Here is a 111,148-nt window from a genome sequence, read left to right as displayed (position 1 = left end):
GCGCGCCAGGGCCTGGCCTCGGTGCACATCACGCTGACCACGCTGGATGCCGACCTGGCCCGCCACCTGGAGCCGCGCGCCGCCGCGCCGCACCGCCGGCTGCGCAGCATCCGCGCGCTGACCGAGGCGGGCGTGCCCGTGGGCGTGAGCCTGGCACCGCAGATTCCCTTCATCAACGAAGACCTGGAGAAGGTGCTGGAGGCGGCCGCCGACGCAGGCGCGCGCCACGCCTTCTATGCCGTGCTGCGCCTGCCCTGGGAAGTGGCGCCGCTGTTCGAGCAATGGCTGCAGGTGCACTACCCCGACCGCGCCCGCCGCGTGATGGAGCGCGTGCGCGACCTGCACGGCATCCAGGGCGAGCAGCGCGAGGCCGGCCGCGTGTACAACGCCGAGTTCGGCCAGCGCATGAAAGGTACTGGCCACTGGGCCGAGCTGCTGCGCCAGCGCTTCGCCCTGGCCTGCCGTCGGTACGGGTTCAACCGCGAGCCGCTGCGGCTCGATTGCAGCCTTTACCACCCGTCGCTGCTGCTGCCGCAGCGCAGTCTGTTCTGAGAGCGGACCGGCAGGCTCAAACCGCCTCCAGAAACGACCTCACCAGCAGGCTGTCGCTGCGCTCGCGCATGCAATAGACATAGGTGGTGGTGCTGGCCGGGTCGCCCGCGATGCGCAGCGGGCGAAAGCGCGGGTCGGGGATGAATTCGGCTTCGGACACGGCGCCCAGTCCCAGGCCGCGCGCCACGGCTTCGCGTATGGCTTCGCGGCTGCCGATCTCCAGTTCGGTGCGCGGCTGCACCCCGGCGGCCTGCAGCACCGATTCCAGCGCGGTGCGCGTGGTCGAGCCGTGCTCGCGCAGCAGCAGAGGCTGGCCCTGCAGTTCGGACAGCGCGATTTCGCTGCGCCGCGCGAAGGGATGGGCGACATGGGCGAACAGGATGATGGCGTGGCGCGCGTACTCGCGCGCCAGCAGCTCCGGGCGGTCGTAGAGGCCGGCGAGCACGGCCACGTCGGTGTCGTAGCGTTCCAGGTCGGCCAGCACCTGCTGCGAGTTGCCCATGCGGATGGACAGCTGCATGCCCGGGTGCCGTGCGCGGTAGGCGGCCACCATTTCGATCACATGGAAGGGCCCCACGGCGCCGATCTTGAGCTCGCCCTGGTGCAGCTGCCCCGAGTCGCGCAGGAAGAATTCGGCCTCGGCCTCCAGCGCCATGATTTTCTGCGCCATGGGCAGCAGTCTGGCGCCTGCGCCCGTGAGCGTCATGCGGTAGCCGCGGCGGTGGAACAGCTCGATCTGGCTTTGGCGCTCCAGCGTGGCGATCTGGGTGGAGATGGTGGGCTGGCTCACGCCCAGTGCGCGGGCGGCGGCGCTGAGGCTGCCATGGTGGGCGACGGCGATGAAGGCGCGGTAGCGGGCGTTGCTCACGAAAGTCGGTATCTCAAGGTTTTGTCTATGGATGCTGTCAAAACCGATTCTGAAACTTTCACATGGCAGAAATATGTCGCTCCTAGCATTCAGCCATACCCACCCGCCTGGCGATTTGACCGGCGATTCACGGATCCACCGATCCGCCGATGTGCCTGACCTGATGCAAAGGAACACTCCCATGAAGATGAACCGCAAGACCTGGCTGCGCCATGCCGGCGCCGTGCTGGCCCTGGCCGCCACCGCCTCCACCGCTACCACTGCCGCCTTTGCCCAGAGCGCCGAGCTGCGCGTGGGCCTGATCCCCTCGGAGGACGCGCAGGCCATGATCCGCGCCAGCCAGCAGGTCATGGACCAGTTGGCCACCCGCACCGGCATGAAGGTGCGGCCCTTCGTGGCCAATGACTACAACGGCGTGATCGAGGCGCTGCGCTCCAACAAGATCGACATCGCCTTCCTCGGCCCGTTCTCGTACGTGCTGGCCAACCAGGTGGCAGGCGCCGAGGCCTTTGCCGTGGCCGTGACCAAGAAGACGGGCAAGAGCGCGTACCACAGCATGGTGATCTCCCGCAAGGACAAGGGCCCGGCCAGCGTGGCCGATCTCAAGGGCCGCAGCTTTGCCTTTGTGGACCCGACCTCGGCGTCGGGCCACCTGTTTCCCAAGGCGGGGTTGATGGCCGAGGGCTTCGATGCGGACAAGGGCTTTTCGCGCGTGATCTTCTCGGGCTCGCACGACGCCAGCATCATGGCCGTGGCCAACGGCAAGGTGGATGCGGCAGCCGTGGCCGACCGCATCTTCGACTCCGCCGTGAACAAGGGCCTGGTCAAGCGCGAGGACTTCCAGATCGTCTGGCGCTCCCAGCCCATCCCCGAGTCGCCCATGACCTGGCGCAAGAACCTGGACGCCGGCACCAAGCAGAAGGTGGCTGCGGCCCTGGCCGAGGTCAAGGACCTGCCCTGGGGTGACCAGGGCGTGCTCGACGGCTTCGCGGCCACGGATGACAAGGCCTACGACGTGGTGCGCCAGACGGCCAAGGCCCTGAAGCTGGACCTCGGGAGCATGAAATGATCCGCATCCGCCAATTGCGCAAGAGCTATGGCAGCAACCACGTGCTGCATGGCATCGACCTGGATGTGCAGCCCGGCGAGTTCGTCGTCATGCTGGGCCTGTCGGGGGCCGGCAAGTCCACGCTGCTGCGCTGCATGAACGGCCTGGCCCGCGCCGACAGCGGCACGCTGGAGGTGGGCGGCATGGACCTGATGCTGGGAGGCGGCAGGCACAGCCGGCGCGAGCTGGCTCGCCACGTGGCCATGGTCTTCCAGCACCACAACCTGGTGCCGCGCCTGTCGGTGCGCAAGAACGTGCTGACCGGGCGCCTGGGCCAGACCGGCACCCTGGCCTCGGTGCTGCAGCTGTTCCGCGAAAGCGATATCCGCCTGGCCGACCAGTGCCTGGAGCGCGTGGGCCTGGCCCACAAGGCGCTGGAGCGCACCGAGGCGCTGTCGGGCGGGCAGATGCAGCGCGTGGGCATTGCCCGCGCGCTGGCCCAGCAGCCCCAGGTTATCCTGGCCGACGAGCCCGTGGCCAGCCTGGACCCCAAGACCGCGCGCAGCGTGCTGCAGTACCTGCGTGATGCCACGCGCGAGCTGGGCATTGCCGTGGTCTGCAACCTGCACCAGGTGGACTACGCGCGGGAGTTCGGCGACCGCGTGCTGGGCCTGGCCCAGGGCCGCATGGTCTATGACGGATCGCCGCAGGCGCTGGACGAGGCCGCGCTGCAGGCCATCTACCATGCGCAGCCCACTGCAGGGCAAGGCGCAGGGCAGGGCGCAGAGCCGGACACACCACCGGGCGCGCAGGCCATAGGGCCTGCCGGCCTGCATGCGCAGGCGCCGGTGCCTGCCTCGTGGATGCGGGCCAGCGCGCCCGCAGGAGGACTGTGATGACCAGCGCCAATTCCTGGAGCCCTGAGCCGCGCGACCGCTGGCAATGGACCGCGCCGCGCCCCCACGGTGCCCTGGGCTGGACCGGCTATGCGGCTGCGGCCCTGGCCATCGCCTGGGTGCTGCACTGGAGCGCGGGCGGCGCGCAGATGAGCTGGGGCGAACTGGCGGCAGGCATGCCCCAGATCGCGGATTTCGTGGCGCGCTCCGTGCCGCCGGACTGGAGCATGCTGCCGCGCCTGATGGCGCCCGCGCTGGAGACGGTGCAGATCGCCATCTGGGGCACGCTGCTGTCCGTGGTGCTGGCGCTGCCGCTGTCCTTCATCGCCGCCAGCAACCTGCATGGCTGGCACTGGCTGCGGCGCATCACGCGTCAGTTCCTGAACGTGGTGCGCAGCATCAACGAGCTGATCCTGGCGCTGGTCTTTGTCTCGGCCGTGGGCCTGGGGCCGTTTCCCGGCGTGCTGGCCCTGGCCCTGCATGGCATGGGCATGCTGGGCAAGTTCTTCGCCGAGAGCATCGAAGAGATCGACGACGGCCCGCTGCAGGCCCTGCGCAGCGCAGGCGCCACGCAATTGCAGCTCATCGTCTTCGGCGTGATACCGCAGGCCATCACGGCCTGGATCGCGGTCGTGCTCTACCGCTTCGAGGTCAACCTGCGCTCGGCCACGGTGCTGGGCATGGTGGGCGCGGGCGGGCTGGGGTTCGAGCTGGTCGGCAGCCTCAAGCTGTTCCGCTACCAGGAGACGGCCACCTGCATCGTGGTCATCACCGTGATGGTGATCGCGGCCGATCTCGTCTCCCACTGGCTGCGCAGCCGCATCCAGCAGGGCACCCGCCATTGAGGGCTGCGCTTTTCCCGGCGCCCCCGTTTCATTCAAAGGACCGATTTGTGTGGACCTATCACAACCCCGTTGCCATCCATGCCGGCCCCGGCCGCCTGGACCGCCTGCCCGAGCTGCTGGCCGGGCGCGACTGCCTGCTGGTGACGTTTCCCGAGGCCGAATCCCTGGGCCTGGTGCAGCAACTGCGCCAACGGCTGGGCAGCCAGCTGCGCGGCGTGGTGGACGGCATTGCGCCCAATCCCGATGTGCAGTGGCTGGCCCCGCTGTATGACCGCGTGCACCGCGAATACGCCGAGGTCCCGTGCATCGTGGCCCTGGGCGGCGGCAGCGCCATCGACTCGGCCAAGGCGCTGATGTGCGCCACGCCCACGCGGCGTTTCGGCGAACTGCTGCAGGCCCTGGAGCAGGGGCTGGCCCTGCCGGCCGCAGGCCACAAGGCGCTGATCGCCATTCCCACCACGGCCGGCACGGGCAGCGAGGTCACGCCCTGGGCCACGATCTGGGACCAGGCCGCTGGCCGCAAGCACTCGCTGCACCAGCACTGGACCTGGCCCGAGGCCGCCATCATCGACGCGCAGCTCATGCAAAGCCTGCCGGCCGGCGCCACGCTGGCCTCGGGGCTGGATGCGCTGTCGCATGCGCTGGAGTCCATCTGGAACCGGCACCGCAATCCCGTCTCCACCACCTTGGCCGTGGGCGCCGCGCGCCGCACCCTGGCCACGCTGCCCGCGCTGATGCAGGACCTGGGCAGCCTGCCGCTGCGAAGCCGCATGGCCGAGGCCGCCCTGATGGCCGGCCTGGCCTTCTCCAACACCCGCACGGCGCTGGCGCATTCGCTGTCCTACGACATCACGCTGCGCCATGGCGTGGCCCACGGCATTGCCTGCTCGTTCAGCCTGCCGCTGGTGCTGGAGATGGCCCTGGGCGCCGACGACGAGGCCGACGCGGCCCTGCTGTCCATCTTCGATGCCGCCACGGGCGAGCTGGCCGTGCAGCGCCTGCGCAACTTCCTCGAAGGCCTGGGCGTGGCCACCGATCCCGCCCACTACGGCGTGCCTGGGGATGAGTGGCAGCAGCTGCTGCAGTCGGCCGCATCCGGCCCGCGCGGGCGCAATTTCATCCGCACGCTGGAATGAACAGGCGCGTGCGGCCCTCTTTTGTTTGAACCTCTTTCCTTGTCAAAAAGCACCATGAACCACACCACCGTCTCCACCGCCGCCGCCGCCGCCGCCGCCGCCGCCGATCTGTCGCCGCTGCAGGCCGTCATCTTCGACTGGGCCGGCACCCTGGTCGATTTCGGCTCGCTGGCACCCACGCAGATCTTTGTCGAGGCCTTTGCCAGCTTCGGCATCACCATCACCCTGGCCCAGGCACGCGGCCCCATGGGCCTGTCCAAGTGGCAGCACATCCATGAACTGCTGCAGGACGAGGGCATCCGCGCGCAATGGCACAAGGCCTTCGGCCAGCCGCCTGGCGACGCCGACGTGGACGCCATCTACGCCCGCTTCATGCCCATGCAGATCGCCAAGGTCGGCGAGTTCTCGGCACCCATCGAAGGGGCGCCCGAGCTGCTGGGCTGGCTGCGCGCGCAGGGCCTGAAGGTGGGCTCGTGCTCGGGCTATCCGCGTGAAGTCCTGAACCAGCTGCTGCCGCAGGCAGCGGCCAACGGCCTGGCTCCCGAGCATGTGGTGGCCGGCGATGAAATGGCCGCAGGCGGCCGCCCCGGCCCCTTCATGGCGCTGGCCAATGTGCTGGCGCTGGGCATCGGCGACGTGCGTGCCTGCGTGAAGGTGGACGACACCGTGCCCGGCATCGAGGAAGGCCGCAACGCCGGCATGTGGACCGTGGGCCTGACCCTGTCCGGCAACGAAGTCGGCTACTCCCCCGCCGAACTGGCCGCCGCCCCCGCCGAAGAAGTGCGCGAACGCATGGCCCGCGCCGAAGCCAAGCTGCGCGCAGCCGGCGCCCACCACGTGATCGCCAGCGTGAAGGAGCTGCCGCAGGTTCTGGAGCGTATTGCGCAGGACATGCGCGCGGGGCGCATGCCTGGATGAGATGAGCCCGTTCTATTTTTTGCCTTGCGCCTAATCTTTGAAACTGGCGCGACCAAAAAACAGGGACGCCGAGCAAGAGCCGCCTCGCGGCGATGGCGTCGTCCCCCTCCCGCGAAGCGAGAGAGGGGGAAGGCGCGAAGCGCCTCAGGGGGTACTCAACTGCTCTGCATGATGGCGCAGATGGTCATCAATGAAGCTCTGGATGAAGTAGTAGCCGTGGTCGTAGCCGCCGTGGCGGCGCAGCGTCAGCGGCTGGCCGGCCTGGGCGCAGGCGGCCTCGAAGGCTTCGGGCAGCAGCTGCTTTTCGATCAGGAACTTGTCGGCCAGGCCCTGGTCCACGAGGATGCCGGCCGGGTAGGGCGCCTGGGTCTGGGCGGCCATCAGGCAGCTGGCGTCATGGGCTTCCCAGGCCTTGCGGTCATCGCCCAGATAGCCTGAGAAGGCTTTCTGGCCCCAGGGGCAGTTGACGGGGTTGGCGATGGGCGCGAAGGCCGACAGGCTCTTGAAGCGGCCCGGATGACGCAGCGCCAGCGTGAGCGCGCCGTGGCCGCCCATGGAGTGGCCGAAGATGCCCAGCCGCTGCGCGTCAATAGGCAGGCGTGCGGCGATCAGCGGCAGCAGCTCGCCCAGCAGATAGCTTTCCATGCGCCAGTGCAGTGCCCAGGGCTTGGTGGTGGCGTCCAGGTAGAAGCCCGCGCCCACGCCGAAGTCCCAGGCATCGGCCTCGCCGGGCAGGCCTGCGCCGCGCGGGCTGGTGTCGGGCGCGATCAGGGCGATGCCCAGCTCGGCGGCCAGGCGCTGGGCGCCGGCCTTGGTCATGAAGGTCTCTTCGGTGCAGGTCAGCCCGGCCAGGTAGAGCACGGCGGGCACCTTCTCGCCGGCCACGGCCTTGGGCGGCAGGAAGACCGAGAACTTCATGTTCAGGCCGATCTCGGCGGAGAAATGCTCGTAGAAACGCTGTGCGCCGCCGAAGCAGGCATGGGCGTTCTTGAGTTCCAGGGGCGGCAGTGCGGACATGGTGTTCCTCAAAAAGAAAAATGCTACGGGCACCTTGGCAAGCGGTGCGTGCAGCATTCAAAGATGGGAGTTGATACGCTATACACGGTCAACGGCCCATGAAACTGGCGCTGCCCAGGCGAGGGCGCCGTCCCCCTCCCTCGCGTAGCGAGTAGAGAGGCGCCGTGCAACGGGGGAGGGCGCGCAGCGCCTCAGGGGGAGCTTCAGTACACGACGACGGAGCGGATGGACTTGCCTTCGTGCATCAGGTCAAAAGCCTCGTTGATCTCCGGCAGGCCCATGGTGTGCGTGACGAAGGGGGCCAGCTGGATCTCGCCGCTCATGGCCTGCTCGACCATGCCGGGCAGCTCGCTGCGGCCCTTGACGCCGCCGAAGGCCGTGCCCAGCCACTTGCGGCCCGTCACCAGCTGGAAGGGTCGTGTGGAGATTTCCTGGCCCGCGCCGGCCACGCCGATGATGACCGACTGGCCCCAGCCGCGGTGCGCGCATTCCAGGGCGGCACGCATCACGTTGACGTTGCCGATGCATTCGAAGCTGTGGTCCACGCCCCAGCCCGTCATCTCGACGATGACCTGCTGGATGGGCTTGTCGAAATCCTTGGGATTCACGCAGTCGGTGGCGCCGAAGGTGCGGGCCAGGTCGAACTTGGAGGGGTTGGTGTCCACGGCGATGATGCGGCCGGCCTTGGCCAGCTTGGCGCCCTGGATCACGGCCAGGCCGATGCCGCCCAGGCCGAACACGGCCACGGTGTCGCCTTCCTGGACCTTGGCGGTGTTCTTGACGGCACCCAGGCCCGTGGTCACGCCGCAGCCCAGCAGGCAGACCTGCTCGGGGTTGGCATCGGGGTGGATCTTGGCCAGCGAGACTTCGGCGACTACGGTGTATTCGCTGAAGGTGGAGCAGCCCATGTAGTGGTAGATGGGCTCGCCGTTGTACGAAAAGCGCGTGGTGCCGTCGGGCATCACGCCCTTGCCCTGGGTGGCGCGCACGGAAACGCACAGGTTGGTCTTGCCGCTCTTGCAGAACAGGCATTCGCCGCATTCGGCGGTGTACAGCGGGATCACGTGGTCGCCGGGCTTGACGCTGGTCACGCCTTCGCCGACCTCGACGACGATGCCCGCGCCTTCATGGCCGAGCACGGCGGGGAAGATGCCTTCCGGGTCGTCGCCCGACAGCGTGAACGCGTCGGTGTGGCAGACGCCGGTGTGGGTGATCTTGATCAGGACCTCGCCCTTCTTCGGGGGGGCCACGTCGATCTCGACGATCTGCAGGGGTTCTCCAGCCTTGAAGGCGACGGCGGCTTTGGATTTCATGGGCGTGTCTTTCTGTCGGGGTGGCTCAGGAGCGGCAGTGCGCGCGCTCCGCGAAGCCTTGAATGTAGGCCATGGCCGCGCGGACCGGCCGCATCATGGCCGCAGCCTCAGGTGATATGTCCGAATCTGAGGGGTGTGGCCGGCGTCGGCCGGGCCTGCTGGCCGTGGGTGCTTGCGTCTTTTCGTATAGTCCGCCCCATTCTTTCCACCCTGACCGCCTCCGAGCCCGCCGTTTCCCATGGACCACCGCCACGCCAGCGCCCACCGCATCGATCTTGTCGTCTACCCCGGCTTCAAGGCGCTGGAGGCCATAGGGCCCATGTCGGTGTTCGACTATGCCAACGTGCACCTGCGCGCGCGCGGCCAGAGCGACGGCTACGAGGTGCGCGTGGTCTCGCAGCGGCAAGGGCCCGTGCGCTCGGACACGCTGATGTCGCTGGAGGCCACCCACACGCTGGCCGGGCTGGAGGCTGCAGGCATGGGCTGCACCGTGGTCGTCGTGGGCTCGCGCCATATCGAGCAGGTGCTGGGCGGCTCGGGCGAGCTGGTCGCCTGGCTGGGCCGCGTGGCGCCGCGCGTGCAGCGGCTGATCGCGCTGTGCTCGGGCAGCTTCTTCCTGGCCGAGGCGGGCTTGCTGGACGGCCGGCGCGCGGCCACGCACTGGAGCGTGACGGCGCAACTGGCCCAGCGCCATCCGCGCGTGCAGGTCGATGCCGATGCCATCTACCTGCGCGAGGAGATCCGCGATGGCGAAGGCAGCCGCCAGCTGTGGACCTCGGCCGGCGTGACGGCCGGCATCGACCTGGCCCTGGCCGTGGTGGAAGAGGATTTCGGCCACGCGCTGGCGCTGGAGGTGGCGCGTGACCTGGTCATGTACCTCAAGCGTCCCGGTGGCCAGTCGCAGTTCAGCGTGCCGCTGGCGGCCCAGGCCGCGCAGCACGGCGGCGTGCAGGCCGTGCAGCAGTGGGTGATGGCCCATCTGGCCGAGCCTCTGACCCTTGCGCAGATGGCCGAGCAGGCGCACATGAGCGAGCGGCACCTGCGCCGCGTGTTCCAGCAGGAAACCGGGCAAAGCCCCACGGCCTTTGTGGAGAGCGCGCGGCTGGAGGCGGCCAAGCAACTGCTGGAAAGCCAGGCCCATCTGCCGCTCAAGACCGTGGCCGCGCGCGTGGGCCTGGGCTCGGAGCAGGCGCTGCGCCACCTGTTCGTGCGCCACCTGGGCATTACCCCGGTGGCGTACCGGGATCGCTTTGGCGGGCGCGGCGGCGCGGGCTGAACCGGAAACGCTCAGTTCTTTTTTGCGGTCTCGGCTGCTTCGGCGGCCGCGGCACGCAGCTTGTCCTTCTTGCTGGGGCGGCGGCCCTTGATGCCGCCGTTGCCGTCCTGCGCCACCGGGGGCGGCGGCACGGGCTCGGTAGGCTCGAAGCCCGGCAACTGCTCCAGCGCCAGGTCCAGCTGGTTGCGCTTGCAGATCAGCGCCCAGTGCGCTTGGTCGGCCGGCGTGACAAAGCTGATGGCCGTGCCATCCTCGCCCGCCCGGCCCGTGCGGCCGATGCGGTGCACATAGTCGGTGGCCGAGCGCGGCAGGTCGTAGTTGACGACCAGGGGCAGCTGGGTGATGTCGATGCCGCGCGCCGCCAGGTCGGTGGTGATCATCACCTGCCAGCGCCTGGCCTTGAAGTCGGCCAGCGCTTCCTTGCGTGCGCCCTGGCTCAGATCGCCATGGAAGGCCGTGGCGAAGATGCCGGCCTTGTAGAGCTTTTCCGCCACCAGTTCGGCCGTGTGGCGCGTGGCCACGAAGACCAGGGCGCGCTCCAGCGTGGCGGGGTCGGTGCCGGGCGCCGTCTCCCCCTGTACCAGTGTGCGCAGCAGCTGGGTGCGGCGCGCACGGTCCACGGCAATGGCGCGCTGGGCAATGCTCTGGGGGCTGGCGGCATCCTGGCCTTCGGCGGCATCGACGCGGGCCTGAACGGGATCGTGCAGCAGGCCTGTGGCCAGCGATTGCACGGCATCGGGATAGGTGGCCGAGAACAGCAGGGTCTGGCGCTGCTTCGGCAGCAGGGCCAGCACACGCTGCAGCTCGTCCTGGAAGCCCAGGTCCAGCAGGCGGTCGGCCTCGTCCAGCACCAGATGGCGCACGGCGGACAGGCGCACGGCGTTGTGCTCCACCAGGTCCAGCAGGCGGCCCGGCGTGGCCACCAGGAAGTCGGCACTGCCGCGCAGCATCATCATCTGCGGGTTGATGGACACGCCGCCATAGACCACGCCGATGCGCGGCGGCTGCCTGAGCGTGCGGCCCAGGTCGGACAGCGTCTCGCCCACCTGCTGGGCCAGCTCGCGCGTGGGTACCACGATCAGCGTGGTCAGCGTTCGCACAAAGCCGCCCTGGGCACCTTGGGCCTTGCCGCCATCCATCCAGCGCTGCAGCAGCGGCAGCAGGTAGGCGGCCGTCTTGCCCGAGCCCGTGGGCGCGCAGGCCCAGAGGTCGCGGCCCGCAAGCACGGGGGCGATGGACTGGGTCTGTATGGGCGTGGGATCGACCAGGCCCAGGTCTTGGAGGCTGGAGACCAGCGCCGGGCTCAGGCCGAGGGAGGCAAAGTTCATGGTGTGCAGGAATGGCTGGGGCCGGAACCCCGGCGCAAGAAAGGCCCGGCCACGAGGGCCGGGGGGGCATTGTCGGCGAAACCGCGCCGCTGCGTGAAGCAGGGGGCTTGGCCCCGGCGCTCAGGCCAGGCGGCGCTGCCGACCAGCAGGCTGTTCACCAGGCCACCTGCCGTTGCAGCCGGGTCGGTGGCGCGTGCCTGAGCGGGGATCGGGCATCGCCGAAATGAGTGCCCAGAAGATCGAATGGAGGCGGCTCATGGAGGAAGTCGTCCCTGCCTCTTCAGCTCCTTGAGCCGTCGTTCGGTTGCGCGGTCCAGGGCGTCCTGCAGCAGGTCCATTTTGCGTTTCTTGCAGGGTTGGCAGTCGTAGAAGCTTCCAGGTACTCCAATAGGGTCCAGCTTTTTGTTGGCCTCGAAAAGATTAATACGTCCTGTGGGTTCGATTCCCATGACGATGATTTTTCCGCTCTTGAACTTGACGGACGCTCCTCCTGAACACCCTGTTCTTTCCATATATTCACCGAAGTAGTGCTTCTCTGAAATTTTGCGCATGTGCTGCAGCGCATATCGCACATCCTCTTCGGTCAATATCACATCGTTGCAATCAAGCCAGTTCTTGTCTTCCCAAGAAGAGCCGCCTGAGGGCTCGATGATGTCGATTTTCTGTACTTGCCTGACTGGGTATCTGGCATCGGCCGCATGGAGCATCGATGCCATGGCCATGGCCGAAATCACAGTCACAGTGCGAATGAAAATGAAGCTCATGGTGCCATTTCCCAGTTTGCGCCTTCTGCCTCGGACAGGTTCTTCCGGCTTACTTCAGGGTGCTTGAAGACTTCACTGGGCGATAATTGCATGGAGTCTTGCAGTGCTTCAACCAGCCATGTCAGAGCACGGTTTTGTGCCTCAGTCGGTGTGGGGTAGACGCCAAATTCTCCCCGAATCCCTTCCGGACTCAGTTCCTTTCGTCGCTGAGGGGGCTTGAACCCTTTCGGCAGCACAGCCCTGCCAACCATCTCGATGCCTATGGCTTCCATGTTGCTCGGATAGCGATCGCCAGGGGCTTTCATCATCTCGATGCGGTGCATTCCCTTTACGCCTGCTCCTTCATAGTCCCTGGCCTTGCATTTCCCCACAAGCAGGCATCTTGCCTTCAGCGGCCCCACATGGTTGGTGCGCTGGTAGATGGCCGCCGTCTGGTAGATGGTGCCGTCCTTGTCGATGAGAAAGTGTGCCGCATTGGCCTTCGGGTTTTTGTAGCTGTTGAGCGAAGACTGGGCCGTGTTGGCATCGGTCTGGTGCACGACGATGCCGGTGATGGCGGCGGTCCGCTTTCCTCTCTCGATGGCGGGGCTGCGCGCATTCTTGACGCGCGCATGGATGAGCATTCCGTCCTTGGTGATTTCGACAAGCATGTGAGTCCCGGGGTTGCGTTGAACGGCAGCGGGCATTGCGCTGCGCCTCCATCCCGTTTCAGGGAGGGTCAACGGTCACCTTGGGGTAGATTTGATCAATCGAGGTCCATGCCACGATAGCCAGAATGGTGTTCCTAGGAGTGGCGTGGCCTTCTGGAACGGTGGACTCGCCCATGAAAAAAGCCCCATGCAAAGGCATGGGGCTTTTGGGTGCCGGGCCGCTGATGCCCGGACCTGCGATCAGCGCTGGCCGATCGGCTTGACGTCGCGGGACACGGAGCCCGTGAACAGCTGGCGGGGACGGCCGATCTTGTACTCGGGGTCGGCCATCTGCTCGTTGAGCTGGGCGATCCAGCCCACGGTGCGGGCCAGGGCGAAGATGCCGGTGAACAGGTTCACGGGCACGCCGATGGCGCGCTGCACGATGCCGGAGTAGAAGTCCACGTTCGGGTAGAGCTTGCGCTGCACGAAGTAGTCGTCTTCCAGGGCGATCTTCTCGACTTCCTTGGCCAGGGCGAACAGGGGGTCCTTTTCCAGGCCCAGTTCGGCCAGCACTTCATTGCAGGTTTCCTGCATGAGCTTGGCGCGGGGGTCGTAGTTCTTGTAGACGCGGTGGCCGAAGCCCATCAGCTTGACGCCGCTGTTCTTGTCCTTGACCTGTTCCATGAACTCGCCGACCTTGGCAACGCCGCCGTTGGCCTGCAGGTATTCCAGCATGTTCAGGCAGGCTTCGTTGGCGCCGCCGTGGGCAGGGCCCCACAGGCAGGCCACGCCGGCCGAGATGGCGGCGAAGGGGTTGGTGCCCGACGAGCCGCACAGGCGCACGGTGGAGGTGGAGGCGTTTTGCTCGTGGTCTGCGTGCAGGATGAAGATGCGGTCCAGCGCGCGCTCGACCACGGGGTTCACCTTGAACTCCTCGCAGGGGTTGCCGAACATCATGCGCATGAAGTTGCCGGCGTAGCTCAGGTCGTTCTTGGGGTACATGTACGGCGCACCGATGCCGTACTTGTAGGCCATGGAGACCAGCGTGGGCATCTTGGCGATCAGGCGGATCGCGGCGATGTCGCGGTGCTCGGCGTTGTTGATGTCCATGTTGTCGTGGTAGAAGGCCGACATGCCGCCGACCAGACCCGTCAGGACGGCCATGGGGTGGGCGTCACGGCGGAAACCACGCAGGAAGAACTGCATCTGCTCGTTGACCATGGTGTGCTTGGTCACGCGCTCGACGAAGTCGGCCTTCTGCGACTCGTTGGGCAGCTCGCCGTACAGCAGCAGGTAGCAGGTCTCGAGGTAGTCGCAGTTCTTGGCCAGCTGCTCGATGGGGTAGCCGCGGTACAGCAGCTCGCCCTTGTCGCCATCGATGTAGGTGATGGCGGACTGGCACGAGGCGGTAGAGAGGAAGCCCGGGTCATAGGTGAACATGCCGGTCTGCGCGTACAGCTTGCGGATGTCCACCACGTCGGGACCGACGTTGCCCTGGTAGACGGGCAGCTCGACGCTGGGGGCGCCGTTGCTGAAAGACAGCGTTGCTTTGTTGTCTGCGAGTTTCATTTCCAAACTTCCTTCTCTAGATTGCCTAGCCTACTAGCGGGAGAGAACCGGGCTTGCGCTTGCGCACCAGTTCCAGAACTTCCCTGATTTCTTGGGTATCGAGTTCACCTTCAGGCTCCTTGCGGCGCAAGAAGAGGTCCATCAGGTCGTTGTCTGCCAGGTCCATCAAGGCAGACAGACCGCTCGCGTGTCTCCGCGTGAGCTGGTCTCCGTAGGTGGCGAAGAACTGCGCGATGAACAGGTCGTTCTCGACCAGGCCGCGCCGGCAGCGCCAGCGCAGCAGGTCTCGCTCGCGTTCGTCGAGCAGAGTATTCGTCATGGTCATCAGATGGCCCGGCGGACCATCAGTTCCTTGATCTTGCCAATGGCCTGCGTGGGGTTCAGGTGCTTGGGGCACACGTCCACGCAGTTCATGATGGTGTGGCAACGGAAGAGGCGGTACGGATCTTCCAGGTTGTCAAGGCGGTCACCCGTGGCCTCGTCGCGGCTGTCCGCGATGAAGCGGTAGGCCTGCAGCAGGCCGGCCGGGCCCACGAACTTGTCGGGGTTCCACCAGAAGCTGGGGCAGCTGGTGGAGCAGCTGGCGCACAGAATGCACTCGTACAGGCCGTTGAGCTCTTCGCGCTCTTCAGGCGACTGCAGGCGTTCCTTGGTGGGAGACGCGAAGCTGTCGTTCTGCAGGTACGGCTTGATCGAGTGGTACTGCTTGAAGAACTGCGTCATGTCCACGATCAGGTCGCGGATCACGGGCAGGCCGGGCAGGGGCTTGAGAACGATGTCGCCCTGCAGGGTCTTCATGTTCGTCAGGCAGGCCAGGCCGTTCTTGCCATTGATGTTCATCGCGTCCGAGCCGCACACGCCTTCGCGGCAGGAGCGGCGGAACGAGATGGAGGGGTCCATCTCCTTGAGCTTGACCAGGGCGTCCAGCAGCATGCGCTCGTGGCCGTCCAGCTCGACCTCGACGGTCTGCATGTAGGGCTTGGCATCCTTGTCCGGGTCGTAGCGGTAGATCTTGAAAGTGCGCTTCATTTGTCTGTTCTCTCGTGGGCTGCTGGATTAGAACGTGCGGACCTTGGGCGGCACGCTGTCCACCGTGAGGGGCTTCAGGTTCACGGGCTTGTAGTCCAGGCTGTTGGTGGCGCTGTACCACAGGGTGTGCTTGAGCCATTCCTTGTCATTGCGGCCCAGCGGGAACTCGGCGTGGTCGGCAGGATGCTCGTAGTCGTACACGGTGTGGGCGCCGCGGCATTCGTGGCGGGCAGCGGCCGAGATCATGGTGGCCTGGGCCACTTCGATCAGGTTGTCCACTTCCAGCGCTTCCATGCGGGCGGTGTTCCAGACCTTGGACTTGTCCTTGAGGGTCACGGAGCCCACGCGTTCGCGGATGGCGTTGATCTTGACTTCGCCTTCGTCCATGCTCTTTTGCGTGCGGAACACGCCGGCATGCTGCTGCATCGTGGCGCGGATGTCGCCAGCCAGGTCCTGGGCGTAGGTGCCTTCCTTGGAGTCGTCGAGCTGGTTCAGGCGCGTGAGCGTGCGCTCCGAGCCATCGGCCGGCACGGGTTTGTGGTCGCCGAAGCCGTTGACGAACTGCACGATGTGCTTGCCGGCCGACTTGCCGAAGACCAGCAGGTCCAGCAGCGAGTTCGTGCCCAGGCGGTTGGCGCCGTGCACCGACACGCAGGAGCATTCGCCCACGGCATACAGGCCATTGACCACGTTGTTCTGCTGGCCGTCCCAGACCACGACCTGGCCGTTGATGTTGGTGGGAATGCCGCCCATCTGGTAGTGGATGGTGGGCACCACGGGAATCGGTTCCTTGGTGATGTCCACGTTGGCGAAGTTGTGGCCGATCTCCTCCACCGAAGGCAGGCGCTTGCGGATGGTGTCGGCGCCCAGGTGGTCCAGCTTCATCAGGATGTAGTCCTTGTTGGGACCACAGCCACGGCCTTCCTTGATTTCCTGGTCCATGGAGCGGGACACGAAGTCACGCGGTGCCAGATCCTTCAGCGTGGGAGCGTAGCGCTCCATGAAACGTTCGCCTTCGCTGTTGAGCAGGATGGCGCCTTCGCCACGGCAGCCTTCGGTCAGCAGCACGCCCGCGCCGGCCACGCCGGTGGGGTGGAACTGCCAGAACTCCATGTCCTGCAGCGGGATGCCTGCGCGTGCAGCCATGCCCAGGCCGTCGCCGGTGTTGATGAAGGCATTGGTCGACGCCTGGAAGATGCGGCCAGCGCCACCCGTGGCCAGCAGCACGGCCTTGGCGTGCAGCTCGTACAGGTCGCCGGTTTCCAGTTCGATGGCGGTCACGCCGACCACGTCGCCCTGGGTGTTGCGGATCAGGTCCAGCGCCATCCACTCCACGAAGAAGTTGGTCTTGGACTTGACGTTCTGCTGGTACAGCGTGTGCAGCATGGCGTGGCCGGTACGGTCGGCCGCGGCGCAGGCGCGCTGCACGGGCTTTTCACCGTAGTTGGCCGTGTGGCCGCCGAAGGGGCGCTGGTAGATGGTGCCGTCGGGGTTGCGGTCGAACGGCATGCCGAAGTGTTCCAGCTCGATCACGACGTTGGGCGCTTCGCGGCACATGAACTCGATCGCATCCTGGTCGCCGAGCCAGTCGGAGCCCTTGATGGTGTCGTAGAAGTGGTAGTGCCAGTTGTCCTCGCTCATGTTGCCCAGCGAAGCGGACACGCCGCCTTGCGCGGCCACGGTGTGCGAGCGCGTGGGGAAGACCTTGGACAGCGAGGCCACGGACAGGCCGGCGCGCGACAGTTCCAGCGCGGCACGCAGGCCGGAGCCGCCAGCGCCGACGATGACGACGTCAAACTTGCGCTTGGTGATGTTTGCTTTGGAGTAGCTCATTCTTAACCTTCAATCGTGGAGACCGAGTCTCTATCAGATACGCCACAGGATCTGGATGCCCCAGCCGGCGCAGCCGACCAGCCAGACCAGGGTGAAAACGTTCAGCACCAGGCGCAGGCCCACGGGCTTGACGTAGTCCATCCAGATGTCGCGCACGCCGACCCAGACGTGCCAGGCCAGCGAGACGATCACGGCGAAGGTCAGGAACTTCATCCACTGCGGGGCAAAGATGCCGGCCCACAGGTCATAGCCGACGGAGCCGGTGCTGAAGATCAGCTTGGCCAGCAGCACGATGGTGAACAGTGCCATCAGCACGCCGGTGACGCGCTGCACCATCCAGTCGCGGATGCCGTAGTGCGCACCGACCACGGTGCGCTTGGAGCCGTAATTCACGGACATGGTTCTTTTTCCTTATCGTGAGGGGAGATCGTCTATCAGTACAGGCCGAACAGCTTGGCGCCCAGGATCAGGGTCAGGCCCACGCTCAGCACCAGCACCACCAGGGCGGAGGTCTTGCCGAACTGCTTGTTGACCGCATGGTGGTTCACGTCCATGAACAGGTGGCGCAGGCCGGCGCAGAAGTGGTGCAGGTAGGCCCAGATCAATGCCAGGCACACGAGCTTGAGGAACCATCCGAAGGGGCCCGCGAAAACCGAGGTGAAGCCGTCGAAGGAGATCTCCGAGGTCAGCGACATGTCCATCATCCACAGGATGAAAGGCAGCAGGATGAACATCAGCAGGCCGCTGATGCGGTGCAGGATGGACACGATGCCGGCCGGCGGCAACCGGTAGGTGGGGAGGTCCTTGAAGAAGTTGATGTTGCGGAACTCTGGCCGCTTTTTGGCTTGCTCAGTCATGGCAGGGTACTTTCGTGGATGTAACTGCTTCGTAATCGCTCAGGGGCGGCGATGCAAAATTCTATTGCAATGCAATAAAAACAGCTTTGCTGGGAATTGCGTATTTTCGCCCGCTTCTCTGGGGAACGGATCGTTCAGCTCAACGCGTTGCGGTAGTGATGGGTGTCGGTGCGGTACAGGCCACGGCGTAACTCCATGGGAACATCGTTGTATGTGTAAGCGGTGCGCTCCACGCTCAGCAGGGGCGTGGTGCTGGGCACGTCCAGCAGCAGGGCCTGTTCGGCCTCGGGCAGGACGGCGCGGATCTTTTCGTCGGCGCGCACCATGCGCACGCCGTAGTCCAGCTCGAACATGGCGTAGGTGGGGCCCTGGTAGGCGGACATCTGCTCGGCGGTCAGGCCCTTGAAGGCGTGGCCCGGCAGCCAGATGTCTTCCAAAATGGTCGGGATTGCGGAGAACGACAGCACGCGGCGCACGTGCATCACGGCATCGCCGCTGCGCAGCGCCAGGCCGCGCGCCACGTCGGCCGATGCGCGCAGGCGCCGGCAGTCGATGATGCGGCGCTCGGCACGGCCCTCGCCCTGCTGGTCGCCGGCGTCGGGCTGCAGCTTGAGGAAGCGGTACTGCACATGCTGGGCCGCGTGGGTGGCCACGAAGGTGCCCTTGCCCTGGCGGCGCATCACCAAGTTTTCCGCGGCCAGCTCGTCGATGGCCTTGCGCACCGTGCCCTGGCTCACGCGAAAGCGCGCCGCCAGCTCCATCTCGCTGGGGATCAGCTCGCCGGGCCGCCATTCGCCTGCTTCAAGGCTTTGCAGTATCAGTCCCTTGATCTGCTGGTACAGCGGGCTGAAGGCCGGGGTCGATGCGCCCGCGCCGATGGTGGCAGCGGCGGTTTCAGAGGCGAGGGGAGGCAGGGCTGGCATGGGAAAGTTCGGGGTGGGGAGGCTCCCGGCAACGCAGATGAAAGACTTGGAAACAGACGTCGATCATATCTTATATAAGACATAAGACAAATTGACCGGGCTCCGAAATCGGGAGTACACTTCCGCGTTGTTTGCGGAGCACGGGCTGCTGGTTTCTGACGCTGGTGCGACCTGGCGCCGATAACACCTGATTTTTTCCCCATCCCTGGAGTTTCATCATGAGCAAGAAGCCCGTTCGTGTCGCCGTCACCGGTGCCGCCGGTCAAATTGGTTACGCCCTGCTGTTTCGCATCGCCTCCGGCGAAATGCTGGGTAAGGACCAGCCCGTCATTCTGCAACTGCTGGAGATTCCCGACGAGAAGGCCCAGAACGCGCTCAAGGGCGTGATCATGGAACTCGAAGACTGCGCCTTCCCCCTGCTGGCCGGCATCGAAGCCCACTCCGACCCCCTGCAAGCCTTCAAGGACACCGACTACGCCCTGCTGGTCGGCGCGCGTCCCCGCGGCCCCGGCATGGAACGTGCCGACCTGCTGGCTGCCAACGCACAGATCTTCACGGCCCAGGGCAAGGCGCTGAACGCCGTGGCCTCGCGCAACGTGAAGGTGCTGGTCGTCGGCAACCCCGCCAACACCAACGCCTACATCGCCATGAAGTCGGCTCCGGACCTGCCGGCCAAGAACTTCACCGCCATGCTGCGCCTGGACCACAACCGCGCTGCATCGCAGCTGGCTGCCAAGGCCGGTTTCAAGGTCGGCGACATCCGCAAGCTGACCGTCTGGGGCAACCACTCGCCCACGATGTACGCCGACTACCGCTTCGCCACCGTCAACGGTGAAAGCGTCAAGGCCAAGATCAACGACCAGGCCTGGAACAAGGACGTGTTCCTGCCCACCGTCGGCAAGCGTGGCGCCGCCATCATTGCAGCGCGCGGCCTGTCCTCGGCTGCCTCGGCTGCCAACGCTGCCATCGACCACATGCGCGACTGGGCCCTGGGCTCGGGTGGCGAATGGGTCACCATGGGCGTGCCCTCCAACGGCGAATACGGCATCCCCGCCGGCATCGTCTTCGGCTTCCCGGTCACCACCGAGAACGGCGAGTACAAGATCGTCGAAGGCCTGGAAATCGACGCCTTCTCGCAAGAGTGCATCGACAAGACCCTGGCCGAGCTGCAAGGCGAACAGGACGGCGTCAAGCACCTGCTGTAAGCCGCCGGCAAGCCATGCTCGACTGGAATCCCGCGCTTTACCTGCGTTTCGCCAATGAGCGTACGCGCCCCGCAGCCGAGCTGCTGGCGCGTGTGCCCTTGGCCCAGGCCCGCCATGTGGTGGACCTGGGATGCGGGCCGGGCAATTCCACCGAGCTGCTTGCACAGCGCTATGCCGGTGCCACGATCACCGGCATAGACAACTCCCAGGCGATGCTGGCCACCGCGCGCCAGCATCTGCCTGAGGCCCGCTTCGCGCTGGCCGACATTGCTTCCTGGACGCCCGCCCCCGGCGAGAGCGCTCCCGACCTGATTTATGCCAATGCCTCCCTCCAGTGGGTGGGGGAGCATGAAACGCTGATACCCCGCCTGTTCGCCCAACTGGCGCCAGGGGGCGTGCTGGCGATACAGATGCCCGACAACCGGCAGGAAGCCACGCACCGCGTGATGCGCGAGATCGCCAGCCTGCCCAAGTTTGCCGCCTACATCGGCGATGCCGCCAAGGTGCGGGCCGACATCCTGCCCATCCGCAGCTACTACGACCTGCTGGCCGGACCGCAGGAGCAGGCCGGCGTCGAGGCCGGCGCCGTCGATGTCTGGCACACCGTCTACCAGCATCCCATGGACTCGGCCGGCGCCATCGTCCAGTGGCTGCGCGGCACCGGCCTCAAGCCCTTCGTCGAAGGCCTGCCCGAAGCCCTGCAGGCCGACTTCCTCACCGAATACGAAAACCGCGTGGACGCCGCCTACGGCGTGCGCGCCGACGGCCGGCGCCTGCTGGCCTTCCCCCGCCTGTTCATCGTCGCCCAGCGCAAGCCATGACCGCCGCCACGTCCACACCCTCTCGCGCACACCCGGCCCAGGTGCTGCTCGATGCGCAGGGCGGTGCCCTGCACCTGCCCGTCTGCGACCACTACAGCGGCGTGGAAGTGCGCATGCGCAAGAGCCTGCAGCTGCAGGCCGAGATGATGGCCGAGTTCGGCACCTGCGTCTTCGACGTCACGCTGGACTGCGAGGACGGCGCCCCTGTGGGCCAGGAGGCCGCCCATGCGCGCCTGGTGGCCTCGCTGGCGCGCGATGCCGCGCCCGGTGCCCGCGTGGCTGCGCGCGTGCATGCCGTGGACCACGCCAGTTTCGCGCAGGACCTGGACATCATCGTCGGCGAGGCCGGCGACCGCCTGTGCCACCTCATGCTGCCCAAGGTGGAAAGCGTGGACGACGTGCTGCTGGCCGAGCGGCATCTGGGCCGACTGGGCTGCCGCGAACTGCCGCTGCATGTGCTCATCGAGTCGCCCGCCGCCGTGCACCGTGCCTTCGACATCGCCGCACACCCGCGCGTGCAGAGCATTTCCTTCGGCCTGATGGACTTCGTCTCGGCCCATGGCGGCGCGATTCCCGCCTCGGCCATGGGCTCGGCCGGCCAGTTCGACCATCCGCTGGTCGTGCGTGCCAAGCTGGAGATCGCAGCTGCCTGCCACGCGCACGGAAAGGTGCCTTCGCACTGCGTGGTCACCGAGTTCAGGAATCCACAGGCGCTGCAGGCCGCTGCCACACAGGCGTCACGGCGGCTCGGCTATACCCGCATGTGGAGCATCCACCCGGACCAGATCCGTCCCATCCTCGCCGCCTTCGCGCCCCAGGCCGACGAAGTGGCGCAGGCCGCACAAATACTTACCGCCGCGGAGGCCGCCGACTGGGCGCCCGTCAGCGTGGATGGTGTATTACATGACCGGGCGAGCTACCGCTATTTCTGGCAGTTGCTCACACGTGCCCACCAGACCGGCCAGGCGCTGCCCCCGCAGGTGCAGCCCTGGTTTGCATCAGAATCACTTGCTTAGCCCACACCGGGAATTTGCAGGAGCCCAACGTATGAAGACAGCTATCGCCTCCATCCTGATCGCAGCCCCCTTGCTGGCCATGGGCCTGGGCGCCAGCGCCGCCGAACCTGCCAAGAAGGCTCCGGCCAAGGCCACCGCCAAGCCTGCGGTCAAGAAGGCTCCCGCCAAGAAGGCCACCGCGGCCAAGGCCGCTGCCGGCGCTGCCGCAGTCGGCGGTGCGGCGGCCGTGGCAGCTGCTGCCCAGCAGCCGCTGTCCGCCGAAGACCTGGCCATCTCGGAGCGCGTGCACACCGGCCGCATTCCCTGCGAGCTGGGCGCCTTCGTCAATGTGACGGCCGACCAGTCCAACCCCGGCTACTTCAACATCGACGGCAAGGGCTTCAAGTACCACATGGCGCCCGTCAAGACCTCGACCGGCACCGTGCGCCTGGAAGACAAGCATGCCGGCGCCGTCTGGCTGCAGATCGCCAACAAGTCCATGCTCATGAACCAGAAGGTCGGCCAGCGCCTGGCCGACGAATGCATGAGCCCTGACCAGCTTCAGGTGGCCGAGGCCATCAAGAAGAACCCGCCTCCCAGCCTGCTGGAAGCACCCAAGCCCGCCGGCCAGTAATCCAGGCCCGGACCTGAGCGTCCCGCAAGCAGCCCCACTTTAGAAAACCATGGAGAGAGAATCATGTTGAAAGCCTACCGTGACCACGTGGCCGAACGCGCCGCGCTCGGTATCCCCCCGCTGCCGCTGGATGCCAAGCAGGTTGCCGAACTGATCGAGCTGATCAAGAACCCGCCCGCTGGCGAGGACGCCTTCCTGCTCGACCTGCTCACGCACCGCGTTCCTCCGGGCGTGGACGATGCCGCCAAGGTCAAGGCCAGCTTCCTGGCGGCCGTGGCCCACGGTGACATCCAGGTGGCTCTCATCTCCAAGGCCAAGGCCACCGAGCTGCTGGGCACCATGGTGGGCGGCTACAACGTGCACCCCCTGATCGAGCTGCTGGACGATGCCGAAGTCGCCGGCGTCGCTGCCGATGCGCTGAAGAAGACGCTGCTGATGTTCGACTTCTTCAACGACGTGGCCACCAAGGCCAAGGCCGGCAACGCCAAGGCCCAGGAAGTCATGCAGAGCTGGGCCGACGCCGAGTGGTTCACCTCGCGCCCCGAAGTGGACAAGAAGATCACCGTCACCGTCTTCAAGGTGCCCGGCGAGACCAACACCGACGACCTGTCGCCCGCACCCGATGCCTGGAGCCGTCCGGACATCCCGCTGCACTACCTGGCCATGCTCAAGAACACCCGTCCCGACGCGGCCTTCAAGCCCGAGGAAGACGGCAAGCGCGGCCCGATGCAGTTCATCGACGACCTCAAGAAGAAGGGCCACCTGGTCGCCTACGTGGGCGACGTGGTCGGCACCGGCTCCTCGCGCAAGTCGGCCACCAACTCCATCGTCTGGGCCACGGGCCAGGACATCCCCTTCGTGCCCAACAAGCGCTTCGGCGGCGTGACCCTGGGCGGAAAGATCGCCCCCATCTTCTTCAACACGCAGGAAGACTCCGGCTCGCTGCCCATCGAAGTGGACGTCTCCAAGCTGGAGATGGGCGACGTCATCGACGTGCTGCCCTATGACGGCAAGCTGGTCAAGAACGGCGAGACCGTCGCCGAGTTCCAGCTCAAGAGCGACGTGCTGTTCGACGAAGTGCGCGCCGGCGGCCGCATCAACCTGATCATCGGCCGTTCGCTGACCGCCAAGGCCCGCGAATTCCTGGGCCTGTCTGCCTCCACCGTGTTCCGCCTGCCCCAGGCGCCCGCTGCTTCGAACGCCGGCTTCACGCTGGCCCAGAAGATGGTCGGCCGCGCCGTCGGCCTGCCGGAAGGCCAGGGCGTGCGCCCCGGTACCTACTGCGAGCCGCGCATGACCACCGTGGGTTCGCAGGACACCACCGGCCCCATGACCCGCGACGAGCTCAAGGACCTGGCCTGCCTGGGCTTCTCGGCCGACATGGTCATGCAGTCCTTCTGCCACACGGCCGCCTACCCCAAGCCCGTGGACGTCAAGACCCACCGCGAGCTGCCTGCCTTCATCAGCAACCGCGGCGGCGTGGCCCTGCGTCCCGGTGACGGCGTGATCCACTCCTGGCTCAACCGCCTGCTGCTGCCCGACACCGTGGGCACGGGCGGCGACTCGCACACGCGCTTCCCCATCGGCATCTCCTTCCCTGCAGGTTCCGGCCTGGTGGCCTTCGGCGCCGCCACGGGCGTGATGCCCCTGGACATGCCCGAGTCCGTGCTCGTGCGCTTCAAGGGCGAAATGCAGCCCGGCGTCACCCTGCGTGACCTGGTGCATGCCATTCCCCTGTACGCCATCAAGGCAGGCGCGCTGACCGTGGCCAAGGCCGGCAAGAAGAACATCTTCTCGGGCCGCATCCTGGAAATCGAAGGCCTGCCCGACCTCAAGGTGGAACAGGCCTTCGAGCTGTCCGACGCCTCGGCCGAGCGCTCGGCTGCCGGCTGCACGATCAAGCTCAACCCCGAGCCGATCAAGGAGTACCTGACCTCGAACATCGTTCTGATGAAGAACATGATCGCCGACGGCTACGCCGACGCCAAGACGCTGCAGCGCCGCATCGAGAAGGTCGAAGCCTGGCTGGCCAAGCCCGACCTGCTCGAAGCCGACAAGGACGCCGAATACGCTGCCGTGTTCGAGATCGACCTGGCCGACATCAAGGAACCCATCGTCTGCTGCCCCAACGATCCCGATGACGCCAAGTTCCTGTCCGAAGTGGCCGGCACCAAGATCGATGAAGCCTTCATCGGTTCGTGCATGACCAACATCGGCCACTTCCGCGCAGCAGCCAAGCTGCTGGGCGGCCAGCGCGACATCCCCGTCAAGCTGTGGGTGGCTCCGCCCACCAAGATGGACCAGAACGAGCTGATCAAGGAAGGCCACTACGCCGCCTTCGGCACGGCCGGTGCCCGCACCGAAATGCCGGGCTGCTCGCTGTGCATGGGCAACCAGGCCCAGGTCCGCGAAGGCGCGACGGTGATCTCCACCTCGACCCGCAACTTCCCCAACCGCCTGGGCAAGAACACCAACGTGTTCCTGGGCTCGGCCGAGCTGGCCGCCATCGCATCGCGCCTGGGCAAGCTGCCCACCAAGGAGGAATACCTCAAGGAAATGGGCGTGATCGATGCCGACAAGTCCAGCGTCTACCGCTACATGAACTTCGACCAGATCGAAGAGTACGCGGATGTGGCCAAGGGCGTGAGCGCCTGAGTCCGGCCTGATCCGGCTCCATGAGCAAAGCCCGCTTCGGCGGGCTTTGCTGCTTTCTGGCTCTGTACTTTCCGGTTTACGCAGCCTGCCTCAACCGCCCCAGCACCTCCTGCGTCTGCGCATCCGCCGGAAAGAACGACTCCACGGCCAGCTCCTGCAGTGTCACATCCACCGGCGTGCCGAAGATGGTGATGGTGCTGATGAAGTTCAGCCGGCCATGGTCGGTGTCCAGCGAGAAGGGCACGGCGATGTGGCTGGCAGGTGCTGCGCCATGTGAGTCCGCTTCATCTTCCTTGAACGGGTAGGCGGCAATCTCGTCGTGCAGCGCCTGCAGCTGCGCATCCGACGTGGCGGCAATCTGCTGTTGCAGGCGGTGCAGCAGATGCGCGCGCCAATGGGCTGCATTGGCCAGGCGCGGGCCCAGGCCTTCGGGGTGCAGGCTCAGGCGCAGCACATTGACGGGCGGCTCCAGCAGCCAGGGCGCCACGCCGGCCAGCAGCAGGGGCACGATGGCGTTGGCGGCCACCAGGTTCCAGTGCCGGTCCACGGCCAGGGCCGGATTGGGTTCGTGGCCCTTGAGCACCAGGTCCACGGCCTGGCGCGCGGCGGCCAGGTCAGGGTGGTCCAGCGGCCGGGCCTGGTACATGGGTGCGTAGCCTGCGGCCACCAGCAGGGCATTGCGCTCGCGCAGCGGCACGCCCAGGCGCTCGACCAGGCGCAGCACCATCTCGCGGCTGGGCTGGGCGCGGCCGGTTTCCACATAGCTCAGGTGGCGCGTGGAGATCTCGGCCTCCAGCGCCAGGCCCTGCTGGCTCAGGCGGCGGTGCTGGCGCCAGTGGCGCAGATGGTCGCCGAAGGGCGAGCGCGCGGACGGTGGATGGGCGGTGGAGGTCATGGCCCGCATCGTAGCGGCGGGGCTGGCGTGGCGGCCATGACCTGCGAGGTTATCGACCCTGTGCAGCCTGCGGCGGACCATGCAGTCCATGGCATGCACGGTGTGTGCCTGTTGCTCTCAAGGAGTTCGCCATGTCGATGTTCGCTTCCCCCCGTTTCCTGCCCCGCGTGATGTGGGCCGATGCTGCTTCCTGCGCCGCCTCGGGCGCCTTGCAACTGGTGGCGGGGCAGCCGCTGGCGGATGTGACGGGGTTGCCTCTGGCGCTGCTGCAGTCCACAGGCTGGTTTTTGCTGGGCTATGCGCTGCTGGCTGCGTGGATGGCGGCGCGCTCGCCTGTGCCGCGGCGGTTGATCGGGCTGGTGGTTGTGGGGAATTTCGGGTGGGCTGCGGGCTGTGTTGCGCTGTTGGCGTTTGGTGGGTTGGGGTTGTCTGCCTGGGGGGTGGCGTGGGTGTTGGCCCAGGCGGTGGTGGTTGTGGTGTTGGCTGAGTTGCAGTGGACTGGGTTGCGGCGCACGCGCGATGTGGTTGGCGGTGCGCGTGTTGCCATGTCATGACTACAGCGGGCTTGTTTTGACCATGCCGGGCCGTTGTTTTTCGAGGCCGGGTCTCGGCCCGGCAGCCGACGGCCCTTTCTTGCCAAGAAAGGTCAGGCTAAAGAAGGCGGCCCGACGCAGGCGCTGGCATACGGGGGGGGCTGGTGCGGGCCTTTGCTGCGCTCGGCCGGGTTCAGGGGGCTGCGCTGCTTTTGACGTGGTGGGAGCAGCCCACGGCGACGACTTCGCCGCTGGTTTCGCTGGCCAGCATGTCGGCGCTGTTGCGGATGGTGCGCAGGGCGCTGGCGAGCACCTCCAGGCGGTTGCTGGTCTCGGGCGTTTCCAGCCACAGCAGGGCCATGCGGGAGAGTGCCGAGATCTCGGCACAGCCTTGCTGCACCAGGCGGTCCACCTCGGTCACGACCTGGGTGAAATGCTCGGCGCTTGGTGGGGGTCTGGGTGTCATGGCTCGGCTCTCCATGCAAGGTTGTGAGAGGCCGTGGAAAGGCAAACGTTGCGCATGCTTCCGTGCTCCTAGTCGAGGCTTGAGACCACCGGGTTGCGTTTTCAAGCGCAGGCAGGTGGGCGGGATGTTGAAAACACGAGACTAGTCGTGCGGGCAGCCTTGCGGTGAGCCCCATCCCGCCCGAAATCGCACAGACGTGGGCAAGCGCCCACGAATACAGGATTCAGACGTGACAAAGCCTCGCTGACGGGGAGGCTGCACCGCTAGTCTTGGAAAAGGTGTTTTCAAGCACCGGCCCCGTGACAGGGGGTTGGAGCGGATTGTGGCACAGAGCCTGTGGCCGGTTCGATGACAGCCCTGTGAAAGCCTGCCGCTTTTGCCGCGCGGACAGCGTTGTCCGCGTGTGACTATCGCCAATGGACCACAGCATCCGCGGGCACTTCTGGGCACAATGGAAATCAGAGTCTTGGTGCATGCCCAGCAGCCCGGAAAAGGCGGCGCGCATGTGCCTTCCCAGAGTTTCATCCAGGAGTCTCACGATGCGCCACGAATATGAAAACACCCTCAAGTCCTTTGCTGCGGCGGGGGGCAAGAAGGGCAAGTTCTTTTCCCTGCCTGAACTGGCAAGGCAATATCCACAGGTCCGGCGATTGCCCGTGTCGCTGCGCATCGTGCTGGAGTCCGTGCTGCGCAACTGCGATGGCAACAAGGTGACGCGCGAGCATGTGGAGCAGCTGGCGAACTGGAAGCCCCAGGCCGAGCGGGTGGACGAGATCCCCTTCGTGGTATCGCGCGTGGTGCTGCAGGATTTCACGGGCGTGCCGCTGCTGGCCGACCTGGCCGCCATGCGCAGCACGGCCGCCAGGCTGGGCAAGAAGCCCAAGTCCATCGAGCCGCTGGTGCCCGTGGACCTGGTGGTGGACCACTCCATCATGGTGGACTACTTCGGCACCAAGAAGGCGCTGGACCTGAACATGAAGCTGGAGTTCCAGCGCAACAAGGAGCGCTACCAGTTCATGAAGTGGGGCATGCAGGCCTTCGACACCTTCGGCGTGGTGCCGCCGGGCTTCGGCATCGTCCACCAGGTGAACCTGGAGTACCTGGCGCGCGGCGTGCACAAGACCAAGGACGGCGTGCATTACCCCGACACCCTGGTGGGCACGGACAGCCACACGACCATGATCAACGGCATCGGCGTCGTGGGCTGGGGCGTGGGCGGCATCGAGGCCGAGGCGGCCATGCTGGGCCAGCCCGTGTACTTCCTCACGCCCGATGTGGTGGGCTTCGAGCTGTCGGGCCAGCTGCGCGAGGGCGTGACGGCCACCGACCTGGTGCTGTCGGTGACCGAGATCCTGCGCCGCGAGAAGGTGGTGGGCAAGTTCGTGGAGTTCTTCGGCGAAGGCACGCGCACCCTGGCGCTGCCCGACCGCGCCACCATCGGCAACATGGCGCCCGAGTACGGCGCCACCATGGGCTTTTTCCCCGTCGATGAAAAGACCATCGACTACTTCAGGGGCACGGGCCGCAGCAAGGCCGAGATCGAGGCCTTCGAGGGCTATTTCCGCGCACAGGAACTGTTCGGCGTGCCGGCCGCCGGCGAGATCGACTACTCGCATGTGGTGCGCCTGGACCTGGGCACGGTGGCGCCCAGCCTGGCCGGACCCAAGCGCCCGCAGGACCGCATCGAGCTGGGCAATGTGTCGTCCAAGTTCGATGAGCTGTTCAGTGCCCCTGCGGCGCACAACGGGTTCAACCAGCCGATCGAACGGCTGGGCCGGAGCTTTCCCGTAGGCGGTGGCGGCGAGGGCGAGGTGGCGCCCGAGACGCCGGCCCATCCGCCGGGCGCGCAGCGCTCGCTGGCCGAGATGGAGGCCAACAAGCCCAAGCTGGAGGCCGCCCACAGCGAGGCGCCGGTCGATGCCCCCACGCCGCCCAAGCGCCTGAGCATCGCCAACGGCGACGTTCTGATTGCCGCCATCACCAGCTGCACCAACACCTCCAACCCCAGCGTGATGCTGGCCGCCGGCCTGCTGGCCAAGAAGGCGGTGAAGGCCGGGCTCACGGTGCAGCCGCACATCAAGACCTCTCTGGCGCCGGGCTCGCGCGTGGTGACCGAGTATTTGACCGAAGCCGGCCTGTTGCCCTACCTGGAAAAGCTGGGCTTTGCGCTGGCCGGCTACGGCTGCACCACCTGCATCGGCAACGCGGGCGACCTCACGCCGGAGCTCAACGAGGCCATCACTAGCAACGACCTGGTCTGCGCGGCCGTGCTGTCGGGCAACCGCAACTTCGAGGCGCGCATCCACCCCAACATCAAGGCCAACTTCCTGGCCAGCCCGCCCCTGGTCGTGGCCTATGCCATTGCCGGCACGGTGCGCCGCGACCTGATGACCGAGCCCGTGGGCCAGGGCAAGAACGGCCGTGACATCTACCTGGGCGACATCTGGCCGACCAGCGAAGAGATCCACGCGCTGATGAAGTACGCCATGAACGGCAAGGCCTTCCGCGAGAACTACGAGAAGGTGCGCTCCGAGCCCGGCAAGCTCTGGGAAAAGATCCACGGCGTGACGGGCGCCACCTATACCTGGCCCGAGAGCACCTACATTGCCGAGCCGCCGTTCTTCGATGATTTCCGGCTCCAGCTGGACGCGCCTGCTGCCGGTGCTGCCGGTGCTGCCGGCGCCGAAGGCTCCAACCCCTACGTGGTGCACGGCGCGCGCGTGATGGCGCTGTTCGGCGACTCCATCACCACCGACCACATCTCGCCGGCCGGCTCCATCAAGGAAAGCTCGCCCGCAGGCCAGTGGCTGCTGGCCCACGGCGTGCAAAAGGCCGACTTCAACAGCTACGGCTCGCGGCGCGGCAACCATGAGGTGATGATGCGCGGCACCTTTGCCAACGTGCGCATCAAGAACCTGATGATTCCCGCGCAGGCCGATGGCTCGCGCGAGGAGGGCGGCCTGACGCTGTACCGCGACGGCACGGGCCAGGTCACCAAGATGCCCATCTACGACGCGGCCATGAAGTACCAGGCCGAGGGCCGTGCCACCGTGATCTTCGCGGGCGAGGAATACGGCACGGGATCGAGCCGCGACTGGGCCGCCAAGGGCACGCAGCTGCTGGGCATCAAGGCCGTGGTGGCGCGCAGCTTCGAGCGCATCCACCGTTCCAACCTGGTGGGCATGGGCGTGCTGCCGCTGCAGTTCCTGGGCACGGACAGCTGGCAGACCCTGGGCCTGACGGGCGAGGAGTTCGTGGAAGTGGTTCCCGCCGCCGACCTGGCACCGCAAAGCGAGGCCCAGCTGGTGATCACCCGTGCCGACGGCAGCAAGCAGACCGTGGTGGTCAAGCTGCGCATCGACACGCCCATCGAGGTGGACTATTACAAGCACGGCGGCATCCTGCCGTACGTTCTCAGGCAGCTCCTGGAATGAAGTTGGAAACCCCCTGAGCCGCTATGCGGCTTCCCCCTGCAAGGGGGACGACATCCTGGCAGCGGGGCGGCCCTTGCTCGGTGTCCCTCGCTTCTGGGTCACGCCGGTTTTGGACAGAGTGAACTGAGCAAGGGTGTGGCGTTTAGGGCTGCTGTCCCAGCCTGCCCACGCTGTCGCGCAGGTGGGCCAGCAGCGATTCGACCAGGGGCTGCACATGGCCCGGATGCCACATGGCCTGCATCTGCGACTGCGGGTGCCGGCCCTGGATGGGCACGAAGGCCAGCCCCGGGAAGCCCACGCGCTGCAGGCAGGCCGGCACCAGGGACACGCCCTGACGCAGCGAAACCATGGACAGCACGGACAGCCAGTGCCTTACCTCATGGTGCAGGTCGGGCGTGAAGCCTTCGCTCTGGCAGATCTGCCATATCTGCTGGTGGTAGTCGGGCGAGACCTGGCGCGAGAACAGCACCATGCGTTCGCCCGCCAGCTGGCGCACCTGCAGCTTGCGCAGTCCGGCCAGCGCGTGGCTGTCCGGCAGGCAGGCCATGAAGGGCTCGCTCACCAGGGTGTGTGATTGCAGGCCTGGTGCGGGGCGCGTGGCGTGCAGCAGGCCCAGGTCCAGGCGTTCCTGCTGCAGGCCGGCGATCTGCTCTGCGCTGTTGAGCTCCAGCATGTCGATGCGCACCAGCGGGTGCCGGGCGCGAAAGCTCTCCAGCGCCTCGGGCAGCCCGCGGTAGATGGCCGAACCCACAAAGCCCAGCCGGATGCGGCCCTGCACGCCGTCGGCGATGGCGCGCATGTCCTGGCGCACGCGCTGGGCCTGTTCCATGATGTCCTGGGCCTGCACGCGCAGGTGCTTGCCGGCGGCCGTGAGCCGCACCTCCTTGCTGGTGCGCTCGAACAGCTGGGCGCCCAACTCTTCCTCCAGCTGGCGGATGGCTACGCTCAGCGGCGGCTGGGAGATGGACAGGCGCTGGGCTGCGCGGCTGAAGTGCAGCTCCTCGGCCAGCACCAGAAAGTACCTCAGTTGTCTCAGCTCCATGGCGTTCTATCCGGTTTGACTATTGATTAATACGTTATCGATATTTGACTCGAATAGGACTGTTTCCAAGAATGGGGGCATCCCCAAGACCCGGAGCCCATGCGCCCGGGCCCGGTTCCCGCACAGGAGACAGACCATGAACCCCGAACCGCAGGCGCTGGCCGCCATGCAGTCTTCCCCCGCCCAGGCTTTCCAGGCCGTGCCCGACCGCCACGGCAGCAACCTGTACACCACCGATTCGCAGTTGCAGCCGCTGCTGGCGCTGTACCTGCCGCCCGAGGTGAACGCGCACCTGCAGCCCCATCTGGAGCGCATGGGCGCGCTGGCCGGCCGCGAGATCGATGAATGGGCGCTGACCGCCGACCGCAATCCGCCCGAGCTGGAGCACCGCGACCGCACGGGGCGCGATGCGCAGCGCATCGTCAAGCACCCGGCCTATGTGGAGATGGAGCGCATTGCCTATGGCGAGTTCGGCCTGGCCGTCATGTCGCACCGCACGGGCGTGCTGGGCTGGGATGGCAAGCTGCCGCCGCTGGCCAAGTACGCGCTGACCTATCTGTTCGTACAGGCCGAGTTCGGCCTGTGCTGCCCGCTGTCCATGACGGACTCGCTGGCGCGCACGCTGCGCAAGTACGGCGAGCCGGCCCTGGTCGAAAAGTACTGGCCGCGCATGACGCAGTTGCGCTTCGAGGACCAGGCCCAGGGCGCCATGTTCATGACCGAGCAGGCGGCCGGCTCTGACATCTCCAACACCCAGACGCTGGCCCGCCCGGCCGCCGACGGCAGCTGGCGCCTGTCGGGCGACAAGTGGTTCTGCTCCAACCCCGATGCCGACTTCGCCATGGTGCTGGCGCGCGTGGAAGGCGCGCCGGCGGGCATGAAGGGCATCTCGCTGTTCCTGCTGCCGCGCCGGCTGGACGATGGCTCGGCCAACCACTACCGCATCGTGCGCCTCAAGCACAAGCTGGGCACGCGCTCCATGGCCAGCGGCGAGATCGTGCTCGACGGCGCCGTCGCCTACCTGGTGGGCGAGCAGGGCCGGGGCTTCGTGCAGATGGCCGACATGGTCAACAACTCGCGCCTGTCCAACGGCGTGCGCTCGGCCGGGCTGATGCGCCGTGCCGTGGCCGAGGCCGAGTACGTGGCGCGCGAGCGCCGCGCCTTCGGCAAGGCCCTGCAGGACATGCCGCTGATGCAGCGCCAGCTCGACAAGCTGCGCATCTACTCCGAGCAGGCCCGCACCATGGTGCTGCAGACGGCCCAGGCGCTGCAGCGTTCGGACGCAGGCGAAGACGGCGCCTACGCGCTGCTGCGCATCCTCACGCCCATGATCAAGTTCCGCGCCTGCCGCGACGCGCGCAAGGTCACGGGCGACGCCATGGAAGTGCGCGGCGGATGCGGCTACATCGAGGAATGGAGCGATCCGCGCCTGGTGCGCGACTCCCACCTGGGATCGATCTGGGAAGGCACCAGCAACATCGTGGCGCTGGACGTGATCCGCGCCATCAAGCGCGAAGGCTCGCTGCCCGTGCTGTGCGACCACGCGGCCCAGCTGCTGGCCCAGACCGAGGCGGCCACGGAATTCAAGGCCGCGCTGTCGGCCAGCATGGACAAGGCTGCGGCCCTGGCCCTGCGCGCAGCGGAGGAGGGCGGTGACCGCCTGGCGCGCGCCGCCGCCTCGGGCCTGTACCACTGCTTCACGGCCACGGCCATGGCCTGGGAGGCCTCTTGCACCGGCAGCGCCGAGCGCATGCGCTGGGCCCAGCTGGTGCTGCTGCACCGCGTGCTGCCGCGCGACCCGCTGGCGGCAGGCGACCTGCCCGAAGGCTGGACACGCTGAGCCCATCGACCGCACCGACCCAGAACACACATCCCGTCCACAGGGATGACCACACAAGTACCGGAGACAAACACCATGCCTTGCACTGACCCGAAGCCGTCCTTCCAGAAACGCCGATTCCTGTGCGCCTGTGCGCTCGCCGCCACCGCCGCGCTGCCGGCCGCCGCACTGGCCGAGCGCTTTCCCGAGCGGCCCATCAGCTTTGTCGTTCCCTTCCCGCCCGGCGGGCCTACGGACGCCATGGCACGCGTGCTGGCCACGGCGCTGACCGAGACGCTGGGCCAGAGCGTGATCGTGGAGAACAAGGCCGGCGCAGGCGGCAACATCGGCGCCGACTTCGTGGCCCGCGCCAGGCCGGACGGCTACACCATCATGTTCGGCACCTCGGGGCCGCTGGCCATCAACAAGCACCTGTACCGCAAGATCAACTACGACCCGCAGACCAGCTTCGCGCCCATCATCCGCGTGGGCCACCTGCCCAATGTGCTGGTGGTCAACCCGACCACCAAGGCCACCACCGTGCAGGAGCTGATTGCCCAGGACAAGGCCAAGCCGGGCAGCCTGGACTATGCGTCCTCGGGCAACGGCGCCTCCTCGCACCTGGCCGGCGTGCTGTTCAACAAGATGGCCGGCACCTCGCTGCAGCACATCCCGTACAAGGGCACGGGCCCGGCGCTCAACGACCTGCTGGCGGGGCAGGTGAACATGACCTTCACCGACATCCTCACCGCCATGCCCTACATCAAGGCCGGCAAGTTCAAGGCCATTGGCGTGGCCACGGAAAAGCGCTCCCAGGCCATGCCCGACATCCCCACCATCGCCGAGCAGGGCCTGCCCGGCTACGACGTGAGCGTGTTCTTCGGCGTGGTGGCACCGGCCGGCACGCCGGCCGACCGCATCGAGACGCTGAACGCGGCCTTCCGCAAGGCCCTGGGCAGCGAGCGCATCCGCAAGACCTTTGCCGACCAGGGGCTGGAGCCGGCATCGGATCTGTCGCCAGCAGGGCTGTCGACCTTCATCGCGCAGGAGGTCACGAAATGGAAGGCCGTGGTCGATGCCTCCGGCGCCAAACTGGATTGAGGAAAGCACATTGATGACCACTTCCCACAGCATGGGCGCACTCCAGGGCATCCGTGTCCTCGACCTCTCCCGCATTCTTGGTGGCCCGCTGTGCGGCCAGATCCTGGGCGACCACGGTGCCGACGTGCTCAAGGTGGAGCCGCCGCAGGGCGACGATACGCGCGCCTGGGGGCCGCCGTTCCAGGACGGAGTGTCCTCCTACTACCGGGGCCTGAACCGCAACAAGCGGCTGCAGTTCCTGGACCTGTCCCAGCCCGAAGGCCAGCAGGCCGTGCTGGCGCTGATGGAGCAGGCCGACGTGGTGGTGGAGAACTTCAAGATCGGCACCATGGAGAAATGGGGCATTGGCTGGGAGCAGCTGCGCGAGCGCTTTCCGCGCCTCATCTGGTGCCGCGTCAGCGGCTTCGGCGCCGATGGTCCGCTGGGTGCCTGGCCCGGCTATGACGCGGCCATCCAGGCCATGACGGGGCTGATGAGCGTCAACGGCGAGGCCGGCGGCGATCCGCTGCGCGTGGGCCTGCCCGTGGTGGACATGGTCACGGGCATGAACGGCGTCATCGGCGTGCTGCTGGCGCTGCAGGAGCGCCAGCGCAGCGGCCTGGGCCAGCTGGTCGATGTCTCGCTGTACGACAGCGGCATCTCGCTGCTGCACCCGCATGCGGGCAACTGGTTCATGAGCGGCAGGACGCCATGGCGCTCGGGCAACGCCCATCCCAACATCTATCCCTACGACAGCTTTGCCACGGGCACCACGCCGGTCTTCCTGGCCGTGGGCAACGACCGCCAGTTCCGCCTGCTGTGCGAGCACCTGGGATGCCCGCAACTGGTGGCCGACGAGCGCTTTGCCACGGCCGGCCAGCGCTCGCACCACCGCGATGCGCTCAAGCCGCTGCTGGAGCAGGCCCTGCAGTCCTGCGACGGCCCCGCCCTGGCCGATGCGCTGATGGCCATCGGCGTGCCCGCCGCGCCCGTGCTGGGCGTGGACGCGGCGCTCAACCACCCGCATACCCTGCACCGCGAGATGGTGGTGGAGATGGAGGGCGGCTACCGGGGCCTGGGCGCGCCCGTCAAGCTCAGCCGCACGCCGGCCAGCTACCGGCATGCGCCGTTGGCCGAGGGCGACAGTTTCGAGTGATTTGCGTGGTGCGCTCAGGGCACGATGGGGCGCAGTTGCGCATCGGCCATGCCCACCAGCAGCGCACGCCCGTCGGGCTCCACGCGGAACTCGCCGTAGCGGGCCTGCTCCCAGCGCTGGCCATCGCCTTCGCGGAAGTACCAGGCATCGGTCACCAGCGTCCACCGGCCGCCGCGCGGGGTGAGTTCAAAGCGCTGCTCGCCGGGCGCCAGCGGCTCGCTGGCCGTGCCGGTGCGCAGCCACTGCACCACGCCCTGCTCATCGAGCTTGCCGATGGCGTAGAGGCGTCCGCTGCGCAGGTTCTCTTTCTCCACGTCCCTGTTCTCGGAAGGCAGGCGGAAGTTCAGGCGCATGTAGTCGCCCTGCATCAGGGAGCGCGGGTCCACCGGCGCCAGTTCCACGAAAACCTTGCGGCCCTGGGCGATGGTGCGCTCCTTCTGCGCAATGCCGATATTGGCCACCGCCAGCGTGCAGGCCGCCGTCAGCACCACCAGCCACGGCGCCCAGCGCTGCAGGGGCGCCGCGCCCGATGCGGCGGCGGTCTCCGCGCTGCCCGGCAGGACTGCGGCGCGCGGCCCTGCCCAGGCCAGCAGGCCCAGCAAGGCGCCGCAGCCGGCCAGCACCAGGGCCTTGGTGGCCAGTGGCCAGGCCAGCTGGTAGTAGAAGCTGCCCACGATCCAGGCCGCAGCCAGGGCGGCCGCTGCGGCCTGCCGCCAGCGGCCGCTGGTGCCGGTCACCGCCAGCGCCAGCAGGCAGGCGCCCAGCCAGGGCAGGAAGGCACTCAGCACGGCCAGCACCACGGCAGCCACGGCGGCGCGCGGCTGCCGCAGCGTGGGCCATGCGCGCTGGGCGAACCAGGCGGCTGCCAGGGCCAGCACGGCCGAGCCGGCCTGCGTCAGAATGCCCATGGAGATGTTCGGCGCGGCTTCCTGCGCCAGCTCGCCCGCCAGGCCGCCGCCCAGCACGCCGGCCACCATGAAGCTCCTGCCGGACAGAAAGGCCAGGCCAGCCAGCACCGCCAGCAGCCAGCCCGTGGCAAAGGGCTCCAGCGCCGCCGCCATTCGGGTCTGTGCTGCAGACTGCCCCAGCGCGCGCCACTGGGCTGCCAGCAGCAGCATCCAGAGCAGCAGCGCCGCATGCACGATGACCCAGGTCGGCAGGCCTGCGTACAGGGTGGATGGATCGTTGTCCGGCCAGAGCATGGTGCAAAACAGCAGCGCGCAGGCGGCGCCCAGCAGCACGCGCAGCCAGGGCCTTGGAATGGCGGCCGTGCAGGCCAGCGCAATGGCCAGGCCTATCGCGCCCGCAGCCTGCCCCGACAGGTCGCGCGCCAGGCCAAAGCCCAGCAGGCCGGCGCCGGTCAGCATGGCAGGCAGGGCCAGCTGCTCCAGGAAGACGGGCAGCTCCTCGGCGCGCAGCACGGCCACCGCTGCGGCCAGCATCATGGCGCCGATCACATAGGTGCCGGCGCCGCGCTCTATCCAGTCGGACAGGGCAAACGCAAACAGAATCAGCAAGGGAAGAAGGGCCAGCCAGGCGCCCAGCGCCGTGAGCAGCACCACCGCCCAATGGCGGTCGTTGGCGGCAGGGCGGCGGTCCTGCAAGGCGGCAGGCGGCAGGATGCCCTGGTCCACGGCCTGGCGCAGCAGGGTGTTGTGCTCGTGGCTCATTGAAGGCCTCCTTCCGCGTTGCGTGACATTCGAAGCACCAGGCTCACCGTGGCCGCCAGCAGGCACGCAGCGCCCAGGCCGACGAGCAGCAGCATGCCCGTGAAGTCCGCCCCCAGTTTCTCCAGCAGCAGGTAGACCAGGCCGCACACCAGCAGCACGTTCAGGCCCAGCGCCGCACCGCTGAGCAAAAAGATATCGAAATGCCTGCGCAGGCCCGCCAGCGCCGCCGCGCCTGCCAGCAGCACCAGCCCCAGCGGGTACTGCGGCGCCACCGTGCTGTGGAACAGCCCGCTGATGGCGGTGGAGGTGATCATCGCCAGCGCCAGCGCGCCCGCACCGCGCAAGGCCCACAGCCCCGCGCCCGTGAAGCGCCGCAGGGCCGGTGCCATGACCGCGGTGACGGCAAGGGCGGCGCCCAGGGCCACGGCATGCACGCCCAGGTCGCGCGACTCCACCTCCCAGAACTGCGGCGTATGGGCCTGCGCCCATAGCGCAATGCCCGTCATGGCAACCACCACCCAGGGCACCCAGACGCCATCGCTGCGCGCCGCCAGGGCCAGCGGCAGGGTCAGCGCTGCCCACAGCGCAAACAGCTGCCAGGGGTCCGCTCCCGTCTGGTAGGTCTGCCCGAAAAAGGCGAACAGCGCACCCGTGCCCAGCAACGCCAGCACGGACAGCGGCACGCGCGCCGCCGCGCGCCATGCCGCGCCAAGACACATCACGAGCACGAAGCCCTGCAGCAGGGCAAAGCGCTGCATGCGGCCCATGCTCTCCCAATTGGCGGCAATCCACAGCACGATGCCCAGCCCGCCCAGCGCCGCGCCCAGCAAGGCCACCACGGGCCACAGGCGGGTTCTGAGGGCGGCCGGTTCATGCCCGAATCCCGCCAGTGCAAACAGCTGCACGGCGGCCTTGCGGTCCAGGCCATGCTGGCGGACAAGCTCATGCAATAGGGGGCGCAGGTTCATGGTGTGGATGTTCCTTGGCTTGAAGATGCGGATGCCCGACTTTGCCAGAACCTGTCCGGGATGGATTGCAACGCGGCAGCCCGGTGCCGGTGCAACCTGCTATCTTCCTCCCACTCTCCGGAACACTGCCGCCATGCATCCTGCGCCTGCCCCTTTTTGCCGACCTCGCATGTACCCCGCCAAGCCGCTGGCATGCCCTTTGAACGCAACGGCGTTGCTGGCGCCATGAAGCGCGGCGCCGACCTCGACGATTTCGACGACCCGGTCGAATGGACGCCGGTCACACGCCCTGCCGCCATCGCGCTGACGGCTTTCGGCGCCTGGATCATCTGGGGCCACTTCTTCAGCGAGGACCGCTGGCTGATGCTGCTGGACAACGCCAACCTCGCGCTGCACGAGGCCGGGCACCCGCTGGTGGCCCTGTTCTCGCAGCATCTCTCGGTCTACGGCGGCACGCTGTTCCAGTTGCTGTTCCCCGCCCTGTTCATGCGCCATTTCCGCAGGCAGGGCCAGCGCACGGGCTGGATCGCCTCGCTGATGTGGCTGGGCGAGAACCTGATGAACGTGGCCCGCTACATGAAGGACGCGCGCGCCCAGGTCCTGCCGCTGGTGGGCGGCGGCGACCATGACTGGACGGAGATCTTCAGCCGCTGGGGCGTGCTCCAGGCCGATGTGCGCATCGGCACGCTGACGTCGCTGCTGGGGCTGTGCCTGGTGGCGTGGGGGTTGCGGCTGGCGGTGCCGCGTCTTCGTGCTCCCCAGGCCTGAAGCTCCATCTGATACGGTCGAATTCACCGCATCTGCTGCTACCCGCGGAGCAGGGCGCTGGGCATAGTCCAGGCAGTCCCCGGCAATTCATGACAAGCCCGCATCACGGGCGCACCGGCCGGGGCGAAGGCCCCGCATGTCAGAACGACCGAAACCGCTTCCCGATGAAACCGCCGCAGCCACCCGGCCGCGGCCCGCGCCGCGCAAGGTGATTCCCATCGCCGACGCCAGCGCGGATTCCCCGCTGTTCGAGTCACGCCGCAAGATCCAGCCGCGCTCCATCTCGGGGCGCTTCGCCAACTGGCGCTGGGCCATGGTCTGGCTCACGCAGCTGTTCTTCTACGGCATACCCTGGCTGCAGATCCACGGCCGGCAGGCCCTGCTGTTCGACCTGGAGCAGCGGCGCTTCTACATCTTCGGCTGGCTGCTGTATCCGCAGGATTTCATCTACCTGGCCGTGCTGCTCATCGTCTCGGCGCTGGCGCTGTTCCTGTTCACCACGGTGGCGGGGAGGCTGTGGTGCGGATTTTCCTGCCCGCAGACGGTCTACACCGAGCTGTTCATGTGGGTGGAGCGCCGGCTGGAAGGCGACCGCAGCGCACGCCTGCGCCTGGATGCCAGCGGCTGGGGTCCGGAGAAGATCGCGCGGCGTGGCGGCAAGCATGCGCTGTGGCTGCTGATTGCGCTGTGGACGGGGCTGACCTTCGTGGGCTACTTCGTGCCCATCCGCAGCCTGCTGCCCGAGGTGCTGGCTCTGACCGGCGCGTGGCAGATCTTCTGGGTGCTGTTCTATGCGCTGGCCACCTACGGCAACGCGGGCTTCCTGCGCGAGCAGGTCTGCAAGCACATGTGCCCCTATGCGCGCTTCCAGAGCGCCATGTTCGACAAGGACACCCTGGTCGTCACCTACGACGCCGCACGCGGCGAATCGCGCGGCCCGCGCCACAAGGGCGTGGACTACCGGGCCCAGGGCCTGGGCGACTGCATCGACTGCACGCTGTGCGTGCAGGTCTGCCCGGTGGGCATCGACATACGCGACGGCCTGCAGTACGAGTGCATCGGCTGCGGCCTGTGCATCGACGCCTGCAACAGCGTCATGGACCGCATGCACTACCCGCGCGGGCTGATCCGCCTGTCCACGCAGAACGGCGTGGCCCGGGGCTGGCGCCAGAGCGAGCTGGTGCGCCGCATCTTCCGCCCGCGCGTGCTTATCTACGGCACGGCGCTGGTGGCCATCTCCACGGCCATGGTGGCCAGCCTGGCGCTGCGCACGCCGCTGAAGGTGGACGTGGTGCGCGACCGAGGCACGCTGTCGCGCATCGTGGCCGGCGGCCAGATCGAGAACATCTACCGCGTGCAGATCGGCAATGCCACGGAGCAGGACCAGCGCTATGTGCTGTCGGCCTCGGGCATCGAAGGCCTGCGCGTGGCTTCGGAGACCGAGGTGGACGTGGGCGCGGCCCAGGACCGCTGGGTCGTGGTGCGGCTGCAGGCGCCCTATGGCGCGGCCGGCCCTGGCTCGCACGGCGTGGAGATCACGGCCACGGCGGTAGGGGACCCGGCGCTTTCCAAGCAGGCGCACAGCACGTTCCTGGTGCCGCGCTGAAGGGCCAGTTGGATGGATTGATTCACGAGTACAGCGCAGTTGTTGTGCACGATGCCTGGTCCGCTGCAGCGCGGGCTGGCATCGGTTTTGAGGCCCCGGAAGTTTGTTCCGGGGCCTTTTTTTATCGTGTCTTCCCGACAAGGCGGACAAGCGGGCTGGCAGTCAGGCCAAGGAGAAACGACAGGGGCTTGAATGAGGCAGGCACGAGGCAGCACTTCAAATTCGCAGGCTCTACCCTGTGGTGATATGTATGAAGGTGAAATACATACCCGTAACGGGTATAGTTGGGAGGCTGGCATGGCGCGCGTTCTCAAACGCAAGGACTTTTCCCGATGGCAGGCGAGCGAGAAGCTGCCCGATACCGCGCTGTGCAAGGCGGTCAGGGAGATGGAAAGAGGGCTGATCGACGCGGACCTGGGGGGCTTTCTCTACAAGAAGCGGGTGGCGCGTCCAGGCGCGGGCAAGAGTGGGGGTTATCGAGCGCTGTTGTCGGCACGAATCGGCAACCGATACTTCTTCCTGCATGGTTTCACCAAGAACGACAAGGCGAACATCACACAGGAAGAACAGAGGGCTTTGAGGTTTGCAGGCAAGCTGTTTCTGGACCTGTCCACCCAGGCCTTGTCGGCGGCCTTGCAGTCAGGCGTTTTGTTGGAGGTGCATTGTGAGCAAGATCATTGAATCCCTGCGCGGCGATCTGGCTGCGCTGTACGAAGCGGGCGCCATCGACAAGGTGACGATGCGCGAGTTCGACGCGATCTGTCCTCCCCCGGTGCGGGAGTTCGAGGCGGCCGACATCAAACAGCTGCGCGAGACTTTGAAGTTCAGCCAACCGGTGTTTGCGCTGCATTTGCACACCACGGCTTCCACGGTGCGCAAATGGGAGCAGGGCGAAACCCGTCCCGCCGGACCGGCGCTCAAGCTGCTCAACGTCATCGCCGACAAAGGCCTTCAGGCCATCCTCTGAGCCGGGGCGACACAAGGGTGGTATGCGGGCGACTCCCGGGCGACACGATCTGGTGTAAATGCTCATAGGGAAATCCGCAGACACCGCTATGGTGGGCGGCTGTTTTCCGTCCCGCGTATGAACAAGAAACCTGCCTCCCCCGACAACGTCTTTTCCGAGTCCAGCGCCTCCGCATCGCTGGCCGCCTCCACCACCACAGCCGGCATCACCAGCACCACCGGCAGCAGCCCGGCAGCGGCCACGCCCACGCCCACGTCCTTTCGCTCCGCCCTGATCCGCTCCGGCACCATCCGTGCCACCACGCGCAGCTTCCTGCATGCCCTGGGCCAGGACGACGAAGACATAGAGCGCCCGCACATCGGCGTGTTCCACACGGGCGGGGAGATGAGCCCCTGCAACCTCAACCTGCGCGACCAGGCCCAGCATGCCAAGACCGGCATCTATGCCGGGGGCGGTACGCCGCATGAATGCCCGGTGGTGTCGGTCAGCGACGGGCTGACCATGGCGCATTCGGGCATGCGGTTCTCGCTGGTCTCGCGCGAGCTGATCGCCGACAGCGTGGAGGCCTCGGTGCGCGGCCACCAGTGGGATGGCATCTTCGCCATCGGCGCCTGCGACAAGAACCTGCCGGGGCTGATAATGGGCATGGTGCGCTGCAATGTGCCCAGCGTCTTCGTGCATGGCGGCTCGGCCCTGCCGGGGCAGGCGCCCGGCGTGCACGGGCGCGACCTGAATGTGGTCGATACCTACGAGACCATCGGCCAGGTGCTGGCCGGCACCGCCACGGCGCAGGACCTGGAGGCCATGAGCCGCGCCTGCCTGCCCACGGCCGGCGCCTGCGCTGGCCAGTTCACGGCCAACACCATGGGCATGGTGAGCGAGGCGCTGGGCCTGGCGCCCATCGGCTCCAGCATGGTGCCTGCCGTGTTCAGCGAGCGCGCACCGCTGATGCGCCGCGCCGCGCGCCAGCTCATGCAGGCCGTGTGGGCCAGCGCCGAAGGCGGCGGCCCGCTGCCGCGCGACATCATCACGCGCCGGGCGCTGGAGAATGCCTGCGCCGTGGTCAGCGCCACGGGCGGATCGACCAATGCCGCCCTGCACCTGCCGGCCATCGCGCACGAGGCCGGCATCCGCTTCCACCTGGACGACGTGGCCGAGATCTTCGCGCGCACGCCGCTGATCGCCGACCTGCGCCCCGGCGGGCGCTTCCTGGCGCGCGACGTGTACTACATCGGCGGTGCCGGCGTGATCCTGCGCACGCTGATGGAGCAGGGCTTTGTCCACGGCGATGCGCTCACCTTCACGGGCCGCACCCTGGCCGAAGAACTGGCCGATGCCGCGCCGCCCGATGGCGAGGTGGTGCGCACGCCCGGCAATCCCATCACGCGCGACGGTGGCCTGACCGTGCTCAAGGGCAACCTCTGCCCCGATGGCGCGTTGCTGAAGACGGCCGGCCTCAAGACCCTGGTGCACCGGGGCCCCGCGCGCGTCTTCGAGTCCGAGGAACAGGCCCAGGCCGCCGTGCAGGCCATGCAGTACGCGGCCGGCGATGTCATCGTCATCCGCAACGAAGGCCCGCGCGGCAGCCCCGGCATGCGCGAGATGCTGGGCATCACGGCACTGCTGTATGGCCAGGGCATGGGCGACAAGGTGGCCCTGCTGACCGATGGGCGCTTCTCTGGTGCCACGCGCGGCCTGTGCATCGGCTACGCAGGCCCCGAGGCCGCCGACAACGGCCCCATTGCCGCACTGCGCGACGGCGACCTCATCGCCATCGACGCCCGCGCCGATGCGCGCAGCATCACGGTGGAAATCGGCGAGGCCGAACTGGCGGCACGTCTGGAACAATCAGCCGCCGCGCGCCGCCAGATGCCGCCGCTGGGCGGCGTGCTGGAAAAATACGCGCTCACCGTGCGCCCGGCCCACCAGGGAGCGGTCACGCATTCGGGCCAGGTGGTCTGGCTGCGCGACGACAGTTGAAGCCGCCGGGCTGGCACGCATTTCCCCCGCTGTTCCCCCACTGTTTTTTTCAGAGTTTCAATTTCAACCGGAGACATACGCATGAACATCGACCGCCGCCAATGGCTGGGCACCGCTGGAGCGGGTGCGCTGCTGGCCAGCCTGGGCCAGCAGGCCTGGGCGCAGGCCCAGGGCCCCATCGAGACCCTGAACATCATCACCGGCTTCGCGGCCGGAGGCACCTCTGACGCCATCTGCCGCCGCGTGGGCACCAAGCTGTCGGGCTATGCCAAGACCGCCGTGGTGGAGAACCGCACGGGCGCGGGCGGGCAGATCGCCATCAGCTACGTCAAGGGCCGGCCCGCAGACGGTGCCACCCTGCTGCAGACGCCCACGTCCATGCTGTCCATCTACCCGCACATCTACAAGAAGCTGCCCTATGACCCGGTGGCCGACCTGGCGCCAGTCACCGTGGGCTGCATCTTCGACTTCGGCTTTGCCGTCGGCCCCGCCGTGCCCGCCAGCGTGACCACCGTGCCCGAATTCTTCGCCTGGGCCAAGGCCAACCCCGCAGGCGCCAACTTCGGCTCGCCTGCGCCCGGCTCCACGCCGCACTTCATCGGCGCCCTGCTGGGCCAGCATGCCGGTGTGGACTTCAAGCACGCCGGCTACCGCGGCACCCAGCCGGCGCTGCTGGACATGCTGGGCGGCAACGTCTCCGCCGTCTGCGGCCCCGTGGGCGACATGCTGCAGCACCTGGCCGGCGGCAAGATGCGCATCCTGGGCGTCAGCGGCGCCAAGCGCAGCCGCTTCGCACCCCAGGTGCCCACGCTGGTGGAGCAGGGCTACAAGGACATGGCGCACAGCGAATGGTTCGCCTTCTTCGTGCCCGCCAAGACGCCTGCCGAGACCGTGCAGCGCCTGAACGGCCACATGCGCAAGGCCCTGGCCACGCCCGACGTGGTGGACAGCCTGGCCACCTTCGGCCTGGACGCCCAATCCTCCACCCCCGCCGAACTGGCCGCGCTACTGCAGTCCGAACTCGCCAAATGGGGACCCATCGTCAAGCGCGTGGGATTCACAGCTGAGGGCTGATCAAAGCCAGCGGGCCGAGCGAAGCGAAGGCCCGAGTCAACTCCCCGTATGTCAGCGCAGGTTGCCCGCAGCGAAGCGGAGGGTCGCGGACATTCGGGTCGCCTGCTTTGATCTGACCTTTCTTGGCGAATCAAGAAAGGGCAGTCGGCCGCCGGGCCGAGACCCGGCCTCAGAAAAATACCACCCGGCAGGGTCAAAAACATACCCACGTAAACCAAAGCCTCAGAACGGCAACGTCCCCTGCACATACAACGTCCGAGGCATCCCCACATACTTGCCCCCGTTGTTGTCCGTAGACCGCGTGTAGTACCTGCGATCAAACAGATTCTTGACCCCCACGGCCACCCGCAGATTGCTCAGCGACTTGCCAAAGTCATAGCCCGCACGCAGGCCCACGGTCGCAAACCCGGGAATATCACCCAGCCGCCCCGCAGCATCTTCCTGCGTCACATACTGCGTGCCCGACCCCGGAGAGCGCTGCTTCGATTGCGCGGCCAGGTCCGCATTCAGCGTCCACTGCCCCAGCGCATAGCGCGCCCACAGCTGGCCCGTGTGGCGCGAGTACAGCGGCAGGTCGCGCCCCGCGAAATCGCCGGCGCGCGAGACGGCCTCGGTATAGGTATAGGACACACCCGCCGTCAGCCCCTTGAGCGCGGCATTCCACTGGCCCAGGTCGTAGCGCAGCGAGGACTCGATGCCGCGGTGGCGCGTGGCGCCCAGGTCGGTCCAGAGGCCGTCCACGCCCACGCGGGTCAGCAGCAGTTCCTTGTCGAAGTCGATGTTGAACAGCGTCAGCTCGGCGTTCAGCGCCGGGCTGTTGTAGTGCGTGCCCACCTCATAGGTCTTGGCCGATTCGGGATGCAGGCCACGCTCGGTCTGGGCCAGCTGCGCATACTGCTGCGGTCCGAAGGACTTGCCCGCGTTGGCGAACAGCGACCACTGCGCATTCATGCGGTAGAGCACGGACAGCGTGGGCAGGAGCTCGCGTGCCTCGGCCTTGGGGAACAACTGGCTGGTGACGGTGCTGCCGTCGGCGCCCAGGTTGCTGACGTTGTTGAAGGAGTTGATGCGTTCGTAGCGCACGCCGGGCGTGATGGTCCAGTTGCCGATGTCGATGCGGTCATCGATGTAGAAGGCATGGGCCGTGGTGCCGCCCTGGCTGGTCTGGTAGGGCGTGATCGGCAGGGCCATGGCGTTGGCCATGGTGGCGGGGTTGTAGTAGGCGGTGCGCAGCGCGACCTCGGAACTGCTTTCCTTGAGGTAGCGGTAGCCCACGCTGACTTCCTGCACCACGGAGCCGGTCTCGAACAGGCGCGAGTAGCGCGGCTCGATGCCGAAGTAGTGGTAGCTGCGCGGCGCGGCGGTCAGGCGGCGCTGGTTGGCGTTGTCCTGCTCGATGTGGCTGCCGCGGAACGAGTCCACGTAGTAGCCCAGCACCTCGAAGTTGTTGCGCCCGTCCTTGTGGTTGTACTTGAACGAGGCATCGGTGCGGCGGCCGTCGAAGCTGTCGTAGGAGCGCGTGGACTGGAACGGGTCGGCCGCGTACTGCGCCGTGGTCAGGCCGCCGGGCATGCGGCCCGAGCCCTCGAAGTGGTGCAGCGACACGGCGATGTCGTCCTGGGCCGAGATGCGGTAGGCGCCCTTGAGCAGGATGTCGTCGATATCGGTCTTGTCATTGCCTGCGCGCCAGCCGTCGCCATGCGTGCCCGAGTACAGCAGGGCCAGGCCCAGGCCGGATTCGCTGGTGCCGCCCACGAACAGGCTGGGCGTGGTCTTGGCATTGCCGCCGTGGCTGTAGAACTCGGTGCCCACCGAGGCCTCGGCCGCGAAGGTCTTGGGAATGGCGCGCGTGACGAAGTTGATGATGCCGCCCACGTTCTGGGGGCCGTAGCGCACCGAGCCCGCGCCGCGGATCACGTCCACCGACTCCAGGTTGCCCAGCGAGACGGGCGCCAGCGACAGCTGGGGCTGGCCGTAGGGCGCGTAGGAGACGGGCACGCCGTCCATCAGCACATAGGAGCGCGGCGACAGGCGTGCCGTCAGGCCGCGCACGCCGATGTTCAGGGACACATCGCTGCCGCCCGTGCCGTTGCTGTCCTGCACCTGCACGCCGGGCACCAGGCGCAGCACGTCGCGCAGGCTGGAGGCGCCGGTTTCCTCGATGCGCGCCCGCTCGACGATGGTGCGCGCGCCGGCATGGTCCAGCACTTTTTCCTCGCTGGGGTTGTCCAGCCAGTTGCCCGTGACGGTGATGGTGGACAGGCCGGCCTCGGGTGCGGTGGTGGTGGATGGTGCCTGTGCCGACGCCTGCAGCGACAGCAGGGCGGCGGCGACAGCGGCCGCGCAGCGTGTGAGCGTGGCGCAGTGATTGCTGGAAACCATGGAAAACTTCCTTTGTGCCTCTGGGAATGGTGCAGCGCTGAAGGGTCGGCTGGCAGGCTGCAGGACGCGTGGCGGCGGGCGAGGCGGAAGCAGGAGACAAGGACCGGTCAGCATGCATGGCGGCAATGCCGGTTCGGTGCGCGAGTCTAAATGAGAATCATCCAGCCGGCACCAGGCTGGCAGCAGCTGCGCGGGGTCGCGTTGCCCGGGCGCTACGGCGCAGCAGGTGCCGCCAGCGCAGCGGGCGCTTACCCTGCTGCTTTTGCTGCGGGAAGGGACTGCATTGCGCGAGCCAGCTCGCCCAGCGTGGCCAGGGCCTGCCCGGTCTCGTCGCTCCAGTCATGGCCGTAGTTCAGCCGCAGGCAGTGGCCGAAGGCCTGCGAGGCCGAGAAGATCGGCCCCGGCGCCACGCTGATGCCGCGCGCCAGCGCTGCGCGGTGCAGGGCCAGCGCATCGCAGTACGGCGGCAGCTCTATCCACATGAAGTAGCCGCCCTCGGGCCGCGTGGCCCGCGTGCCTTGCGGAAAGTGGCGGGCAATGGCCGATGCCATGTGGTCCCGCTGCAGGGCCAGGCTCTGGCGCAGGCGGCGCAGGTGGCGGTCCACGCCACCGCTTTCCAGGTAGTCGGCCAGCGCCTGCTGGCTGGGGGCATTGGTGGCCAGCGTGGTGGTGAGCTTTTGCCGCGCCACGGCGCGCGTGAAGCGGCCCGGAGCGGTCCAGCCCACGCGCCAGCCGGGCGCCAGGCACTTGGAGAACGAGGCGCAGTGCAGCACCCAGCCCTCGGTGTCGAAGGCCTTGGCCGGTGGCGGGCGGTGTTCGCCAAAGTACAGCTCGCCGTAGACATCGTCCTCGATCAGCGGCAGCTGGTGGCGCGTGGCCAGTTCCACCAGGGCCTTCTTGCGCGCCTCAGGCATCAGGCTGCCCAGCGGATTCTGGAAGCTGGTCATCAACCAGATGGCCTGGGGCCGGTGGCGCTGCACGGCGGTCTCCAGCGCGGCCAGGTCCATGCCTTCGCCGGGATGCGTGGGCACCTCGATGGCGGACAGCCCCATGCGCTCCAGAGCCTGCAGCGCGCCGTAGAAGCAGGGCGATTCGATGACCACGGCGCCACCGGGCCGCGTGACGGCGGCCAGACACAGGTTCAGTGCCTCCAGCGCGCCATTGGTGATGACCAGGTCGGACGGTGACAGTGCCAGACCGTCGGCCAGGTAGCGCCGCGCGATCTGGCGTCGCAATGCCATGCTGCCGGGCGTGAGGTCATCGAGGGCGCTGCGCGGATCGGCCTGGCGCGCGGCGCGGGCCAGGGCCTGGCCCAGGCGCTGCAGCGGGAACAGGCGCGGCGAGGGAAAGGCCGAGCCCAGCGGCACGACATCGCGGTCCATGGACGATTCCAGAACCTCGAACACCCGCTCGCTCACATCGACCACGGCAAAGCGCTCGCCCGGGGGGGCCGACAGCTGCGTGGGCTCGGGCGGGGCGCTGTGCGGCCGCGCCGCGACGAAGTAGCCCGAGCGCTCGCGCGCGCGCACCAGGCCGCGTGCCTCCAGCAGGTAGTAGGCCTGGAACACCGTGGAGGCGCTGACGCCGCGCCGCTCGCTGGTGTGACGCACGGAGGGCAGCTTGTCGCCCGCGCGCAGCACGCCTGCGGCGATGGAGGCCTCGATATCGTCGGCCAGTTCCTGGTAGCGCGTCATGCCTGGGGAGGTCGCGGCCCGGGGATCAGCCCTGTTCGGCCAGCAGCTCCTGCAAGGCCTTGATCTGCTGGCGCAGGCGCTCGTTCTCGGCTTCAAGTTCGTTCACGCGCTGCTGCAGTTCCTCGGGCGAGGCGGTCACGGCCGCACCTTCGCCGTCGGCAGCGTCGGCTTCGGGCTTGGCGGCCTTGGGCTTTTTCTTGGCATCGCGCACGCGCTTGGCGGCCTGCTTGAGTTCGTCGGCGCCGGCGGCGGCCACGGCCTGCTGCTCATCCACGGGCAGGCTGGCGACCACGGCGGCGGTGCTCAGCGAGATGTCGCCCGAGCGCACGGCGGCCACCACTTCGGGCGCGGCCTTTTGCTGGATGGTCTCGATCAGCTTGACCTGGCTGCTGGACAGGCGGGCCACGCGGGCCAGGGCCTCGCGCGTGTCCAGGGCCTCATCGGGCACCTTGGCCACGCTGGCCAGGGCGGCGGCGACCACGGGGTCGGTCTCGCCTTCCCAGGGCGCTTCGCCTTCGGGCTGGGCCGGCGCCTCGGCCTTGGCCGCCATCACGGCGGCGGCAGCGGCCGAGCGGCGGGCCGCAATGATCTCGCGCTTGCGCAGCGCCAGCACGCCGCGCTGGAAGTCGGACACGCTGCGGCGGCCCAGGTGCTGGTCGATCATCCACAGGTGCACGTCGTCCATGTTCTTGAACTGCGTGGCCTGGATGGTGTTGAAGGGCAGGCCGTGCTTCTGGCAGATGGCGTAGCGGTTGTGGCCGTCGATGAGCAGGTCGTTCCAGAGCACGAGCGCATCGCGGCAGCCCTCGGCCAGGATGCTGCGCTCCAGCGCGTCGAGTTCATCGGGGGTCAGCGGGTCGATGTAGGCCTTGAGTTCTTCGTTGACGACGATGTCCATGGCAGTGCAGAAATGAGGAATGAAAGAAAAAGGCGCCCGCTCCAGGCCATTGCGGCAATGGACCTGGACGGCCGCCAAGAAGAAAAACTGGAAGCAGGGGCGAAGCCCGCCCTCAGAGCAGGCGCGAGATCAGCGCGCCTTCAGCCGGGCCTTCCAGGGGGATGCGCACGCGCACCGGGTTGCCCTGGGCGACCTGCACGGGTTCGCCGTCGAGGTTGAACATCTTCTCCAGCAGCACCTGGCGGTTGCCCTGCGGGTGGATGATCTCCAGCGTGTCGCCCACCGAGAAGCGGTTCTTGGTCTCCACCTCGGCCATGCCGTCGGCATAGCTGCGCACTTCGCCCACGAAGTGGCTGCGCTGCAGCACCGAGTGGCCGGTCTCGTAGTTCTGGTAGTCCTGCGAGGGACGGCGCTCCAGCAGGCCGCCCGTGTAGCCACGGTTGGCCAGGCCTTCGAGCTCGGTGATCAGGTGCGGGTTGAAGGGGCGGCCGGCCACGGCATCGTCGATGGCGCGGCGGTAGACCTGGGCCGTGCGGGCCACGTAGTACAGGCTTTTGGTGCGGCCCTCGATCTTGAGCGAGTCCACGCCGATCTTCACCAGGCGCTCCACATGCTCCACGGCACGCAGGTCCTTGGAGTTCATGATGTAGGTGCCGTGCTCGTCTTCCATGATCGGCATCAGCTCGCCGGGGCGGCCCTTTTCCTCCAGCAGGTAGACCTGCTCGGCCTTGGGGTGGCGCGCGCCGTCGCCGCAGGTGCTGGTGAACTGGCTGTCGGCCTCCTCGCGGGCCTTCTCGAAGCTGAAGTCCTGCTCCATGGTCTGGGCCAGGGCCTCGCCGGTATTGGGGTCCACGGCCGCGTCATGCGTCTTGTAGTCCCAGCGGCAGGCATTGGTGCAGGTGCCCTGGTTGGGATCGCGCCGGTTGAAGTAGCCCGACAGCAGGCAGCGGCCCGAGTAGGCGATGCACAGCGCGCCGTGCACGAAGACCTCGATCTCCATGTCCGGGCATTCCTGGCGGATCTTCTCGATCTCGTCCAGCGACAGCTCGCGCGACAGGATGATGCGCGAGACGCCGGCCTTCTGCCAGAACTTCACCGTGGCCCAGTTGGTGGTGTTGGCCTGCACCGAGAGATGGACCTCGGTCTCGGGCCACTTTTCCTTGACCATCATGATCAGGCCGGGGTCGGCCATGATCAGCGCGTCGGGCTTGCACTCGATCACGGGCTCGATGTCGCGGATATAGGTGCGCACCTTGTCGTTGTGGGCGATCAGGTTGCTGGTGACGAAGAATTTCTTGCCCCGCGCATGCGCCTCGGAGATGCCCTGGGCGATCTGTTCGAGGCGGAATTCGTTGTTGCGTGCGCGCAGGCTGTAGCGGGGTTGCCCGGCGTAGATGGCGTCGGCGCCAAAGTCGTAGGCCGCGCGCATCTTGTCGAGCGAGCCGGCCGGCAGCAGCAGTTCGGGGGCTTTGAGGGTCATGATCCCCGTATTGTCCTGCATAGCGCTTTCCAACATGGTTCGCTAAGGCTCAGGCGAGCCAAGCCCTTGCAGATGCTCCAGCAACTGCCTGGCATGGGCGGGCAACTGGTCTTCCCGGACGGTGCACAGCAGCAGCTGGCGCCGGGCCCAGGCATCGCTCAAGGGCACGGCGCGGGCGCCGCTGGCCGGGGCCAGGCGCTGCGCGGCTGCCGCCGGCATGACGGCCACGCCCACGCCCTGGCCCACCAGCTGGCAGATGCTGTCCAGGTGCTGCAGCTGGGCGCGCCAGCGCAACTGCCCTTCCGACGGCCCCCCCAGCAAGGCGGCCTGCTGGCGCACCAGCATCTGCAGGGCGGCATCGTGCGGCAGGCCCACCCAGTCTTCGGCCAGCAGCTCCTGCAAGGCCAGGCGCGTGCGCCGGGCCAGGCGGTGGCCGCGCGGCAGCACGGCCACCAGCGGGTCGGGGCGCCAGGGCGTGGCCTGCAGGCCGGTGGTGTCCTGCGCATCGCTGGCCACGCCGATGTCGCACAGGCCCTGGCGCAGCCGGTCCAGCACTTCGGCGCTGCCGCATTCCTGCAGCTCCAGCGCCACGCGCGGGTGGCTGCGCAGAAAGCCCGCCACGGCCAGCGGCAGGTGCTCGCCCACGGCCGAGGTGTTGCCGCAGACGCGCACATGGCCGGCCAGCCCCGCGCCGTACTCGGCCATGTCGCCGCGCAGGCGCTGCATCTGTGCCAGCACGCTGCGCGCATGCTGGCCCAGCGTGTGGCCGGCCGCCGTGGGCCGCACGCCGCGCGCCTGGCGAGCGAGCAGGGCGCAGCCCAGTTGCGCCTCCATGCCGCGCACGCGCTCGCTGGCCGAGGCCAGGGTCATGTGCGCGCGCCCGGCCGCCGCGGTGAGCGTGCCGCAGTCGAGGATATGGACGAACAGCTGCAGGTCGGTGAGGTCGAATCGCATGGCCTGTGGTGCTGAAGGATCAGGCCATGCCTGAGCCTTGGTTTGAAGATTCCCGATTGTGATCCCTTTGTTGGTGCACGAGCATGGCGCCATGAGGTTCAGGAAGGGCCTGAGCCAGGTCAGTGAAAGTGCAGGGTGGCCGTGATGTGGGATGCGTGGTGGGTGCTGGCGGCGGCGGTGGCCGTGTTCGGGCTGGCCGGTGTCGTCAAGGGAGTGGTGGGCCTGGGCCTGCCCACGGTGTCCATGGCGCTGCTGGCGCTGTTCATGCCGACCGGGCAGGCGGCGGCCTGGCTGCTGCTGCCGTCCCTGGTGACCAATGTGGTGCAGATGCGGCCCATGCCATCGCTGCGGCCGCTGCTGCGGCGCCTGGGCTGGATGCAGCTGGGCATTGTCGCGGGCACGGTGGGCGGCATGCTGTGGTGGGGCCCGGTGGGCGAGGCCGCCGTGGCGCGCACGGCGCTGGGCGTGGCCCTGGTTGTGTATGCCCTGTGGGGCCTGTGGGGGCCGGGCCTGCAGTTGCCGCAGAGGCATCAGGCCTGGCTGGGCCTGTTGTGTGGTTTGCTGACGGGCGGGATCACGGCGCTGACCGGCGTGTTCGTGGTGCCGGCCGTGGCCTTTTTGCAATCGCTGGCGCTGGGCCGGCAGGCGCTGATGCAGGCCATGGGCCTGTGCTTCACGGTGTCCACGCTGGCGCTGGGCGCGGGCATGGCGCTGGCGCAGGGGCCGGGCCATGCCGCTTCGTCCTGGACGGGCTGGGGGGCCACGGCCCTGGTTTCCGCGCTGATGCTGCTGCCCGCCCTGGCCGGCATGGCCTGGGGCGAGCGGCTGCGCCAGTCGCTGTCGCCCCAGGTCTTCAAGCGCGTGCTGATGCTGGGCCTGCTGGCCCTGGGCATCTACATGTGCGCCAGGGGCTAGCACCGGGGCGTTCAGGCGCGGAACACCTTCACGGGGCTGCCGCGCTCCACCTCCCAGTGCAGCTGGCTGCGCGTGCGCCGGGCCTGGCCCTCGCCCTGCGCGTTGAGGCGCGCCAGCTTCAGGGCCAGCAGCTCGCGCGCCAGCCGCTTGTTGGCGTGCTGGCTACGCTCGCTCATGACCTTCACCGAGATCCCGCTGGGCACATGCAGGGCATGGACGGCGGAGTCCGTGGTGTTGACATGCTGGCCGCCCTTGCCCGAGGCCTTGCAGGCCTGGAAGACGATTTCGCCGTCTGCCGGCAATTGCCGGGGCGGCTCGCACTGTTGCACGGCAACAAACCAGTTCCTGCGCGGGTGATGGGGCCGCAGGGGACTGTCGAAGACCCACTGGATGGTGCCCAGCCAGGCGCCCAGCGTGCCGTGAAGCAGGCCGGTGTCGCCCTCGCAGCGCAGCAGCACGGACCTGTAGCCGGCCGGCGTGGGCGTTTCCTCCAGCACGTCCACGGCGATGCCGCTGGCGGCGCAGTCGCGCAGCAGCTCGCGCAGGGTCAGGCGCACGGCATGCTCGCACTCGGCGGGGCCGTGGGATGCGGTCAGCTGGATCAGCAGCATTGCATGGCTCCCTTCTTGTAGGTCAGCAGGGGGCGCAGCCGCGCCACCAGCTGCACCAGGCCGGCTTCCTGCAGGCTGGCGACGACGGAGTCCACGTCCTTGTAGGCCTGGGGGGCCTCCTCGTAGACCAGTTCGCGGTCGGCGCAGACCACGGCGCTGCCGAATTTTGTGCGCAGCAGTTCGTCCAGCGTGAAGCGCGGGCGCAGGCGGCCCATGCAATCGGTACGTGCCCACTTGCGGCCCGCGCCGTGCGCCAGCGAGTGCAGTGCCTCGTCACGCCCGGCCACGGGCCGCACAAGGTAGCTGTAGTCGCCGCGCGAACCCGGGATCACCACCAGACCCTGGTCGGCCGGCGTGGCGCCCTTGCGGTGCAAAAAGCCGTCTTCGTCGCGCCAGTGGTGGGCGATCACGTGGTTGTGGGTGATGTCCAGCAGGGCCTGGCCGCGCGTGCGCAGGGCGCGCAGCAGGCGTGCCGCAATGCTGGCGCGGTTCAGTTGGGCGAAGGCGATGGCGGCCGCGTGCTGGCGCAGGTACTGCGTGGCGGCATCGCTGCTGGCGGCCAGGCCGTCGTGGCTGAAGGCCTCCACATGGGCGCGCAGGATGGCGCCGCCCAGCCCGCGCGAGCCGCTGTGCACCATGAGGTGCACGCGCTTCCTGTCGAGCGCGCCGTCCTCGTACAGCGTGTCCACCACCTGCAGTTCGGCAAAGTGGTTGCCGCCGCCAATGGTGCCCAGGCTGTCCTGCAGATACGCCAGGTCGGCCACGCCGCTGGCCTGGGCGATGTGCTCCAGCTGCTGCATGTCCACGGCGTCCAGCAGTTCCTGGGGCAGGGGGCCGTCGATGTTGCCCACCGCCTTTTCCAGCTTGGGAGCCGAGGTCTTGTGCGCTGCCAGCTCCGTGCTGTACAGCGACATGCCGCAGCCGATGTCGCCGCCGACCAGGGCCGGGTAGAAGCGGCCCACGGAAAAGAAGGCTGCCCCTACCGGGTAGCCCCGGCCCGGGTGCAGGTCCGGCAGGCCCACGGCTGCGCGCATGCCGGCCAGGTTGCGGGCCGTCGTTTGAAGTTGTTGGATGGCGGTGTCTTCAATCCAGACGCCGCGGTTGGCGAACACCTCAATGTAGGTGTCCGAAAGGGAATTGCCCATGAATGGCTTTCGATCGAGTGCTTGGGGCACATTCCGGCAGATGCGGAATGCGCAATGGGCAGTCGCCGCAAGCTCGATGGACAGGCATCAGGAAAAGCGCACGCGCAGCCGAAAGCCGGGCCTCTTGCGGGGCCGGGAATCAGGTCTGCAGCGTGGCCTGGAGGCGCTAGGGCTTCAAGCGTGCACGACTGCAAAGGGACGTGTCGAATGGGACATGGGTTCTCTCCTTTGCGATGGTGGACGGGTGCCGCGAATGCGGCAAAGACGGGGATGCTAGGGACAAGCGGCCGGTGCCGCAAGCGAAGTCGCAGGCGCGTGGCGGATTGCATACAAAGCAAGATGGAAAAAGCCCCGCAGGCAGGTACCGGCGGGGCTTTTTGATGAAGGGCCTGTGTCCGTTCAGTCCTGCGGGCGGAAGCCGATGACCAGGTCCGAAGGCACGCGGCCATCGATGTCGCGCGGCAGCGTCTCGGTCTTTTGCAGCGCGCGGATGACGGCGTCGTCCCAGGCCTTGTTGCCGCTGGACTTGGCGATGGTGGCGCCGGTGATGGTGCCATCGGGTGCGGTGCGCACGCGCACCTCGGCCCGCGGGTTGCCGCTGATGGCGTCCGGGTAGACGATGTTGGGCTTGACGCGCGCGGCCACCTTGGCGCCATAGCCGGCCGAGGGGCCTCCGGCGGAGCTGCCCGAGCCGCCGCTCTTGCTGCCACCGGCGCCTTCGCCGGCCGAGCCGCCGCTGCCGGCCAGGCCCTGCATGCGGCGGATGTTCTCCAGGCGGCGTGCCTCGGCTTCCTTGGCCTCGCGCGCTTCCTTGGCGGCCTGTTCCTTCTTGCGCTTGTCCTCGGCGGCCTTCTTCTCGGCTTCTGCCTTGGCGGCCTTTTCGGCCTTTTCTTTCTCCGCCTTCTCGGCTTTCTCGCGCTCGGCCTTGTCCTTGGCAGCTTTTTCCTTGTCCGCCTTTTCCTTTTCGGCCTTGTCCTTCTTTTGCTGCTCCAGGCGGTCCTTGCGGTCCTGCTCGGCCTTGTCCTTTTTCTGCTGCTCGAGCTTGTCGCGGCGGTCCTTCTCGGCTTTTTCCGCCTTCTCGCGCTCGGCCTTGTCCTTGGCCGCCTTCTCGGCCTTTTCCTTGTCCAGGCGCTCCTGGCGTTCCTTTTCGCGCTGCTCGCGGGCGGCCTGTTCGGCGCGCTCCTTCTTTTGCTGCTCGATCTTGCGCTTCTTCTCCAGCGCGATCTCGGCCTCGCGGTCGTCGTCCACGGCCTGCGGCTTGGGAGGTGGGGGCGGTGCAATCACGGGCGCGGGCGGCGGCGGTGGCGGCTGGGGAACGGGCTCGGGCGCAGGTGGCGGGGGAGGCGCGGGCACGGGCAGGGCAGGGGCCGGCGCGGCCGTGGACCAGAACTCGGCCTCGACCATGGGCTCGTCGGCCTGCTTCGGGGGGCGCACGGTCCACAGCATGGCGGCCACGAGCAGCCCGTGCGCGGCCACGGCCATGGCCCACGAACGGGTGCGGCCGCGCGTGCGCGGCGGTGCGAACTGGTCGTGGTCTTGCAGGTTGGGCATGGAGTCGAAGGCGGGCGGCGCTGCTTACTGGGAGGACTTGACGCCGAAGGCCACGCGCTTGACGCCGGCCGATTGCAGGGCCGACATGGCGGCCATCACGGTCTCGAAGGGCAGCTTCTTGTCGGCCGAGATCAGCACGGCGCTGTCGTCGCTTTGCTGGTCCTGCCAGCTCCTGGCGACCGCGCCCAGTTCCTGGATCGTGACGGTCTTGTCGGTGCTGCCGGCCTTGATGCGGATGCCGCCGTCCTTGTCGATCATCACGTCGGCGCGCTTCGGGGGCGTGCGCGCGGCCTTGCCGGCACTGGGCACGTTGATGGAGCCCGGCGTGAGCATCGGCGCCGTCACCATGAAGATGATGAGCAGCACCAGCATCACGTCGATGAAGGGCACCATGTTGATCTCGTTGACGGTGCGGCGGCTGCGGCCGCCGCGCGAGGCTACTGCGGGCATGTGCTCACTCCTTGCAAACTGTGCGCGACTTCAATGGCCGGACGGGGTGCTGGAGCCGGTCGCACCCACGTTGCGCTGCAGGATGTTGGAGAACTCTTCGATGAAGGTTTCCTGCTGGCTGGCCACGCGGTCGATCTGGTGGGCGTAGCGGTTGTAGGCCGTGACGGCCGGGATGGCGGCGAACAGGCCCATGGCCGTGGCCACCAGCGCCTCGGCAATGCCGGGGGCCACGGTGGCCAGCGTGATCTGCTCCATGTTGGCAAAGCCGGTGAAGGCGTGCATCACGCCCCAGACGGTGCCGAACAGGCCCACGTAGGGAGAGACCGAGCCCACGGTGCCCAGGAAGGACAGGCCCGATTCGACCTCGTCCATCTCGCGCTGGAAGCTGGCGCGCATGGCGCGGCGGGTGCCGTCCATCAATTGGTTCACATCGGCGATGCGGCGCTCGCGCAGCTTCTGGTACTCGCGCATGCCGCTGGCGAAGATGCGTTCCATGGGGCCGCCCTGCTTGGCGTGGTGGGCCGCCGAGGCATAGAGGTCGTTGAGGCTGGTGCCCGACCAGAAGTCCTGCTCGAAGCCGTCGTTGAGCGTGCGCACGCGCTTCAAGGTCTGCGACTTGCGGAAGATGGTGGCCCAGCTGGCCACCGAGGCGCCCACAAGGATCAGCATGACCAGCTGCACGACCCAGCTGGCCTGCAGCACGAGGCTGAGTATGGACATGTCATGGGAGTTCATGAGAGTTGCTCCAGGATGCGGTTCGGAATTCTTGCGGGGCGCATGGTCGAGCCATCCACCCATCCAATGCGGATCGTGCCTTCGCACAACAGGGGCGGCGGCGCATTGCCATCGCCGGCGGATGCCAGCAGCGCCTGCTGGCGTATTGTCAGCGAAGCGCGGCCGCTGCTTTGCAGCTCGGCGGTAACAAGGAGTTGGTCATCGAGCCGGGCCGCCCGCAGGTATTGCAGCTGGGCCTGGGTTACGACAAACATGCCGCCCGTTTGTTCCCGCAACTGCTGCTGGCCTATGCCCAGGGCGCGCAGCCACTCGGTGCGGGCACGCTCGAAGAACTTCAGATAGTTGGCGTAGAACACGATGCCGCTGGCATCGGTGTCCTCCCAGTAGACGCGGATGGGAAATTCGAAGGCCATGTGCGGCGGGCCTCAGGCCAGCAGGCGCTGCAGGCGGCGCACGGCCTCCTGCAGCTGTTCCATGGAGTTGGCCGTGGAAAAGCGCACGAAGTCGGTGGTCTCGAACGTGCCGAAGTCGCGGCCCGGCGTGATGGCCAGGTGGGCGCGCTCCATGACGGCGTAGGCAAAGTCCCAACTGCCCTGGACGCCGAGCTTGGCGGCAGCGGCACGGCAGTCGGCCCAGGCGTAGAAGGCGCCGTCGGGCTGCACGGGCACGGGCAGGCCCAGGGCCTCGAGCGCGGGGATGAAGAAGTCGCGCCGGGCCTTGAACTCGGCGCGGCGGCGTTCGTACTCGGCAATGGACTCGGGCTCGAAGCAGGCCAGGGCGGCGCGCTGCGAGACGGTGCTGGCGCAGATGAAGAGGTTCTGCGCCACGCGCTCGACCACGGGCACCATGGCCTCGGGCACCACCATCCAGCCCAGGCGCCAGCCCGTCATGTTGAAGTACTTGCTGAAGCTGTTGATGCTGATCACGTCCTCGCCCAGGGCCAGCGCGGTCTGGCCGAAAGCCGCATCGTACGAAAGGCCCAGGTAGATCTCGTCGATGATGGTCAGCCCGCCCCGGGCGCGCACCACGTCGAGGATGCGGCGCAGCTCGGCCGGCGCAATCGAGGTGCCGGTGGGGTTGGAGGGCGAGGCCAGCAGCACGCCGCGCGTGTGCGCGTTCCAGGCGGCCTCGACCTTGTCGGCGCTCAGCTGGTAGCGCTCGGCCGCCGTGGTCGGCACCATCACGGCCCGGCCTTCGGCTGCGCTCACGAAGTGGCGGTTGCAGGGATAGCTGGGGTCGGGCATGAGGATTTCGTCGCCCGCGTCGATGGTCGCCAGGCAGGCCAGCTGCAGCGCGGCCGAGGCGCCGGCCGTGACCACGATGCGCCGCGCCGGCACATCCACGCCGAAGCGCTGCGCATACCAGTGGCTGATGCGCTCGCGCAGCTGGGGCAGGCCCAGGGCCGGCGTGTACTGCGTGGCGCCGTCCTGCACGGCACGGGCCGCAGCCTCCTGCACCAGCGGGGGCGCGGTGAAGTCGGGCTCGCCGATGTTCAGGAAGATCATCGGCGTGTCGCTGTCCGCGCAGCCGCGCGCCATCTCCTGCGCCGCCTTGGCGATCTCCATCACGTAAAAGGGCTCAATGCGGTCGGCGCGGGTCGAAAACTTCATGACGGGTGAAATCCTGAAAGAGGCGCCCGCGCCCGGCAGGCGCGGGCGGGCCAGGGACGGCCGGATGCGGCGGGGCCTGTGCCCCGGTGGATGCAGGCGCGTGGCAGGACGCGCTTCAGCCGGCCTGGCCGGCCGCGTCGTCGGCCGCAGGCGCGGCCGGCGCAGCAGGCGCTGCGCTGCTCTTTGCGGCGCGGTCGTGTGCCACCTCATCGGCGCGCAGCGTGGGCGCCAGGCCGTTGAGCACGGCGTTCACGTACTTGTGGCCGTCGGTGCCGCCGAATTCCTTGGCCAGCTCGATGCACTCGTTGAGCACCACGCGCCAGGGCACGTCCATGCAGTGCTGGAATTCATAGACGCCTATCCACATGCTGGCGTGCTCGATGGGCGAGATCTCGGCCATGGTGCGGTCCAGCTTGGGGGCGATCAGTGCGTCCAGGTCCGCCTGGGAGTTGATGCAGCCGCGCAGCAGCGCGTCGTAGTGCACCGAGTCGGCCTTGTGAAAGCCCGACAGGTCGCGCGTGAAGCGGTCGATGGCCTCCACGTCGTTGCCGCCCACCAGGTGCTGGTACAGGGCCTGCAGCGCGAATTCACGCGCGCGGCTGCGGTTGGACTTGGAGGCGGCCTTGCGCGCGCCGGTGCTGGTCAGGCCGGTGCGGCTCTGGCGGGGAGGGCGTGCGGAGGCCGGTGTGGAGTGTTCGTCGCTCATGGTCGGTCAATGGTTTGGAGCAGGTTGGCCATTTCCACGGCGACCCGGGCCGCGTCGCGTCCCTTTTCGGTCTGGCGTGCAATGGCCTGCTCGGTGTTCTCGGTGGTGATGATCGCGTTGGCGATCGGCAGCTGGTAGTCCAGGGCCAGGCGCGTGACACCCGCACCCGATTCGTTGGCCACCAGCTCGAAGTGGTATGTCTCCCCACGGATGATGCAGCCCAGCGCCACCAGGGCGTCGTAGCGGTCGGACTCGGCCATCGCCTGCAGCGCCACGGGCACTTCGAGGGCGCCGGGCACGGTGACGTGGTCGATGTTTCCGGCCTGCACGCCCAGGGCCAGCAGCTCTTCGCGGCAGGCCTGGGTCAGGCTGTTGGTGATGCTTTCATTGAAGCGGGCCTGCACGATGCCAATGCGCAGTTGCGCACCATCAAGATTCAGGGCCTGGCCCTTTTCTGCGTTCAACATTTCTTATTCCTTGGGGATGTAGCCGCTGATTTCGAGGCCGTAGCCGGCCATGCTGGGCAGGCGGCGCGGCTGGCCCATGAGCTGCATGCGCTGCACGCCGCACTCGCGCAGGATCTGCGCGCCCACGCCATAGGTGCGCAGGTCCATGCGGCCGCGCTCGGGCGCCTGGGCGGCGCGTGCGCTGCCGTCGAACTGGGCCAGCAGCTGGTCGCCGCTTTCGCCGCAGTTGAGCAGCACGGCCACGCCGTGGCCCTGGCGGGCGATGTATTCGAGGCTGGTGTCCAGGCTCCAGGAATGCAGGGTGCGGCCGGTCTCCAGCGCGTCCAGCACGGACAGCGGCTCATGCACGCGCACGGGCACGGGCGTGTCGGCATCCCACTGGCCCTTGACCAGGGCCAGGTGCACGGACTGGCTGGGCAGGTCGCGGAAGGCATGGGCGATGAACTCGCCATGTGCCGTCTGCAGCGGGCGCTCGCCGACCTTGCTGAGCAGAGTTTCGTTGCGGCTGCGGTACTGGATCAGGTCGGCAATGGTGCCGATCTTCAGGCCGTGCTCGGCCGCGAACAGCTGCAGGTCGGGCAGGCGGGCCATGGTGCCGTCGTCCTTCATGATCTCGCAGATCACGGCGGCGGGGCTGCAGCCTGCCAGGGCGGCGAAGTCGCAGCCGGCCTCGGTGTGACCGGCGCGCATGAGCACGCCGCCGTCGACGGCCTGCAGCGGGAAGATGTGGCCCGGCTGGACCAGGTCCGTGGGCTTGGAGTCCTTGGCCACGGCGGCCTGCACGGTACGGGCGCGGTCGGCGGCGGAGATGCCGGTGGTCACGCCCTCGGCCGCTTCGATGGATACGGTGAAGGCCGTGCTGTACACGGTGCCGTTGCGCGCGGCCATGGGCGGCAGCTTCAGGTATTCGCAGCGCTCGCGCGTGAGCGTCAGGCAGATCAGGCCGCGGCCGAAGCGCGCCATGAAGTTGATCGCCTCGGGGGTGACATGGTCGGCGGCCAGCACCAGGTCGCCTTCGTTCTCGCGGTCTTCCTCATCGACGAGGATGACCATGCGGCCCGCGCGCATGTCGGCAATGATGTCTTCCACCGGCGAGATGGGCACGGGGGACGTGGAGTTGTTCATGGAGTGCCTTCTGGAGGAGCCGGGTCGTGCGGACGGGGCGCGGCACACGCGCCGGCTTCCTCGGCCTGGCAGGCGTCAGAAGTGGGCTTCCAAAGAACGTGTGGCGCGGCGCAGCCGCTGTCGGCAATCGGCATGACCCGGAATGACCTTGCGAAAGCGCACATTCTATTCCAGCGGCCATCGGCCGCAGGCGGCGCGGGCTTTGGCCGGATTCAGGGGCCGGGGTCCTGCAGCACCACATCGCCTTCGGGATAGGCGATGCAGGGCAGCACGCAGCCCTCGGCCCGCTCCTCGCGCGTCACGCCCGGCCATTCGATCTCGTAGCGCACGCTGCCCGACACCAGCTGCCCGATGCAGGTGCGGCAGGTGCCGTTGCGGCAGGAACTGGGCCAGTCCACGCCGCCCTGCTCCAGCGAGTGCAACAGCGGCTGGTCGGCCCAGGCATCGACCTGCAGGCCGCTGGGCGTGAGGCGGGCCGTGAAGAAGGGCGGGGAAAAAGGGGAGGAGGCGGGGGAATCCTGGCTCATGGTTATCAAGGGGGGGGGGCTGCAATTCTGTGGGGCGAAGGGTGTTTGTACCCTGTATCGGGCTCTGTATCGAGCCTATATCAGGCAATGCGCTAGGCTTGGCGCCATGCATATCAAGCCCTACCTCCTGCCTGTGCTCGTTTTCCTGCTGGTCGGTCCCGGTGTGGGCGTGCTGACCGTGATGCTTGTGGGCGCGGACGGTGCGCCGGTCCTGCCGGTGAACTGGCTGCTCGTCGTGTTCGGCTACGGCATAGGTGCTGTTCCTGCCGCTTTGGCGGGGATGATCTATGTGGTCGGCTGGCCTCTGAGGGGCCTGCTCAAGGTACTGAGCACCAGGGAGTTCGGCGCCGTGCTGGGTGCGGTGAGCGGTGTCGCCGCGCTGGCTGCATGCTTTTCAGCGACCTCCGGCACGCCGTTTCCCAAATCCCTCGGCGTCTATGTCTTTCCCCTGGTTGCCGGTGCCGTCTGCGGGGCGCTTGCAGCGCATGCGCGTGATGAGGCCTATAGGGGAGTGGGCTCGACTAGGGCTGAGTATTAGTTGGCTTGGTGACGAATGGTCAATTGGATATATGGTGATGCGACGAGTTGTGACCCGATCCGCATTGATCAATCCCAGGTCCTTGCAGGCGAGCGGCGCCTTCCCATCCTTCAACGTATCAAGGAGCTAGGAGCGCATTTCGCCCATCAAGCAATGGGAGAGATAGAGGCCATCGGTGTGTGACTGTGGTTGCAGAGATGCTGCAGATGATCCAGCCGACGGTACGCCGGCACCTGGAGTTCCTGAAACATGCGGGATTTCTTCATGCGACGAAGTCTGGCAAGTGGATTTTCTATTCCAAAGATGAGATCGTGCTGGACGGATAAAAGTCCTGGCTATGCAGCCAGATTTGATGCGCGAAGGCATCGAAATGGACAGTGGTGTCCCGGGCGGATGCATGGTGATGCTCTGCTGGGGTGTCTAGGACTTCATGCGGAGTCTGCTGATCGGTTAAATGGACATCGCCGAAAACCCCCTCTGGCTCGCAACAGTGCCACCTTGTCGGTCATCTTGTGCTTGCGCGAAAAGCTGTCATTTGCGACCTGAGGTGCTATTTTGACAATCTCATAGGCATTGCGATTCCGTCCGGCAATGTGCTTCGTAAACTGTGCGGCGGCTCTCAAGGCCTGCGCTACGCCTTGCTGGCCATGTTGGGTTTCAGTATTGCTTTCTTCATTTTGGCATATCTGCGGATAGTTCCCATGTCACCGCTGACTTCTTTTGCTTGGCGTTCAGTCAAGTAGTTTCTTTCATGGCTTAGGAAATTTTAGAAATGGAGCGCTGATTCAGTAGATGCGTGGATGCTGCGATTTGTAGCATTACTTATGCAATCGCTTTTGGTCAATGCAGAGTGGGGCTCTACATCTATGCATCTGGCGTTGGCAATCTTTAGCTCGTCGCCCCATTGGTCCGGTTTGAAGGTGCAGGTGTAATGGCCTCAGGCGGGGTTGGATGTGCATCGCTTTTGTGCTATAAACTGAATTGGATAAATTTTGTTGCAAAATTTGCGTAACGTTAATTTGATTTATATGAAAAAACTAAGTGCTATTGTTTTTGTGTGTCTTTTGTCTGGGTGTGCGACGCCATATCAGCCATATAGCTATTTGGGTGGTGGGGGTTATAAAGATGTCCAATTAAGTGAAAATAGTTTCAAAATTACCGTTGAAGCCAATGGTTATACAAGTAAAACTCAGGCGTCGGATTTGGCATTGCTTCGTGCGGCAGATTTGACGCTAGAGAATGATTTTAAGTATTTTGTGATAATTGGCTCTGCGGATGAGGGAGGTGGAGTGGTATACGCAGCCCCTGCAACCACGTCAGTAAATATATATGCAAATAAATATGGAGCCACGGGAACTGCTCAAACTTACGGGGGGCAAACATTTTATGTGGCATTCCCTGCTCCTGTCTTAACCATATTGGCGTTCAAAGATAAGCCAGCCATATCGGGTATGGTTTACGATGCGCAAATTACATCGCGCTCACTTAAAAATCAAATGAATATCAAGTGATTTTATTTGAATAATTGAAAATTGCAGTGCATGGGTGGCTAAAAGCATCAAATCTGTCGTGATAATTGTCGGCTTGATGGCGCCATTCATGTCCTCAGGTACGGAACCTAACATTAACTGCATTTTTCCTGACTTTGCTTCGGATTTATTGATTCCGCTAGGGCTGTTATTTGAAGCAATCGCTTCAGTGACTGGGCGTTCAGCTACAATAATTTTCTAAAGAACTTAACTGTTTTTGTGGAATGAGTGTCTGGAGAATTTTTAAATATAATAGTGCATATTGTCGATAAATTAACGGAATATACTTGAAGCCATTTTGCCAATCGGTGGATATGGTTTTATTGTCTAAGCGATTCAAGCCATGGCTGAAATTTACTGGGAGGGGCTTCGTATCGGTTTGCGTGGGTCACTGTTGTCTTTGCAAGGCTGACCTGGGCTCGTGAACGCCTGACTCGAAGCTGTTGAACGGGCTCCAGAGCCTGCTGATTGCCTATTTTTTGAGCAATTGGCTTGCTTGTTTGTCAAATCAATGACTTATGTTGCGAATTCGGCATTTTTGGCGGCTTGTCCACATGCTTGTCCAGTACGAACGGGGGTAAATGCGTACATGCGGGTTGCGCGGTGGATAAGCGGGACGCGGCCCGAAAATCCGGGGTCTTCTGCCCATTTTTTAAGCGTTACTCCTGTTTCTCTTTTGAATCAATGACTTGCGTGCCTTATCCCGCCCGCTGTGAAAGTTGTTCACAAGATTGTTCAGGGTGAGGCGGGATAAGTCGGGCACACGACTTGTGGATTTGATTAAAAAATAGGCAAAACGAAAAAATCGAATCAAAACAATTACTTAACCAGCCAGTCCCGAGCCTGCACATGGTTTTCCACAGGCTTGTCACGAAATGATGGGGACAAGGCCGGCGGGCCTGCCGCAGTCGCTTCGGCAACCGGAATGCGGCCGGCGTCCGTCTACATTGCTGGGTGGCCGGTGCCCTGCCATCCGGAGGGCGCAACCGGCATCCAACGACACAAAGGGAGCATCTCCATGGCGATTGAGTTTGAAGGCAGCGTGGCCATCGTGACGGGGGCCGGCGGCGGCCTGGGGCGCCTGCATGCGCTGGCGCTGGCGGCGCGCGGCGCCAAGGTGCTGGTCAATGATCTGGGCGGTGCGGTCGATGGCAGCGGCGGTTCGGCCACGGCGGCCCAGGCCGTGGTGGACGAGATCCGCGCGGCGGGCGGCCAGGCGCTGGCCAACGGCGCATCGGTCACCGATTTCGAGGCCGTGCAGGCCATGGTGCAGCAGGCCGTCGATGCCTGGGGCCGCGTGGACATCCTGGTCAACAACGCCGGCATCCTGCGCGACAAGAGCTTTGCCAAGATGGGCATGGACGACTTCCGCCTGGTGGTGGAAGTGCACCTGATGGGCGCGGCCCATTGCTGCAAGGCCGTGTGGCCGCACATGCAGGCGCAGAACTACGGGCGCATCGTGATGACCACCTCGTCCACGGGCCTGTACGGCAACTTCGGCCAGGCCAACTATGGCGCGGCCAAGCTGGCCCAGGTCGGCCTCATGCAGACCCTGGCCATAGAAGGCGCCAAGCACGGCATCCATGTGAATGCGCTGGCACCCACGGCGGCCACCCGCATGACGGAAGGCCTGATGCCCGAGGCCGTGCTGGCCGCCCTCAAGCCCGAGGCCGTGGTGCCCGCCATGCTGGTGCTGGCCCACGAAAGTGCGCCCACACGCACCACGCTGTGCGCAGGCGCGGGCGGCTTCGAGGCCGCCTTCATCACGCTGACCGAAGGCGTTTACCTGGGCCAGGGCGAGCAGGTGCCGGAACAGCTGGCCGCACAGCTGGCCCAGGTGCTGGACCGCAGCGGCGAACAGGTGCCCGCCAGCGGCGCCGCCCAGGGCACGCTGGAAGTGGGCAAGGCCATGGCTGCAGCCCGTCGATGACCAGGGGCCGGCCAGAGGTTTCGCCGCTGGCCGGCCGTCCCTTGCCCGGTATCAAGGCAGCGCCGGCCGGGAGGGCAAAACTCTGACATATTCCTTTCGCTCGCGGCGATCCCATGCGGGGCAACAGGCCAAAACGCGTGGTTAAGCGGACAGGCGCCATCGCGTTTCCTGCCGTTTCTCTATCATTCGGCGTCCGGGTCGGGTCCGCCGGGAATCCTGGTGGTTTCCGTGTGGGCCGATGCCCATCAACGAATCGGTAAACAAGAATGAAAACATCGCAGGCATCCATGGCGGTTCCCGGTCCTGAGCGGCTCAAGGGCATACGCCGTGGCATAGAAAAGGAGGGCCTGCGCGTGCTGCCTTCCGGCAGCCTGGCACTGACGCCGCATCCCCTGGCGCTGGGCTCGGCGCTCACGCATCCGCACATCACCACCGACTACAGCGAATCGCAGATCGAGCTGATCACCGGCGCGCGGCTGGGCGTGCAGGAATGCCTGGACGAGCTGGTGCAGATCCACCAGTTCGTGCTGCGCAGCCTGCGCGATGCGGGTGGCGAGATGCTGTGGTCGTCCAGCATGCCCTGCCAGCTGCCCACGGACGAGACGATTCCGCTGGCGCGCTACGGCTCCTCGCACTCGGGCCGCTCCAAGAGCGTGTACCGCATGGGGCTGGGCCACCGCTACGGCCGGCGCATGCAGACGATTTCGGGCATCCACTACAACTGGTCGCTGCCCGGCGTGACCAGCGACCAGTATTTCTCGCTCATCCGCAATTTCCGGCGCCATGCCTTCGTGCTGCTGTACCTGTATGGCGCGTCGCCCGCGCTGTGTCCCTGTTTCGTCGAGGGGCGCGAGCACCGGCTGCAGCCGCTGGGCAATACGGGCCAGGCGCTGTACCTGCCCCACGCCACCTCGCTGCGCATGGGACGCCTGGGCTACCAGAGCGATGCGCAGGCCAGCATCAACGTCAGCTACAACGGCCTGGAAGGCTATGCGAATTCGCTGTACGACGCGCTGACCCAGCCCTATCCCGCCTATGAGATGCTGGGCGTGCGCAACCCGGGCGGCGACTACAACCAGCTGGGCACGGGCCTGCTGCAGATCGAAAACGAGTTCTACGGCACCATCCGCCCCAAGCGCACCGTCAGCCGCGGCGAGCGCCCGCTGCACGCGCTGCGCGAGCGCGGCGTGGAGTATGTGGAGGTGCGCCTGATGGACCTCGATCCCTTCGAGGACGTGGGCATTGCCGCGCCCACCATGCGCATGCTGGACGTGTTCCTGCTGCACTGCCTGAACGCCGACAGCCCGCCGGATACGCCGGACGAGATCGCGGAACTCAAGCACAACCAGCACCTGACGGCCGAGCGCGGCCGCGAGCCGGGCCTGCAGCTGGTGCGCGCCGGCCGAGAAGTGCCGCTGCGCGACTGGGCCCATGAAGTGCTGGACCAGTGCCGACCCTACGCCCAGGCGCTGGACAGCACCCACGGCACGCAGGACTACAGCGCCGCCCTGGCCCAGGCGCTGGAGCGCCTGGAGCACCCCGAGCGCACGCCGTCGGCCCATGTGCTGGGCGAGCTGACGGGCGCATACGGCAACAGCTTTGCGAACTTCACGCTGGCCCGGTCCGAGCAGGCCCGCGACTCGCTGCTGGCCCTGCCCTGGAGCCAGGCGCAGCAGCAGCGCTTCGAGCAATGGTCGGCGCAGTCCGTGCAGGAGCAGCGCGACATCGAGGCCGCGGACACGCTGTCGTTCGAGGAATGGCGCCTGCGCTACATGGCGCCGGAGAACCTGCGCTGAGCGCGCTTTAACCCCGCCCGGCGCCCAGCGCCTGGCCTGCGTCCTCGCACCAGAACAGCACGGCGTCGTAGAAGCCCTCCCAGACGCAGCCGTTGCAGCCGCGGCCGCAGCAGCTCGTGGGCTGGGGCGGCACAGGGCGCAGTGCAATGCCTGCGGCCTGGGCGCGCTGCTGCCACAGCTGGATCTGCGACAGCGCCTGCTCCAGCGGCCCCTGCACCATGCTCAGCGCCGCGCCTTGCTGCGGCGCACCGCAAACAGCACGATGAAGGCCGTGCCCAGCAGCAGGGCGAACCAGCCGACCAGGTACGACTGGGCCATCATCTGCACGATGCCCCCGGGCGCCATGAACTGTGGCGCCAGCAGAATCACCAGCCCGATCACGGCGCAGGTCACGCCCTTGATCAGCAGTTCGATGTCTGCCTTGCGCGAGGCGGAGCGGGACGAGGGGGTATCGGGCAAGGACATGGGCAGTGAGGCTGGGCGTAAAAGCGGGGGACAATTGCGGTTTGCGCAAGAAAAAATGGAAGTCTGCGGGTTGCGCCGGGGCGCCGCGCGTTGTTGCATCCTGTCTGCGCAAGCCATGAATTATCCTTGCGCCCCTGCCAGTCCCCCCGTTTCCCAGAAAGTAATCCCATGGCCATACAGTGGTTCCCCGGTCACATGAATCTCACGCGCAAGGTGATCACCGAGCGCGTCAAGGAAATCGATGTGGTCATCGAAGTGCTGGATGCGCGCCTGCCGGGGTCGAGCAGCAACCCGCTGCTGCAGGAGTTGACGGGCCACAAGCCGCGCCTGCAGGTGCTCAACAAGCAGGACCTGGCCGATGCCGCGCGCACGCCGCTGTGGCTGGACTGGTACAACGCCCAGAGCGACACGCGCGCCATTGCGCTGGACGCCTCCGAGCCCGCGCCCACGCGCCGGCTGATCGAGGCCTGCAAGCTGCTGGCGCCGAACCGTGGCGGCATGGCCAAGCCCATGCGCGTGCTGATCTGCGGCATCCCCAACGTGGGCAAGTCCACGCTGATCAACTCCATGAGCGGCAAGCGGCAGGCCAAGACGGGGGACGAGGCCGGCATCACCAAGCTGGAGCAGCGCATCGTGCTGGCCGACGACTTCTACCTCTGGGACACGCCCGGCATGCTGTGGCCGCGCATCATCGTCGAGCAAAGCGGCTACAACCTGGCCGCCAGCGGCGCCGTGGGCCGCAACGCCTATGACGAGGAACTGGTGGCGCTGGAGCTGCTGGGCTATCTGCAGAAGAACTACGCGGACATGCTGGAGGCGCGCTACAAGCTGGGCCTGGACAACGAACGCATCGCCGCCCTGCACGACGACGAGCTGCTGGACGCCATCGGCCGGCGCCGCGGCGCCATGATGGGCGGCGGACGTGTCAATGTGCAAAAGGCGGCCGAGCTGGTGCTCACGGATTTCCGCGCAGCGGTCCTGGGCCGCATCACGCTGGAGACGCCCGAGGAGTACGCGCAATGGCTGGCCGTGGGCCAGCAGCGCGATGCCGAGCGCCAGGCGCGCAAGGACGCCGTCAAGGCGCGCAAGCGGCCGCTGCGCGAGCGCAAAAGCGCGCCCTGAACCGGCGCCCGCATACCCTGTTTGGTGCAAGAGCGCGTCCGACCGGGGCGGTGGCACAACCACCACAGCCGCAGGCGGCGCCGACCGCTAGCATGTTGAGTGTTCTTTCTCTGTTGGGGCTTTTTCATGCGGCGTCATCGAGTCGAGGCGGAAACCCATTTGTCCCTGCGCAGGGTGGTCCTGGTGGGCAGCATATGGATCACCAGCCTCACCGTGATGCTGGCCATGGCGCTGCTGATGCAGGACCCCGTTCCCTGGCTCAGCGTGCGGCTGAACCTGGTTGCCGCAGGCGTGAGCTTCGGTGCCGTGCTGCTGGGCTGGCGCCGGCACTGGCGGCTGGCCTCCAATGTGCTTGTCTGGGGCACCTGGACGGCGGCCGTGACCGTGGTGGCCGCCACGGGCGGCGTGCAAAGCGGCTCGGTGCTGGCCTTTCCTGCCCTGCTGGTCATGTGCGCCTGGGTGCTGGGCGTGCGCACCACGCTGGTCATGCTGGTCCTGTCCGTGCTGACCATGGCCGGTTTCTGGGTGGCGGGCCGGGAAGGCGTTGACTGGATCGGCCAGCGCGAGACCTCGCCCGTGTTCTCCATGCTCTACTTCGTGGGCATGCTGGGGCTGACGGGCACGGTCACGCTGATGGCGCGGCGCAGCCTGATCCGCCGCGCCCAGGAGCTGCAGGACACACTGGGCGCGCTGGAGCAGCACCAGGACGATCTGCGCAAGTTCTACCGCGCCGTGGAGCAGAACCCCGAGAGCATCGTCATCACCGACGTGCACCAGAACATCGTCTATGTGAACGAGGCCTTTTTGCAGCGCACGGGCTTTGCGCGCAACGAAGTCCTGGGCCAGCCCACGCACCGCTACTCCACCATGGGGCTGGATGCTCCGGCCTGGGAAGAGGCGCTGCACCAGCTGGGCCGGGGCGCGCTGTGGCGTGGCCAGATGACCAACCGCACGCGCCAGGGCGAGGACCTGCCCGAGGCCGTGCTCGTGGCGCCGATACGGGCCTCGGACGGCAGCATCGTCAACTACGTGGAACTCAAGCAGGACCTGTCCGAGCGCATGCGCGCGGAGCGCCAGATCCATGCGCTGGCGCATTTCGATGCGCTCACCGGCCTGCCCAACCGCCTGTCGCTGACCCAGCGGCTGCGCGCGCTGGCGCGCGAGTTCCGCGAGGGCGGCAAGGGGGGCGAGCCGCGCCACGGCCTGCTGCTGCTGGACATGGACCGCTTCACGGCCTTCAACGACGTGCGCGGCACGGTGCGCGGCGACGCGCTGCTGGGCGCGCTGGCGCTGCGCCTGGCCGATGCCCTGCCCGACGGCGTGCTGCTGGCCCGCATGGGCGCCGACGAATTCGCCGTGCTGCTGGAGAAGGCAGGCCACGAGGCCGCCGAGGTCGACCAGCACATGCGCGCCCTGGCCCAGGTGCTGCAGGACGCGCTGGAGCGGCCGCTGTGGCTGGAGGAAACCGGCGAGGAAGTGCAGGCCAGCTGCAGCATTGGCGCGGCCAGCTTTGCCGCCTCGCGCACCGACAGCGGCGGCCATGACGTGCTGCGCCGCGCCGGCGTGGCCCTGCACCAGGCCAAGCAGGCCGGTCTGGGCCAGGTCGTCATCTTCCAGCCCGACATGGCCGAGGCCGTGGGCAAGCGCTTTCGCATCGAAAAGGACCTGCGCCGCGCCATCCCTGCCGGCGAGCTGCAGCCCTACCTGCAGTCCCAGGTGGACCGCATGGGGCGCTGCGTGGGCGCCGAGGTGCTGGTGCGCTGGAACCATCCGCGCCTGGGCATGGTCGAGCCCGGCGACTTCATTGCCGTGGCAGAGGAGTCGGACCTGATCGTGCAGCTGGGAGACTGGATGCTGGAGCAGGCCTGCCGCATGCTGGTGCGGCCCGAATTCGTGCAGCACGGCTGGCGGCTGTCGGTCAACGTCAGCTGGCGGCAGTTCCGCCAGCCCGATGTGGTGAACAAGCTCAAGCGCATCCTGGCCACCACCGGCGCCGACCCGCGCCGGCTGACGCTGGAGGTCACGGAAAGCGTGGTCATGCGCGACGTGGACGAGGCGCGCGAGCGCATGACCGAGCTGCAGCTGCTGGGGGTGGAGATGGGGCTGGACGACTTCGGCACCGGCTATTCATCGCTGGCCTATCTGCAGCGGCTGCCGTTCCGTGAACTCAAGATCGACAAGTCCTTTGTGCAGGACTGCCATGCCTCGCCCGGCAATGCCGCCATGGTCGAGGCCATTTTGCTCATGGCCCGTCGCCTGCATCTGCGCGTGGTGGCCGAAGGGGTGGAGACCGAGGAGCAGGCCGGCACCCTGCGCGCCTGGAACCAGGATGTGCTGTTCCAGGGCTACCACTACGGCAGGCCGCTGCCTGCCGCCGAGTGGGTGGATCTTCAAGTGGGGGCGGCCGGCGTGTGAGGCCGTAGGCGCGACAGGGTCGCGGCCCTGGCGCGGCCTGTCTCAGTCCCTGGCCTGGTTGGCGGGCTGCTCCAGCCAGCGGCGCGCCAGCAGATCCCAAAAGCGTGCGCCACGTCCCAGGTTGTCGTCGTTGAAGTCGTAGCCGGGATTGTGCAGGCCCACGCCGGGCTGGCCCGTGGCGGGACCGTTGCCTATCCAGCCATAGGCGCCGGGCACGGCCTCGAGCATGAAGCCGAAGTCCTCGGCCGTCATGGCCGGCAGGATGTCGGCGTGGGTGCGGTCCTCGCCCACCGCCTCGCGCATCACATCGGCCATGAAGCGGGCCTCGTGCGCGTGGTTGGTGGTGTTGGGGTAGCCGGGCTTGAGGATGAACTCGGCGCGGCACAGATGGGCCGCCGCCACATGCTCGCTGATGCGCTGCATGCCTTCGATGAACATCTGCTGCGTCTCGGTCCTGAGGGCGCGCACCGTGCCGAAGATGCTGGCCTCGTCGGGAATGATGTTTTCCACCGTGCCGCTGGTGATTTTGCCCACGGTGAGCACGGCGCTGTCCAGCGGATCGGTGCTGCGCGACACCAGGGTCTGCAGCTGGCCGACGATGGCGCAGGCCACGGGAATCGGGTCCAGCGTGGTGTGGGGCATGGCAGCGTGGCCGCCCTTGCCGTGCACGCGGATCTCGAAACGCAGCGTGGACGCCATGATGGGCCCCACGCGCACCGCCATTTCGCCGGCAGGCAGGGCAGGCCAGTTGTGCAGCGCGAACACGGCCTCGCAGGGGAATCGCTCGAACAGGCCATCGTCCATCATGGCCTTGGCGCCTGCGCCGCCTTCCTCGGCGGGCTGGAAGATCAGGTGCACCGTGCCATCGAAATCGGGCTGCTGCGCCAGCAGCGTGGCCGCACCCAGCAGCATGGTGGTATGGCCGTCATGGCCGCAGGCATGCATGCAGCCCGGGTTCCGGCTGGCGTGGCCGAAGGCATTGAGTTCCGTCACCGGCAGCGCATCCATGTCGGCACGGATGCCGAGGCTGCGGCCCGGGTTGGCGGCGCTGCGCCCCCGGCCGTGGATGCTTGCCACCACGCCGGTCCTGCCCAGCCCGCGATGCACCTGCAGCCCCAGCGCCTGGAGATAGGCCGCCACCTTGTCGCCGGTGCGATGCTCCTCGTAGCGCAGCTCGGGGTGGGCATGCAGGTCGTGGCGGAACTTCAGCAGGGAGCCGAGATGGGGGGTGATGTCGGGTGTGGATCGCATACAGGGGCCGCGACGGCCTGCACGCCAAGCGGGTCCGCAGGCGGTCGCAGCAATTCAATGACAAGGCGGACATGATAGGTCCTGGGGTTTGCCTATGCCGTCTGCCGCGCCGATAGGCCTTGTGCTGCCGCGGCTTTGCGCTACGTTCTTTGATAGCTGCCCGCGCAATGCCCTGGCCCGGGAGTTGGCGCAGATGCAGGGGAATGGCGCCAGGACCGACAATCGCCCCCATCATGAAAAACACCATCCTGCCCCTGCAATTGTTCGTGCGCCCCGAGCATGACGATCCCCAGCCCCTGATCCTGTACCACGGCCGCCGCTGCCCGGACGGCTATGGCGCGGCGCTGGCGGCCTGGCTGTTCTACGGCGGGCAGGCCGAATTCCGCGGACTGGACCATGGCGAGATCCAGACGGCCGACGACCTGGGCGAGCTGGCCGGCCGCGCGGTCTACGTGCTGGACTTCGCCTTCGAGCCCGAGCTGATGGCCGAGATCGAGTCGCGCGTGTCCAAGCTCGTGGTGCTGGACCACCACAAGAGCGCTGCCGAAAAGCTCACCGGCTACCAGTGCCGCTGCGGCGTCGTGCACTTCGACATGAACAAGTCCGGCGCGCGCCTGGCCTGGGAGTTCTTCCAGGCCGACAAGCCCGTGCCGGGCCTGATCCGCTTTATCGAGGACCGCGACATCTGGAAGTGGGAATTCGCCGAGAGCGCGGGCTTTCTCGCGGCGCTGGACATGGAGCCGCGCAGCTTCGAGCGCTGGGCCGAGATCGCGGCCTTCACGCCCGAGCAGGAAGCTGCCTTCATGGCACGCGGCGGCGCCATGGACGAGAAATTCCAGAAGCTGTGCGCCGACATTTCCGAGTCCGCCCAGCCCCTGGTCTTCAACGGCATGCAGGGCCTGATGGTCAACTGCCCCGGCATGTTCCACAGCCAGGTCGGCGACCTGCTGGCGCGCCAGAGCGGCAGCTTCGCGCTGATGTGGCATGCCAGCACCAAGGGCGTGAAGGTCGGGCTGCGATCGCGCTCGGAGTTCAACTGCATTGCGCTGGCCGAAAGCTTCGGCGGCGGCGGCCATGCCCAGGCCTGCGGCTTCAAGATGGGCAACGAGCGCCTGGTGGAGCTGCTGTCGGGCGTGCTCAAGGCCGATGCCTCGGCCGACTACGCCTACGTGGCCGCGCCGCTGATGGAGCAGCCTGAAACGGGCGCGCCTGCCGAAGCTGCCTGATCCAGCCCGGCCGTCGCCGGCAGGCCCGCACAGGCCTGCCAGCCGGGCAGGGCGCACAGCGCGCGCCAGTGCTGCACATCGGGCACATGGCCCAGCCGGCTCCAGTCGGCCTCCAAGCGCAGCGGCTCGCCCGTCATCGGGTGCGCCAGCTCCAGCGCATGGGCATGCAGCCACAGCCGCTGCAGGCCCAGGCGCTCGGCCCACCAGCGGTTCAGCGGCCCCTTGCCATGCGTGGCGTCGCCAATGATGGGATGGGCCACATGCTTGAGATGGCGGCGTATCTGGTGGCGGCGGCCCGTGGCAGGCAGCGCCTGGACCAGCGAAATCCGCGTGGCCGCATGGCGCGGATCAAAGGCCTCGGGCCATTCGAGCCGGGCCAGGCAGCGCAGCGCAGTCCGTGCGGGCTGGGCTGGCGCGTCCTCGGGCGCATCGTCGGGTCGGAGCGCGTGGTCCACCTCCACCGCATCGGGCAGCCAGCCGCGCACCAGCGCCAGGTATTGCTTGCGCACTTGCTGCCCGGCAAACGCCTGGCCCAGCCGCTGCGCGGCCTGGGCATGCAGGGCCATCACCAGCACGCCGCAGGTGCCCTTGTCCAGCCGGTGCGCAGGGTGCACATGGCAGCCCAGCTGGTCGCGCAAGGTCTGCAGCACGAAGCGCGTCTCGTGCGCGTCCAGTCCCGTGCGGTGCACCAGCCAGCCTGCGGGCTTGTAGACCGCCACCAGGTGCTCGTCGCGCCAGAGGATGTGCAGCGGTGCGTCGCCGCACTCCGAGGGCAGCGGCTGGGCGATGGGGGATGAGGGCTGGGACATGAGGGCGTGAGTGTAGGCGCTGCTGTCCACCACGGCCCACGACCCTCTCCCAATGCCCCTGCCCAATATCGCCGCTCAGTACCCCCGCGCAGGGCAACGCAGTGCTGCCCGGCAGTGCACGACTGGCGGCTCCTTGGCGATGCAAGATCGCGCCTGGTTCTGCGCTGGCGCATGAACCTCATTTTCGAGCCGCAGTTTTTGAACCTCATCGCAAAGGCACCGCACCGCATGGACCATCGCAGCACCGCTCCCATCCGCATCGCCATCGTCGGCCACGGCAACCTGGGCCGTGGCGTGGAGGCGGCCATTGCCCGCAACCCCGACATGGTGCTGGCCGGCATCTACTCCCGCCGCGATCCGGCGCAACTGCGTCCGCTGCAGCCCGGCACGCCCGTGCACGGCATGGACAGCCTGCTGGCCCATCGCGCAGGCATCGACGTGCTGGTGCTGTGCGGCGGCTCCAAGGACGACCTGCCGCAGCAGTCCCCCGCGCTGGCCGCACATTTCAGCCTGGTGGACAGCTTTGACACGCATGCGCGCATTCCCGGGCATTTCGAGCTGGTCGACGCGGCGGCCCGCGCGGCGGGCACCACGGCGCTGATCTCGGCCGGCTGGGACCCGGGCATGTTCTCCCTGCAGCGCCTCATGGGCGAGGCCCTGCTGCCCGATGGCGCCACCTACACCTTCTGGGGCAAGGGCCTGAGCCAGGGGCACTCCGACGCCATCCGCCGCATTCCCGGCGTGGCCGGCGGCGTGCAGTACACCATTCCCGTGGACGAGGCCGTGCAGCGCGTGCGCAGCGGCGTGCGGCCCGAACTGTCTGCGCGCGAGCGGCACCGGCGCGAGTGCTTTGTGGTGCTGGAGCATGGGGCCGATGCCGACGGCGTGCGCCAGGCCATCACCGGCATGCCGCATTACTTCGACGAGTACGACACCACGGTGCACTTCATCAGCGCGCAGGAGCTGGCCCGTGACCATGCGGCCATGCCGCATGGCGGCTTCGTCATCCGCAGCGGCAGCAGCTCCGATGGGCTGCGCCATTCCATCGAATACCGGCTGCAGCTGGACAGCAACCCGGAGTTCACGGCCAGCGTGCTCGTGGCCTACGCGCGCGCCGTGCACCGGCTGCAGCAATCGGGGCAGACGGGCTGCAGGACCGTCTTTGACGTCGCGCCCGGCCTGCTGTCGCCCAAAACTGCGCAGCAGCTGCGGGCCGAGCTGCTTTAGCCCTGGCCCACGCGGGCCGCGTCTTCCAGCCGGTCCACGTCGCGCAGCGGCTTGAACAGGGTCATCCAGCTGCCGACCACGCCCAGTGTGCACAGGCTGCCCACCACGGCAGCGGGCACCGCGCCCAGCCAGGCGGCGCTGGTGCCGGCACGGAACTCGCCCAGTTCGTTGGACGAGCCGATGAACAGCATGTTCACCGCGTTCACGCGCCCGCGCATGGAGTCGGGCGTGGAAAACTGCACCAGGGCCGAGCGGATGTACACGCTCACCATGTCGGCCGCGCCAGCCAGCATCAGCGCCGCCATGGACAGCCAGAACCAGTGCGACAGCGCAAACACCAGATTGGCCACGCCGAAGATGGCCACGGCGGCGAACATCACGCGGCCCACATGGCGCTGTATGGGGCGGGCCGACAGCCACAGGCCCATGGCCACCTCGCCCACGGTCATGGACGAGCGCAGCAGGCCCAGGCCTTCGGGCCCGACCTTGAGCACCTCGTGCGCGTACACGGGAAGCAGGGCCACCACGCCGCCCAGCAGCACGGCGAACAGGTCCAGCGAAATCGTGCCCAGGATGATGGGGCGCGTGCGGATGAAGTGGATGCCTTCGCCAAAGCGCAGCCACAGCGAGCCGCCGGCCGGCGCCATGGCTTCGGCATAGCGCACGGGCACCGTGCCCAGCAGCAGCACGGCCAGCACCAGGGACACGCCGCAGACCGCATAGGTCAGCACGGCGCCGCCCCAGGCGTAGAGCAGGCCGCCCAGCACGGGCGCCGCGATGGCGGCCGTGCGCATCAGCATGCTGTTGGTGGCCAGCGCCTGGGCCAGCTGCTCGCGCGGCACGATCTGCGGCAGCAGGCTTTGCAGGGCCGGCCCCGTGAAGGCGCGGCTGCAGCCGAACAGCACCAGCACGGCGTAGATCCAGTGCACATCGTGCGCGGCAGCGCCTTCGTGCCAGGACAGCCACAGCAGCAGCAGGGAGCACAGCGCCGCCACGGCCCAGCTGCCCGACAGCAGGCGCTTGCGGCTCATGCGGTCGCTGAGGTCGCCTGCCGGAATCAGCAGCGCCAGCATGGGCAGGAACTGGGCCAGTCCCACATAGGCCAGGGACATGGGGTCGCGCGTCAGGTCGTAGACCTGCCAGGCGACGACCACGGCCTGCATCTGCTGGGCGAACATGGACAGCATGCGCGCCATGACGAAAGGGACGAAGGCGCTGTTGCGCAGGCCGGCGGCGGGGCTGTCGGCCGAAGAGGGGGGAAGCGGGGAGGAGGGCAAGATCGGAAGTCCGTGGCAGAGCACGCGCAGTATCTGCGAAATGCCGCCGCCCTGCAGGCCGAACCGCCTGCGCCATGCTGCCGACGAAGGCATGCGGCCTGCTCCCACAAACACCGGGGACGCGGCGCGTGAACATGCCATCACGGGTCAGGCCAGAACCCCGCATCAGAGGAGCAACACACCATGTCCATGTTGTCCATGCAATACGCCGGCACCTTGATCGGGCGCGAAGCGGTCATCGATTTCCCCGATAGCAAGGCTGATGTGCGGTACACGCCGCAGGGCCAGATGGTCTGGCATGTGGTCGATTCCCTGGGCCATGTGTCCGACGGCTGCGAACGGCTCAGCTACCTGCAGGTCAGCGACAGCCTGCACTTCCTCAACTGGATCGAGAAAACCGGTTTCACCGTCAGCCAAGTCATCGACACGGCCCAGGGCACGGTGCAGGCCTTCTGGTCGTTTGCCGACCCGGCCAGCGAGGGCGGGCACCGCTCCTCCATGTTCGTCGAAGGCCGTTTCCGCTTCCGTTGAGGCGCCCGCCTGCACGGCGCAGCCCGGCCGCGTGAAACATTGCGGCATCTGCGCGGTCTGCCTGTTTTTTCAGCGCCTGCGGCAAACCCATGGCTGGCGCGGCAATGCAGGGTTGTCCCGAAGCTTGTCCACAGGCAGGCCCACAGTCGCTGGGCATAACCGTCACGCCATCGTCATTTTCTTCATCCAACGGAAAAGTTCCGTGGGATGTGTGCGTGTACTTTCGTCATGATTCAGGTTTTTCGTGGAATTCTGTTCCTGTATCCATGGCCGGGGGGGTAGCCGCCCGCCGCAGATCAAGGCCCGTGCCCCCGTGAAACATTGCGCGCCTGAGAAACAGGTCCGCAATGCCGCCGCTATGCTGGCCGCATGACCTGGCTGCTTATCGCATTGCATCTGCTGCTCATCGCGGGTTTCGGCCTGCGCATCCTTTTGCGTGACGATGTGCGCCCCGACGTTCGCATGGGCTGGCTCACCGTCATCGTGCTGCTGCCCTACGTCAGTTGCGCGCTGTACTACCTGTTTGGCGAAGTCACGCTGCGCCGCCGCGGCCGGGCCCGGTACCGCAAGGTGCAGGACTTCGCCGCAGGCGCTGCCATGGACCACGGCGCCGCCGTGCCGATAGCGGGCATCGCCCCGCAGTGGCAGGCTGCCTTCGGCTATGCGGCCTCCATCAACCGCTTTGCCGCGCAGCCGGGCCACACCGCGCAGCTCATGGCCGATGGCGCCGAGGCCCGCGCCCGCATGCTGGCCGACATGGACGCCGCCCAGCATGAAATCAACGTGCTGTACTACATCTGGCTGGCTGATCACACGGGCACGGCCGTGGCCCAGGCGCTGGTGCGCGCGGCACGGCGTGGCGTGGTCTGCCGCGCCATGGTGGACGGCCTGGGCTCGCGCGCGCTGCTGCGCACCGACCTCTGGCAGCAGATGGCCCAGGCGGGCGTGCAGCTGGCCGTGGCCCTGCCCACCAGCCATCCGATCCGCGTGATGTTCACCAGCCGCCTGGACCTGCGCAACCACCGCAAGATCACCGTGATCGACCAGCGCATCACCTACTGCGGCAGCCAGAACTGCGCGGATGAAGCCTTTGCCGTCAAGGCCCGCTATGCGCCCTGGGTCGATGTCATGCTGCGCATGCAGGGTCCTGTGGTGGCGCAGATGCAGCAGGTGTTCGCCAGCGACTGGGCGCAGGCACGCAGCGTCGCCCAGGTTCCTCCCATGCCGTTGGCTGTCCGGTCCGCAAACGGTCTGCCCGACCGGCCTGCAGGCGGCTTTGCCGCCGTCGTCATTGCCGAAGGCCCGGCCGAGCGGCCCCGCTCCACCTCGCAGCTCGTGTCCACGCTGCTGGCCAGCGCACGGCGCGAGGTCGTGATCTCCACCCCTTACTTCATTCCCGACGCCACGGTGCTCGAGGCCCTGTGCGCCGCCGCCTGGCGCGGCGTGCAGGTCAGTCTCATCCTGCCCGCGCGCAACGATTCCTGGATCGTGGGCGCGGCCAGCCGCAGCACCTACCGCTACCTGCTGCGTGCCGGCGTCATGCTCCATGAATTCCGCCCCGGCCTGCTGCATGCCAAGACCCTGTGCGTGGACGGGCAGGTGGCTTTGCTGGGCTCCACCAACCTGGACCTGCGCAGCTTCGACCTGAACTTCGAGAACAATGTGCTGCTGCAGGACGAGGCCGTGACCCAGGCCATCCGCCGGCGCCAGGCCGACTACATCCGCCAGTCCGACCGCATCACCGCCGCCCAGGTCCACGCCTGGCCCTGGGGCCGGCGCATCTGGAACAACCTGCTGGCGATGCTCAGTCCGGTGCTGTGAGGCGCAGCCCACAAAAAAGGCCTGCGCAGTGCAGGCCTTCAGGGCTGTGGGGCAGCAGGCGCGCTCAGCGGCCCACGCGCTCGCTCTCGACCACCATGTCCAGTACATAGGCGTATGCCGATGCGTCGGCCGGCACGTTCTGGCGCTTGTAGCGCTGGATGCGCAGCACGTTGCGGATGCCGGGCTCGTGCTTGTAGCCCTCGATCTCGCTGTAGAAGTTCTCCCACTCGCCGGTGGAGGTCTTCACGCCGTTGTCGCCGTAGCGGATCTCGCGCACGCGCAGGCACTGGAAGTCCTTGATCAGCGGGTGGTTGCAGGCCGTGCGCTGGGGCGCCACTTCCAGGAAGATGCGTTCGCCTGCGCTGCCGTACTGGGTCTGGGCCGTGGGCGAGCCGTCGAGCTGCCAGCGCGTGCCGTCGATGAAGGTGAGCGTCAGGCGCGCAGGCTGCTTGCCTTCGCCCAGTTGCACGGACCATTGCTTGGCCGTGGGCAGGATGCGGGCCACCTTTTGCTCCAGCGCCATCAGCTGGTCGTCATCGCAGGCCATCAGCGTGCTGGCGGCGCGCTGGGTGGCGATGCGGTTGCCTTCGGTGCGGTAGCCCGTGGTCACCACGTTGCACAGGTTCTTGACGGCCAGGCGCTGGTCGGCGAACTCCAGTTGCAGGGGCCGCTTGCGCGAGGCGGCCGTCAGGAACCAGCTCTGGTCCTCGGTGCCCTGGGGCGTGAAGGCCTGGCGAAGACTCCAGTGGTAGGCGGTCAGCGATTGGGCGTCACCGGGCGGGCCGGCAGGAGCCGACACCTGGGGCTTGGCACCGTCTTCGGCGTTGCCGCCCTTGTCGATATGGCTGCAGGCGCCGAGCCCCATGGTGACGATCACGGGCAGGCACCAGGTCCAGCTTGGCTTCATGTTGAGTTCCTTGGTTGATGGGTACAGGTACAGGCGCAGCGGCGGCAGGCTTGGGCAGCCCGGGTGCGGCATGAGCCGCACCGGCCCTGGCCGAACCGGGGCACCATAACGCAGATGCGCGGCGGCGCTTGTCAGAACGGGGCGCTATTCACATTCGTTTGCATCTATTTGATGCAGACGGAAAAACCGATTGCTGCAAAGTTGCCGGCCATTGCATTGCGCTCGGGTGAGAATAGGCGGCCAGCCGCCATGCCATCCGCAGGCAGCGGCACCGGAGCAAGGAGCAGGTTCGTGTATCGACGTTGGAGTGCAGCAAACAGGGTGCGTGGCATGCGCTGCGCAGGGGCTTTGGCCGTCATCATGGTGCTGGCGGGCTGCGGCTCGACGATTCCCCAGCATGTGCCGGTGCAGGAGAGCTTCGGCTCCACCGAGACCTTCTCGCGCATGTTCGATGCCTCGCCGGCCCAGACCTGCGAGGCGGCGCGCCGCGCGCTGCTGAGCCAGGGCTACATCGCCATGGCGCGCACGGCCGAACTCATAGAAGGCAGCAAGAGCTTCCAGCCCGACCCGGAGCTGAACCTGCAGATGAACATCCGCGTGGTCTGCGTGCCGGAGACCGCCGACGGCCAGGTCAGCATCGGCTTTGTCACGGCGCTGCAGGACCGCTATACCCTGAAGAAGAGCGCCAACTCGGCCAGCCTGGGCGTGGGTGCGCTGGGGTCCGTGTCGCTGCCGTTCTCCTCGGGCAGCGACTCCATGGTCAAGGTGGGCAGCGAGACGATTGCCAAGAGCGGCTTCTACGACAGCTTCTTCGAGCTGGTCTCGCGCTACCTGGCGCAGGACCGCGACTCCATCGCCGTGCCCACGCCGGTGGCGCCGCAGAACACGATTCCCTCGGCCGACCACTGACGCCGGCGGGCGCCGCGGCCCCGTTCACGCCGCCAGGAACAGCGCCGGGTCCACCATGCTGCGGTTGAGCATCACGCCCCAGTGCAGGTGCGGGCCGGTGACGCGGCCCGTGGCGCCGACCTTGCAGAAGGCCTCTCCCGTGTCCAGCTGATCGCCCAGCTTGCACTGCACGCTGCTCAGGTGGCAGTACATGCTCAGCAGGCCGCCGCCGTGGTCCAGCCACACGGTGCCGCCGTTGAAGAAATAGTCGCCCACGTCCACCACCTTGCCCGGCAGCGGCGCGACGACGTTGGTGCCGGTGGCTGCCGCGATGTCCATGCCGCTGTGCGGATTGCGCGGCTGGCCGTTGAACACGCGGCGCAGGCCGAAGCTGCTGCTGCGCCGGCCCGGCACGGGCTGGCGCATGCGCAGGTCGCCGGGGCGTGCGGGCGGCTCGGTGAACAGCGCCATGATGGTCTGCTGGTGGGCGCGCTCACGCTGGTAGCGCGCATCGTCCTCGGGCGACAGGTCCACGGTCTTGGGCGAGACCTTCAGGCGCTGCTCGGTGTACTTCTTGTCACGCACCTCGTAGGCCAGGGAGCGCGCTGCGCCTTCGCCCTTCACGGTCACGCTGTGGGTGCCAGGTGCGGCCGACAGCGCAATGCCGACCACGGCCGTCCATTCGATCATGTCGCCCACCACCAGCACGGGCACGTCGCCGGCCAGTACCTGGGGCCGCTGGGATGCGGGCCCCAGCGACAGGCGGGCCACGCCGCCGGGCACGCGGCTGTCATGGGGCCAGGGGGATTCGCTGGAGGGCGCTGTGGCCTTGGCGGCCCAGGAGGGAAGGATCAGGCCCGCGCCCGAGGCGCACAGGGATTGCACGAACAGTCGGCGGGAGCGGGGATTCGTCGTCGGTATCTGCATGGATGAAGCGGCGGGCTTGGCGCCGGCATGGGGCCGTTATCGATCGCCCCATTGTCCGCCAAGCGTGCGCCAAGCCAAACCTCTGCCGGGCCGTTCAGCGGTCCCGGCGTTCGTCACGTCCGCCGCGCCGTTCCTGCGGGCGGGATGCGTTGGCCATGCGCTGCTGCTGTTGGCGCTGCTCCTGCTGCGCGCGGGCCTGCTGCTGCTGGGCGCGCGCCTGGGCCTGCTGTGCCTGCTGGAGCTGCATGCGTTGCTGCTGCGCCTGACGCTCCTGCATCTGGGCCTGTCGTTGCGCTTGCTGCTGCGCCTGTTGTTGGGCCTGCATTCTGGCCTGCATCTGCTCCTGCGCACGGGCTTGTTGCTGTTGCTGTTGTTGCTGCAACTGCTGCTGACGGGCCTGCATCTGCGCCTGTTCGCGGGCCTGGTCCCTGGCCTGCACCTGCATCTGCATCTGTGCCTGGCGCTGGGCCTGTTGTTGCTGCCGTTGCTGCCGCGACTGCTCCTCGCCGCGCAGGCGGGCGGTCTGCATCTCCATCTGCTGTTGCTGCTGCTGGCGCATGCGCGCGGCATCGGCCATGGAACGGTCGCGGTCCTGCCGGTCCTGCTGCCGCATGCCCTGCTGCGCGGCGGCAGACGACCACGAAGGCACGCGGGAATCGCGGCCCCGCTCGCCCGGTATGGCGGCAGCGGGCAGGGCGGCTGGCGGGCGCTGCACCCCTGCAGCCTGGGTCGAATGCGGAGCCTGCGGCCACTTGCCGAACTGGCCCGGCTGCGAGGCCGGCACCGGGTTCATCCTGGGCTGCAACGCTGCCTGCGGCCGGTCATCGGGCCGCAGGCCCGGGCGGCCGCGATCGGCGCCGTCATGCCGGGCAGATCCTTGCGTGGCGCCGGGCGGCAGCATGCCTTGGGAAGACGCCGGCGGGCCGCCCTGCGGTGGCCTCAGGCCCAGCCGCTGCGGCATGCCGCCATGCGCTGCGGCGGCCGCGCCTGCCAAGCCGGCGGCGCCGGCCAGGGCCGCCGCGGCCATGCCGCCCGGGCGCGGATCGCCGCCCTGTGGCGGGTTGGGCGGGTTGCCGGCAGGGCGGGGCTCGACGTGCGGGTTGTTCGCGATGTGGGTGACGTTGCCACCGTTGTTGATCTGCGTGTTGCGGATGTTCTGCACCACCGTGGTCGAGCGCGTCACATAGGTGTTGTTGTTGTAGATCACGGCTGGCCGGCGCGAGGGCGGTGGCGGCGGCTCGTTGCGGTGCCAGCGGTAGCCGGGCTCGCCCCAGCGCATGCCCCAGGAGTTCCAGCCCCAGGGGCGACGGTCCACGGACTCGGCGAGGATCACGCCTGCGCCAAAGCCGATCAGCCCCGCCACCACGGGCGCGGCCGAACTGCCCACGTAGACGGGCTGCGGCGCCACGATGGGGCGGTAGCCGCCATACACCGGCAGCGGCTCGCCATACACCACACCCGGGTCGTACTGCGGCACATAGACGGTGTCGGGCTGGGCGGGAGTGATCTCGATGAACTGCGAGGGCGCATCGATCACCGGCACCGGCAGCATGGACGACAGGGGCTCGCCCATGTCCTGGGGCGCTGGCTGGGGATCGCGCGGCGGGGCATCGGCCGCGGCCACGGCCACCTTGAGCCGGCTGGAGTCCTTGAGCGTTCCGGCCTTGTAGGCGCGCTGGCGCATTACCTGGATGGCGTTCATCACGTCGGCCGGATCGTTGTAGTAGGCCCTGCCCAGGGCCGTGGTCCAGGGAATGTTGGAAGACAGCTGCGCCAGCACGTTGGGAAACTGGGCCAGGGACTTGACCGACGGGTCCCAGTCCTGGCCGTTGACGGCGTCCTGCAGCTCCTGGGGCTTGAGGCCCGGGTTCTGCCCCAGCCAGACCTCGGCGGCGCCGACCTGGTCGGGATAGGTGGAGGCGGCCAGCACCTGGGCCACGAGCTTGTCGGGGTACAGCGCAATGGGCGCCACCATCTGGTAGAGCGTCTCGGCCGACGGCGGCACATAGGCCACGGGCGTGGCGACGGGCTGGGCGCTTTCGGTGGCAGGCGGCAGCGGCACGCTGGCGGCCTGCGGGGGCTTGTCCTGGGATTCGTTGCAGGCGCTCAGCGCCAGGGCGGCGGCCAGGCCCAGCACGCTCAGGCGCAGGGCGCCGGCGTGGGAAGCTGAGGGGGCCATGGTGCGTGCTCTGGGCACGGCGGATTGCAGCATTGCGTTCTCCTGGGCAGGAACGCCTTGCGCGCCGAAGCGGCAAGGCACATGTCATTTGAACGCCAAAGTGCACGCTGCGTTGACACCGGCGTGTCAGCCGATGCCCCCAGTCCGCGCAACTTCTGTGACGCGGTGTTTACCCAGGCGGAATCAGGCCGCGATCAAGCCGCGAGCAGGCGGGCCTGGTAGCTCTCGGCACCCTTGGACCAGGCCAGCAGGCGGTCGATGTTGGGGTGCTTGCCAGGGAAGGCGATGGCGTCCTGCGTGTGCTCGGCATACCACTCCAGGCCCAGTTCAGCGGCGGCGGGCGTGATGCTGCCGCCGTAGAGGGCGGCCAGCGCGTGGTACACGGCCAGGGAGCCGGTCTGGCCGGGCTTGTTCTCGATGGTGGCCACGACCTGGCCCTGGGCATCGGCCAGCTGCAGCGCGGCGAGGTGGGTGACGGTGGGCAGTTGCTGAAGGCGTGCGGAGAAGTTCATGCTGAAAGGCAAATCAAAGAAAGGAAGGCGGAGAAAGAACGATCGGCTCGGGGCGATCAGGCCTTGGCGGCAATCCACGCACACCAGAACAGGCTGGAGAAAAAGCGCTTGGCCTGAACGAAGCCGGCCTGGGCCAGCATCTGCTCCACTGCCTCTTCCGAGGCGGGTGGAACCGCGCCCTGCCGGATCTTGCCGAGTTTCGCATGGACGGCGGCCTCGTCCGCGCCTGCCATGCGCCAGCGCATGGCCCAGGCGTCCAGGAACAGCGGCTCGCTGTCGTAGCGATGGCGATTGCAGGCCAGGATGAAGGGCGCGCCCGGCGCCAGCCTGGCCGACAGGGCCTGCAGCAGCCTGAGCTTGTCCGCATCGTCAGGAATGTGGTGCAGCACGCCGATCAGCGTGGCCGCGTCGAACACCGTGCCGGCGGGCAGGTCTTCCACCGCACAGGGTGCTGCACGCACCTGGGCCGACAGGCCGGCGGCTGCGATGCGGTCCATGGTCTGGTCCAGCATGGGGGGCGAAGGGTCGGCGGCCGTGAATGTCCACTGCGGCCTGAGCCGCGCCGTGGCCAGGATTTCCTGGCCCGTGCCACCGGCGCCGCCAATCAGCACGGACTTCGGCCCGGCATCCAGGCTGGCTGCCAGCAGGCAGGCGGCCAGCTCGTGGCAGGCGTCGTAGCCGGCCAGGGCGATGCGGCTTTGCGTCTCGTACTCGGCCGCGCGGGAGGTGTCGAACTTGGCGGCGGAAGCCGCCTGTGGCAAGGCTTGGTTCATGGCCTGGAATTGTGCTGAGGCCATGGTCACTGCAAAAGCGCCGATGTGCGATGGCCCACCCCTGCAAAGCAGGATGGTGGGCCATCTTCGGGGGAGCGGTGCAGGTGCCCGCCAGCGGGCCGTGCGCCTACTTGCCCCAGGAGTCCTTGAGACCCGTTGCGCGGTTGAACACGGGCTTGCCCGGTGCGTGGTCCTTGCGGTCGGCCACGAAGTAGCCGAAGCGCTCGAACTGGAACTTGTCGTCAGGCTGTGCCTGGGCCAGCGACGGCTCCACGTAGGCCGTCACGACCTTGAGGCTGTCCGGGTTGAGCAGGGCCAGGAAGTCCTTGCCGCCCGCATCGGGCTGCGGGTCGGTGAACAGGCGGTCGTACAGGCGCACTTCGGCCTGCACGCCGTCGGCCGCGCCCACCCAGGTGATGGCGGCCTTGACCTTGACGCTGTCGGCGCCCGGCGTGCCGCTCTTGGTGTCGGGCACCACGGTGGCCAGCACCTTGGTGACGTTGCCCTCGGCATCCTTCTCGCAGCCGGTGCACTCGATCACGTAGCCGCCCTTCAGGCGAACCTTGTTGCCCGGGAACAGGCGCTTGTAGCCCTTGGGCGGCACTTCGGCGAAGTCCTCGCGCTCGATCCACACCTCGCGGCCCAGCGTGAAGCGGCGCACCGGCACCTGCTGGCCTTCGGCGGCGTGGGGCAGGGCGGGCAGCTCGCAGGCTTCCAGGTGGTCGGCGCTGCCGAAGACCTCGGCCCAGTTGGTCAGTTCCAGCTTCAGCGGGTCCAGGGCCACCATGCCGCGATGGGCCTGGTTCTCCAGGTCTTCGCGCAGGCAGCCTTCCAGCGTGGAGTAGTCGATCCAGGCGTAGTCCTTGGTCACGCCGATGCGCTCGCAGAAGGCCTGGATGCTCTGCGGCGTGTAGCCACGGCGGCGCAGGCCGACGATGGTGGGCATGCGCGGATCGTCCCAGCCGCTGACGATGCCGTTGTCCACCAGGTGCTTGAGCTTGCGCTTGCTGGTGATCACATAGGTCAGGTGCAGGCGCGAGAACTCGTACTGGCGCGGCTGCGGCGCGGCGATCAGGCCGCCTGCGCGCAGGTGGTCCAGCAGCCAGTCGTAGAACGGGCGCTGGTCCTCGAACTCCAGCGTGCAGATGCTGTGGGTGATGTGCTCCAGCGCGTCCTCGATGGGATGGGCGAAGGTGTACATCGGGTAGATGCACCACTGGTTGCCGGTGTTGTGGTGCTCGGCATGACGCACGCGGTAGATGGCGGGATCGCGCAGATTGATGTTGGGCGATGCCATGTCGATCTTTGCGCGCAGCACGGCAGCGCCATCGGGCAGCTTGCCGTCGCGCATTTCGCGAAAGCGCGCCAGGTTCTCGGCCACCGTGCGGCTGCGGAACGGGCTGTCCACGCCGGGGCGCGAGAAATCGCCGCGGTTGGCCTTCATGTCGTCGGCGCTTTGCTCGTCCACATAGGCCAGGCCCTGCTCGATCAGGTACTCGGCCGCGCGGTACATGAAGTCGAAGTAGTTGCTGGCGAAGTACAGGTTCTCGTGACCGTCGGCTTCCTTCCAGCCGAAGCCCAGCCAATGGACGGCATCGATGATGCTGTCCACGTACTCCTGGTCTTCCTTCTCGGGATTGGTGTCGTCGAAGCGCAGGTGGCAGGCGCCTTGGTAGTCGCGCGCCAGGCCGAAGTTCAGGCAGATGGCCTTGGCGTGGCCCACGTGCAGGTAGCCGTTGGGCTCGGGCGGGAAGCGTGTGCGGATCTTCGCCACGTCCACCTGGCCCTGGTTGTGGTGGTCGCCATCACCGGGGCTTCCACCCCAGCGGCGCTGGGCGTAGGTACCGTTGGCCAGGTCGGCCTCGATGATTTGGCGCAGAAAGTTACTCGGTTTGACCGGATCTTTGGAGATGGGGGAGGCGTCAGCAGAGCTCATCGCAGCATTGTAGGCGCGCGCCTGCCGACCCGCTCCGGACGGCTTTCGGACAGCCGCGCCAGCCAAGGGTTGAGGCATTTGGAAACAAACTTGTATAAAAGCCTGCCATCCGTAGACCCCTGTCGCGCGTTGAGAATGCAGGGCGTATGCCGTCCCCCTGTGCCAAAGTGCGGGAAGGCGGCACCAGCGGCAATGCCTGCCACGCCTGTCCAACTTCGAGGAGAGACACCATGACAACGACAGCTTCCCCGTGGGTTGCAAGAGCAGCAGCAGCCGGCCTCGCATTGGCCGCCCTGGTGGCTTCGGGCGCCGCCCAGGCCCGGGGCGATGTGCACTGGTCCATCAGCCTGAATTCGCCGGGCATGTATGGCCCGCCCGTCTATGTGGCGCCGGCCCCCGTCTATGTGGCGCCGCCCCAGCCCATCTACTACGCTCCCCCGCCTCCGGTCTACTACGCGCCGCGCGCCGTCTACCGTGCGCCGCCCGTCGTGGTCGTTCCCGGCTATGGATACGGCTATCGCGGCGGCTACCGTGGCGGATACCGCCATGGTCATGGCCATGGTCACGGTCACGGTCACTGGCGCCGTTGAGCCGGACCGGGCTGGATTGACTTGTGCCGCCCTCCGGGGCGGCTTTTTCCGTGGTGCCAGCGTTGCGGCCGGGCCCGGGATGGCCCGCATAATCCAGCCCGTTGGAAACCTGGAGTGTCCCCGCCGTGAAAACCGTCTATGTCCTCAATGGCCCGAACCTGAACCTGCTGGGCCTGCGTGAACCCGCCATCTATGGCTCCCAGACCCTGGCCGATGTGCGTGCGCTGTGCGAAGCCGCCTGTGCGCGCTACGGTCTGGCCCTGGAGTTCCGCCAGAGCAACCACGAAGGCGAGCTGGTGGACTGGATCCACGAAGCCGGCCGCGTGCACGCCGAAGGCCGCCTGGCCGGCCTGATCTTCAACGCCGCCGCCTACACCCACACCAGCGTGGCCCTGCTGGATGCCGTCAAGGGCACGGGCGTGCCGCTGGTGGAGCTGCACATCAGCAATGTGCATGCGCGCGAGAGCTTCCGCCACCACTCCTACCTGTCGGCCGCCGCGCGCGCCGTGATGTGCGGCTTTGGCGTGGCCGGCTACGGCCTGGCCATCGACGCCGTGGCCCAGTGGTGAACACGCCTGTCGCCATAGAGCGCCTGCGCGCCCGTGCTCGGCGCCTGACCACGCCGCTGTCTGCCGCGCGGCCCGACGACGGCCACATGGTCTGGCATGTCTGGGGCGAGGCGCGCGCGGGCGTGCTGCCGGTGGTCATGCTGCACGGCGGCAGCGGCAGCTGGACGCACTGGCTGCGCTGCATGGACGCTCTGCTGGCCCAGGGCCGCCAGCTGTGGATACCCGACCTGCCCGGCTTCGGCGATTCCGATGGGGTACCGGGCGGCCAGGATGCCGACACCCTGGTCGAGCCGCTACGCCAGGGCCTGCGGCAACTGCTGGCCGATGGCGGAGCGCCCGCCGCCCCGCTGTGCGATCTGGCCGGCTTCTCTTTTGGCGGCATGACGGCCGGCATGCTGGCGGCTGCCGACGGCACGCTGGCCCGGCGCCTGGTGCTGGCCGGGGCGCCCGGCATGGGCGTGGGCAAGGGCCTGGCCGTGCGGCTCAAGGGCTGGCGCCACCTGGCCACGCCCGAGGCGCAGGCCGTGGCCCACCGCTACAACCTGCAGGCGCTGATGCTGCATGACGCCAACCTCATCGACGAGGACACGCTGGCCCTGCATGTGCTCAATGTGGAGCGCGACCGCCTTCCACGCCGCCGCCTCTCGCACACCGATGTGCTGGCCCGCGCCCTGCAGGCCGTGGACGGCCCCGTATGGGCCATCTATGGCGAGCACGACGCGCTCTACCCGGGCCCGATGATGCAGGAACTGGCCCAGGCCTTTGCACGCCATGCGCGCGACTTCCGGGGGCTGGCCCTGGTGCCTGGCGCGGGCCACTGGGTCATGCATGAGCGTCCCGATGCCTTTGTGGCGGCATTGGCCGCTGCGCTGGATGCCTGAGCGCATGCGCCCCATCGAGCTGCACGAGGTGCAGTGGACCGCCATGCGCGCCCAGGGCGCGGGCGGCCAGAACGTGAACAAGGTCTCCAGCGCCGTGCACCTGCGCTTCGACGTGCGCGCCTCGCGCCTGCCCGAGGCCGTGCAGCAGCGCCTGCTGGCCCTGCGCGACGGCCGCATCACCAACGAGGGCGTGGTCGTCATCAAGGCCCAGCAGTACCGCACGCAGGAGCAGAACCTGCGCGCCGCGCTGCAGCGGCTCAACGCGCTGGTGGCCGCCGCCTATCCCGAACCCATTCTTCGCCGGGCCACCCGGCCCACGCTGGGATCGCAGCGGCGGCGCCTGGACAGCAAGAGCCGGCACAGCGCCACCAAGGCCCTGCGGGGCCGCCCGCGCGACGATTGAGCCGGCCAGCGCAACAATGTGTGCCGCCTTTGGCGGCTTGGCGCGGCCCGCTTGCGTCCCTACATTAGGGGAATGCAAGATTTCCACGCTTCCCTCGATTCCGGCGCCTCCTCCATAGCCGCTTCGGCAGGCACTCGGCTGCCCGTGCTCTATGTCTCCCACGGCTCGCCCATGTTCGCGCTGGAGCCGGGCGAAACCGGCCCCGTGCTCGCGCGATGGGGCAGGGCGCTGCGCCAGGCCCACGGCCCGCTGCGCGGCGTGGTCGTCATGTCGCCGCACTGGATGTCGCATGGCGTGGAAGTCATGACCGGAGCCACGCCCTCCACCTGGCACGACTTCGGCGGCTTCCCGCCCGCGCTCTACGAACTGCAGTACCCGGCCCCCGGCGCGCCCCAGCTGGCACATGAAGTCATGGACCGCCTGCAGGCCGCAGGCATTGCCTCCACCGCCAACGCGCAGCGGCCCTTTGACCACGGCGCCTGGGTGCCGCTGATGCATTTGCTGCCGGATGCCGACCTGCCCGTGGTGCAGCTGTCCCTTCCCGCCTCGGCCGGGCCGGCCGAAACCCATGCGCTGGGCGCGGCCCTGGCGGCGCTGCGCGATGAAGGGGTGCTCATCGTCGGCTCCGGCAGCATGACGCACAACCTGGCCGAATTCCGGGGCGGTATGGGCGAGGCCACGGTGCGGGTGGACGACGCCGTGCAGGCCCTGCGCAGCCAGGATGGCCTGCAGGACGACCATGCCGTCGGCGGCTCCAGCGCCTCCTCGCCCTACGTGCAGGATTTCAGCCGCTGGATCGAGTCGCGCCTGCAGGCGCAGGACCTGCCCGCGCTGCTGGACTACCGCGCACGCGCTCCCTCGGCCCGGCGCGCCCATCCCAGCGAAGAGCACTTCATGCCGCTGTACTTCGCCCTGGGCGCGGCCGGCGCCACGGCGCGGCCTCGGTATCTGAGCCGCGAAGTCATGTACTCCATCCTGGCCATGGATGCGATGGCCTTCGAGGACGCGCAGGCGGCATAACCTCCTGCCCCCGCGGACTTGGCGAGGCGCCACAATGGCGCGTTGCCCGGGACCACCCCGGTCCCGGAAATCGCTTAAAAACCAAGGAGTCCGTGATGATCGACCTGCCCCTGCTGGCGCTGGAGCGCCCCGCACAACCCGCACCGGGGCAGCAGCCCTGGCTGCTGGTGCTCATGCATGGCGTTGGCAGCAATGAACAGGACCTGTTCGGCCTCGCATCGTTCGTGCCGCCGCAGTTCCACGTGCTCAGCCTGCGTGCCCCGTTTTCCATGGGGCCCAGTGCCCATGCCTGGTTCCAGTTCACGGTGGATGCCAACGGCACGCGCCACATCCACGCATCGCAGGAAGAGCACAGCCGCGCCCTGGTGGCCCAGACCGTGCAGCAGGCTGGCGCGCGGCTGGGCATTCCTGCCCAGCGTACCGTGGCGGGCGGCTTCAGCCAGGGCGGCATCATGGCGCTCAGCCTGCTGCTGACCCAGCCCGCGCTGCTGCGCGCCGCCATGTGCTGGCACAGCCGCCTGCTGCCCGAGGCCTTGCCGCACCAGGCCCCTGACGCGGCCTTCGACGGCAAGTCGCTCTGGGTCAGCCACGGCACCTACGACAACGTCATTCCGCTGACCAGCGCCCACGCCATTCGCAGCCACGTGCAGCGCCTGCCGCTGCAACTGAGCTACCACGAATACCCGAGCATGCATGAGATCCGCCCCGACGAGCTGCAGGCCGCCATGGCCTGGCTCCAGGATCTGGGCACGCAGGGCTGAGCCTGCTGCACCGCCCCCTTCTTGTGCGCAGGCTGGCCGCGTAAGCCGGGTAACGCCTTGTTGCCTGGCGCGCACAAGGGCCTGCGCGGGCAGCGGGGCGGCTTATAAACACCAGTCAGGGGCTGGTGTCAGGAAAGCTCGGGAACCCCGGTTGTGCTTTGCTGTCGCACGTCCTGCGGCAACTGTGCTGCCAGCCCCCTGCCCAAGCCAAAGGACCCCTCCATGCCAGAACGCGACCCCCAAGACTTCCGCCCCCGCGCCAGATCCTCCGGCCCATCGGCTTTCGGCATCGCCGCAGCGGTACTGGCGGCTGCCGCCGTGGGGGGCGCAGCCTGGTGGTACTGGTGGCGTCCCGCCGACGTGCCCGAGGCGCCGCCCGAAGTGGCAGAGGCGCCCGCCCAGCCTGCCGAGCCTGAACCCGTCCCCGCGCCCGAGCTGACCGAGCCCCAGAACCCTGTCGATGCGCTGGAGCCACCCGCGCCCGGCCTGCCCGCGCTGCAGGACTCCGACGCCCATGTCGCCCAGGCCCTCAACGGCCTGCTGGGTCGTGACAAGGCAGGCAGCTTTCTGCAGATGGACGGCTTTGTGCGCCGCGCCGTGGCCACCGTGGACAACCTGACCCGCTCCCAGGCCCCTGCACGGCTTTGGCCCGTGCACCCCGCGCCGCAGCGTTTCACGGTGGAGGGCGCGGCGGAGACCGGGGAGGCACAGGCCATCTCCCCCGCCAACGCCGCACGCTACAAGGCCTTCGTGGCCTTCGCCGAGTCCATTCCCATGGACGGGGCCGTCAAGCTCTATGCCCGGCTGTATCCCCTGTTCCAGACCGCCTATGAAGACCTGGGCTATCCCAGCCGCTATTTCAACGATCGTCTCATTGCCGTCATAGACCATCTGCGCGCCGCGCCCGAGCCCGCGGGTCCGGTGCAGGTCAGGCTGACCAAAGTGGAGGGCGAGGTGCCCTCCGTCCAGCCCTGGGTGCGCTACGAATACGCCGACCCGGAGCTGCAGGCCCTGTCCAGCGGCCAGAAGATGCTGGTGCGCGTGGGGCTGGACAACGAGCGCCGCCTCAAGGCCGTGCTGGGCGAACTGCGCCGCCGCATCGCCACCGGCGAGATGGCCAAGCCTGCGGGCTGAGGCCAGTCTCCATCCGCCTCAGCCTGCGGCCGGCAGGGGCAGGGCGGTCTTGTACCGCACCTGCTTGAGCGTGAAGCTGGAGCGGATCTTCTCTATGCCCGGAATCGGCGTGAGCTGCTCCACGATGAAGCGCTCCAGCGCGCCGATGTCGGCCAGGGCCACGCGGATCAGGTAGTCGGCGTCGCCGCTCATCAGGTAGCACTCCATGACCTCGTCGTGCTCGGCAATGCGGCGCTCGAAGTCGGCCAGCGATTCCTTGGCCTGCGACTTGAGGCTGATGTTGATGAACACATTCAGCCCCAGCCCCAGCGCCGACGCATTGGCCAGCGCCACATAGCGCGCGATCACGCCGGCCTTCTCCAGTGCCTTGACGCGCGCCAGGCAGGGCGAGGGTGACAGATGCACGCGGCGCGCCAGTTCCACGTTGGAAAGCGAGCCGTCCGTTTGCAACTCGGCCAGAATGCGCAAGTCGATGGTGTCCAGTTTCATGTGCCGGATTTTATGTAGATGCCGGCATGAAATGCTGGAATATGGCGTTTCCCTTATCCATGAACGGCTGCTCATGCCGGTCCGCCAGTCCTAAAGTGGCGGGCATGAACGCACCCACGCCGCTGGCCACGCTGGCCGATATCGATACCGATCCCCAGGAAACCACCGAATGGCGGGAGGCCTTCGCGGCCCTGGTCGCCGCCGAGGGGCCGCAGCGCGCGCGCTTCGTGCTCGAAGAGCTGGCGCGCATGGCGCGCGAGCAGCGCCTGGGCTGGCAGCCCGACCTGAATACGCCCTATGTGAACACCGTGGCCGCGCAGCAGCAGCCGGTGTTTCCGGGCGACCTGGCCATGGAGGAGCGGCTGGCGTCCATCATGCGCTGGAATGCGCTGGCCATGGTGGTGCGCGCCAACCAGGCCTATGGCGAGCTGGGCGGGCACATCGCCAGCTACGCCAGCGCGGCCGACCTGTTCGAGACCGGGTTCAACCATTTCTTCCATGCCCGGGAGGGGCTGGCGCCGGGCCAGCACCGGGGCGACCTGGTGTTCTTCCAGCCGCACAGCGCCCCCGGCGTGTATGCGCGCGCCTTCCTGGAAGGGCGGCTGAGCGAGCAGGACCTGCAGCACTATCGGCAGGAGATCAGCGCGCCGGCCGCTGGCGCGCAAGGCCTGTCCAGCTATCCCCATCCCTGGCTGATGCCCGACTTCTGGCAGTTCCCGACGGGCTCCATGGGCATAGGCCCCATCAGCAGCATCTACCACGCGCGCTTCATGCGCTATCTCACGCACCGCCGCCTGCTGGACTGCCAGGAGCGCAAGGTCTGGGGCGTGTTCGGCGACGGCGAGATGGACGAGCCCGAAAGCATGAGTGCCCTCACGCTGGCCGCGCGCGAGGGGCTGGACAACCTGGTCTGGGTGGTCAACTGCAATCTGCAGCGCCTGGACGGCCCGGTGCGCGGCAACGGCCGCATCGTCGATGAGCTGGAGCGGCTGTTTGCCGGCGCGGGCTGGAACGTGGTCAAGCTGCTGTGGGGCAGCGACTGGGACGGGCTGTTGGCTCGCGACATCACCGGCACCCTGGCACGCACGCTGGGCGGCACGGTGGACGGGCAGATGCAGACGTTCGCCGCCAAGGACGGCCGCTACAACCGCGAGCATTTCTTTGGACAGAACCCCGAGCTCGCCGCCCTGGCCCAGGGCCTGACGGACGAGCAGATCGACCGCTTGAAGCGCGGCGGCCATGATCTGGTGAAGATCCATGCGGCCTATGCAGCGGCTGCCGCCCATCGCGGCCAGCCCACGGTGATCCTGGCCCATACCAAGAAGGGCTACGGCATGGGCTCGGCCGGGCAGGGCAAGATGACCACGCACAGCCAGAAGAAGCTGGACGAGACCGACCTGATCGAGTTCCGCAACCGCTTCAACCTGCCGCTCAGTGACGAGCAGGCCAAGGGCCTGGCCTTCCACAAGCCTGCCGATGACAGTGCCGAGATGCAGTACCTGCGCGAGCGCCGAACGGCCCTGGGCGGCGCACTGCCGCGCCGCGAAACGGTGTGCGACCGCGTGCCCGTTCCAGCGCTGGAGCAATACGCCCAGTTCGCGCTGGCGCCTGCCGGCAAGGAAATGAGCACCACCATGGCCTTTGTGCGCATGCTGGGCAGCCTGCTCAAGGATGCGCAGCTGGGCCCGCGCATCGTGCCCATCGTGGCCGACGAGGCGCGCACCTTCGGCATGGCCAACCTGTTCAAGCAGGTGGGCATCTACAGCAGCCTGGGCCAGCGCTACGCGCCCGAGGACATCGGCTCGGTGCTGTCCTACCGCGAGGCGCTGGACGGCCAGATCCTGGAGGAGGGCATCAGCGAGGCCGGCGCCGTCGCCAGCTGGACGGCGGCGGCCACCAGCTACAGCGTGCACGGCCTGGCCATGCTGCCGTTCTACATCTACTACTCCATGTTCGGCTTCCAGCGCGTGGGCGACGCCATCTGGGCCGCGGCCGACCAGCGGGCGCGCGGCTTTTTGCTGGGCGCCACCTCGGGCCGCACCACGCTGGGCGGAGAAGGCCTGCAGCACCAGGACGGCTCCAGCCATCTGGTGGCGGCCACCATTCCCAACTGCAAGGCCTGGGACCCTGCGCATGCCGGCGAACTCGCCGTGATCCTGGACGCCGGCATGCGCGAGATGCTGGTCGAGCAGCGCGATGTTTTCTACTACGTCACGCTGATGAACGAGAACTATGCCCAGCCCGACCTGCCCGCAGGCGCTGCCGAAGGCGTGCTGCGCGGCGCCTATGTGTTCAGCCGCTTTGGCGATGCGGACCGTGCCACGCAGCATGTCACCTTGCTGGGATCGGGCGCCATCCTCACCGAAGTGCTCAAGGCCGCCGAGCAATTGGCCAGCGAGGGCATGGCCGCCACCGTGGTCAGCGTGACCAGCTGGAGCGAGCTGGCGCGCGATGGCGTGGCCTGCGAGCAGCGCATGCTGGCGGGTGAGGCACCTGGCCAGCCCTGGATCGCGCAGCTGCTGCAAGGTACGCAGGGCCCGGTGATTGCCGCCACCGACTATGTGCGCGCGGTGCCCGAGACCGTGCGCGCCTTCCTGCCCGCAGGCCGCCGTTTCCTCACGCTGGGCACGGACGGCTTCGGCCGCAGCGACACGCGTGCGGCGCTGCGCGGCTACTTTGGGGTGGATGCACACAGCGTGGCGCAGGCTGCGCGCCGGATGATCCAGCCAGGTTGAGCCGAGCCTTTCCACGCACCCGGCATCCCCGGGATGTACACATGGCGGCCCCTTCGCGGGGCCGCTTTGCATGGCTGCGCCCCCATTTGCGCCGCCACTTTTCCTGTGGATGGATTAAGCCCGCGTTAAATGCGCAAGTGGCTTATCTTTTTCGTCGGCTTGCATCAAAAAATAGGGTGATTCCACTAGAATTTATATATAAGAAGATATTGCGCAAAGAGATTGATATTTGCTGCAATGGTTGCATGCGTTGGGTGGAATATCTCGTCAATATCCGATTTTCTCTTTCAATAATAATTTATTTCACGGGATAGAAGACGATGAAACTCTCGCTCAAGCAAGGCCTGCTGTGCGTGGCCGTGCTGTCGGCTGCCGCATGGCAGCTCGCCATCTCGGCGCCGGCGCCCGAGGTGGATCATGCGCAAATGCCGCAGATCATCGATGACCTGCCCGCCGACTATGCGGCGGACCTGAGCGCCGAGCAAAGAACCCTGGTAGACCGTGGCCGTTATATCGCGCGACTCGGTGATTGCGTGGCCTGCCATACCGGAAATAAAACACAGCCCATGGGCGGTGGCTTGGCGCTGGAGACGCCATTCGGCAAGATCTATTCCACCAATATCTCGCCTGACGCCGATACGGGCATGGGCAAATACAGCTTCGATCAGTTCGACCGTGCCATGCGCAAGGGCGTGGCGGCCGATGGCCGCAACATGTACCCGGCCATGCCCTATCCCTCCTACGCCAAGATGACGGCCGAGGACATGCAGGCCCTGTATGCCTACCTGATGCAGGGCGTGGCGCCCGTGAAGGCGGCCAACAAGGAGTCCGACCTGGGCTTTCCCTTCAACCAGCGCTGGGGCCTGGCGCTGTGGAACTGGGTGTTTCTGGATGACGCGCCCTTCCAGCCCCAACCGCAGCAAACTGCCCAGTGGAACCGGGGCGCCTACCTGGTGCAGGGCCTGGGCCACTGCGGCGCCTGCCATACGCCGCGCGGCGTGGGCTTCCAGGAAAAGACCATGACCGGCGAGGGCCGCAAGGGCGAGTACTTCCTGGCCGGCGAGACCGTGGAGAACTGGCGCGCACTGAGCCTGCGCGACCTGTGGACACCCGAGGAGACCGCCCAACTGCTCAAGACCGGGCGCAACAGCCACGGCACGGTCTCCGGCAACATGGTCGATGTGGTGCAGCACAGCACCCAGTACATGAGTGACGAGGACCTGCTGGCCATCGGCATCTATCTGAAGTCGCTGCCCGCAGGCAAGAACGATCTGCCCATGCAGATCGCCCAGGGGCCGGGGCCGGTCATCGCCCCGCATCCGGCGCCGCAGGCCTCCGTGCATGCGCCGTCCGCCACGTCGGCAGTGTCTTCCGATGTGCCTGCCGATCTCTACGCCAGCCGGGGCGGCCTGGGCTATCTGCAGTTCTGCGCCGACTGCCACCGTGCCGATGGCGGCGGCGTGAAGGACGTGTTCCCGCCACTGGCCGGCAATTTTTCGCTGCAGTCGCAGGACCCGTCCACGCTGATCCATCTGATGCTGGCGGGCTGGAAGGCGCCCGTCACGCAAAGCCACGCCCGGCCGCTGACCATGCCGGCCTTCGCGCAGCTCAAGGATGCGGAGATCGCCGACATCCTCAACTTCGCCCGCAGGAGCTGGGGCCGTGCCGATGCGCGCGAGATCCATGCCAAGGAGGTGCAATCCATGCGCAAGCAGCTCGATGCCAAGGGCGAAAGCGCACGCCCCTTCGAGACGCCGCGCCTGGCCGCCATGCTGGACGAATCCAACGCGAAGCAACTGGTCTACGGCGCCCGCCTGAACATAGAGACGCGTGACCTGCTGCCCAGGAATGTGGGCAATGCGCTGAATTGCGCCAGCTGCCACCTGAACGCGGGCACGGTGGCCGATGGTTCGCCCTACATCGGTGTCTCGGCCTTCTTCCCCGGCTATGCGCCGCGCGCGGGCCGCGTCATCACGCTGGAGGACCGCATCAATGGCTGCTTCCTGCGCTCCATGAACGGCAAGCCTCTGCCGCTGGAGTCCGACGAGATCAAGGCCATGGTCGCCTACTTCGACTGGATGCGCCGCGAAACCAAGCCCGAGGACAAGGTCGAAGGCCGGGGCGTGGGCAAGATCAGCCAGTCCATCGTGCCCAACGTGGACAACGGCAAGAAGGTCTATGCGGCCCAGTGCGCGGTCTGCCATGGCGGCGAGGGCGAAGGCGTGAAGAATGCCAAGGGACAGTGGGTCTATCCGCCGCTGTGGGGTGACCAGTCCTTCAACATCGGTGCAGGCATGGCGCGCACCTATACGGCAGCGGCCTTCGTCAAGCGCAACATGCCCATCGCCTTCCATGGCAATTTCCCGCTGGGCCAGGGCGGCCTCAGCGACCAGGAGGCCGTGGACGTGGCCGAGTACTTCAGCCACCAGCCGCGCCCGGACTTTGCCAACAAGCACAAGGACTGGCCCAAGGACAAGAAGCCGGCCGACGCGCGGTACTGATGCGCCATCGAGGGAGAAGAAGGCGTTCCCGCCACGCGGCGGGCGCCTGAAGGCGGGGCAGGGAGCGATTCCTGCCCCGCCTTTTTTCGAGGGCAGTGCCCAGTCTTGCGCGCGCTGCAGATCCTTCTTGGCGGTGGCCAGTTCATTGCCCAGCCCCTGCACGTGTTGCTGCCGTTGCCTGGCCATCTGCTGCAGCCGGCAGGCTTGGCTCCAGGCCTTCCCGGCAGCGCGTTCGGGGCGCTCAGCCCGCGCGCTGCAGCAGCACCGGCACCGAGGAGGCCAGCAGCGCCACGCCGGACAGGCACAGCAGGCCCAGCACGATCTGCCGGAAACGCATCTCGCTGATGCCGATATACAGCCTGGAGCCCAGCAGCGATGGAATGAGCATGGCCGGCGCCACGATGGCGAACAGCGGCAGCATGCTGCGCGCGACCATGCCGGTGCCCAGGTAGGTGGCCATGGTCACGGCCAGCATGGACAGGTTGAAGTTCTGGATGACCGAGCGCTGCTCATCCTTGGGGTAGCCGCGCAGCGTGCACCACAGCGTGGGCAGCGTGCCCGTGAAGCCGCCCAGTCCGCCCATCACGCCGCCCGCCAGGCCCACGGCGCCGTCTGCCACACTGCCGCCGCGCGCCAGCCTGGGCATCCGGGCCGACAGCAGCATCACCGGGCACCACAGCACCAGCATGCCGCCCAGCAAGGCCTTGAACCAGGCCATGTCCAGGTGCGGCAGCAGCAAGACACCCAGGGGAATGCCGACAAGACCGCCCAGGATGAAGGGCAGCAGCTTTGCCAGCGCAAACCCGCGCCGCACGGTGATGGCCGACAGCACCTGGCCCAGCAGCGAGCCGAAGACGGTGAGCACGGCCGCATCGCGCGGCTCCAGCACCCAGGCCCAGAACGACATGGCCACCATGCCGAAGGCAAAGCCCGACAGGCCCTGCACGAATCCGGCCGCCGCCGCGCCCAGCGCGATGATGAAAAACATGCCATCCATGGTCTGCCTGGTCCTTTCGTTCTGGGTGTGCAAGACGCCGGAATTCTGGAACGCATGCATAAGCAGAAATTCGTTTGTTTTTATTGTTCAATATGGTTTTGCTTATGACGCGCCACGCCTGAAGCCATGCCGCAACACCCCACTGCATCGACCGCTGCCCAACTGGCCCACCGCATGGCCACGCGCCTGAAGATGAAGCATTTGCTGCTGCTGCGCTCCATCAGCGAGCTGGGCACGCTGACCCGCGTGGCCGAGCGCATGGCCACCAGTCAGCCCGCCGTGACCCAGGCCCTGGCCGAGCTGGAGTCGTTGTTCGGCGCGCCCCTGTTCCTGCGTTCTGCGCGCGGCATGGAGCCTACGGAGCTGGGCGCGCTGGTGCTGGCGCGCGCCCGGGGCATGCTGGCCGACCTGGACCATTGGGCCCACGACATCGAGGCCGTGGGGCAGCAGCGTGCGGCGCACCTGCAGGTGGGTGTCATCCCCTTCCTGCCTGCGCGCATGCTGGCCGAGGCCATCGGCAGGACGCGGCCGCAAGGCCGGCGCATCACGGTCACGCTGCATGAGGACACCAGCGACCGCCTGCTGCAAAAGTTGCGCGCACATGAGCTGGACTGCGTGATTGGCCGCGCCTCGGCCGTGCTGGACATGAGCGGCATACGGCACAGCGTGCTTTATGAGCAGGAGCCTCGCCTGATCGCCCACCGCAGCCTGGCCACGCGGCTGGGGCGCCGGCCTCTGCAGTGGGCCGAACTCACGGGGCTTGACTGGGTGCTGGGCCAGCGCCGCACGCCCATGCGCGAGCAGATCACCGACTTTTTTCTGCGCGCGGGCGTGGAGCCGCCGCCGCCGTTTGTGGAAACGCTCTCGGCCAAGGTGATCGGCGAACTGGTGGCGGCCAATGAGCGTGCCGTGTCCATCGTGCCGGCCGACATTGCCGAGGAACTGGTGCGCATCGCGGGCGTGGGCATTGTGCGCCACCGTTTCGGCTGGACCCTGCCACCCGTCACCCTGTTCGAGCGCAAGGCGGGCGGGCAGTACGAGGAGCAGCGCCTGTTTGCCCAGGCCCTGAAGGAGGTTTGCTCCGATCAGGGGTGACGGGTGGCCGGCTTGAAGAGCGCAGCCAGCAGCGGCTCCAGCGTGGGGAATTCCAGGGCAAAGCGGGCGCGGTCCACGAAGAAGGCTTCGCAGGCCACGGCGAAGAATTCGGCGGGCGCCGTGGCGCCATAGCCGTCCAGCCAGGGCCATTCGCCGCCAAAGCGTTCGGCGATGGTGATCTGCTCACGGAAGGTGTCGTAGGCCGGCGCCCAGGCGGCCTGCCATATCTCGCGGGCCTGGCGCGCGGAGCCGCTGCCCATGAAGCCGGGCGGCAGGGGCGGGCAGCCATCGGCGCCGCCGTTGCGCATGTCGATCTTGTGGGCGAATTCATGGATCACCACGTTGGCGGCCTGGCCGCCGTGACCGTGGTGGCTGGCATGCGGCCCGCGGCCTGCGCCGATGGCCTGCCAACTGAGCATGACGGGGCCGCCATGCATGGCCTCGCCCATGATCACTTCGTCGTAGTCGTGGATGACGCCGGCCTCGTCCATGCTCTGGCGCCGTGCCACGGCATCGCCCGGGTGCACCACGATGCCGACAAAGTCGTCATACCAGGACAGCGCGCCCTGCGGCTCGCCCCAGTGCAGCAGAGGCAGGCAGGCCTGGGCGGCAATCTCCAGCGCCATGGCGTCGCTCACTTGCAGGCCGTGCGCGCCGTGGAAGCGCTTGCGCTGCAGGAAGACGGCGGCCAGTGCGCGCAGCTTCGATTGCTCCTCCAGCGTCAGCGAGGAAAGAAAGGGGTAGGCGGCCAGTATGGACAGCCACAGTGGCGCTGGTATCTCGGGCACCGGCGAGACGGCGGAGCGTGCGCGGCGGCCCAGCCGCCGGGCCCAGTGGCCCAGTTGTCGCCAGAGGCTCATCGTTGGGGCGCCTGTTCAAGTACTTCGGACAGCGGCAGGCGCCGCAGGCCCTGGCCCTGCTCCCAGCGCAGCACTTCGGCGCGCGGCACGGCGGCTGCCAAATCCCAGTCGCTGAGCACCACACGCCGCAGGCCATCGCCCAGTTCATGGTCGGCCGGGCGGTGCGTGTGGCCGTGGACCAGGGTGGCGGCGCGTGCGGCGCGCAGCCAGCTGCGCGTGGCCTCGGCATCCAGGTCGGCATAGGTGGGCATGGCGGCGGTGTGGCTGGCGGAGGGGGCGGCTGCGTCCGCTCCGGCCGATTCACGTTTGCGCGATTCGCTCTCCTGCCGGATGCCGCGTGCCTGCTCGCGGCGCAGCGGCAGCGGCTGCGCCAGGAAGGCCGCCTGCCACGCGGCGGAGCGCGCCATGGCGCGAAAGCGCTGGTAGTCCGTATCGTCCAGGCACAGGGCATCGCCATGGCTGAGCAGGATGCGCTGGTCGCCGCAGTCGAGTACGGTGGGGTCGGCCAGCGTGGTCGTGCCGCACAGCGCATCGAACTGCGCTCCGGTCAGGAAGTCGCGGTTGCCCTGCATGAAGAACAGCGGCCTGCGGGCGGCGGCCTCGCGCAGGGTGGCGGCGCAATCGGCCTCGAAACTGCCGGGCTCCAGCAAGGCGTCGTCGCCCACCCAGACTTCGAACAGGTCACCGAGCAGAAAGACGGCATCGGCCTGCGTGGCGTGCAGGTAGCGGCGAAAGGCCTGCACGGTGGCGGGCTCGCAGGCCTGCAGGTGCAGGTCGGAGATGAAGTCCAGCGTGCGCCAGGCCGCGGGCAGTGTCCATTCGGCCGCAATGGGCGGCACGCAGGGAGGGCGAGGTGCGGCAGTCTGGGCCATGGGCGGGTGCGCGCCCGGCAAGGGCGCTGCATGAAGGCTTGGGAGGGCTCTGGAGCAGGGCTGTTGTCCATGGGCACGGCCAGGGGCGGGCCATGAGCATGGACAACAGGGCGGCTGCACGCCAAGGGGGCAGCCGCCTTGTCGGAAGGGCGCCTGATTACAGGGCCACGGCCTTTTCGATGATCACGTCATCCTTGGGCACGTCCTGGTGGCCGCCGTTGCGGCCGGTCTTCACGCCGCGCAGCTCGTCCACGATCTCGGTGCCCTTGACCACCTTGCCGAACACGGCATAGCCCCAGCCCTGGGCGCTGGGCGAGGTGTGGTTCAGGAAGCCGTTGTCGGCCACGTTGATGAAGAACTGGGCGGTGGCCGAGTGCGGGTCGCCGGTACGGGCCATGGCGATGGTGTACTTGTCGTTCTTCAGGCCGTTCTTGGCCTCGTTCTCGATGGGCGCATCGGTGCCCTTTTGCTTCATGCCGGGCTCGAAGCCGCCGCCCTGGATCATGAAGCCATCGATGATGCGATGGAAGATGGTGTTGTCGTAGTGGCCCTTGTTCACATAGGCCAGGAAGTTCTCGGTGCTCTTGGGGGCCTTGGCGGCGTCGAGTTCGAGGGTGATGACGCCGTGGTCGGCGATGTGGAGTTCGACTTGGGGATTGCTCATGGCGATTCCTTGTTGGGTGGAGGGCAGGGGCGTGCCACGCTGGGCGCGGCGCGCGGTTTACTTGACTTCGGTGGCCGAGAGGATGGTCACCGGCTTGGTGGGTACATTCTGGTGCATGCCCTGGTTGCCCGTGGCCACCGTGCGGATTTTGTCCACCACATCCATGCCCTGGACCACGCGGCCGAAGACGGCGTAGCCGTGTCCGTCAGGCTTGGGTGCGTTGAGCATGTCGTTGTTCACCACGTTGATGAAGAACTGCGAGGTGGCCGAGTTGGGATTGCCAGTGCGCGCCATGGCGATGGTGCCCCGGTCATTCTTGAGGCCGTTGTCCGCTTCCAGCGGAATCGGCGCGCGCGTGGGCTTTTCCTTGAGGCTGGCGTCCATGCCGCCACCCTGGATCATGAAGCCGTCCATCACGCGGTGGAACACCGTGCCGTCATAGTGCTTGTCGCGCACGTACTGCATGAAGTTGGCCACGGTCTTGGGGGCCTTGGCCTCGTTCAGCTCCAGCACGATGTCGCCCATGCTGGTCTTGAGCTGCACCTTGGGTGTGGCGTTCTGCGCCATGGCGGGCAGGGCGGTGCAAAGGGAAGCGGCCAGGGCCATGCCGGCCAGGGAAAGCGACGCAATGCGGCGTGTGGTCATGCAAATCTCCTGAGAAAGCCAAAGGGCTGGGGGATGGAGTGGGAAAACCCGGGCAGGTTCCTGCGCGTGCGCGCAGGCGTGGCAAGACCCAAATGGCGCGCAGACCGCCGTGCCTGGGCGCCGGGGTCGTGCGTGTGGGCCGTGTCTTCTATTTGGTGCCGGTGACTGGAGCCAGCAATTCGCGCAGCAGCTTGAGCTTGGGCCGCACGCTGGCAGCACGGCCGTCCAGGCCTTGTGCCTTGCCGTAGGCCTCGTAGGCCAGGCGGGCGTGGATGTCGCCCAGATTCTCGTAGGCAACGCCGTAGTTGGGGTTGTTGCGCACGGCCGACTCCAGGGCGGAGCGGGCCTTGTCGAGCTGGTTCTGGCCTGCGTAGATGACGGCCAGGTTGTTGTAGGGCTCGGGCAGCTCGGGGTAGTCCTCGATGAGCTGGTTCAGCGCGGCGATGGCCTCGTCGGTCTTGCCGCTGTCGGTCAGGGCCACGGCCTTGAGAAAGCGCATCTGGGGGTCGCGTGCGTTCTTGGCAAGGTAGGCTTCGGCGCGTGCCAGGGCCTGGGTGCTTTTGCCGTTGCGCAGCAACTGGTTCACTTCCGTATAGTCGTCGGCGTGGGCGTGGCCTGTTGCGAGCAGGGCCGCCAGTGCCGCGAGGCGCAGGGCGGAGCGAAACGAGTTGCGTAGAGGCATGTAGGTGCTTTCGGGGCCTCGGGGAAACGCCCCGCGGCGCGGGCTTATACTGCTGTGAATTGTAGCTGAGGGGTGTGCTGGGTCACACGGGCTCTGCGCCTGCCGCTCCTGCTCCCTGCTGAGCATGCCTGCATCGGCGCCAAGGGTCCGGCGGCGCGTGGGACGCGCCCCCTGCAGCGGCCCTTTCTCCCCTGATGAACATCCATGAGTTTGCGTATCTACAACACGCTGTCGCGTGCATTGGAAGCGTTTTCGCCAATCGAACCGGGCCATGTGCGCATGTATGTGTGCGGCATGACCGTGTACGACCTGTGCCACCTGGGACACGCGCGCTCCATGGTCGCTTTCGACGTGGTGCAGCGCTGGCTTCGGGCCAGCGGAAATCGCGTGACCTATGTGCGCAACATCACCGATATCGACGATAAGATCATCCGTCGTGCCGTGGAGAACGGCGAGACCATTCGCTCGCTGACCGACCGCATGATCGACGCGCTGCACCAGGACGCCGACGCCCTGGGCATCGAACGCCCCACGCATGAGCCGCGCGCCACCGAATACGTGCCGCAGATGCTGTCCATGATCGGCCGCCTGCAGGACAAGGGCCTGGCCTACCAGGGCAGCGATGGCGACGTGAACTTTGCCGTGCGCAAGTTCCCCGGCTACGGCAAGCTGTCGGGCAAGTCGCTGGACGAATTGCAGGCCGGCGAACGCGTGGCCGTGCAGGACGGCAAGCAGGACCCGCTGGACTTCGTGCTGTGGAAAAGCGCCAAGCCCAGCGAGCCCGACGAGGTCAAGTGGGCCAGCCCCTGGGGCGTGGGCCGGCCGGGCTGGCACATCGAGTGCTCGGCCATGGGCTGCGAGATGCTGGGTGAGAGCTTCGACATCCACGGCGGCGGTGCCGATCTGCAGTTCCCGCACCACGAAAACGAGATTGCCCAGAGCGAAGGCGCGACCGGCAAGCCTTTCTCGCAGGTCTGGATGCACAACGGCTTCATCAACGTGGACAACGAGAAGATGTCCAAGTCGCTGGGCAACTTCTTCACCATCCGCGACGTGCTCAAGGAGTACGACGCAGAGACCGTTCGCTTCTTCGTCGTGCGCAGCCACTACCGCAGCCCGCTGAACTACAGCGACGTGCATCTGAACGATGCGCGCGGCGCGCTCAAGCGCCTGTACACGGCGCTGAGCCTGGTGGCCCCTGCCGAGGTCGCCATCGACTGGAGCCATCCCGCTGCCGCGCGCTTCAAGGCGGCCATGGACGAGGACTTCGGCACGCCCGAGGCCGTGGCCGTGCTGTTCGAGCTGGCTGCAGAAGTCAATCGCAGCAAGAGCGCCGAGACGGCGGGCCTGCTCAAGGCCCTGGCCGGATGCCTGGGCTTGCTGCAGGGCGACCCCCAGGCCTTCCTGCAGGCAGGAGCGGCAGATGTGGATGCCGCCGCCATCGAGGCGCAGATTGCCGCACGCGCAGCCGCCAAGGCGGCCAAGGACTGGGCCGAGGCCGACCGCATCCGCAAGGCCCTGATGGAACAGGGCATCGTGCTCAAGGACTCCCCTGCAGGCACGACCTGGGAGGCAGCCGCCAAGGGCTGATCCGTATGCCTTGCCAGACGTGCCGCGCCAGGTGCGGGGAGGTGCTTTGATGGCCTCCGCCAAACCCCTGGACACCATGGATTTCGAGCAGTTGCCGCTGGTGGCCGATCTGCCCGTGCCCGAACAGCAACCGGCCCCGCTGCCGGTGGTGACGCTGGGCGCGCGCGCAGGCTCGCCGCCTGCCGCCGCAGCGGCCGCTGCCGCCACGCCCAAGGCCAAGATATCGCTGCCCGCGCCGCCCGAAGGCGCGCCTGCCTACTGGGCCGAGGCCTGCCGCCAGCTCGTGCGCCGGGACCGCGTGATGAAGCGCCTGATCCCGCGCTTTGCCCACCTGGCCCTGCAGCCCGGTGGCGATGCCTTTGCCACGCTGGCGCGCTCCATCGTGGGCCAGCAGATCTCGATGAAGGCCGCGCAGACGCTGTGGAACAAGTTCGCACGCCTGCCTGCGCGGATGGCGCCTGACCTGGTGCTCAAGCTCAAGGTGGACGACATGCGCGCCGTGGGCCTGTCCGCCCGCAAGGTGGACTACCTGGTGGATCTGGCCATGCATTTCACCGAGCACCGCCTGCACCAGGACGACTGGCAGGGCATGAGTGACGAAGCCATCGTGGCCGAGCTCATGTCCATCCGCGGCGTGGGCCGGTGGACGGCCGAGATGTTCCTCATCTTCTACCTGCAGCGGCCCAATGTGCTGCCGCTGGACGATGCAGGCCTGATCTCGGGCATCAGCCAGAACTATTTTTCAGGCGACCCCGTCAGCCGCAGCGAGGCGCGCGAGGTTGCCGAGGCCTGGAAGCCGTGGTGCACCGTGGCGACTTGGTATATTTGGCGCTCGCTCGAGACGCAGCCTGCCGCCTGAAGACAAACCGATCACACCCGATCAACCCCCGTTTTCCGGCCGGAACGCATGCACCGTGCCTGGCTGGGACAAGGAGAAACAAGTTGGCGAAAAAGAACTTTCTGGATTTTGAGCAGCCCATCGCCGAGCTCGAATCCAAAATCGAGGAACTGCGCTACGTGCAGACCGAAAGCGCAGTCGATATCTCGGAAGAGATTGAGCAGCTCAGCAAAAAGAGCCTGCAGCTGACCAAGGACATCTACAGCGACCTCTCGCCCTGGCAGATCACCAAGATCGCGCGCCATACCGAGCGTCCCTACACGCTGGACTATGTGCGCGACTGCTTCACCGACTTCATCGAGATGCACGGGGACCGGCACTTTGCCGACGACCAGTCCATCGTGGGCGGGCTGGCGCGCTTCAATGGCATGTCCTGCATGGTCATCGGCCACCAGAAGGGCCGCGACACCAAGGAGCGCACGCTGCGCAACTTCGGCATGACGCGCCCCGAGGGCTACCGCAAGGCCCTGCGTCTCATGAAGACGGCCGAGAAGTTCGGCTTGCCGGTCTTCACCTTCGTGGACACGCCCGGCGCTTTCCCCGGCATCGAGGCCGAGGAGCGCGGCCAGTCCGAAGCCATCGGCCGCAACATCTACGAAATGGCCCAGCTGCAGACCCCCATCATCACCACCGTTATCGGTGAAGGCGGCTCGGGCGGCGCACTGGCCATTGCCGTTGCCGACCAGGTGCTGATGCTGCAATACGCCGTCTACTCCGTGATCAGCCCGGAAGGCTGCGCCTCCATCCTCTGGAAGACCGGCGAAAAGGCCCAGGACGCGGCCGATGCGATGGGCATCACGGCCCACCGCCTCAAGGCCCTGGGCCTGGTGGACAAGATCGTCAACGAGCCCGTGGGCGGCGCCCACCGCGACCCCAAGCAAATGGCCGCCTTCCTCAAGCGTGCGCTGGGCGATGCCTACCGCCAGCTGGCCGACCTCAAGCCCAAGGAACTGCAGGACCGCCGCTACGAGCGCCTGCAAAGCTACGGCCGTTTCGCCGATACCAAGGCAGACAATCGCTGAAGGCCGGCGCCACGCTCTGGCACACTGAACGGCTCCCCTGTGGGAGCCGTTTTCTTTTTGTGCCGGGACTCGGCCTGAGCCCTGGCATACCTGATCCAAGCCTGTGGAAATGCCGATCACCGACCTGCCGCAAAACCTGCCGGACACCTCACCAGACGCCGAGTCAGGCGTCGCGTCAGGCGCCGCCTTGGGTGCTGCCATCCAGCGCTTTGCGCCACCGCTGCCGCTGGCCGTTGCCTTCAGCGGCGGAGCGGACTCCACTGCGTTGCTGCTGGCCTGTGCCGAGCGCTGGCCCGGCCAGGTCGTCGCCATCCATGTGCACCACGGTTTGCAGTCGGCCGCCGATGCCTTTGTGCTCCAGTGTGAAAAAACCTGTGCGCAGCATGCCGTCCCCTTGAAGATCTGCCGCGTGGATGCGCGCCACGCGCCGGGCCAAAGCCCTGAGGATGCGGCGCGTCAGTTGCGCTACGCCACGTTGATCAAGGCCGCCACCGAGCCCTGGCCTGCGCAGGGCGGTGTGCCCATGCCTGCCGTTCGCAGCCTGGCCCTGGCGCAGCATGCCGACGATCAGGTCGAGACGCTGCTGCTGGCACTGTCGCGCGGCGCCGGCGTTGCGGGGCTGGCCGCCATGCCGGCGCAGTGGAGCAGGGCGGGACTTGCGTGGTATCGACCGCTGCTTGATCTGCCTGGCCAGGTATTGCGGGACTGGCTTGCTGCGCGCGGCCAGGAGTGGGTGGAAGACCCTTCCAATGCCGATGCCCGCTACACCCGCAATCGCATCCGCGCCCAGTTGCTGCCGGCGTTGCACCAGGCCTTCCCCCAGTTTCGCGCCACCTTTGCGCGCAGCAGCCGGCATTGCGCCGAAGCGGCCGAGCTCCTGCAGGAGATGGCCCAGGCCGACCTGGGTGCGGTGGGCAACCCGCCCCGCATCGCCGCATTGCAGGCGCTGAGCCCAGCGCGCCAGGCCAATGTGCTGCGCCACTGGCTGCGCAGCGTGCATGCCACCACCCCGAGCGCCGCGCAGCTCGATCAACTGCTCGCGCAGGTCGGCGTTTGCCGTACGCGAGGCCACCGCATCCATCTCAAGATGGGCAGGGGTTTTGTGCGGCGCCTGGGGTCAGTGCTCGATTGGTACAATTGACAGGTTTTGGTCCAACTTTGCACGAAAACCGGCGGCGCGCCAAAACCAAATGGCTTGCGCAAGACGGGTCTGGACGGACATTTCGCTACATGCGCAGTCCTCTTGAGCACCTGGCTTGCACAAGCACCCCCTGTCGTACAGCGCCGTGCCTAGCAGTTTCGTCACCCTGATATCCAATGGCACTGATCGTTCATAAATACGGCGGCACCTCGATGGGCTCGACAGAGCGCATCCGCAACGTTGCCAAGCGCGTGGCCAAGTGGGCTAGGGCCGGTCACCAGATGGTGGTCGTCCCCAGCGCCATGAGTGGCGAAACCAACCGTCTGCTGGGCCTGGCCAGCGAGCTGGCTCCCAGCTCGGCCAAAACGGCGTACTACCGTGAACTCGACATGCTCGCCTCCACGGGCGAGCAGGCGTCGTCGGCACTGCTGGCCATTGCGCTGCAGGCCGAAGGCCTGGAAGCCATCAGCTTCTCGGGCTGGCAGGTTCCCGTGCGCACGGACAGCAGCTTCACCAAGGCGCGCATCGAGTCCATCGATGACAAGCGCGTTCGCGCCGAACTCGACGCTGGCCGCGTGGTCATCATCACCGGCTTCCAGGGTATTGATCCCAACGGTCACGTCACCACGCTCGGCCGTGGCGGCTCCGACACCTCGGCCGTGGCCGTGGCTGCGGCGCTGAAGGCGGCCGAATGCCTGATCTACACCGACGTGGACGGCGTCTACACCACCGACCCGCGCGTGGTGCAGGCCGCCAAGCGCCTGAACACCGTGAGCTTCGAGGAAATGCTGGAGATGGCCAGCCTCGGCTCCAAGGTGCTGCAAATCCGCTCCGTGGAATTTGCCGGCAAGTACAAGGTGCCCATGCGTGTGCTCTCCAGCTTCACGCCCTGGGACATCGACCTGGAGGAAGAGTCCACCTCCGGCACGCTGATTACTTTTGAGGAAGACGAAAAAATGGAAAAGGCCGTCGTATCCGGCATCGCATTCAACCGCGGCGAAGCCAAGATCTCCGTTCTCGGCGTGCCCGACACCCCCGGCATCGCCTACGGCATCCTGGGCCCGGTGGCCGACGCCAACATCGAAGTCGATGTGATCATCCAGAACATCAGCAAGGAAGGCAAAACCGACTTCAGCTTCACCGTCAGCCAGGGTGACTACCAGCGCGCCATGGAACTGCTGCGTGACAAGGTCGTGCCTGCCCTGGGTGCCTCCGAAGTCGTCGGCAATCCCAACATCGCCAAGGTCAGCATCGTCGGCATCGGCATGCGCAGCCATGTGGGCGTGGCCTCCACCATGTTCCGTGCGCTGAGCCAGGAAGGTGTGAACATCCAGATGATCTCCACCTCCGAGATCAAGACTTCCGTCGTCATCGACGAGAAGTACCTGGAGCTGGCCGTGCGCGCGCTGCACACCGCCTTCGGCCTCGACAAGACGGAATAAAATCGATGTTTTGCCGAAACCGGCAAAAAAGCACGTTACAATAACGTCATTCCGGAAACGTGACCGAGTGGCCGAAGGTGCTCCCCTGCTAAGGGAGTATGGGGTGTAGAGCCTCATCGAGGGTTCGAATCCCTCCGTTTCCGCCAGAATCAAAAAGCCACCCGCAAGGGTGGCTTTTTTTATGAGAGGGTTGCTTCGGCGGCCTGATCAGGCGGCTGGGGTTGATGCTCTGGTTGCGATGGCGAAGTTCTTCTTGTTGGCTTGTTGGAAAAACGT

The 111,148-nt window shown here is 67.3% G+C and carries 103 protein-coding genes and 1 tRNA gene (1 of these 104 running past the window's edge); 52 read left to right on the top strand and 52 right to left on the bottom strand.

Annotated features, from left to right (window positions below; all coding sequences use genetic code 11):
• On the top strand, positions 1–552 hold the end of the coding sequence (locus tag ACRSCF_RS21445) for a PA0069 family radical SAM protein (RefSeq protein WP_244386560.1). It extends 591 nt beyond the left edge of the window; the window shows 552 of its 1,143 coding nt (coding positions 592–1,143); the start codon falls outside the window, past its left edge; it ends in the stop codon at positions 550–552.
• Between the two features lie 16 nt (positions 553–568).
• On the opposite strand, the gene ACRSCF_RS21440 is transcribed toward ACRSCF_RS21445, so the two are convergent.
• Positions 569–1,420, bottom strand: coding sequence for a LysR substrate-binding domain-containing protein (locus tag ACRSCF_RS21440; protein ID WP_016450187.1), 852 nt, complete (start codon positions 1,418–1,420; stop codon positions 569–571).
• 181 nt (positions 1,421–1,601) lie between these two features.
• On the opposite strand from ACRSCF_RS21440, the gene phnD reads away from it, so the two are divergent.
• The 5 genes from phnD to phnX are packed head-to-tail and all read left to right on the top strand — an operon-like array spanning position 1,602 to position 6,263.
• Positions 1,602–2,489: a phosphonate ABC transporter substrate-binding protein gene (gene phnD / locus ACRSCF_RS21435; RefSeq protein WP_016450188.1), complete on the top strand. Its 888-nt coding sequence runs from the start codon at positions 1,602–1,604 to the stop codon at positions 2,487–2,489.
• On the top strand, positions 2,486–3,364 hold the full coding sequence (phnC, locus tag ACRSCF_RS21430) for a phosphonate ABC transporter ATP-binding protein (RefSeq protein WP_017406122.1): 879 nt from the start codon (positions 2,486–2,488) through the stop codon (positions 3,362–3,364). Before phnD ends, phnC begins: the two co-directional genes overlap by 4 nt.
• Positions 3,364–4,209, top strand: a complete 846-nt coding sequence (phnE, locus tag ACRSCF_RS21425; protein WP_017406123.1) for a phosphonate ABC transporter, permease protein PhnE — start codon at positions 3,364–3,366, stop codon at positions 4,207–4,209. The genes phnC and phnE overlap by 1 nt, the downstream gene beginning before the upstream one ends.
• A 47-nt stretch (positions 4,210–4,256) precedes the next feature.
• Entirely contained in the window at positions 4,257–5,345 is a 1,089-nt protein-coding gene (gene psrA, locus ACRSCF_RS21420) for an iron-containing alcohol dehydrogenase PsrA (protein ID WP_046240397.1), read from the top strand.
• Between the two features lie 54 nt (positions 5,346–5,399).
• A complete protein-coding gene (gene phnX / locus ACRSCF_RS21415) occupies positions 5,400–6,263 on the top strand; it encodes a phosphonoacetaldehyde hydrolase (protein ID WP_034367593.1) in 864 nt (287 codons plus the stop codon).
• 144 nt (positions 6,264–6,407) lie between these two features.
• Here the strand turns inward: phnX and fghA are convergent, their stop codons facing one another.
• Both fghA and ACRSCF_RS21405 read right to left on the bottom strand, forming a co-directional pair.
• Complete coding sequence (fghA, locus tag ACRSCF_RS21410) at positions 6,408–7,280, bottom strand: S-formylglutathione hydrolase (RefSeq protein ID WP_013803440.1); 873 nt, start codon at positions 7,278–7,280, stop codon at positions 6,408–6,410.
• 203 nt (positions 7,281–7,483) lie between these two features.
• Entirely contained in the window at positions 7,484–8,593 is a 1,110-nt protein-coding gene (locus ACRSCF_RS21405; protein ID WP_012204334.1) for an S-(hydroxymethyl)glutathione dehydrogenase/class III alcohol dehydrogenase, read from the bottom strand.
• 238 nt (positions 8,594–8,831) lie between these two features.
• Between ACRSCF_RS21405 and ACRSCF_RS21400 the strand changes: the two genes are divergently transcribed.
• Complete coding sequence (locus ACRSCF_RS21400) at positions 8,832–9,869, top strand: GlxA family transcriptional regulator (protein ID WP_034367599.1); 1,038 nt, start codon at positions 8,832–8,834, stop codon at positions 9,867–9,869.
• Between the two features lie 11 nt (positions 9,870–9,880).
• Here ACRSCF_RS21400 and ACRSCF_RS21395 read toward each other — a convergent pair whose 3' ends face one another.
• The 10 genes from ACRSCF_RS21395 to ACRSCF_RS21350 form a co-directional block, all read right to left on the bottom strand.
• Positions 9,881–11,197 (bottom strand): DEAD/DEAH box helicase, encoded by a 1,317-nt coding sequence (locus ACRSCF_RS21395; RefSeq protein ID WP_047325746.1) that lies wholly within the window; start codon positions 11,195–11,197, stop codon positions 9,881–9,883.
• Between the two features lie 254 nt (positions 11,198–11,451).
• Positions 11,452–11,961 (bottom strand): hypothetical protein, encoded by a 510-nt coding sequence (locus tag ACRSCF_RS21390; RefSeq protein ID WP_244386558.1) that lies wholly within the window; start codon positions 11,959–11,961, stop codon positions 11,452–11,454.
• Entirely contained in the window at positions 11,958–12,611 is a 654-nt protein-coding gene (locus ACRSCF_RS21385) for a peptidoglycan recognition protein family protein (RefSeq protein ID WP_244386556.1), read from the bottom strand. Before ACRSCF_RS21385 ends, ACRSCF_RS21390 begins: the two co-directional genes overlap by 4 nt.
• A gap of 240 nt (positions 12,612–12,851) precedes the next feature.
• A complete protein-coding gene (locus ACRSCF_RS21380) occupies positions 12,852–14,162 on the bottom strand; it encodes a citrate synthase (RefSeq protein WP_016450198.1) in 1,311 nt (436 codons plus the stop codon).
• Between the two features lie 25 nt (positions 14,163–14,187).
• Complete coding sequence (locus ACRSCF_RS21375) at positions 14,188–14,487, bottom strand: succinate dehydrogenase assembly factor 2 (protein WP_012204343.1); 300 nt, start codon at positions 14,485–14,487, stop codon at positions 14,188–14,190.
• Positions 14,487–15,191, bottom strand: a complete 705-nt coding sequence (locus ACRSCF_RS21370) for a succinate dehydrogenase iron-sulfur subunit (protein WP_012204344.1) — start codon at positions 15,189–15,191, stop codon at positions 14,487–14,489. The genes ACRSCF_RS21375 and ACRSCF_RS21370 overlap by 1 nt, the downstream gene beginning before the upstream one ends.
• 27 nt (positions 15,192–15,218) lie before the next feature.
• Positions 15,219–17,024, bottom strand: coding sequence for a succinate dehydrogenase flavoprotein subunit (sdhA, locus tag ACRSCF_RS21365; RefSeq protein WP_016450199.1), 1,806 nt, complete (start codon positions 17,022–17,024; stop codon positions 15,219–15,221).
• Between the two features lie 33 nt (positions 17,025–17,057).
• Complete coding sequence (gene sdhD, locus ACRSCF_RS21360) at positions 17,058–17,423, bottom strand: succinate dehydrogenase, hydrophobic membrane anchor protein (protein ID WP_012204346.1); 366 nt, start codon at positions 17,421–17,423, stop codon at positions 17,058–17,060.
• Positions 17,424–17,458: 35 nt separating this feature from the next.
• Positions 17,459–17,881, bottom strand: a complete 423-nt coding sequence (gene sdhC / locus ACRSCF_RS21355) for a succinate dehydrogenase, cytochrome b556 subunit (RefSeq protein ID WP_016450200.1) — start codon at positions 17,879–17,881, stop codon at positions 17,459–17,461.
• A 134-nt stretch (positions 17,882–18,015) separates the two neighbouring features.
• Positions 18,016–18,804: a GntR family transcriptional regulator gene (locus ACRSCF_RS21350; protein WP_016450201.1), complete on the bottom strand. Its 789-nt coding sequence runs from the start codon at positions 18,802–18,804 to the stop codon at positions 18,016–18,018.
• Positions 18,805–19,022: 218 nt separating this feature from the next.
• Here ACRSCF_RS21350 and ACRSCF_RS21345 point away from each other — a divergent pair, with 218 nt between their 5' ends.
• From ACRSCF_RS21345 to acnB, 5 genes are all read left to right on the top strand, one after another.
• Entirely contained in the window at positions 19,023–20,009 is a 987-nt protein-coding gene (locus ACRSCF_RS21345) for a malate dehydrogenase (RefSeq protein WP_012204349.1), read from the top strand.
• A 14-nt stretch (positions 20,010–20,023) separates the two neighbouring features.
• Entirely contained in the window at positions 20,024–20,830 is an 807-nt protein-coding gene (tam, locus tag ACRSCF_RS21340; protein ID WP_013803434.1) for a trans-aconitate 2-methyltransferase, read from the top strand.
• Positions 20,827–21,846 carry an HpcH/HpaI aldolase/citrate lyase family protein gene (locus ACRSCF_RS21335; RefSeq protein ID WP_012204351.1) on the top strand — a complete coding sequence of 340 codons (1,020 nt, stop codon included), beginning with the start codon at positions 20,827–20,829 and terminating at the stop codon, positions 21,844–21,846. Before tam ends, ACRSCF_RS21335 begins: the two co-directional genes overlap by 4 nt.
• Positions 21,847–21,877: 31 nt before the next feature.
• The gene (locus ACRSCF_RS21330; RefSeq protein WP_244386554.1) at positions 21,878–22,459 is read left to right on the top strand and encodes a hypothetical protein; all 582 of its coding nucleotides are present in this window, start codon (positions 21,878–21,880) and stop codon (positions 22,457–22,459) included.
• A 63-nt stretch (positions 22,460–22,522) separates the two neighbouring features.
• Positions 22,523–25,114 (top strand): bifunctional aconitate hydratase 2/2-methylisocitrate dehydratase, encoded by a 2,592-nt coding sequence (gene acnB, locus ACRSCF_RS21325; protein WP_016450204.1) that lies wholly within the window; start codon positions 22,523–22,525, stop codon positions 25,112–25,114.
• A 76-nt stretch (positions 25,115–25,190) separates the two neighbouring features.
• Here the strand turns inward: acnB and ACRSCF_RS21320 are convergent, their stop codons facing one another.
• A complete protein-coding gene (locus ACRSCF_RS21320; RefSeq protein WP_016450205.1) occupies positions 25,191–26,009 on the bottom strand; it encodes a helix-turn-helix domain-containing protein in 819 nt (272 codons plus the stop codon).
• Positions 26,010–26,140: 131 nt separating this feature from the next.
• Here ACRSCF_RS21320 and ACRSCF_RS21315 point away from each other — a divergent pair, with 131 nt between their 5' ends.
• Positions 26,141–26,563 carry a hypothetical protein gene (locus ACRSCF_RS21315; protein ID WP_244386552.1) on the top strand — a complete coding sequence of 141 codons (423 nt, stop codon included), beginning with the start codon at positions 26,141–26,143 and terminating at the stop codon, positions 26,561–26,563.
• 172 nt (positions 26,564–26,735) lie between these two features.
• Here ACRSCF_RS21315 and ACRSCF_RS21310 read toward each other — a convergent pair whose 3' ends face one another.
• Positions 26,736–27,008, bottom strand: coding sequence for a hypothetical protein (locus tag ACRSCF_RS21310; protein ID WP_034368143.1), 273 nt, complete (start codon positions 27,006–27,008; stop codon positions 26,736–26,738).
• A 539-nt stretch (positions 27,009–27,547) separates the two neighbouring features.
• Between ACRSCF_RS21310 and ACRSCF_RS21305 the strand changes: the two genes are divergently transcribed.
• Positions 27,548–30,442, top strand: a complete 2,895-nt coding sequence (locus tag ACRSCF_RS21305) for an aconitate hydratase (protein ID WP_244386550.1) — start codon at positions 27,548–27,550, stop codon at positions 30,440–30,442.
• 142 nt (positions 30,443–30,584) lie between these two features.
• On the opposite strand, the gene ACRSCF_RS21300 is transcribed toward ACRSCF_RS21305, so the two are convergent.
• Complete coding sequence (locus tag ACRSCF_RS21300; RefSeq protein ID WP_034368145.1) at positions 30,585–31,484, bottom strand: LysR family transcriptional regulator; 900 nt, start codon at positions 31,482–31,484, stop codon at positions 30,585–30,587.
• A 136-nt stretch (positions 31,485–31,620) separates the two neighbouring features.
• Between ACRSCF_RS21300 and ACRSCF_RS21295 the strand changes: the two genes are divergently transcribed.
• From ACRSCF_RS21295 to ACRSCF_RS21285, 3 genes are all read left to right on the top strand, one after another.
• Positions 31,621–33,324, top strand: a complete 1,704-nt coding sequence (locus tag ACRSCF_RS21295) for an acyl-CoA dehydrogenase family protein (RefSeq protein ID WP_034368149.1) — start codon at positions 31,621–31,623, stop codon at positions 33,322–33,324.
• A 75-nt stretch (positions 33,325–33,399) separates the two neighbouring features.
• Positions 33,400–34,404 carry a Bug family tripartite tricarboxylate transporter substrate binding protein gene (locus ACRSCF_RS21290; protein WP_034368152.1) on the top strand — a complete coding sequence of 335 codons (1,005 nt, stop codon included), beginning with the start codon at positions 33,400–33,402 and terminating at the stop codon, positions 34,402–34,404.
• Between the two features lie 13 nt (positions 34,405–34,417).
• Positions 34,418–35,539 carry a CaiB/BaiF CoA transferase family protein gene (locus ACRSCF_RS21285; protein WP_244386548.1) on the top strand — a complete coding sequence of 374 codons (1,122 nt, stop codon included), beginning with the start codon at positions 34,418–34,420 and terminating at the stop codon, positions 35,537–35,539.
• Between the two features lie 14 nt (positions 35,540–35,553).
• Here the strand turns inward: ACRSCF_RS21285 and ACRSCF_RS21280 are convergent, their stop codons facing one another.
• Together ACRSCF_RS21280 and ACRSCF_RS21275 are read right to left on the bottom strand one after the other, a co-directional pair.
• Positions 35,554–37,209: a GDYXXLXY domain-containing protein gene (locus tag ACRSCF_RS21280; protein WP_244386546.1), complete on the bottom strand. Its 1,656-nt coding sequence runs from the start codon at positions 37,207–37,209 to the stop codon at positions 35,554–35,556.
• Positions 37,206–38,177, bottom strand: a complete 972-nt coding sequence (locus ACRSCF_RS21275) for a DUF2157 domain-containing protein (protein ID WP_016450214.1) — start codon at positions 38,175–38,177, stop codon at positions 37,206–37,208. Before ACRSCF_RS21275 ends, ACRSCF_RS21280 begins: the two co-directional genes overlap by 4 nt.
• A 192-nt stretch (positions 38,178–38,369) precedes the next feature.
• Here ACRSCF_RS21275 and ACRSCF_RS21270 point away from each other — a divergent pair, with 192 nt between their 5' ends.
• The 6 genes from ACRSCF_RS21270 to ACRSCF_RS21245 all read left to right on the top strand — a co-directional run bounded on the left by ACRSCF_RS21270 (position 38,370) and on the right by ACRSCF_RS21245 (position 44,572).
• Positions 38,370–38,945 (top strand): hypothetical protein, encoded by a 576-nt coding sequence (locus ACRSCF_RS21270; protein WP_034368158.1) that lies wholly within the window; start codon positions 38,370–38,372, stop codon positions 38,943–38,945.
• A 136-nt stretch (positions 38,946–39,081) separates the two neighbouring features.
• The gene (gene ccoG / locus ACRSCF_RS21265) at positions 39,082–40,551 is read left to right on the top strand and encodes a cytochrome c oxidase accessory protein CcoG (RefSeq protein WP_244386544.1); all 1,470 of its coding nucleotides are present in this window, start codon (positions 39,082–39,084) and stop codon (positions 40,549–40,551) included.
• Positions 40,552–40,848: 297 nt separating this feature from the next.
• A complete protein-coding gene (locus ACRSCF_RS21260; protein WP_244386539.1) occupies positions 40,849–41,232 on the top strand; it encodes a type II toxin-antitoxin system RelE/ParE family toxin in 384 nt (127 codons plus the stop codon).
• Positions 41,216–41,518 (top strand): helix-turn-helix domain-containing protein, encoded by a 303-nt coding sequence (locus tag ACRSCF_RS21255; protein ID WP_016450218.1) that lies wholly within the window; start codon positions 41,216–41,218, stop codon positions 41,516–41,518. Before ACRSCF_RS21260 ends, ACRSCF_RS21255 begins: the two co-directional genes overlap by 17 nt.
• 117 nt (positions 41,519–41,635) lie before the next feature.
• The gene (locus ACRSCF_RS21250; RefSeq protein ID WP_244386537.1) at positions 41,636–43,498 is read left to right on the top strand and encodes a dihydroxy-acid dehydratase; all 1,863 of its coding nucleotides are present in this window, start codon (positions 41,636–41,638) and stop codon (positions 43,496–43,498) included.
• An 81-nt stretch (positions 43,499–43,579) separates the two neighbouring features.
• The gene (locus ACRSCF_RS21245; protein ID WP_012204371.1) at positions 43,580–44,572 is read left to right on the top strand and encodes a Bug family tripartite tricarboxylate transporter substrate binding protein; all 993 of its coding nucleotides are present in this window, start codon (positions 43,580–43,582) and stop codon (positions 44,570–44,572) included.
• Positions 44,573–44,794: 222 nt separating this feature from the next.
• Here the strand turns inward: ACRSCF_RS21245 and ACRSCF_RS21240 are convergent, their stop codons facing one another.
• The 5 genes from ACRSCF_RS21240 to ACRSCF_RS21220 all read right to left on the bottom strand — a co-directional run bounded on the left by ACRSCF_RS21240 (position 44,795) and on the right by ACRSCF_RS21220 (position 51,980).
• The gene (locus ACRSCF_RS21240) at positions 44,795–46,954 is read right to left on the bottom strand and encodes a TonB-dependent receptor family protein (RefSeq protein ID WP_034368161.1); all 2,160 of its coding nucleotides are present in this window, start codon (positions 46,952–46,954) and stop codon (positions 44,795–44,797) included.
• 248 nt (positions 46,955–47,202) lie between these two features.
• The gene (locus tag ACRSCF_RS21235; protein WP_016450445.1) at positions 47,203–48,648 is read right to left on the bottom strand and encodes a PLP-dependent aminotransferase family protein; all 1,446 of its coding nucleotides are present in this window, start codon (positions 48,646–48,648) and stop codon (positions 47,203–47,205) included.
• Between the two features lie 25 nt (positions 48,649–48,673).
• Positions 48,674–49,546 carry a hypothetical protein gene (locus ACRSCF_RS21230; RefSeq protein WP_016450446.1) on the bottom strand — a complete coding sequence of 291 codons (873 nt, stop codon included), beginning with the start codon at positions 49,544–49,546 and terminating at the stop codon, positions 48,674–48,676.
• A 112-nt stretch (positions 49,547–49,658) separates the two neighbouring features.
• Positions 49,659–51,047 carry a tRNA 5-hydroxyuridine modification protein YegQ gene (gene yegQ / locus ACRSCF_RS21225; RefSeq protein ID WP_016453913.1) on the bottom strand — a complete coding sequence of 463 codons (1,389 nt, stop codon included), beginning with the start codon at positions 51,045–51,047 and terminating at the stop codon, positions 49,659–49,661.
• 21 nt (positions 51,048–51,068) lie between these two features.
• Positions 51,069–51,980: a LysR family transcriptional regulator gene (locus ACRSCF_RS21220; RefSeq protein WP_034368164.1), complete on the bottom strand. Its 912-nt coding sequence runs from the start codon at positions 51,978–51,980 to the stop codon at positions 51,069–51,071.
• Positions 51,981–52,124: 144 nt separating this feature from the next.
• On the opposite strand from ACRSCF_RS21220, the gene ACRSCF_RS21215 reads away from it, so the two are divergent.
• Complete coding sequence (locus tag ACRSCF_RS21215; RefSeq protein ID WP_034368166.1) at positions 52,125–52,895, top strand: sulfite exporter TauE/SafE family protein; 771 nt, start codon at positions 52,125–52,127, stop codon at positions 52,893–52,895.
• An 11-nt stretch (positions 52,896–52,906) separates the two neighbouring features.
• On the opposite strand, the gene prfH is transcribed toward ACRSCF_RS21215, so the two are convergent.
• The 11 genes from prfH to ACRSCF_RS21160 form a co-directional block, all read right to left on the bottom strand.
• A complete protein-coding gene (gene prfH, locus ACRSCF_RS21210) occupies positions 52,907–53,506 on the bottom strand; it encodes a peptide chain release factor H (protein WP_034368168.1) in 600 nt (199 codons plus the stop codon).
• Entirely contained in the window at positions 53,497–54,651 is a 1,155-nt protein-coding gene (locus ACRSCF_RS21205; protein ID WP_034368171.1) for an RNA ligase RtcB family protein, read from the bottom strand. The genes prfH and ACRSCF_RS21205 overlap by 10 nt, the downstream gene beginning before the upstream one ends.
• Positions 54,652–55,050: 399 nt before the next feature.
• The gene (gene tolA / locus ACRSCF_RS21200; protein ID WP_209801121.1) at positions 55,051–56,202 is read right to left on the bottom strand and encodes a cell envelope integrity protein TolA; all 1,152 of its coding nucleotides are present in this window, start codon (positions 56,200–56,202) and stop codon (positions 55,051–55,053) included.
• A gap of 24 nt (positions 56,203–56,226) precedes the next feature.
• Positions 56,227–56,652 carry a biopolymer transporter ExbD gene (locus ACRSCF_RS21195; protein ID WP_016453907.1) on the bottom strand — a complete coding sequence of 142 codons (426 nt, stop codon included), beginning with the start codon at positions 56,650–56,652 and terminating at the stop codon, positions 56,227–56,229.
• A 30-nt stretch (positions 56,653–56,682) separates the two neighbouring features.
• Complete coding sequence (tolQ, locus tag ACRSCF_RS21190) at positions 56,683–57,387, bottom strand: protein TolQ (RefSeq protein WP_016450454.1); 705 nt, start codon at positions 57,385–57,387, stop codon at positions 56,683–56,685.
• Entirely contained in the window at positions 57,384–57,800 is a 417-nt protein-coding gene (gene ybgC / locus ACRSCF_RS21185) for a tol-pal system-associated acyl-CoA thioesterase (protein WP_034367133.1), read from the bottom strand. Before ybgC ends, tolQ begins: the two co-directional genes overlap by 4 nt.
• A gap of 12 nt (positions 57,801–57,812) precedes the next feature.
• The gene (locus ACRSCF_RS21180) at positions 57,813–58,997 is read right to left on the bottom strand and encodes a pyridoxal phosphate-dependent aminotransferase (RefSeq protein ID WP_034367130.1); all 1,185 of its coding nucleotides are present in this window, start codon (positions 58,995–58,997) and stop codon (positions 57,813–57,815) included.
• Between the two features lie 115 nt (positions 58,998–59,112).
• A complete protein-coding gene (nusB, locus tag ACRSCF_RS21175; RefSeq protein WP_016450457.1) occupies positions 59,113–59,703 on the bottom strand; it encodes a transcription antitermination factor NusB in 591 nt (196 codons plus the stop codon).
• Positions 59,700–60,170 (bottom strand): 6,7-dimethyl-8-ribityllumazine synthase, encoded by a 471-nt coding sequence (gene ribH / locus ACRSCF_RS21170; protein WP_016450458.1) that lies wholly within the window; start codon positions 60,168–60,170, stop codon positions 59,700–59,702. Before ribH ends, nusB begins: the two co-directional genes overlap by 4 nt.
• 3 nt (positions 60,171–60,173) lie before the next feature.
• Positions 60,174–61,295, bottom strand: a complete 1,122-nt coding sequence (ribBA, locus tag ACRSCF_RS21165) for a bifunctional 3,4-dihydroxy-2-butanone-4-phosphate synthase/GTP cyclohydrolase II (RefSeq protein WP_016450459.1) — start codon at positions 61,293–61,295, stop codon at positions 60,174–60,176.
• A 212-nt stretch (positions 61,296–61,507) separates the two neighbouring features.
• Entirely contained in the window at positions 61,508–61,822 is a 315-nt protein-coding gene (locus ACRSCF_RS21160) for a 2Fe-2S iron-sulfur cluster-binding protein (RefSeq protein WP_016450460.1), read from the bottom strand.
• A 106-nt stretch (positions 61,823–61,928) separates the two neighbouring features.
• On the opposite strand from ACRSCF_RS21160, the gene ACRSCF_RS21155 reads away from it, so the two are divergent.
• The 5 genes from ACRSCF_RS21155 (at position 61,929) to gshA (ending at position 67,615) form a co-directional block, all read left to right on the top strand.
• Positions 61,929–62,360 carry a hypothetical protein gene (locus ACRSCF_RS21155; protein WP_432675085.1) on the top strand — a complete coding sequence of 144 codons (432 nt, stop codon included), beginning with the start codon at positions 61,929–61,931 and terminating at the stop codon, positions 62,358–62,360.
• Positions 62,361–62,539: 179 nt separating this feature from the next.
• A complete protein-coding gene (locus ACRSCF_RS21150) occupies positions 62,540–62,686 on the top strand; it encodes an ArsR family transcriptional regulator (RefSeq protein ID WP_126311695.1) in 147 nt (48 codons plus the stop codon).
• Between the two features lie 669 nt (positions 62,687–63,355).
• The gene (locus ACRSCF_RS21145; protein ID WP_128422741.1) at positions 63,356–63,871 is read left to right on the top strand and encodes a CC0125/CC1285 family lipoprotein; all 516 of its coding nucleotides are present in this window, start codon (positions 63,356–63,358) and stop codon (positions 63,869–63,871) included.
• Between the two features lie 1,036 nt (positions 63,872–64,907).
• Positions 64,908–65,819 (top strand): SDR family NAD(P)-dependent oxidoreductase, encoded by a 912-nt coding sequence (locus tag ACRSCF_RS21140; RefSeq protein WP_244386535.1) that lies wholly within the window; start codon positions 64,908–64,910, stop codon positions 65,817–65,819.
• Positions 65,820–66,085: 266 nt separating this feature from the next.
• Complete coding sequence (gene gshA, locus ACRSCF_RS21135; protein WP_034348046.1) at positions 66,086–67,615, top strand: glutamate--cysteine ligase; 1,530 nt, start codon at positions 66,086–66,088, stop codon at positions 67,613–67,615.
• 7 nt (positions 67,616–67,622) lie between these two features.
• Here gshA and ACRSCF_RS21130 read toward each other — a convergent pair whose 3' ends face one another.
• Both ACRSCF_RS21130 and ACRSCF_RS21125 read right to left on the bottom strand, forming a co-directional pair.
• Positions 67,623–67,835 (bottom strand): oxidoreductase-like domain-containing protein, encoded by a 213-nt coding sequence (locus ACRSCF_RS21130; protein ID WP_043791884.1) that lies wholly within the window; start codon positions 67,833–67,835, stop codon positions 67,623–67,625.
• 2 nt (positions 67,836–67,837) lie between these two features.
• A complete protein-coding gene (locus ACRSCF_RS21125) occupies positions 67,838–68,080 on the bottom strand; it encodes a hypothetical protein (protein ID WP_013803403.1) in 243 nt (80 codons plus the stop codon).
• 168 nt (positions 68,081–68,248) lie between these two features.
• On the opposite strand from ACRSCF_RS21125, the gene ylqF reads away from it, so the two are divergent.
• Entirely contained in the window at positions 68,249–69,202 is a 954-nt protein-coding gene (gene ylqF, locus ACRSCF_RS21120) for a ribosome biogenesis GTPase YlqF (RefSeq protein WP_244386533.1), read from the top strand.
• A gap of 126 nt (positions 69,203–69,328) precedes the next feature.
• Complete coding sequence (locus tag ACRSCF_RS21115; RefSeq protein WP_026062425.1) at positions 69,329–71,617, top strand: putative bifunctional diguanylate cyclase/phosphodiesterase; 2,289 nt, start codon at positions 69,329–69,331, stop codon at positions 71,615–71,617.
• A 42-nt stretch (positions 71,618–71,659) separates the two neighbouring features.
• On the opposite strand, the gene ACRSCF_RS21110 is transcribed toward ACRSCF_RS21115, so the two are convergent.
• Positions 71,660–72,868, bottom strand: a complete 1,209-nt coding sequence (locus ACRSCF_RS21110) for a M20 aminoacylase family protein (RefSeq protein ID WP_034367124.1) — start codon at positions 72,866–72,868, stop codon at positions 71,660–71,662.
• A gap of 233 nt (positions 72,869–73,101) precedes the next feature.
• On the opposite strand from ACRSCF_RS21110, the gene ACRSCF_RS21105 reads away from it, so the two are divergent.
• Positions 73,102–74,094, top strand: coding sequence for a DHH family phosphoesterase (locus ACRSCF_RS21105; protein ID WP_016453896.1), 993 nt, complete (start codon positions 73,102–73,104; stop codon positions 74,092–74,094).
• Here the strand turns inward: ACRSCF_RS21105 and ACRSCF_RS21100 are convergent.
• Complete coding sequence (locus ACRSCF_RS21100) at positions 74,034–74,903, bottom strand: pseudouridine synthase (protein ID WP_202396714.1); 870 nt, start codon at positions 74,901–74,903, stop codon at positions 74,034–74,036. The genes ACRSCF_RS21105 and ACRSCF_RS21100 overlap by 61 nt on opposite strands.
• Positions 74,904–75,131: 228 nt before the next feature.
• Here ACRSCF_RS21100 and ACRSCF_RS21095 point away from each other — a divergent pair, with 228 nt between their 5' ends.
• Entirely contained in the window at positions 75,132–76,130 is a 999-nt protein-coding gene (locus ACRSCF_RS21095) for a diaminopimelate dehydrogenase (RefSeq protein ID WP_212646680.1), read from the top strand.
• On the opposite strand, the gene ACRSCF_RS21090 is transcribed toward ACRSCF_RS21095, so the two are convergent.
• Positions 76,127–77,500, bottom strand: coding sequence for an MFS transporter (locus ACRSCF_RS21090; protein ID WP_244386531.1), 1,374 nt, complete (start codon positions 77,498–77,500; stop codon positions 76,127–76,129). The two genes, ACRSCF_RS21095 and ACRSCF_RS21090, sit on opposite strands and share 4 nt — an antisense overlap.
• Positions 77,501–77,590: 90 nt before the next feature.
• Between ACRSCF_RS21090 and ACRSCF_RS21085 the strand changes: the two genes are divergently transcribed.
• Both ACRSCF_RS21085 and cls read left to right on the top strand, forming a co-directional pair.
• Entirely contained in the window at positions 77,591–77,938 is a 348-nt protein-coding gene (locus ACRSCF_RS21085; RefSeq protein ID WP_012204400.1) for a MoaF-related domain-containing protein, read from the top strand.
• Between the two features lie 369 nt (positions 77,939–78,307).
• On the top strand, positions 78,308–79,759 hold the full coding sequence (cls, locus tag ACRSCF_RS21080) for a cardiolipin synthase (protein WP_016450472.1): 1,452 nt from the start codon (positions 78,308–78,310) through the stop codon (positions 79,757–79,759).
• 64 nt (positions 79,760–79,823) lie between these two features.
• Here the strand turns inward: cls and ACRSCF_RS21075 are convergent, their stop codons facing one another.
• A complete protein-coding gene (locus tag ACRSCF_RS21075; protein ID WP_016450473.1) occupies positions 79,824–80,666 on the bottom strand; it encodes an META and DUF4377 domain-containing protein in 843 nt (280 codons plus the stop codon).
• A gap of 330 nt (positions 80,667–80,996) precedes the next feature.
• On the opposite strand from ACRSCF_RS21075, the gene ACRSCF_RS21070 reads away from it, so the two are divergent.
• The gene (locus tag ACRSCF_RS21070; protein WP_016450474.1) at positions 80,997–81,575 is read left to right on the top strand and encodes a DUF2242 domain-containing protein; all 579 of its coding nucleotides are present in this window, start codon (positions 80,997–80,999) and stop codon (positions 81,573–81,575) included.
• Between the two features lie 24 nt (positions 81,576–81,599).
• Here ACRSCF_RS21070 and ACRSCF_RS21065 read toward each other — a convergent pair whose 3' ends face one another.
• From ACRSCF_RS21065 to ACRSCF_RS21045, 5 genes are all read right to left on the bottom strand, one after another.
• Positions 81,600–82,481 (bottom strand): peptidoglycan DD-metalloendopeptidase family protein, encoded by an 882-nt coding sequence (locus ACRSCF_RS21065; RefSeq protein ID WP_244386529.1) that lies wholly within the window; start codon positions 82,479–82,481, stop codon positions 81,600–81,602.
• A gap of 94 nt (positions 82,482–82,575) precedes the next feature.
• A complete protein-coding gene (locus ACRSCF_RS21060) occupies positions 82,576–84,693 on the bottom strand; it encodes a DUF3300 domain-containing protein (RefSeq protein WP_244386527.1) in 2,118 nt (705 codons plus the stop codon).
• 161 nt (positions 84,694–84,854) lie between these two features.
• Positions 84,855–85,172 (bottom strand): DUF2322 family protein, encoded by a 318-nt coding sequence (locus ACRSCF_RS21055; RefSeq protein ID WP_016453887.1) that lies wholly within the window; start codon positions 85,170–85,172, stop codon positions 84,855–84,857.
• A 56-nt stretch (positions 85,173–85,228) separates the two neighbouring features.
• The gene (locus ACRSCF_RS21050; protein WP_034367120.1) at positions 85,229–85,945 is read right to left on the bottom strand and encodes a class I SAM-dependent methyltransferase; all 717 of its coding nucleotides are present in this window, start codon (positions 85,943–85,945) and stop codon (positions 85,229–85,231) included.
• Positions 85,946–86,072: 127 nt separating this feature from the next.
• Positions 86,073–87,881 carry a glutamine--tRNA ligase/YqeY domain fusion protein gene (locus tag ACRSCF_RS21045; RefSeq protein ID WP_016450551.1) on the bottom strand — a complete coding sequence of 603 codons (1,809 nt, stop codon included), beginning with the start codon at positions 87,879–87,881 and terminating at the stop codon, positions 86,073–86,075.
• Positions 87,882–88,111: 230 nt separating this feature from the next.
• On the opposite strand from ACRSCF_RS21045, the gene ACRSCF_RS21040 reads away from it, so the two are divergent.
• From ACRSCF_RS21040 to ACRSCF_RS21010, 7 genes are all read left to right on the top strand, one after another.
• A complete protein-coding gene (locus tag ACRSCF_RS21040; RefSeq protein ID WP_016450550.1) occupies positions 88,112–88,471 on the top strand; it encodes a hypothetical protein in 360 nt (119 codons plus the stop codon).
• Positions 88,472–88,596: 125 nt separating this feature from the next.
• The gene (gene aroQ, locus ACRSCF_RS21035) at positions 88,597–89,040 is read left to right on the top strand and encodes a type II 3-dehydroquinate dehydratase (protein WP_016450549.1); all 444 of its coding nucleotides are present in this window, start codon (positions 88,597–88,599) and stop codon (positions 89,038–89,040) included.
• Positions 89,037–89,921, top strand: coding sequence for an alpha/beta fold hydrolase (locus ACRSCF_RS21030; RefSeq protein WP_034367136.1), 885 nt, complete (start codon positions 89,037–89,039; stop codon positions 89,919–89,921). Before aroQ ends, ACRSCF_RS21030 begins: the two co-directional genes overlap by 4 nt.
• The gene (gene arfB / locus ACRSCF_RS21025; protein ID WP_016450547.1) at positions 89,914–90,324 is read left to right on the top strand and encodes an alternative ribosome rescue aminoacyl-tRNA hydrolase ArfB; all 411 of its coding nucleotides are present in this window, start codon (positions 89,914–89,916) and stop codon (positions 90,322–90,324) included. Before ACRSCF_RS21030 ends, arfB begins: the two co-directional genes overlap by 8 nt.
• A 72-nt stretch (positions 90,325–90,396) precedes the next feature.
• On the top strand, positions 90,397–91,344 hold the full coding sequence (locus ACRSCF_RS21020) for a dioxygenase family protein (RefSeq protein WP_244386525.1): 948 nt from the start codon (positions 90,397–90,399) through the stop codon (positions 91,342–91,344).
• Positions 91,345–91,439: 95 nt separating this feature from the next.
• Complete coding sequence (locus tag ACRSCF_RS21015; protein ID WP_016450545.1) at positions 91,440–92,105, top strand: alpha/beta hydrolase; 666 nt, start codon at positions 91,440–91,442, stop codon at positions 92,103–92,105.
• Positions 92,106–92,327: 222 nt separating this feature from the next.
• A complete protein-coding gene (locus tag ACRSCF_RS21010; protein WP_016450544.1) occupies positions 92,328–93,239 on the top strand; it encodes a DUF3014 domain-containing protein in 912 nt (303 codons plus the stop codon).
• A gap of 18 nt (positions 93,240–93,257) precedes the next feature.
• Here ACRSCF_RS21010 and ACRSCF_RS21005 read toward each other — a convergent pair whose 3' ends face one another.
• Positions 93,258–93,728 (bottom strand): Lrp/AsnC family transcriptional regulator, encoded by a 471-nt coding sequence (locus ACRSCF_RS21005; RefSeq protein WP_012204416.1) that lies wholly within the window; start codon positions 93,726–93,728, stop codon positions 93,258–93,260.
• 104 nt (positions 93,729–93,832) lie between these two features.
• Here ACRSCF_RS21005 and mdeB point away from each other — a divergent pair, with 104 nt between their 5' ends.
• Together mdeB and ACRSCF_RS20995 are read left to right on the top strand one after the other, a co-directional pair.
• Positions 93,833–96,463 carry an alpha-ketoglutarate dehydrogenase gene (gene mdeB, locus ACRSCF_RS21000; RefSeq protein ID WP_244386523.1) on the top strand — a complete coding sequence of 877 codons (2,631 nt, stop codon included), beginning with the start codon at positions 93,833–93,835 and terminating at the stop codon, positions 96,461–96,463.
• Positions 96,464–96,783: 320 nt separating this feature from the next.
• Complete coding sequence (locus tag ACRSCF_RS20995; RefSeq protein ID WP_244386521.1) at positions 96,784–98,964, top strand: c-type cytochrome; 2,181 nt, start codon at positions 96,784–96,786, stop codon at positions 98,962–98,964.
• A 241-nt stretch (positions 98,965–99,205) separates the two neighbouring features.
• Here ACRSCF_RS20995 and ACRSCF_RS20990 read toward each other — a convergent pair whose 3' ends face one another.
• Positions 99,206–100,021, bottom strand: a complete 816-nt coding sequence (locus ACRSCF_RS20990) for a sulfite exporter TauE/SafE family protein (protein ID WP_034367117.1) — start codon at positions 100,019–100,021, stop codon at positions 99,206–99,208.
• A gap of 66 nt (positions 100,022–100,087) precedes the next feature.
• Between ACRSCF_RS20990 and ACRSCF_RS20985 the strand changes: the two genes are divergently transcribed.
• On the top strand, positions 100,088–101,056 hold the full coding sequence (locus tag ACRSCF_RS20985; RefSeq protein WP_026062449.1) for a LysR family transcriptional regulator: 969 nt from the start codon (positions 100,088–100,090) through the stop codon (positions 101,054–101,056).
• Here ACRSCF_RS20985 and ACRSCF_RS20980 read toward each other — a convergent pair.
• The 5 genes from ACRSCF_RS20980 to ACRSCF_RS20960 form a co-directional block, all read right to left on the bottom strand.
• Complete coding sequence (locus ACRSCF_RS20980; protein WP_034367114.1) at positions 101,047–101,916, bottom strand: zinc-dependent peptidase; 870 nt, start codon at positions 101,914–101,916, stop codon at positions 101,047–101,049. The genes ACRSCF_RS20985 and ACRSCF_RS20980 overlap by 10 nt on opposite strands.
• Entirely contained in the window at positions 101,913–102,788 is an 876-nt protein-coding gene (locus ACRSCF_RS20975; protein ID WP_016450538.1) for a UDP-2,3-diacylglucosamine diphosphatase, read from the bottom strand. The genes ACRSCF_RS20980 and ACRSCF_RS20975 overlap by 4 nt, the downstream gene beginning before the upstream one ends.
• Before the next feature lie 157 nt (positions 102,789–102,945).
• Entirely contained in the window at positions 102,946–103,452 is a 507-nt protein-coding gene (locus ACRSCF_RS20970; protein ID WP_034367112.1) for a peptidylprolyl isomerase, read from the bottom strand.
• Positions 103,453–103,509: 57 nt separating this feature from the next.
• Positions 103,510–104,097, bottom strand: a complete 588-nt coding sequence (locus ACRSCF_RS20965) for a peptidylprolyl isomerase (protein ID WP_016450536.1) — start codon at positions 104,095–104,097, stop codon at positions 103,510–103,512.
• A gap of 148 nt (positions 104,098–104,245) precedes the next feature.
• Positions 104,246–104,779, bottom strand: coding sequence for a tetratricopeptide repeat protein (locus ACRSCF_RS20960; protein ID WP_016450535.1), 534 nt, complete (start codon positions 104,777–104,779; stop codon positions 104,246–104,248).
• Positions 104,780–104,983: 204 nt separating this feature from the next.
• On the opposite strand from ACRSCF_RS20960, the gene cysS reads away from it, so the two are divergent.
• From cysS to ACRSCF_RS20930, 6 genes are all read left to right on the top strand, one after another.
• Complete coding sequence (gene cysS / locus ACRSCF_RS20955; protein ID WP_016450534.1) at positions 104,984–106,369, top strand: cysteine--tRNA ligase; 1,386 nt, start codon at positions 104,984–104,986, stop codon at positions 106,367–106,369.
• Positions 106,370–106,418: 49 nt separating this feature from the next.
• A complete protein-coding gene (locus ACRSCF_RS20950) occupies positions 106,419–107,228 on the top strand; it encodes a DNA-3-methyladenine glycosylase family protein (protein WP_016450533.1) in 810 nt (269 codons plus the stop codon).
• An 83-nt stretch (positions 107,229–107,311) separates the two neighbouring features.
• Entirely contained in the window at positions 107,312–108,289 is a 978-nt protein-coding gene (locus ACRSCF_RS20945) for an acetyl-CoA carboxylase carboxyltransferase subunit alpha (protein ID WP_016450532.1), read from the top strand.
• A gap of 109 nt (positions 108,290–108,398) precedes the next feature.
• Positions 108,399–109,430: a tRNA lysidine(34) synthetase TilS gene (tilS, locus tag ACRSCF_RS20940; RefSeq protein WP_016450531.1), complete on the top strand. Its 1,032-nt coding sequence runs from the start codon at positions 108,399–108,401 to the stop codon at positions 109,428–109,430.
• A gap of 176 nt (positions 109,431–109,606) precedes the next feature.
• Positions 109,607–110,872: an aspartate kinase gene (locus tag ACRSCF_RS20935; protein ID WP_016450530.1), complete on the top strand. Its 1,266-nt coding sequence runs from the start codon at positions 109,607–109,609 to the stop codon at positions 110,870–110,872.
• 53 nt (positions 110,873–110,925) lie between these two features.
• A tRNA-Ser gene (locus ACRSCF_RS20930) sits at positions 110,926–111,018 on the top strand.
• Positions 111,019–111,148 lie beyond the last annotated feature (130 nt).

Source organism: Delftia sp. 11MD, assembly GCF_050907895.1.
GTDB classification, from domain to species: domain Bacteria; phylum Pseudomonadota; class Gammaproteobacteria; order Burkholderiales; family Burkholderiaceae_C; genus Comamonas; species Comamonas tsuruhatensis.
The sequence above is the reverse complement of the archived record's forward strand: the minus strand, read 5'-3'. Positions and strand labels throughout refer to the sequence as shown.

Coding starts and splice junctions, on each gene's coding strand:
- phnD (WP_016450188.1), top strand. CDS start 1,602: ATGAAGATGAACCGCAAGACCTGGCTGCGCCATGCCGGCGCCGTGCTG.
- phnC (WP_017406122.1), top strand. CDS start 2,486: ATGATCCGCATCCGCCAATTGCGCAAGAGCTATGGCAGCAACCACGTG.
- phnE (WP_017406123.1), top strand. CDS start 3,364: ATGACCAGCGCCAATTCCTGGAGCCCTGAGCCGCGCGACCGCTGGCAA.
- phnX (WP_034367593.1), top strand. CDS start 5,400: ATGAACCACACCACCGTCTCCACCGCCGCCGCCGCCGCCGCCGCCGCC.
- fghA (WP_013803440.1), bottom strand. CDS start 7,280: ATGTCCGCACTGCCGCCCCTGGAACTCAAGAACGCCCATGCCTGCTTC.
- ACRSCF_RS21405 (WP_012204334.1), bottom strand. CDS start 8,593: ATGAAATCCAAAGCCGCCGTCGCCTTCAAGGCTGGAGAACCCCTGCAG.
- ACRSCF_RS21400 (WP_034367599.1), top strand. CDS start 8,832: ATGGACCACCGCCACGCCAGCGCCCACCGCATCGATCTTGTCGTCTAC.
- ACRSCF_RS21395 (WP_047325746.1), bottom strand. CDS start 11,197: ATGAACTTTGCCTCCCTCGGCCTGAGCCCGGCGCTGGTCTCCAGCCTC.
- ACRSCF_RS21390 (WP_244386558.1), bottom strand. CDS start 11,961: ATGAGCTTCATTTTCATTCGCACTGTGACTGTGATTTCGGCCATGGCC.
- ACRSCF_RS21385 (WP_244386556.1), bottom strand. CDS start 12,611: ATGCTTGTCGAAATCACCAAGGACGGAATGCTCATCCATGCGCGCGTC.
- ACRSCF_RS21380 (WP_016450198.1), bottom strand. CDS start 14,162: ATGAAACTCGCAGACAACAAAGCAACGCTGTCTTTCAGCAACGGCGCC.
- ACRSCF_RS21375 (WP_012204343.1), bottom strand. CDS start 14,487: ATGACCATGACGAATACTCTGCTCGACGAACGCGAGCGAGACCTGCTG.
- ACRSCF_RS21370 (WP_012204344.1), bottom strand. CDS start 15,191: ATGAAGCGCACTTTCAAGATCTACCGCTACGACCCGGACAAGGATGCC.
- sdhA (WP_016450199.1), bottom strand. CDS start 17,024: ATGAGCTACTCCAAAGCAAACATCACCAAGCGCAAGTTTGACGTCGTC.
- sdhD (WP_012204346.1), bottom strand. CDS start 17,423: ATGTCCGTGAATTACGGCTCCAAGCGCACCGTGGTCGGTGCGCACTAC.
- sdhC (WP_016450200.1), bottom strand. CDS start 17,881: ATGACTGAGCAAGCCAAAAAGCGGCCAGAGTTCCGCAACATCAACTTC.
- ACRSCF_RS21350 (WP_016450201.1), bottom strand. CDS start 18,804: ATGCCAGCCCTGCCTCCCCTCGCCTCTGAAACCGCCGCTGCCACCATC.
- ACRSCF_RS21345 (WP_012204349.1), top strand. CDS start 19,023: ATGAGCAAGAAGCCCGTTCGTGTCGCCGTCACCGGTGCCGCCGGTCAA.
- tam (WP_013803434.1), top strand. CDS start 20,024: ATGCTCGACTGGAATCCCGCGCTTTACCTGCGTTTCGCCAATGAGCGT.
- ACRSCF_RS21335 (WP_012204351.1), top strand. CDS start 20,827: ATGACCGCCGCCACGTCCACACCCTCTCGCGCACACCCGGCCCAGGTG.
- ACRSCF_RS21330 (WP_244386554.1), top strand. CDS start 21,878: ATGAAGACAGCTATCGCCTCCATCCTGATCGCAGCCCCCTTGCTGGCC.
- acnB (WP_016450204.1), top strand. CDS start 22,523: ATGTTGAAAGCCTACCGTGACCACGTGGCCGAACGCGCCGCGCTCGGT.
- ACRSCF_RS21320 (WP_016450205.1), bottom strand. CDS start 26,009: ATGACCTCCACCGCCCATCCACCGTCCGCGCGCTCGCCCTTCGGCGAC.
- ACRSCF_RS21315 (WP_244386552.1), top strand. CDS start 26,141: ATGTCGATGTTCGCTTCCCCCCGTTTCCTGCCCCGCGTGATGTGGGCC.
- ACRSCF_RS21310 (WP_034368143.1), bottom strand. CDS start 27,008: ATGACACCCAGACCCCCACCAAGCGCCGAGCATTTCACCCAGGTCGTG.
- ACRSCF_RS21305 (WP_244386550.1), top strand. CDS start 27,548: ATGCGCCACGAATATGAAAACACCCTCAAGTCCTTTGCTGCGGCGGGG.
- ACRSCF_RS21300 (WP_034368145.1), bottom strand. CDS start 31,484: ATGGAGCTGAGACAACTGAGGTACTTTCTGGTGCTGGCCGAGGAGCTG.
- ACRSCF_RS21295 (WP_034368149.1), top strand. CDS start 31,621: ATGAACCCCGAACCGCAGGCGCTGGCCGCCATGCAGTCTTCCCCCGCC.
- ACRSCF_RS21290 (WP_034368152.1), top strand. CDS start 33,400: ATGCCTTGCACTGACCCGAAGCCGTCCTTCCAGAAACGCCGATTCCTG.
- ACRSCF_RS21285 (WP_244386548.1), top strand. CDS start 34,418: ATGACCACTTCCCACAGCATGGGCGCACTCCAGGGCATCCGTGTCCTC.
- ACRSCF_RS21280 (WP_244386546.1), bottom strand. CDS start 37,209: ATGAGCCACGAGCACAACACCCTGCTGCGCCAGGCCGTGGACCAGGGC.
- ACRSCF_RS21275 (WP_016450214.1), bottom strand. CDS start 38,177: ATGAACCTGCGCCCCCTATTGCATGAGCTTGTCCGCCAGCATGGCCTG.
- ACRSCF_RS21270 (WP_034368158.1), top strand. CDS start 38,370: ATGCCCTTTGAACGCAACGGCGTTGCTGGCGCCATGAAGCGCGGCGCC.
- ccoG (WP_244386544.1), top strand. CDS start 39,082: ATGTCAGAACGACCGAAACCGCTTCCCGATGAAACCGCCGCAGCCACC.
- ACRSCF_RS21260 (WP_244386539.1), top strand. CDS start 40,849: ATGGCGCGCGTTCTCAAACGCAAGGACTTTTCCCGATGGCAGGCGAGC.
- ACRSCF_RS21250 (WP_244386537.1), top strand. CDS start 41,636: ATGAACAAGAAACCTGCCTCCCCCGACAACGTCTTTTCCGAGTCCAGC.
- ACRSCF_RS21245 (WP_012204371.1), top strand. CDS start 43,580: ATGAACATCGACCGCCGCCAATGGCTGGGCACCGCTGGAGCGGGTGCG.
- ACRSCF_RS21240 (WP_034368161.1), bottom strand. CDS start 46,954: ATGGTTTCCAGCAATCACTGCGCCACGCTCACACGCTGCGCGGCCGCT.
- ACRSCF_RS21235 (WP_016450445.1), bottom strand. CDS start 48,648: ATGACGCGCTACCAGGAACTGGCCGACGATATCGAGGCCTCCATCGCC.
- ACRSCF_RS21230 (WP_016450446.1), bottom strand. CDS start 49,546: ATGGACATCGTCGTCAACGAAGAACTCAAGGCCTACATCGACCCGCTG.
- yegQ (WP_016453913.1), bottom strand. CDS start 51,047: ATGCAGGACAATACGGGGATCATGACCCTCAAAGCCCCCGAACTGCTG.
- ACRSCF_RS21220 (WP_034368164.1), bottom strand. CDS start 51,980: ATGCGATTCGACCTCACCGACCTGCAGCTGTTCGTCCATATCCTCGAC.
- ACRSCF_RS21215 (WP_034368166.1), top strand. CDS start 52,125: ATGTGGGATGCGTGGTGGGTGCTGGCGGCGGCGGTGGCCGTGTTCGGG.
- prfH (WP_034368168.1), bottom strand. CDS start 53,506: ATGCTGCTGATCCAGCTGACCGCATCCCACGGCCCCGCCGAGTGCGAG.
- ACRSCF_RS21205 (WP_034368171.1), bottom strand. CDS start 54,651: ATGGGCAATTCCCTTTCGGACACCTACATTGAGGTGTTCGCCAACCGC.
- tolA (WP_209801121.1), bottom strand. CDS start 56,202: ATGCCCAACCTGCAAGACCACGACCAGTTCGCACCGCCGCGCACGCGC.
- ACRSCF_RS21195 (WP_016453907.1), bottom strand. CDS start 56,652: ATGCCCGCAGTAGCCTCGCGCGGCGGCCGCAGCCGCCGCACCGTCAAC.
- tolQ (WP_016450454.1), bottom strand. CDS start 57,387: ATGAACTCCCATGACATGTCCATACTCAGCCTCGTGCTGCAGGCCAGC.
- ybgC (WP_034367133.1), bottom strand. CDS start 57,800: ATGGCCTTCGAATTTCCCATCCGCGTCTACTGGGAGGACACCGATGCC.
- ACRSCF_RS21180 (WP_034367130.1), bottom strand. CDS start 58,997: ATGAAGTTTTCGACCCGCGCCGACCGCATTGAGCCCTTTTACGTGATG.
- nusB (WP_016450457.1), bottom strand. CDS start 59,703: ATGAGCGACGAACACTCCACACCGGCCTCCGCACGCCCTCCCCGCCAG.
- ribH (WP_016450458.1), bottom strand. CDS start 60,170: ATGTTGAACGCAGAAAAGGGCCAGGCCCTGAATCTTGATGGTGCGCAA.
- ribBA (WP_016450459.1), bottom strand. CDS start 61,295: ATGAACAACTCCACGTCCCCCGTGCCCATCTCGCCGGTGGAAGACATC.
- ACRSCF_RS21160 (WP_016450460.1), bottom strand. CDS start 61,822: ATGAGCCAGGATTCCCCCGCCTCCTCCCCTTTTTCCCCGCCCTTCTTC.
- ACRSCF_RS21155 (WP_432675085.1), top strand. CDS start 61,929: ATGCATATCAAGCCCTACCTCCTGCCTGTGCTCGTTTTCCTGCTGGTC.
- ACRSCF_RS21140 (WP_244386535.1), top strand. CDS start 64,908: ATGGCGATTGAGTTTGAAGGCAGCGTGGCCATCGTGACGGGGGCCGGC.
- gshA (WP_034348046.1), top strand. CDS start 66,086: ATGAAAACATCGCAGGCATCCATGGCGGTTCCCGGTCCTGAGCGGCTC.
- ACRSCF_RS21130 (WP_043791884.1), bottom strand. CDS start 67,835: ATGGTGCAGGGGCCGCTGGAGCAGGCGCTGTCGCAGATCCAGCTGTGG.
- ACRSCF_RS21125 (WP_013803403.1), bottom strand. CDS start 68,080: ATGTCCTTGCCCGATACCCCCTCGTCCCGCTCCGCCTCGCGCAAGGCA.
- ylqF (WP_244386533.1), top strand. CDS start 68,249: ATGGCCATACAGTGGTTCCCCGGTCACATGAATCTCACGCGCAAGGTG.
- ACRSCF_RS21115 (WP_026062425.1), top strand. CDS start 69,329: ATGCGGCGTCATCGAGTCGAGGCGGAAACCCATTTGTCCCTGCGCAGG.
- ACRSCF_RS21110 (WP_034367124.1), bottom strand. CDS start 72,868: ATGCGATCCACACCCGACATCACCCCCCATCTCGGCTCCCTGCTGAAG.
- ACRSCF_RS21105 (WP_016453896.1), top strand. CDS start 73,102: ATGAAAAACACCATCCTGCCCCTGCAATTGTTCGTGCGCCCCGAGCAT.
- ACRSCF_RS21100 (WP_202396714.1), bottom strand. CDS start 74,903: ATGTCCCAGCCCTCATCCCCCATCGCCCAGCCGCTGCCCTCGGAGTGC.
- ACRSCF_RS21095 (WP_212646680.1), top strand. CDS start 75,132: ATGGACCATCGCAGCACCGCTCCCATCCGCATCGCCATCGTCGGCCAC.
- ACRSCF_RS21090 (WP_244386531.1), bottom strand. CDS start 77,500: ATGCCTTCGTCGGCAGCATGGCGCAGGCGGTTCGGCCTGCAGGGCGGC.
- ACRSCF_RS21085 (WP_012204400.1), top strand. CDS start 77,591: ATGTCCATGTTGTCCATGCAATACGCCGGCACCTTGATCGGGCGCGAA.
- cls (WP_016450472.1), top strand. CDS start 78,308: ATGACCTGGCTGCTTATCGCATTGCATCTGCTGCTCATCGCGGGTTTC.
- ACRSCF_RS21075 (WP_016450473.1), bottom strand. CDS start 80,666: ATGAAGCCAAGCTGGACCTGGTGCCTGCCCGTGATCGTCACCATGGGG.
- ACRSCF_RS21070 (WP_016450474.1), top strand. CDS start 80,997: ATGCGCTGCGCAGGGGCTTTGGCCGTCATCATGGTGCTGGCGGGCTGC.
- ACRSCF_RS21065 (WP_244386529.1), bottom strand. CDS start 82,481: ATGCAGATACCGACGACGAATCCCCGCTCCCGCCGACTGTTCGTGCAA.
- ACRSCF_RS21060 (WP_244386527.1), bottom strand. CDS start 84,693: ATGCTGCAATCCGCCGTGCCCAGAGCACGCACCATGGCCCCCTCAGCT.
- ACRSCF_RS21055 (WP_016453887.1), bottom strand. CDS start 85,172: ATGAACTTCTCCGCACGCCTTCAGCAACTGCCCACCGTCACCCACCTC.
- ACRSCF_RS21050 (WP_034367120.1), bottom strand. CDS start 85,945: ATGAACCAAGCCTTGCCACAGGCGGCTTCCGCCGCCAAGTTCGACACC.
- ACRSCF_RS21045 (WP_016450551.1), bottom strand. CDS start 87,881: ATGAGCTCTGCTGACGCCTCCCCCATCTCCAAAGATCCGGTCAAACCG.
- ACRSCF_RS21040 (WP_016450550.1), top strand. CDS start 88,112: ATGACAACGACAGCTTCCCCGTGGGTTGCAAGAGCAGCAGCAGCCGGC.
- arfB (WP_016450547.1), top strand. CDS start 89,914: ATGCCTGAGCGCATGCGCCCCATCGAGCTGCACGAGGTGCAGTGGACC.
- ACRSCF_RS21020 (WP_244386525.1), top strand. CDS start 90,397: ATGCAAGATTTCCACGCTTCCCTCGATTCCGGCGCCTCCTCCATAGCC.
- ACRSCF_RS21015 (WP_016450545.1), top strand. CDS start 91,440: ATGATCGACCTGCCCCTGCTGGCGCTGGAGCGCCCCGCACAACCCGCA.
- ACRSCF_RS21010 (WP_016450544.1), top strand. CDS start 92,328: ATGCCAGAACGCGACCCCCAAGACTTCCGCCCCCGCGCCAGATCCTCC.
- ACRSCF_RS21005 (WP_012204416.1), bottom strand. CDS start 93,728: ATGAAACTGGACACCATCGACTTGCGCATTCTGGCCGAGTTGCAAACG.
- mdeB (WP_244386523.1), top strand. CDS start 93,833: ATGAACGCACCCACGCCGCTGGCCACGCTGGCCGATATCGATACCGAT.
- ACRSCF_RS20995 (WP_244386521.1), top strand. CDS start 96,784: ATGAAACTCTCGCTCAAGCAAGGCCTGCTGTGCGTGGCCGTGCTGTCG.
- ACRSCF_RS20990 (WP_034367117.1), bottom strand. CDS start 100,021: ATGCATGCGTTCCAGAATTCCGGCGTCTTGCACACCCAGAACGAAAGG.
- ACRSCF_RS20985 (WP_026062449.1), top strand. CDS start 100,088: ATGCCGCAACACCCCACTGCATCGACCGCTGCCCAACTGGCCCACCGC.
- ACRSCF_RS20980 (WP_034367114.1), bottom strand. CDS start 101,916: ATGAGCCTCTGGCGACAACTGGGCCACTGGGCCCGGCGGCTGGGCCGC.
- ACRSCF_RS20975 (WP_016450538.1), bottom strand. CDS start 102,788: ATGGCCCAGACTGCCGCACCTCGCCCTCCCTGCGTGCCGCCCATTGCG.
- ACRSCF_RS20970 (WP_034367112.1), bottom strand. CDS start 103,452: ATGAGCAATCCCCAAGTCGAACTCCACATCGCCGACCACGGCGTCATC.
- ACRSCF_RS20965 (WP_016450536.1), bottom strand. CDS start 104,097: ATGACCACACGCCGCATTGCGTCGCTTTCCCTGGCCGGCATGGCCCTG.
- ACRSCF_RS20960 (WP_016450535.1), bottom strand. CDS start 104,779: ATGCCTCTACGCAACTCGTTTCGCTCCGCCCTGCGCCTCGCGGCACTG.
- cysS (WP_016450534.1), top strand. CDS start 104,984: ATGAGTTTGCGTATCTACAACACGCTGTCGCGTGCATTGGAAGCGTTT.
- ACRSCF_RS20950 (WP_016450533.1), top strand. CDS start 106,419: ATGGCCTCCGCCAAACCCCTGGACACCATGGATTTCGAGCAGTTGCCG.
- tilS (WP_016450531.1), top strand. CDS start 108,399: ATGCCGATCACCGACCTGCCGCAAAACCTGCCGGACACCTCACCAGAC.
- ACRSCF_RS20935 (WP_016450530.1), top strand. CDS start 109,607: ATGGCACTGATCGTTCATAAATACGGCGGCACCTCGATGGGCTCGACA.